This window comes from Sphingomonas pseudosanguinis, assembly GCF_014196255.1.
GTDB classification, from domain to species: domain Bacteria; phylum Pseudomonadota; class Alphaproteobacteria; order Sphingomonadales; family Sphingomonadaceae; genus Sphingomonas; species Sphingomonas pseudosanguinis.
Window position 1 is genome coordinate 565911 of the sequence record NZ_JACIDH010000001.1, and the last position, 112737, is coordinate 678647.

Annotated in this window: 106 protein-coding genes and 3 tRNA genes (2 of these 109 running past the window's edge); 51 read left to right on the top strand and 58 right to left on the bottom strand. The window is 67.1% G+C overall.

Annotated features, from left to right (window positions below):
• The 4 genes from GGR48_RS02645 to GGR48_RS02660 all read right to left on the bottom strand — a co-directional run.
• A protein-coding gene (locus GGR48_RS02645; RefSeq protein ID WP_183950337.1) for an acyltransferase family protein crosses the window boundary here: on the bottom strand, positions 1 to 851 show its 5' portion. The gene continues 238 nt to the left of window position 1, outside the view; only the first 851 of its 1089 coding nucleotides appear in the window; the start codon lies at positions 849 to 851; its stop codon lies off the left edge, out of view.
• 247 nt (positions 852 to 1098) lie between these two features.
• Positions 1099 to 2505, bottom strand: a complete 1407-nt coding sequence (locus GGR48_RS02650) for a UdgX family uracil-DNA binding protein (protein ID WP_183950338.1) — start codon at positions 2503 to 2505, stop codon at positions 1099 to 1101.
• A gap of 163 nt (positions 2506 to 2668) precedes the next feature.
• Entirely contained in the window at positions 2669 to 3154 is a 486-nt protein-coding gene (locus tag GGR48_RS02655; protein ID WP_183950339.1) for a hemerythrin domain-containing protein, read from the bottom strand.
• Between the two features lie 80 nt (positions 3155 to 3234).
• Positions 3235 to 4479 carry a putative DNA modification/repair radical SAM protein gene (locus GGR48_RS02660; RefSeq protein ID WP_183950340.1) on the bottom strand — a complete coding sequence of 415 codons (1245 nt, stop codon included), beginning with the start codon at positions 4477 to 4479 and terminating at the stop codon, positions 3235 to 3237.
• A gap of 106 nt (positions 4480 to 4585) precedes the next feature.
• Between GGR48_RS02660 and GGR48_RS02665 the strand changes: the two genes are divergently transcribed.
• On the top strand, positions 4586 to 6352 hold the full coding sequence (locus GGR48_RS02665) for an alpha/beta fold hydrolase (RefSeq protein WP_183950341.1): 1767 nt from the start codon (positions 4586 to 4588) through the stop codon (positions 6350 to 6352).
• Positions 6353 to 6390: 38 nt separating this feature from the next.
• Here GGR48_RS02665 and GGR48_RS02670 read toward each other — a convergent pair whose 3' ends face one another.
• Positions 6391 to 6663: a UvrB/UvrC motif-containing protein gene (locus GGR48_RS02670; protein WP_183950342.1), complete on the bottom strand. Its 273-nt coding sequence runs from the start codon at positions 6661 to 6663 to the stop codon at positions 6391 to 6393.
• Positions 6664 to 6678: 15 nt separating this feature from the next.
• Complete coding sequence (mnmA, locus tag GGR48_RS02675; RefSeq protein WP_183950612.1) at positions 6679 to 7776, bottom strand: tRNA 2-thiouridine(34) synthase MnmA; 1098 nt, start codon at positions 7774 to 7776, stop codon at positions 6679 to 6681.
• A 176-nt stretch (positions 7777 to 7952) separates the two neighbouring features.
• On the opposite strand from mnmA, the gene GGR48_RS02680 reads away from it, so the two are divergent.
• The 3 genes from GGR48_RS02680 (at position 7953) to GGR48_RS02690 (ending at position 8940) form a co-directional block, all read left to right on the top strand.
• Positions 7953 to 8183 carry a hypothetical protein gene (locus tag GGR48_RS02680; RefSeq protein WP_183950343.1) on the top strand — a complete coding sequence of 77 codons (231 nt, stop codon included), beginning with the start codon at positions 7953 to 7955 and terminating at the stop codon, positions 8181 to 8183.
• A gap of 95 nt (positions 8184 to 8278) precedes the next feature.
• Complete coding sequence (gene sciP / locus GGR48_RS02685) at positions 8279 to 8578, top strand: CtrA inhibitor SciP (RefSeq protein ID WP_042484057.1); 300 nt, start codon at positions 8279 to 8281, stop codon at positions 8576 to 8578.
• A gap of 104 nt (positions 8579 to 8682) precedes the next feature.
• Positions 8683 to 8940 (top strand): GlsB/YeaQ/YmgE family stress response membrane protein, encoded by a 258-nt coding sequence (locus GGR48_RS02690; RefSeq protein ID WP_042483991.1) that lies wholly within the window; start codon positions 8683 to 8685, stop codon positions 8938 to 8940.
• 180 nt (positions 8941 to 9120) lie between these two features.
• On the opposite strand, the gene GGR48_RS02695 is transcribed toward GGR48_RS02690, so the two are convergent.
• Entirely contained in the window at positions 9121 to 9861 is a 741-nt protein-coding gene (locus GGR48_RS02695; protein ID WP_183950344.1) for an SIMPL domain-containing protein, read from the bottom strand.
• Between the two features lie 207 nt (positions 9862 to 10068).
• On the opposite strand from GGR48_RS02695, the gene GGR48_RS02700 reads away from it, so the two are divergent.
• From GGR48_RS02700 to GGR48_RS02730, 7 genes are all read left to right on the top strand, one after another.
• Positions 10069 to 11247, top strand: coding sequence for an efflux RND transporter periplasmic adaptor subunit (locus GGR48_RS02700; protein ID WP_183950613.1), 1179 nt, complete (start codon positions 10069 to 10071; stop codon positions 11245 to 11247).
• A gap of 1 nt (position 11248) precedes the next feature.
• The gene (locus GGR48_RS02705; protein ID WP_183950345.1) at positions 11249 to 14452 is read left to right on the top strand and encodes an efflux RND transporter permease subunit; all 3204 of its coding nucleotides are present in this window, start codon (positions 11249 to 11251) and stop codon (positions 14450 to 14452) included.
• Between the two features lie 265 nt (positions 14453 to 14717).
• Complete coding sequence (locus tag GGR48_RS02710; protein WP_183950614.1) at positions 14718 to 15923, top strand: DUF445 domain-containing protein; 1206 nt, start codon at positions 14718 to 14720, stop codon at positions 15921 to 15923.
• Positions 15924 to 16020: 97 nt separating this feature from the next.
• Complete coding sequence (locus tag GGR48_RS02715) at positions 16021 to 17127, top strand: ABC transporter permease (protein WP_183950346.1); 1107 nt, start codon at positions 16021 to 16023, stop codon at positions 17125 to 17127.
• Positions 17127 to 18041, top strand: coding sequence for an ABC transporter ATP-binding protein (locus GGR48_RS02720; RefSeq protein ID WP_183950347.1), 915 nt, complete (start codon positions 17127 to 17129; stop codon positions 18039 to 18041). The genes GGR48_RS02715 and GGR48_RS02720 overlap by 1 nt, the downstream gene beginning before the upstream one ends.
• Entirely contained in the window at positions 18041 to 19003 is a 963-nt protein-coding gene (locus GGR48_RS02725; protein WP_183950348.1) for an MlaD family protein, read from the top strand. The genes GGR48_RS02720 and GGR48_RS02725 overlap by 1 nt, the downstream gene beginning before the upstream one ends.
• A gap of 44 nt (positions 19004 to 19047) precedes the next feature.
• The gene (locus tag GGR48_RS02730; RefSeq protein WP_240456165.1) at positions 19048 to 19608 is read left to right on the top strand and encodes an ABC-type transport auxiliary lipoprotein family protein; all 561 of its coding nucleotides are present in this window, start codon (positions 19048 to 19050) and stop codon (positions 19606 to 19608) included.
• A gap of 624 nt (positions 19609 to 20232) precedes the next feature.
• Here the strand turns inward: GGR48_RS02730 and GGR48_RS02735 are convergent.
• Entirely contained in the window at positions 20233 to 21075 is an 843-nt protein-coding gene (locus GGR48_RS02735; RefSeq protein WP_183950349.1) for an HpcH/HpaI aldolase/citrate lyase family protein, read from the bottom strand.
• Between the two features lie 119 nt (positions 21076 to 21194).
• Between GGR48_RS02735 and GGR48_RS02740 the strand changes: the two genes are divergently transcribed.
• Genes GGR48_RS02740 through cyoD form a run of 5 tightly spaced genes read left to right on the top strand, consistent with a single transcriptional unit; the run spans position 21195 to position 25579 of the window.
• Positions 21195 to 21620: a hypothetical protein gene (locus tag GGR48_RS02740; RefSeq protein WP_221211338.1), complete on the top strand. Its 426-nt coding sequence runs from the start codon at positions 21195 to 21197 to the stop codon at positions 21618 to 21620.
• Between the two features lie 50 nt (positions 21621 to 21670).
• Complete coding sequence (cyoA, locus tag GGR48_RS02745) at positions 21671 to 22558, top strand: ubiquinol oxidase subunit II (protein WP_183950351.1); 888 nt, start codon at positions 21671 to 21673, stop codon at positions 22556 to 22558.
• Entirely contained in the window at positions 22555 to 24567 is a 2013-nt protein-coding gene (cyoB, locus tag GGR48_RS02750; RefSeq protein WP_221211339.1) for a cytochrome o ubiquinol oxidase subunit I, read from the top strand. The genes cyoA and cyoB overlap by 4 nt, the downstream gene beginning before the upstream one ends.
• Positions 24564 to 25199: a cytochrome c oxidase subunit 3 gene (locus GGR48_RS02755; protein ID WP_183950352.1), complete on the top strand. Its 636-nt coding sequence runs from the start codon at positions 24564 to 24566 to the stop codon at positions 25197 to 25199. The genes cyoB and GGR48_RS02755 overlap by 4 nt, the downstream gene beginning before the upstream one ends.
• Entirely contained in the window at positions 25196 to 25579 is a 384-nt protein-coding gene (gene cyoD / locus GGR48_RS02760) for a cytochrome o ubiquinol oxidase subunit IV (protein WP_183950353.1), read from the top strand. Before GGR48_RS02755 ends, cyoD begins: the two co-directional genes overlap by 4 nt.
• A gap of 121 nt (positions 25580 to 25700) precedes the next feature.
• Here cyoD and glgX read toward each other — a convergent pair whose 3' ends face one another.
• The 8 genes from glgX to ubiA all read right to left on the bottom strand — a co-directional run bounded on the left by glgX (position 25701) and on the right by ubiA (position 39185).
• Positions 25701 to 27497: a glycogen debranching protein GlgX gene (gene glgX, locus GGR48_RS02765; RefSeq protein ID WP_183950354.1), complete on the bottom strand. Its 1797-nt coding sequence runs from the start codon at positions 27495 to 27497 to the stop codon at positions 25701 to 25703.
• Positions 27498 to 27664: 167 nt separating this feature from the next.
• Complete coding sequence (locus tag GGR48_RS02770) at positions 27665 to 29290, bottom strand: alpha-D-glucose phosphate-specific phosphoglucomutase (protein ID WP_183950355.1); 1626 nt, start codon at positions 29288 to 29290, stop codon at positions 27665 to 27667.
• A complete protein-coding gene (glgA, locus tag GGR48_RS02775) occupies positions 29287 to 30741 on the bottom strand; it encodes a glycogen synthase GlgA (RefSeq protein ID WP_183950356.1) in 1455 nt (484 codons plus the stop codon). The genes GGR48_RS02770 and glgA overlap by 4 nt, the downstream gene beginning before the upstream one ends.
• A gap of 8 nt (positions 30742 to 30749) precedes the next feature.
• Positions 30750 to 32012, bottom strand: a complete 1263-nt coding sequence (glgC, locus tag GGR48_RS02780) for a glucose-1-phosphate adenylyltransferase (RefSeq protein WP_183950357.1) — start codon at positions 32010 to 32012, stop codon at positions 30750 to 30752.
• Positions 32013 to 32090: 78 nt separating this feature from the next.
• Positions 32091 to 34244, bottom strand: coding sequence for a 1,4-alpha-glucan branching protein GlgB (gene glgB / locus GGR48_RS02785; protein ID WP_183950358.1), 2154 nt, complete (start codon positions 34242 to 34244; stop codon positions 32091 to 32093).
• Positions 34241 to 36673 carry a glycogen/starch/alpha-glucan phosphorylase gene (locus tag GGR48_RS02790; protein WP_183950359.1) on the bottom strand — a complete coding sequence of 811 codons (2433 nt, stop codon included), beginning with the start codon at positions 36671 to 36673 and terminating at the stop codon, positions 34241 to 34243. The genes glgB and GGR48_RS02790 overlap by 4 nt, the downstream gene beginning before the upstream one ends.
• A gap of 92 nt (positions 36674 to 36765) precedes the next feature.
• Positions 36766 to 38076 (bottom strand): Nramp family divalent metal transporter, encoded by a 1311-nt coding sequence (locus GGR48_RS02795; protein ID WP_183950360.1) that lies wholly within the window; start codon positions 38074 to 38076, stop codon positions 36766 to 36768.
• 200 nt (positions 38077 to 38276) lie between these two features.
• Complete coding sequence (ubiA, locus tag GGR48_RS02800; protein WP_183950361.1) at positions 38277 to 39185, bottom strand: 4-hydroxybenzoate octaprenyltransferase; 909 nt, start codon at positions 39183 to 39185, stop codon at positions 38277 to 38279.
• A gap of 172 nt (positions 39186 to 39357) precedes the next feature.
• Here ubiA and GGR48_RS02805 point away from each other — a divergent pair, with 172 nt between their 5' ends.
• Positions 39358 to 40407, top strand: coding sequence for a glycoside hydrolase family protein (locus GGR48_RS02805; RefSeq protein ID WP_183950362.1), 1050 nt, complete (start codon positions 39358 to 39360; stop codon positions 40405 to 40407).
• 67 nt (positions 40408 to 40474) lie between these two features.
• Positions 40475 to 40621 (top strand): hypothetical protein, encoded by a 147-nt coding sequence (locus GGR48_RS02810; protein WP_183950363.1) that lies wholly within the window; start codon positions 40475 to 40477, stop codon positions 40619 to 40621.
• Here the strand turns inward: GGR48_RS02810 and GGR48_RS02815 are convergent.
• The 3 genes from GGR48_RS02815 to ppk2 form a co-directional block, all read right to left on the bottom strand.
• Positions 40618 to 41625, bottom strand: coding sequence for a glycosyltransferase family 2 protein (locus tag GGR48_RS02815; protein ID WP_183950364.1), 1008 nt, complete (start codon positions 41623 to 41625; stop codon positions 40618 to 40620). The two genes, GGR48_RS02810 and GGR48_RS02815, sit on opposite strands and share 4 nt — an antisense overlap.
• A 101-nt stretch (positions 41626 to 41726) precedes the next feature.
• Positions 41727 to 42737, bottom strand: a complete 1011-nt coding sequence (locus GGR48_RS02820) for a glycosyltransferase (RefSeq protein WP_183950365.1) — start codon at positions 42735 to 42737, stop codon at positions 41727 to 41729.
• Positions 42738 to 42817: 80 nt separating this feature from the next.
• The gene (ppk2, locus tag GGR48_RS02825) at positions 42818 to 43573 is read right to left on the bottom strand and encodes a polyphosphate kinase 2 (protein ID WP_183950366.1); all 756 of its coding nucleotides are present in this window, start codon (positions 43571 to 43573) and stop codon (positions 42818 to 42820) included.
• 77 nt (positions 43574 to 43650) lie between these two features.
• Here ppk2 and GGR48_RS02830 point away from each other — a divergent pair, with 77 nt between their 5' ends.
• A complete protein-coding gene (locus GGR48_RS02830; protein ID WP_183950367.1) occupies positions 43651 to 44394 on the top strand; it encodes a 16S rRNA (uracil(1498)-N(3))-methyltransferase in 744 nt (247 codons plus the stop codon).
• 45 nt (positions 44395 to 44439) lie between these two features.
• Entirely contained in the window at positions 44440 to 45813 is a 1374-nt protein-coding gene (locus tag GGR48_RS02835) for a glutamate--cysteine ligase (protein ID WP_183950368.1), read from the top strand.
• A gap of 93 nt (positions 45814 to 45906) precedes the next feature.
• On the opposite strand, the gene GGR48_RS02840 is transcribed toward GGR48_RS02835, so the two are convergent.
• From GGR48_RS02840 to GGR48_RS02855, 4 genes are all read right to left on the bottom strand, one after another.
• Positions 45907 to 47175 (bottom strand): methyltransferase family protein, encoded by a 1269-nt coding sequence (locus GGR48_RS02840; protein ID WP_183950369.1) that lies wholly within the window; start codon positions 47173 to 47175, stop codon positions 45907 to 45909.
• A gap of 814 nt (positions 47176 to 47989) precedes the next feature.
• Positions 47990 to 48298 (bottom strand): polyhydroxyalkanoic acid system family protein, encoded by a 309-nt coding sequence (locus GGR48_RS02845; protein WP_183950370.1) that lies wholly within the window; start codon positions 48296 to 48298, stop codon positions 47990 to 47992.
• A gap of 123 nt (positions 48299 to 48421) precedes the next feature.
• Positions 48422 to 48495 (bottom strand) — tRNA-Gly (locus GGR48_RS02850).
• 42 nt (positions 48496 to 48537) lie between these two features.
• Positions 48538 to 48623 (bottom strand) — tRNA-Tyr (locus tag GGR48_RS02855).
• Positions 48624 to 48790: 167 nt separating this feature from the next.
• On the opposite strand from GGR48_RS02855, the gene GGR48_RS02860 reads away from it, so the two are divergent.
• Both GGR48_RS02860 and rlmB read left to right on the top strand, forming a co-directional pair.
• Positions 48791 to 50401: a M20/M25/M40 family metallo-hydrolase gene (locus tag GGR48_RS02860; protein WP_183950371.1), complete on the top strand. Its 1611-nt coding sequence runs from the start codon at positions 48791 to 48793 to the stop codon at positions 50399 to 50401.
• Complete coding sequence (gene rlmB / locus GGR48_RS02865; protein WP_183950372.1) at positions 50401 to 51144, top strand: 23S rRNA (guanosine(2251)-2'-O)-methyltransferase RlmB; 744 nt, start codon at positions 50401 to 50403, stop codon at positions 51142 to 51144. The genes GGR48_RS02860 and rlmB overlap by 1 nt, the downstream gene beginning before the upstream one ends.
• Positions 51145 to 51605: 461 nt before the next feature.
• On the opposite strand, the gene GGR48_RS02870 is transcribed toward rlmB, so the two are convergent.
• On the bottom strand, positions 51606 to 51923 hold the full coding sequence (locus tag GGR48_RS02870; RefSeq protein WP_061779351.1) for a 2Fe-2S iron-sulfur cluster-binding protein: 318 nt from the start codon (positions 51921 to 51923) through the stop codon (positions 51606 to 51608).
• 57 nt (positions 51924 to 51980) lie between these two features.
• Between GGR48_RS02870 and GGR48_RS02875 the strand changes: the two genes are divergently transcribed.
• Positions 51981 to 52610, top strand: coding sequence for a DNA-3-methyladenine glycosylase family protein (locus tag GGR48_RS02875; protein WP_183950373.1), 630 nt, complete (start codon positions 51981 to 51983; stop codon positions 52608 to 52610).
• Between the two features lie 3 nt (positions 52611 to 52613).
• Here the strand turns inward: GGR48_RS02875 and GGR48_RS02880 are convergent, their stop codons facing one another.
• Entirely contained in the window at positions 52614 to 52796 is a 183-nt protein-coding gene (locus GGR48_RS02880; protein ID WP_183950374.1) for a hypothetical protein, read from the bottom strand.
• Positions 52797 to 52850: 54 nt separating this feature from the next.
• On the bottom strand, positions 52851 to 53987 hold the full coding sequence (locus tag GGR48_RS02885) for a hypothetical protein (RefSeq protein WP_183950375.1): 1137 nt from the start codon (positions 53985 to 53987) through the stop codon (positions 52851 to 52853).
• A gap of 119 nt (positions 53988 to 54106) precedes the next feature.
• Between GGR48_RS02885 and GGR48_RS02890 the strand changes: the two genes are divergently transcribed.
• Entirely contained in the window at positions 54107 to 55453 is a 1347-nt protein-coding gene (locus tag GGR48_RS02890) for a TldD/PmbA family protein (RefSeq protein ID WP_183950376.1), read from the top strand.
• Positions 55454 to 55472: 19 nt separating this feature from the next.
• On the top strand, positions 55473 to 56249 hold the full coding sequence (locus tag GGR48_RS02895; protein WP_183950617.1) for a 3'(2'),5'-bisphosphate nucleotidase CysQ: 777 nt from the start codon (positions 55473 to 55475) through the stop codon (positions 56247 to 56249).
• Here the strand turns inward: GGR48_RS02895 and GGR48_RS02900 are convergent.
• Together GGR48_RS02900 and GGR48_RS17890 are read right to left on the bottom strand one after the other, a co-directional pair.
• Entirely contained in the window at positions 56239 to 56940 is a 702-nt protein-coding gene (locus GGR48_RS02900; RefSeq protein ID WP_183950377.1) for an NAD-dependent deacylase, read from the bottom strand. The genes GGR48_RS02895 and GGR48_RS02900 overlap by 11 nt on opposite strands.
• Positions 56941 to 57154: 214 nt before the next feature.
• On the bottom strand, positions 57155 to 57328 hold the full coding sequence (locus tag GGR48_RS17890; protein ID WP_206362543.1) for a hypothetical protein: 174 nt from the start codon (positions 57326 to 57328) through the stop codon (positions 57155 to 57157).
• A 290-nt stretch (positions 57329 to 57618) separates the two neighbouring features.
• On the opposite strand from GGR48_RS17890, the gene dapB reads away from it, so the two are divergent.
• From dapB to GGR48_RS02925, 4 genes are all read left to right on the top strand, one after another.
• A complete protein-coding gene (gene dapB / locus GGR48_RS02910; protein WP_183950378.1) occupies positions 57619 to 58347 on the top strand; it encodes a 4-hydroxy-tetrahydrodipicolinate reductase in 729 nt (242 codons plus the stop codon).
• A gap of 5 nt (positions 58348 to 58352) precedes the next feature.
• Positions 58353 to 59015 (top strand): endonuclease III, encoded by a 663-nt coding sequence (gene nth / locus GGR48_RS02915; protein WP_183950379.1) that lies wholly within the window; start codon positions 58353 to 58355, stop codon positions 59013 to 59015.
• 55 nt (positions 59016 to 59070) lie between these two features.
• Positions 59071 to 59147 (top strand) — tRNA-Arg (locus GGR48_RS02920).
• 231 nt (positions 59148 to 59378) lie between these two features.
• Positions 59379 to 60482, top strand: coding sequence for an RICIN domain-containing protein (locus GGR48_RS02925; protein WP_183950380.1), 1104 nt, complete (start codon positions 59379 to 59381; stop codon positions 60480 to 60482).
• 78 nt (positions 60483 to 60560) lie between these two features.
• Here the strand turns inward: GGR48_RS02925 and GGR48_RS02930 are convergent, their stop codons facing one another.
• A complete protein-coding gene (locus GGR48_RS02930) occupies positions 60561 to 60722 on the bottom strand; it encodes a hypothetical protein (RefSeq protein WP_183950381.1) in 162 nt (53 codons plus the stop codon).
• An 18-nt stretch (positions 60723 to 60740) separates the two neighbouring features.
• Entirely contained in the window at positions 60741 to 61256 is a 516-nt protein-coding gene (locus GGR48_RS02935) for a DUF4142 domain-containing protein (RefSeq protein WP_183950382.1), read from the bottom strand.
• Between the two features lie 186 nt (positions 61257 to 61442).
• Between GGR48_RS02935 and ptsP the strand changes: the two genes are divergently transcribed.
• The 5 genes from ptsP (at position 61443) to ftsH (ending at position 68981) form a co-directional block, all read left to right on the top strand.
• Complete coding sequence (gene ptsP, locus GGR48_RS02940; RefSeq protein WP_183950383.1) at positions 61443 to 63716, top strand: phosphoenolpyruvate--protein phosphotransferase; 2274 nt, start codon at positions 61443 to 61445, stop codon at positions 63714 to 63716.
• 91 nt (positions 63717 to 63807) lie between these two features.
• The gene (locus GGR48_RS02945; protein ID WP_240456168.1) at positions 63808 to 64734 is read left to right on the top strand and encodes a helix-turn-helix domain-containing protein; all 927 of its coding nucleotides are present in this window, start codon (positions 63808 to 63810) and stop codon (positions 64732 to 64734) included.
• An 87-nt stretch (positions 64735 to 64821) separates the two neighbouring features.
• The gene (locus tag GGR48_RS02950) at positions 64822 to 65760 is read left to right on the top strand and encodes a tetratricopeptide repeat protein (RefSeq protein WP_183950385.1); all 939 of its coding nucleotides are present in this window, start codon (positions 64822 to 64824) and stop codon (positions 65758 to 65760) included.
• Between the two features lie 148 nt (positions 65761 to 65908).
• On the top strand, positions 65909 to 66901 hold the full coding sequence (gene tilS / locus GGR48_RS02955; RefSeq protein WP_183950386.1) for a tRNA lysidine(34) synthetase TilS: 993 nt from the start codon (positions 65909 to 65911) through the stop codon (positions 66899 to 66901).
• Between the two features lie 112 nt (positions 66902 to 67013).
• Positions 67014 to 68981, top strand: coding sequence for an ATP-dependent zinc metalloprotease FtsH (gene ftsH / locus GGR48_RS02960; protein WP_183950387.1), 1968 nt, complete (start codon positions 67014 to 67016; stop codon positions 68979 to 68981).
• A gap of 207 nt (positions 68982 to 69188) precedes the next feature.
• Here ftsH and GGR48_RS02965 read toward each other — a convergent pair whose 3' ends face one another.
• On the bottom strand, positions 69189 to 70046 hold the full coding sequence (locus GGR48_RS02965) for a hypothetical protein (protein WP_183950388.1): 858 nt from the start codon (positions 70044 to 70046) through the stop codon (positions 69189 to 69191).
• Positions 70047 to 70172: 126 nt separating this feature from the next.
• On the opposite strand from GGR48_RS02965, the gene GGR48_RS02970 reads away from it, so the two are divergent.
• Both GGR48_RS02970 and GGR48_RS02975 read left to right on the top strand, forming a co-directional pair.
• A complete protein-coding gene (locus tag GGR48_RS02970; protein WP_183950389.1) occupies positions 70173 to 71081 on the top strand; it encodes a dienelactone hydrolase family protein in 909 nt (302 codons plus the stop codon).
• Positions 71082 to 71122: 41 nt separating this feature from the next.
• Entirely contained in the window at positions 71123 to 71749 is a 627-nt protein-coding gene (locus GGR48_RS02975) for a glutathione S-transferase family protein (protein WP_183950390.1), read from the top strand.
• A 36-nt stretch (positions 71750 to 71785) separates the two neighbouring features.
• On the opposite strand, the gene GGR48_RS02980 is transcribed toward GGR48_RS02975, so the two are convergent.
• From GGR48_RS02980 to sppA, 6 genes are all read right to left on the bottom strand, one after another.
• Positions 71786 to 71953 carry a hypothetical protein gene (locus GGR48_RS02980; RefSeq protein WP_183950391.1) on the bottom strand — a complete coding sequence of 56 codons (168 nt, stop codon included), beginning with the start codon at positions 71951 to 71953 and terminating at the stop codon, positions 71786 to 71788.
• A 167-nt stretch (positions 71954 to 72120) separates the two neighbouring features.
• Positions 72121 to 73470: a glutathione-disulfide reductase gene (gene gorA, locus GGR48_RS02985; protein ID WP_183950392.1), complete on the bottom strand. Its 1350-nt coding sequence runs from the start codon at positions 73468 to 73470 to the stop codon at positions 72121 to 72123.
• Between the two features lie 240 nt (positions 73471 to 73710).
• Positions 73711 to 75204: a glucose-6-phosphate isomerase gene (pgi, locus tag GGR48_RS02990; protein WP_183950393.1), complete on the bottom strand. Its 1494-nt coding sequence runs from the start codon at positions 75202 to 75204 to the stop codon at positions 73711 to 73713.
• A 153-nt stretch (positions 75205 to 75357) separates the two neighbouring features.
• Positions 75358 to 76122 carry a hypothetical protein gene (locus tag GGR48_RS02995; RefSeq protein ID WP_183950394.1) on the bottom strand — a complete coding sequence of 255 codons (765 nt, stop codon included), beginning with the start codon at positions 76120 to 76122 and terminating at the stop codon, positions 75358 to 75360.
• Positions 76123 to 76261: 139 nt separating this feature from the next.
• Positions 76262 to 76852 (bottom strand): GNAT family N-acetyltransferase, encoded by a 591-nt coding sequence (locus tag GGR48_RS03000; RefSeq protein WP_183950395.1) that lies wholly within the window; start codon positions 76850 to 76852, stop codon positions 76262 to 76264.
• Positions 76853 to 77041: 189 nt separating this feature from the next.
• A complete protein-coding gene (gene sppA / locus GGR48_RS03005; RefSeq protein ID WP_240456169.1) occupies positions 77042 to 79006 on the bottom strand; it encodes a signal peptide peptidase SppA in 1965 nt (654 codons plus the stop codon).
• Between the two features lie 225 nt (positions 79007 to 79231).
• Here sppA and groES point away from each other — a divergent pair, with 225 nt between their 5' ends.
• Positions 79232 to 79519: a co-chaperone GroES gene (groES, locus tag GGR48_RS03010; RefSeq protein ID WP_042484184.1), complete on the top strand. Its 288-nt coding sequence runs from the start codon at positions 79232 to 79234 to the stop codon at positions 79517 to 79519.
• 54 nt (positions 79520 to 79573) lie between these two features.
• Positions 79574 to 81217: a chaperonin GroEL gene (gene groL / locus GGR48_RS03015; RefSeq protein ID WP_183950396.1), complete on the top strand. Its 1644-nt coding sequence runs from the start codon at positions 79574 to 79576 to the stop codon at positions 81215 to 81217.
• 831 nt (positions 81218 to 82048) lie between these two features.
• On the opposite strand, the gene GGR48_RS03020 is transcribed toward groL, so the two are convergent.
• Genes GGR48_RS03020 through GGR48_RS03030 form a run of 3 tightly spaced genes read right to left on the bottom strand, consistent with a single transcriptional unit; the run spans position 82049 to position 84031 of the window.
• Complete coding sequence (locus GGR48_RS03020; RefSeq protein ID WP_183950397.1) at positions 82049 to 82789, bottom strand: DsbA family protein; 741 nt, start codon at positions 82787 to 82789, stop codon at positions 82049 to 82051.
• Between the two features lie 28 nt (positions 82790 to 82817).
• Positions 82818 to 83516, bottom strand: coding sequence for a thioredoxin domain-containing protein (locus tag GGR48_RS03025; protein WP_183950398.1), 699 nt, complete (start codon positions 83514 to 83516; stop codon positions 82818 to 82820).
• Positions 83516 to 84031, bottom strand: a complete 516-nt coding sequence (locus tag GGR48_RS03030; protein ID WP_156361024.1) for a DUF721 domain-containing protein — start codon at positions 84029 to 84031, stop codon at positions 83516 to 83518. The genes GGR48_RS03025 and GGR48_RS03030 overlap by 1 nt, the downstream gene beginning before the upstream one ends.
• 26 nt (positions 84032 to 84057) lie before the next feature.
• Here GGR48_RS03030 and GGR48_RS03035 point away from each other — a divergent pair, with 26 nt between their 5' ends.
• The 3 genes from GGR48_RS03035 to nudC are packed head-to-tail and all read left to right on the top strand — an operon-like array spanning position 84058 to position 87299.
• The gene (locus GGR48_RS03035) at positions 84058 to 85119 is read left to right on the top strand and encodes an NUDIX domain-containing protein (RefSeq protein WP_183950399.1); all 1062 of its coding nucleotides are present in this window, start codon (positions 84058 to 84060) and stop codon (positions 85117 to 85119) included.
• 3 nt (positions 85120 to 85122) lie between these two features.
• Positions 85123 to 86448 carry a serine hydrolase domain-containing protein gene (locus GGR48_RS03040; protein ID WP_221211341.1) on the top strand — a complete coding sequence of 442 codons (1326 nt, stop codon included), beginning with the start codon at positions 85123 to 85125 and terminating at the stop codon, positions 86446 to 86448.
• Positions 86445 to 87299: an NAD(+) diphosphatase gene (gene nudC / locus GGR48_RS03045; protein WP_183950401.1), complete on the top strand. Its 855-nt coding sequence runs from the start codon at positions 86445 to 86447 to the stop codon at positions 87297 to 87299. The genes GGR48_RS03040 and nudC overlap by 4 nt, the downstream gene beginning before the upstream one ends.
• A 137-nt stretch (positions 87300 to 87436) precedes the next feature.
• Here nudC and GGR48_RS03050 read toward each other — a convergent pair whose 3' ends face one another.
• A complete protein-coding gene (locus GGR48_RS03050; protein WP_183950402.1) occupies positions 87437 to 88327 on the bottom strand; it encodes a prephenate dehydratase in 891 nt (296 codons plus the stop codon).
• Positions 88328 to 88454: 127 nt separating this feature from the next.
• Between GGR48_RS03050 and GGR48_RS03055 the strand changes: the two genes are divergently transcribed.
• Positions 88455 to 89165 carry a c-type cytochrome gene (locus tag GGR48_RS03055; protein WP_183950403.1) on the top strand — a complete coding sequence of 237 codons (711 nt, stop codon included), beginning with the start codon at positions 88455 to 88457 and terminating at the stop codon, positions 89163 to 89165.
• Positions 89166 to 89332: 167 nt separating this feature from the next.
• Positions 89333 to 90391 (top strand): NAD(P)H-dependent flavin oxidoreductase, encoded by a 1059-nt coding sequence (locus tag GGR48_RS03060; protein WP_420854080.1) that lies wholly within the window; start codon positions 89333 to 89335, stop codon positions 90389 to 90391.
• Between the two features lie 171 nt (positions 90392 to 90562).
• Here the strand turns inward: GGR48_RS03060 and GGR48_RS03065 are convergent, their stop codons facing one another.
• The 5 genes from GGR48_RS03065 to GGR48_RS03085 all read right to left on the bottom strand — a co-directional run bounded on the left by GGR48_RS03065 (position 90563) and on the right by GGR48_RS03085 (position 93688).
• Positions 90563 to 91450, bottom strand: coding sequence for an LOG family protein (locus GGR48_RS03065; RefSeq protein WP_183950404.1), 888 nt, complete (start codon positions 91448 to 91450; stop codon positions 90563 to 90565).
• A 33-nt stretch (positions 91451 to 91483) separates the two neighbouring features.
• Positions 91484 to 92146, bottom strand: a complete 663-nt coding sequence (locus GGR48_RS03070) for an extensin family protein (RefSeq protein ID WP_183950405.1) — start codon at positions 92144 to 92146, stop codon at positions 91484 to 91486.
• 42 nt (positions 92147 to 92188) lie between these two features.
• Positions 92189 to 92410, bottom strand: a complete 222-nt coding sequence (locus GGR48_RS03075) for a helix-turn-helix domain-containing protein (RefSeq protein WP_183950406.1) — start codon at positions 92408 to 92410, stop codon at positions 92189 to 92191.
• On the bottom strand, positions 92410 to 92916 hold the full coding sequence (locus tag GGR48_RS03080; RefSeq protein ID WP_183950407.1) for a DUF2975 domain-containing protein: 507 nt from the start codon (positions 92914 to 92916) through the stop codon (positions 92410 to 92412). The genes GGR48_RS03075 and GGR48_RS03080 overlap by 1 nt, the downstream gene beginning before the upstream one ends.
• A gap of 100 nt (positions 92917 to 93016) precedes the next feature.
• Positions 93017 to 93688, bottom strand: a complete 672-nt coding sequence (locus GGR48_RS03085) for a DUF4328 domain-containing protein (protein ID WP_183950408.1) — start codon at positions 93686 to 93688, stop codon at positions 93017 to 93019.
• A 145-nt stretch (positions 93689 to 93833) separates the two neighbouring features.
• Between GGR48_RS03085 and GGR48_RS03090 the strand changes: the two genes are divergently transcribed.
• Positions 93834 to 94991: a phosphoserine transaminase gene (locus GGR48_RS03090; protein ID WP_183950409.1), complete on the top strand. Its 1158-nt coding sequence runs from the start codon at positions 93834 to 93836 to the stop codon at positions 94989 to 94991.
• 81 nt (positions 94992 to 95072) lie between these two features.
• Positions 95073 to 96650, top strand: a complete 1578-nt coding sequence (serA, locus tag GGR48_RS03095) for a phosphoglycerate dehydrogenase (protein WP_183950410.1) — start codon at positions 95073 to 95075, stop codon at positions 96648 to 96650.
• Positions 96651 to 96702: 52 nt separating this feature from the next.
• Here the strand turns inward: serA and GGR48_RS03100 are convergent, their stop codons facing one another.
• A complete protein-coding gene (locus tag GGR48_RS03100) occupies positions 96703 to 97092 on the bottom strand; it encodes a hypothetical protein (RefSeq protein WP_183950411.1) in 390 nt (129 codons plus the stop codon).
• A gap of 74 nt (positions 97093 to 97166) precedes the next feature.
• A complete protein-coding gene (locus GGR48_RS03105; RefSeq protein ID WP_240456170.1) occupies positions 97167 to 97763 on the bottom strand; it encodes an exopolysaccharide biosynthesis protein in 597 nt (198 codons plus the stop codon).
• 140 nt (positions 97764 to 97903) lie between these two features.
• Between GGR48_RS03105 and GGR48_RS03110 the strand changes: the two genes are divergently transcribed.
• Both GGR48_RS03110 and GGR48_RS03115 read left to right on the top strand, forming a co-directional pair.
• Complete coding sequence (locus tag GGR48_RS03110) at positions 97904 to 99010, top strand: ATP phosphoribosyltransferase regulatory subunit (protein WP_183950412.1); 1107 nt, start codon at positions 97904 to 97906, stop codon at positions 99008 to 99010.
• 112 nt (positions 99011 to 99122) lie between these two features.
• Positions 99123 to 100412, top strand: coding sequence for an adenylosuccinate synthase (locus GGR48_RS03115; RefSeq protein WP_183950413.1), 1290 nt, complete (start codon positions 99123 to 99125; stop codon positions 100410 to 100412).
• A gap of 241 nt (positions 100413 to 100653) precedes the next feature.
• Here GGR48_RS03115 and GGR48_RS03120 read toward each other — a convergent pair whose 3' ends face one another.
• The 7 genes from GGR48_RS03120 to GGR48_RS03145 form a co-directional block, all read right to left on the bottom strand.
• Entirely contained in the window at positions 100654 to 101079 is a 426-nt protein-coding gene (locus GGR48_RS03120) for a hypothetical protein (RefSeq protein WP_183950414.1), read from the bottom strand.
• Between the two features lie 62 nt (positions 101080 to 101141).
• Positions 101142 to 102209 carry a chorismate synthase gene (gene aroC / locus GGR48_RS03125; protein WP_183950415.1) on the bottom strand — a complete coding sequence of 356 codons (1068 nt, stop codon included), beginning with the start codon at positions 102207 to 102209 and terminating at the stop codon, positions 101142 to 101144.
• Complete coding sequence (locus GGR48_RS03130) at positions 102206 to 102733, bottom strand: GNAT family N-acetyltransferase (protein ID WP_183950416.1); 528 nt, start codon at positions 102731 to 102733, stop codon at positions 102206 to 102208. Before GGR48_RS03130 ends, aroC begins: the two co-directional genes overlap by 4 nt.
• Positions 102730 to 102930, bottom strand: coding sequence for a hypothetical protein (locus GGR48_RS17895; RefSeq protein ID WP_206362545.1), 201 nt, complete (start codon positions 102928 to 102930; stop codon positions 102730 to 102732). The genes GGR48_RS03130 and GGR48_RS17895 overlap by 4 nt, the downstream gene beginning before the upstream one ends.
• A gap of 43 nt (positions 102931 to 102973) precedes the next feature.
• Positions 102974 to 103765, bottom strand: coding sequence for an enoyl-ACP reductase FabI (fabI, locus tag GGR48_RS03135; protein ID WP_183950621.1), 792 nt, complete (start codon positions 103763 to 103765; stop codon positions 102974 to 102976).
• 8 nt (positions 103766 to 103773) lie between these two features.
• Positions 103774 to 104745 (bottom strand): YihY/virulence factor BrkB family protein, encoded by a 972-nt coding sequence (locus tag GGR48_RS03140; protein WP_183950417.1) that lies wholly within the window; start codon positions 104743 to 104745, stop codon positions 103774 to 103776.
• A 7-nt stretch (positions 104746 to 104752) separates the two neighbouring features.
• Positions 104753 to 105694 carry a DnaJ C-terminal domain-containing protein gene (locus GGR48_RS03145; protein ID WP_183950418.1) on the bottom strand — a complete coding sequence of 314 codons (942 nt, stop codon included), beginning with the start codon at positions 105692 to 105694 and terminating at the stop codon, positions 104753 to 104755.
• A 101-nt stretch (positions 105695 to 105795) separates the two neighbouring features.
• On the opposite strand from GGR48_RS03145, the gene GGR48_RS03150 reads away from it, so the two are divergent.
• The gene (locus GGR48_RS03150) at positions 105796 to 106026 is read left to right on the top strand and encodes a hypothetical protein (protein WP_183950419.1); all 231 of its coding nucleotides are present in this window, start codon (positions 105796 to 105798) and stop codon (positions 106024 to 106026) included.
• Positions 106027 to 106145: 119 nt separating this feature from the next.
• Here GGR48_RS03150 and GGR48_RS03155 read toward each other — a convergent pair whose 3' ends face one another.
• Complete coding sequence (locus tag GGR48_RS03155) at positions 106146 to 107039, bottom strand: transglutaminase family protein (RefSeq protein ID WP_183950420.1); 894 nt, start codon at positions 107037 to 107039, stop codon at positions 106146 to 106148.
• A complete protein-coding gene (locus GGR48_RS03160) occupies positions 107036 to 109489 on the bottom strand; it encodes a circularly permuted type 2 ATP-grasp protein (protein WP_183950421.1) in 2454 nt (817 codons plus the stop codon). The genes GGR48_RS03155 and GGR48_RS03160 overlap by 4 nt, the downstream gene beginning before the upstream one ends.
• A 230-nt stretch (positions 109490 to 109719) precedes the next feature.
• Between GGR48_RS03160 and pdxH the strand changes: the two genes are divergently transcribed.
• Genes pdxH through GGR48_RS03175 form a run of 3 tightly spaced genes read left to right on the top strand, consistent with a single transcriptional unit; the run spans position 109720 to position 112051 of the window.
• Entirely contained in the window at positions 109720 to 110301 is a 582-nt protein-coding gene (pdxH, locus tag GGR48_RS03165) for a pyridoxamine 5'-phosphate oxidase (protein WP_183950422.1), read from the top strand.
• Positions 110298 to 111248 carry a cation diffusion facilitator family transporter gene (locus tag GGR48_RS03170; protein ID WP_183950423.1) on the top strand — a complete coding sequence of 317 codons (951 nt, stop codon included), beginning with the start codon at positions 110298 to 110300 and terminating at the stop codon, positions 111246 to 111248. Before pdxH ends, GGR48_RS03170 begins: the two co-directional genes overlap by 4 nt.
• Positions 111248 to 112051 carry a PhzF family phenazine biosynthesis protein gene (locus GGR48_RS03175; protein WP_183950424.1) on the top strand — a complete coding sequence of 268 codons (804 nt, stop codon included), beginning with the start codon at positions 111248 to 111250 and terminating at the stop codon, positions 112049 to 112051. Before GGR48_RS03170 ends, GGR48_RS03175 begins: the two co-directional genes overlap by 1 nt.
• A gap of 137 nt (positions 112052 to 112188) precedes the next feature.
• On the opposite strand, the gene GGR48_RS03180 is transcribed toward GGR48_RS03175, so the two are convergent.
• Positions 112189 to 112737: the 3' end of an AAA family ATPase gene (locus GGR48_RS03180; protein WP_183950425.1), read on the bottom strand. It continues 2838 nt past the right edge of the window; 549 of the gene's 3387 nt are visible here — the last part of the coding sequence; its start codon lies beyond the right edge, outside the window — the gene reads right to left on this strand; the stop codon is at positions 112189 to 112191.

The window sequence follows — 112737 nt, forward strand, 5'->3', positions numbered from 1 at the left end:
ACGTAGAAATGGACCAGGTACAGAAAATATGATGCATCGCCCAAGGCGACCGGCCCCCGCCACCGCATCCGCATGAAATAGGGTTCGGCCATCATGATGCCGAAAACGAACAGGAAGGATGCGGCAAACCAATAAGGGTGGCCGTGATTATAGTCGTGATGCCCGTAAAGCATGACCATGCCGGCCAGCCCGGCTAGTGCCGTCATGATCCCGACATGGGGTGGCAGGCGATCACCGAATTTGTTCAGGAGGAACCAGATCAGCCCACCCGCTGCGAACTCGAGGATCAGCGGGTTGCCGACGATACGCCCGGTATATTCCGCCACTATCCCGACAAGAACCAGCGCCGCCAGGGTCAGCGATATGGCAAGCAAGCGTGTCGAATTGCGGGTGATCGCCAGAATGGCCACGCCTGACAGGAGGTAGAAGAACATTTCATAGGCCAGCGTCCATCCCACGCCGACGATCGGATTGGCGTCGAGGAACAGCAGGTTTTTCACGACGCGTGATGTCCGGAAATAGTGGTTCATGCCGCCGGACAGATCATTGCCCGTGATTTGCCAGACCAGAATGACCGACAGGATGACGAGCCAATAGATCGGCACGATACGCCCGACACGTTTGGCCGAGAATATATAGGCCTCCCGTCGCCCCTGGGGCAGGCCGTCCATCAGCCCGAACATGACATAGCCGCTGATGATGAAGAAGATGTCGACGCCGATCCCACCGATCCAGCCGTCGTAAAACTCCATGCCGTGTTTCAAAAGAAAGTCATGATTATGCGCCATGACGACCATCAGCGCGGCCATCGCCCGAAGCCATTGCAGGCCGATCAATTTTTTCTGCAGCATGAAGTTGGATGTTCCGACGGAGCATGCCCGTGACGCGCACAGGCGATCGCGCGCGAAGACCGCGCATGGTGATCAATGGCGATCCGCCGCTAGGTCGATGAATTCGTCATGGTTCGCCCCCGATTGGCAAGGGACGTGGTGAACATTGGCGCTTCGGTGCGATGATGGATTCGTCGACGGTCTCTGTCGGGATCAAGCGCCGGCCGAGTGTCCGGCCTGCCCCATGCGCTCGCCCCTGCGACTGTCGTCAATCCCCCTGCGCCACCGCCTCGGCCGCCATTTTCAGGTCCGCCACGAACCTTGCATATTCGATCTCTTTAGCCGCCGGGTCGGGCAGGCGCAGCAGGTAACTGGGGTGGACGGTGATGAAGGCCGTCCCGCCATCGGACAGGGTCAGCGCCTTCCCCCGCTCGCGGCCGATCGTCATGGCCTTGCCGAACAGCGACCGGGCCGCCGTCGCGCCGAGCGCCACCGTGACCCTGGGCTGGATCAGCAGGCGTTCCTGCTCGACCCACCAGCGACAGGCCTGGATTTCGCCCGCATCGGGCGAACTGTGGATGCGGCGCTTGCCACGCGGCTCGAATTTGAAATGTTTGACCGCGTTGGTGACATAGGCGCGCGCGCGGTCGATGCCGGCCTCGGCCACGGCGCGGTCGAAGACTTGGCCGGCGGGGCCGACAAAGGGATGGCCGGCCAGATCTTCCTGGTCGCCGGGCTGTTCGCCGACGAACATCAGGGCGGCGTCGACCGGGCCTTCGCCGAACACCGTCTGGGTCGCGGGCGCATGGAGCGGGCAGCGCGTGCAGGTCATCGCCTCGTCGCGCAAAGCCGCCCAGGCCGCTTGCGCATTGCCGCCGCGCCCGGAGCGGACATCCACCTTCGCCGTATCGATCATGCCCGTCTCCCGCGCGTGCGCGCCTGCGATCAGTTGCGGGACCAACGCGGTTTCCGGCATGTTTTTCCAGTATTTGCGCGGCATCTCCTTCAACATCGCGCCGATCTTGACGCGGGCGGGATTGAAGATGCTGGCATAATAGGTCTTCCACACCGCCTCGGTCGGATCGCCCTCGGGGGCGTCGGCGCGTGCGGCGCCGGGGCCTTCGGTGAGGGTCTTGCCGTCCCAGTGGAGCGAGACCTCGGGCGTCAGGATCGACCAGCGCATCGTGGTGAAGCGGTTGACAAAAAAGGCCGCATTGGCGCGCACGATATGATGCTCGGGCTCGAACCAGGCGACATAGCGCGGGCCGTCTGTATCCTCGGTCTCGCGGAAGCGGAGGAAGGCACGCATCTTGTGGATGTCGCGGCGCACCGCCTTGGCCAGCCGGTCGAGGCGGCGGATCAGCGGGTCGGCCTGATCCTCGATCAGCCGGGGCTGGCGACGCAGTCGGTCGAGTGCGGTGTGGAGCAGGGCGAACCGCTCCGGGTCGTTGGACAGGATGACGCTGCGCGCGAGGTCGATGAAGGCGCGCGATACCGAGAAGCGCGGGGCGGCGGCGGCCGGGCTGTCGTCGGCGACCGCGCCGAACAGGTCGGCGGGTTGGTCGCCGACCTGCCACACGACCTGATCGGGTGGTACGCTGTCCGTGATCAGACCGCGTGCGGCGTCACGCCAGGCGTCGAAGTCGTCCGGGGCGGGGAGGGTTATGATGCGCATGGGTTAGTGGGGGTGGCCCAACGCTATTCCTCCCCTGCAAGGGGAGGGGCACCATGCGCAGCATGGTTGAGGGGTGTCCCGCTCTCGATAGGTGGACACCCCTCCGTCAGGGCTTCGCCCTGCCACCTCCCCTTACAGGGGAGGAATAGGCTGGCAGCTAAATTCAATCGCGCTCGTCTCCGCCGGGCGGGTTGGCCTTGGCTTCCTTCGCCTCGATGGGTTTGCGCTCTTCGTAAATCTCCGCCAGCTTCTGCTCGGTCGCGTCGTCGAGCTCCTTCTCGGCGGCCGGGAACATCTCTTCCTCTTCCTCATCGATATGATGCTCATAGCGATGGCGCATGTGGAAGAATTTGGATTCCCACTCGTCCGACGCGAAGTCGAGGTCCATCATCTCGCCGAGCAGATCGTCGATCTCCTTATGCTCGGACACCGAGTGGCGCGCATCGTCGCGCAGTTCGGGCTCGCCCAGCATGGTCGCATAGAGCGACTCTTCCTCGGCGGCGGCATGGCTCTGGATTTCGATGCGGAACGCCTCGAACAGCTTCTTGCGCTTAGGCCCATCGCCCTTCAGCTCGGCGAGTTCCTTCAGCATCTCGCGCTGCTTGTCGTGATCGCGCTTGAGGTCGGCGTAGATTTCGGCGGTGGCCATGATCGTCTCCTTCGCGATGCCCAACGGCGCAAGGTGATGCCCGTTTCACCCGCGAATCACTCTCATGGAATCAAGGGCACTCAGGCAAAGAGTTCGAACTGCTCTGTCTTCGGCTTGACCAGCGGTTTCAGGTCCGCCCGCTCGGCCAGCGCCACGGGCCGCCAGTCCTCGGCGATCAGGAAGGGGCGCAGCTTGGTGATCGAGACGGTCAGCCGCCCGACATCCTCCAACCGCAGCTTGCGCCATTTGCGGGTGGCGATGATCCGGTCGACCGCCTTCACGCCCAGTCCCGGCACGCGCAGCAGCATCTCGCGCGGGGCACGGTTCACATCGACCGGGAAATGCTGACGGAATTTCAGCGCCCAGGCGAGCTTGGGATCGATGTCGAGCGGCAGCATCCCCGTCGCTTCATCGGCGGCGGCGGCCACTTCGCGCGGCTGATAGTCGTAGAAGCGCATCAGCCAGTCCGACTGGTACAGCCGATGCTCGCGCATCAACGGCGGCCGTTGCAGCGGCAGGACGGCGGAGGCATCGGGGATCGGGCTGAACGCCGAATAATAGACACGGCGCAGACGGAAACGGTCATAGAGCGTCGCCGCGCGTCCGACGATGTCGCGGTCGGTCGCGGCATCCGCGCCGACGATCATCTGGGTCGACTGGCCGGCGGGCGCGAAGCCGGGGGCGGACTTGTATTTCTTTGCCGCGTCGGTGCGATCCTCGATCGCGGTCTTCACATCGGCCATCGCGCCTTCGATCCGGCCCGCATCCTTTTCGGGCGCGAGGCGACGCAGCCCGCCGACGGTCGGAAGTTCGACGTTGATCGACACGCGGTCGGCATGGACACCCGCCAGCCGGACCAGCTCGGGATCGGCGTCGGGAATGGTCTTCAGATGGATATAGCCGCGAAAGCCATGGTCTTCGCGCAGGGATCTCGCGACCTCGACGATCTGCTCCATCGTATAGTTGGAGGACTTGATGATGCCCGAGGAGAGGAATAGCCCCTCGATATAATTGCGCCGGTAGAAGGCGAGCGTCAGGTTCACCACTTCCTGCGCGGTGAAGCGCGCGCGGCGGACGTTCGACGATTTGCGATTGATGCAATAATGGCAGTCGAAGATGCAGCTGTTCGTCAGCAGGATCTTCAACAGCGAGATACAGCGGCCGTCAGGCGCATAGGCGTGGCAGATGCCCATGCCCTCGGTCGAGCCGATCCCCTTGCCGTCGCGGCTGTTGCGTTTCGACGTGCCCGACGACGCACAGGAGGCGTCATATTTAGCGGCATCCGCCAGGATCGCCAGCTTTTCACGGGTGTCGAGTTGCGCCATGTGTTCGATATATGTTCGCGCCTGCGGCGGGGCAAGCGGAACTCCGCCAGTCATCGGCCGTACAGGCCGTCTGATCCAGATTGGCGGCGTCGAGGGGAGACGGATGATGCGTAAGATGATGATCGCGCTGGCTTTGGCGGGTATGAGCGGGGCGGGTATGAGCGGGGCGGGTTTGAGCGGCCCCGTGCTGGCGCAGGGGGTGGAAACCAACGTCAAGACCGCCGACTATGAATTCGCCTATCGCTATCCCGCCGCCGCCGCGCGGATACCGGGCCTGAAGGCGTGGCTGGAAAAGGACAAGACGGCGATCCGCGCCGAGACCGCGCGCGACGGTGCCGCCGGCCGGCGCGAGGCGAAGCAATCGGGCTTTCCCTATCGCCGCTATTCCTATGAAAAGACGTGGAAGGTGGTGGCGGAGACGCCGCGTTTCCTCAGCCTGTCGGGCGACAGCTATGACTATACCGGCGGCGCGCATGGCACGCCGGCATCCTCGGCGCTGCTGTGGGACAAGGCGAAGGCGCGGCGGCTGGATACGACATCGGTCTTCGCCTCGCTGCCCGCGCTACAGGGCGCGATCCGTGCCGATTATTGCACCAAGCTCAAGGCTGAGCAGCGGCGGCGGACGGAGGGCAGCCCGTCGTCGATGAACATCTGCCCGCCGCTCAAGGACCTGACCCTGCTGCTGGGGTCGTCGAGCGGCCGGGCGATCGACCGGATCGGACTGATCGCCGATCCCTATGTCGCTGGCTCCTATGCCGAGGGGAATTACGAAGTGACGCTGCCGGTCGAAGAGGGGGGAGTCGCGATGGATCGTAAAGGGCTATGGCGCGTCATCCTTCTGATGGCCACGCCGCTGACGTTCGTGGGTTCGGCCGGCGCCGATCCTGCTCCGGCCGCGTCAGCCGATCGAGTGGAGCAGGTGCGCATCCCGTCCGCACCGGGCGTCGTGCTTTACGGGGAACTCCGTCTCCCCGCAGGATCGCATGGCCGTTACCCGCTTGTCCTGCTGCTCGGCGGGGGCGGCGCTTCACCGCATGGCATCTATCCCCTGCTTGAGGCCCGGCTTCATGCCAAGGGTATCGCCACGTTCAGCTTCGACAAGCGCGGCGTGGGCCAGTCGACCGGCGCATTTCAGGACGCGATCGAACTGGCCGAGCAGGACGCGCGTGCGGTGTTGGCCCATCTGCGTTCGCGCACCGATGTGATCGATGGCGATCGTGTCGCGATCTTGGGGTTGAGCCAGGGCGCGGTGATCGCCCCCGTCCTGGCGGTGGAAAATCCCTCCATCGCGGCTCTGGTGCTGCTGGCGGCGCCGGCGGGTGAACAAGGGCGCATGTTCTTAGACGCAATGCGGGAAAAGCTGGCAGCCTCCGGCATGGCGGCACAGGCCGTCGATAACGTCGTCGAGGCGACGCGGCATTATCTCGACGGCTTGACCGGGGCGGCCGCCGCCGATGCCATAGCTTTGCATCGGGCAGGTCTGGTGGACGCCTTCGTCAAGGCGGGGTGGCGGCGGGACCAGGCGGAAGGGGCGGTCAAGACATTGGCCGATCCGGCGACGGCATCGCTCTATCGGGTCGCGGCCAGCAAGACCCTGTCACAGGTCAAGGCGCCGGTACTGGCGATCTATGCCGCCGACGACACGGTCGTGTCCACGTCGCTGAGCATAGCCGAGGCCCGGCGTGCGCTCGCCGATAATGCCGATGCCCATGTCGTCGAGATGCCCAATGTCGAACATGGCTTCAAGCCGCTCGTCGCCACGGCTTCGGGAAGGAAGGAATATGCCGGGTGGCCGATTTCCGACCCGGCGACACTGGATGTCATCGACGCATGGCTGCCGAAGCGGGTGAAGGCACCGCTAGGCTCGCGGTAATGCGGGAAACGGCTGGCGCGTGGTTCGCCCGCTCCAGCTCAACCCTGACGCCGCCCGCGCCCCTTGGTCATCGGGTCGGGCTTTTTCGGCGGCACCCAGCCTTCGGGGCGTTCGGGGCGGGACTGGCTAGTGCCTAGCCCCATCGCGCCGGGGCGCTGGCGGGTCAGGCCGCTGGTGTCGACGTCCGTATCGTCAGCGCCGCCGCGTAAGAGGTTGATGCGGTCGCGCAAGGCCCGCGCCTCCTCGAAGTCGAGGCGTTCGGCGGCCGCCTCCATCTGGCGGCGCAGCTCTTCGAGGGTGGGGGCGGTCATCCCCGGATCAACGCCTCAGGCGGCGATGCGTGCCGCCTCGGTCTCGGCGATCCAGCCGCCGCCCAGCACCCGGTCGCCGTCGTACAGCACCGCCGCCTGACCGGGCGACACCCCATATTCGGGCGCGTCGAAGACCAGCCGGTCGCCGACCATGCGCGCGGGGACCGGCTTGGCCATCGAGCGGACCTTGGCGAAGAGCGGACCGTCCAGCGGGCCCAGCACGTTCATGCCCGTCAGCCGCGCGGCTTCGACCGCCAGCGCGGTGCGCGGACCGACGACGACGCGCTTGGTATCGGGCTCCAGCCGGACGACATAGAGCGGCTCGGGGCTGCCGCCGATCTCCAGCCCGCGCCGCTGGCCCACCGTATAGTGAATCAGCCCGCGATGCTCGCCCAGCTTCGTGCCCGCCAGGTCGACGATGTCGCCGCGTGTATCCGATTCCGGACGCAATTTTTTGACGAGGCCGGCATAGTCGCCATCGGGGACGAAGCAGATGTCCTGGCTGTCGGGCTTGGCCGCGACGCCCAGACCCAGTTCGGCGGCGATCTCGCGCACCCGCGACTTCGGCAGCGCGCCCAGCGGGAAGCGCAGGAAGTTCAACTGCTCTTGCGTCGTGGCGAACAGGAAATAGCTCTGGTCGCGCGCCGGATCGGCGCCGCGATGCAGCTCCGCGCCGGCCGCCCCCTCGACCCGGCGGACATAATGGCCGGTCGCCAGGCAGTCCGCGCCCAGATCGCGCGCCAGCTTCAGCAGGTCGGTGAATTTCGGCCCCATATTGCACTGGACGCACGGGATGGGGGTGCGCCCGGCGAGATACTCATCGGCGAAGCGGTCAACCACTTGGGTTCGAAAACTGTCTTCATGATCAAAGACATAGTGGGCGATACCCAGCCGATCGCACACCGCGCGCGCGTCGCGGATGTCGCGTCCCGCGCAGCACGCGCCGGCGCGGCCGACCGCCTCGCCATGGTCATAGAGTTGCAGCGTGACGCCGATCGTCTCGGCGCCCGTGGCATGGGCGAGCGCGGCCACGACCGAGCTGTCGACCCCGCCCGACATCGCCACCACGATCCGCTTGGCCCGGGGATCGCCCCCAAGCTGAAAATCCACCATCTGCTCCATGGTCGCCCCCATACGCCTTTCCGATGGGTCATGCAAAAAGCACGGCTCGACGATCGGGGCGGGGGTGGCGGGGGTTGCGAAAAAAGGGGAAGGTTTCACGACCTTTACCGTGTTTTCATATCCGGCCGATATGCAGGGGACAGACCAGACAGGGATGGATTGCGCTTTTGGACCTCAGCTTCAACCGGTTCGATCGGGATACCGAACTCACCGTGTTGCCGCCCGATCTGGCGGTGCTGATGGTCGGCGTGACCGCGCGTCAGGCGGCGAGCCTGACCGCGGCCGTCCAAGCGGGTCTGGTGCGCGCGGCCCCCGATCCGTCGCTGTTCGCGCCGCTGGACGGAGCGTTCAACGGCCCGATGGCCCGGGCTTTGACGCAATGGAGAGCGGGTGAATGATGCGTTAACCGCACGGCGATAGGTGATGTTCAACGGCCCGTGTCCATAAAGGCCCTGGTAAACGATATGGGGTAGGGAGCCCCGACGAGGTAATGATGATCGAGAACCAGAAGATCCGCCCCGCAAAGGTAATCGGACCGCTCGGCGAACCGCTGACGCTGGATACCTTGCCGCCGCCCAGCACCACGCGCTGGGTCGTCCGTCGCAAGGCGGAAGTGGTGGCGGCCGTCAATGGCGGCCTGCTCTCGGTGGACGAGGTGTGCGACCGCTACGGTCTGACCGTGGAGGAGTTCGCCGGGTGGCAGCGGGCGATCGACCGCTCGGGCATGCCGGGCCTGCGCGTCACCCGCATCCAGCATTATCGCTCGCTCTACGAACGTCAGCAGAAATATTGACAAATCGATTTTGCGCCGAATCGATGATACGGGCGCGGAACAAGTAGCGCATTCGCACGTCTTTTCCCCGTGTCCCGCTCGCGGGCCCAACGGAGGGAAAGACAATGGGTATTATCCTGTGGCTTATCGTCGGTGGTGTCATTGGCTGGCTGGCCAGCATCATCATGCGTACCGATGCTCAGCAGGGCATCTTCCTGAATATCGTCGTCGGCGTTGTCGGCGCATTCATCGGCGGCCTGATCTTTGCGGGCGGTTCGATCAACAATGCGGGTCTGACCCTGACCTCGTTCCTCGTTTCGCTGCTGGGCGCTGTCGTCCTGCTGGCGATCGTGAACCTCGTTCGTCGCGGTCGGGTGCGTTAATCGCATCTGCCTGACGAAGGATCGAAAGGCCGTCCGGGCGACCGGGCGGCCTTTTCGCATATGGGTGTTCGGCCGCAGCGCCCTCGTGGTGCGGCACCGGTCGTCCCGGCGGGTTTGCCATGACGAACGGGCCGGTGACGCCCGCCCCCATGCCCGGACGGCGATGGGGGCGGGATCGGTTCAGCCCAGCAGGAAGCGGACCGAGACGTTGACGGTGACGTCGCGCTCGCCGGGGGCGATGCTGGTCGGGGCGGCGACTTCGGCCGCCATCGCACGCAGCATGACGGGGCGGACGGGACCGCCCGCATTCTCGCCATTTTCGGTGATCGACACGATGCGCACGACGCGCAGGCCGGCCGCCTTGGCATAGAGCTCGGCACGGGCGCGGGCGCGCTTGACCGCATCGGCGCGCGCCTCGTCCAGCGCGGCATCGGGATTGTCGAGCGACAAATTGGGGCCGTCGATCTGGTTGGCCCCCTGCGCGACCAGCGCGTCGAGCACGCTGCCCGACTTGGCGATGTCGCGGAAGCGGATGCTGAGCGTGTTGGTCGCCTGATAGCCGGTGATCACCGGCGGCACATTCTCGCCATAGCGATATTGCGGCTGGAGCTGGACGGTCGCGGTCTGGATGTCGCGATCGGCGACGCCGGCACGCTTCACCGCCGCCAGCACGCGCTGCATCCGCGCGGCATTGTCGGACAGCGCGGCGGCGGCGGTCGCCCCCTGGCTGACCACGCCGGCGCGGATCGTCGCCAGGTCCGGCACGCGGCTCGTCCGCCCCTCGGCCGAGACGTCGAGGACGGTGCCGGCGGCGGGCACCAGCGGCTCGACCGTGGTGGGGGCGGGCGCCGACTGCGCGCCGGCGATACCGGGCAGCAGCGCGGCGGGGGCCAGCATGGCGGTGAGCAGGATCTTGTTCATCAGTATCTCCCTCGATGTGGACAAGTCTTTGGCCTGATGCGGCAAAACGTGCGATGAACGCGCCACATTCCTTCTGGAGCCGCCTGAATCGGGTGATGTGCAAAGGCGCTTGAGGAGAGTGATGTATTTCTATAATACAGCATCAAAGTGGCGCATCCTGCGTGGTGGAGCGACATAGAGGATGCGGAGCGGGGATTGGTGGCGAACATGAATTACGAGACGGGTGCGATCGGTGGCGGCCAGCATCTGGAGCTTGAGGGGCCGGCGCCAAGCAAGCGGTCGCGCTGGATCGCGATCGTCGCGGTCCTGCTGGTCGCGGGGCTGGCCGCCTGGTTCTTCCTCGGCAACAAGAAGCATGAGGCCGGCGCCACGGCGGGGGCGGGGACCCAGGTGCCCAACATCACCGTCATCGTTCCCGGCCAGCAATCGGTCAGCCGGCTGATCTCGGCCACCGGCACGCTGGCGGCGCGGCGCGAGATGCCGGTCGGCGTCGCGGGTGAGGGCGGGCTGGTCACACGCGTGCTGGTCGAACCCGGCCAGTGGGTCGGCGCGGGCCAGGTGCTGGCGACGGTCGACCGCTCGGTCCAGACCCAGACCGCCTCGGCGCTCAACGCGCAGGTCGCGGTGGCGCAGTCGGATCAGCAGATCGCGCAGGCCGAGCTCGACCGTGCGCAGCAGCTGGTCGATCGCGGGTTCATCTCCAAGGCCGATCTGCAACGCCGCACCGCGACCCGCGATGCCGCCGCCGCCCGCGTCCGCGCGGCGCAGGCGACCTATCGCGAGGCGCAGGCGCGCAACGGCCGGCTCGACATCCGCGCCCCCGCCGCCGGCCTGATCCTGACCCGCGCCGCCGAGCCGGGCCAGATCGTCAGCTCGGGCTCGGGCGTATTGTTCCGCATGGCGATGGGCGGGCAGATGGAATTGCGCGCGCAGCTCGCCGAATCCGATCTCGTCGGCCTCAGCGTCGGCGCGCCCGCTACGGTCAAGCCGGTCGGCGGCGACCAGAGCTTCAAGGGCGAGGTGTGGCAGGTGTCGCCGGTCATCGATCCGCAGACGCGACAGGGCGTCGCGCGCATCGCCCTGTCCTATGACCCGGCGCTGCGTCCGGGCGGCTTTGCGGCGGCGACGATCCGCGGCGGCACGGCCAATGCGCCGCTGCTCCCCGATTCGGCGATCCAGAGCGACGACAAGGGCAGCTTCGTCTACATCGTCGGCCCCGACAACAAGGTCGCGCGCCGCGACATCAAGATCGGCCAGGTATCGGACAGCGGCGTGACCATCGCCTCGGGCCTGAACGGCAGCGAACGGGTGGTGCGTTCGGCGGGCGGCTTCCTGGCACCGGGCCAGGTGGTGCACCCGATCCTCGCGGGCCGGGAGGCCAAGTGACATGAGTTTCCGCAACATCTCCGCCTGGGCGATCCGGAACCCCGTTCCGCCGATCGTCCTGTTCGTCGCCCTGACGCTGGCGGGGATCGTCAGCTTCATGCGGATGGACGTCAACAACGACCCCGACATCGATTTCCCGATCGTCGTCGTCGTCGTGAACCAGCCGGGTGCGGCCCCGACCGAGCTGGAGACGCAGGTCACCCAGCGGGTCGAGGCGGCGCTTCGGAACCTGCAGGGCGTCGACCAGATCACCTCGACCGTGACCGAGGGCACGTCGCAGACCCTGGTCCAGCTCGATATCGGCACGCCGATCGACCGCGCGGTCAGCGATGCGCGCGACGCGATCACCCAGATCCGCTCGATGCTGCCCGACGGTATCCTCGAGCCGCAGGTGATCCGCGTCGACTCGACCGATAACGACCTCGCCAGCTATTCGGCGGTCGCGTCCAACATGACGCCCGAACAGCTCAGCTGGTATATCGACAACAACGTCACCAAGGAGCTGTTGTCGGTCCCCGGTCTCTCCAAGGTCATCCGCAACGGCGGCGTGACGCGCGAGATCCGCGTCATCCTCGATCCGCTCAAACTGCAGGCGCAGGGCCTGACCGCCAGCGAGGTCAATGCGCAGCTGCGCATGACCAACCTGAACGCCGCCGGCGGCCGTGCCGAGATCGCCGGCACCGAGCAGGCGGTCCGCGTGCTGGGCAATGCCCGCAACGCCTATGACCTGGGCCAGACCCAGATCAACGTGCGGGGCGGCCGGACCGTGCGCCTGGCCGACATCGCCACCGTGCGCGACCTGTATGCCGAGCAGCGCTCGCAGGCGGCGGTCGACGGGCGGCAGGTGATCAGCTTCGACTTTCAGCGCGCCAAGGGCGCCTCCGACGTCAGCGTCTTCAACGGCGCGGTCGAGAAGCTGAAGGGGCTGGAAAAGCGCAACCCGGAGGTGAAGTTCGTCCTCCGCTCGAACAGCGTGAAGTACACCGAGCAGCAATATGAAAGCGCCATCCATGCGATGATCGAGGGCGCGGTGCTGGCGGTCATCGTCGTCTTCATTTTTTTGCGCGACTGGCGTGCGACGGTGATCTCGGCGCTCGCCATCCCGCTGTCGGCGATCCCGGCCTTCTGGTTCATGGACCTGCTGGGCTTCACGCTGAACCAGATGACGCTGCTCGCGCTCAGCCTGGTGGCGGGCGTGCTGGTCGACGATGCGATCGTGGAGATCGAGAATATCGTGCGCCATATGCGCATGGGCAAATCCGCCTATCAGGCGTCGATCGACGCGGCGGACGAGATCGGCCTGGCCGTGCTGGCGACCACCATGGCGATCGTCGCGGTGTTCCTGCCCGTCGCGCTGATGCCCGGCGTCCCTGGCCAGTATTTCAAGAATTTCGGTCTGACCGTCGTCGTCTCGGTGCTGATGAGCCTGGCCGTGGCGCGTCTGATCACACCGATGATCGCGGCCTATTTCCTGAAGTCCGCCGGCCATGCCAGCCATGGCGAGGGCAAGCTGATGGACGCCTATATGGCGACGCTGCGCTGGTCGCTGCGCTATGATCGACCGACCGACGGGGTACGGCGCGGGGTCTTCCGGCGCTTCTTCGGCCGGTTCCGCGACCATCGTCTGTGGGTGATCGGCATCGGCTTCGGCGCGTTCGTGCTGACCGTGGTGATGTTCGGCATCATCCCCAAGACCTTCCAGCCGCCGCAGGACAATGACCAGGCGGTCGCCAAGATCGAGATGGTGCCCGGCACCACGCTGGCGCAGACCGACGTGGTCGTGCGGCAGGTGGCGCAGTTCCTGAAGAAGCAGCCCGATGTCGAATCGGTCTATTCGCGCACCAGCGTCGGCAATGGCCGCGTCGTGGCGACGTTGAAGGAGGATCGCTCGATGAAGAGCACCGACTTCGAACGCTCGCTGTCGCCGCAGCTCGCCGCCATTCCCGATGCGCGCGTGACCTTCCAGTCGCAATTCGGCTGGGGATCGAGCGGGCGCGACCTGACCATCACGCTGGGCGGCGACGACCCCGCCGTGTTGCGTGACACCGCCAACAAGATCGTCGAGCAGATGGGCACGCTGCCCGGCCTGATCGCGCCGCGCATCGTCGGCAATCTCGACCGGCCGGAAATCGTCATCCGCCCGCGCCTCGACCTCGCGGCCAATCTGGGCGTGACGACGCAGGCGCTGTCGAGCGCGATCCGGATCGCGACGCTGGGCGATATCGACCAGAATTCTGCGCGCTTCTCGCTGTCCGACCGTCAGGTGCCGATCCGCGTCGCGCTCGACCAGAATGCGCGTGCGCGCATGTCGACGATCCAGAATCTGCCGGTGCAGACCCAGACGGGCGGATCGGTGCCGCTAAGCGTCGTCGCCGATATCGGTCTGGGCGCCGGCCCGACCCAGATCGACCGCGTCAACCAGCGCCGCCAGGTCACCGTCGGCGCCGACCTGGCCAAGGGCGTCATCAGCGGCGACGCGATGAAGAAGGTCCATGACCTGCCGATCATGAAGAACCTGCCCATGGGGGTCAGCGAGATGGTGCTGGGCCAGGCCAAGATGCAGGCGGAGATGATGCAGAACTTCTTCACCGCGATCATCTCGGCCATCTTCATGGTCTTCGCGGTGCTGGTGCTGCTCTATCGCCGCTTTCTGCCGCCCTTCGTCAACATGGCCTCGCTGCTGCTGGCGCCGCTGGGCGGGTTGATCGCGCTGTATGTCACGGGCAATCCGCTGTCGCTGCCGGTCTATATCGGCCTGCTGATGCTGCTGGGCATCGTCGCGAAGAATTCGATCCTGCTGATCGACTTCGCGCTGGAGGAGATCGCCAAGGGCGTGCCGATCCGCGAGGCGGTGCTCGACGCCGGCCACAAGCGCGCGCAGCCGATCGTCATGACGACCGTCGCGATGGTCGCGGGCATGGTGCCGACCGCCCTGTCGCTGGGCGGCGACGGATCGTGGCGCAGCCCGATGGGCGTGACGGTGATCGGCGGCCTGACCATGTCGACGATGCTGACCCTGCTGATCGTGCCCGCCGCCTTCAGCCTGGCGGTCGGGGTCGAACGCTGGATCGGCCCGCGTCTGGGTCGCCGCTTGTTGACCTACAAGCCCGGCGACGAGCAGGGTGGGCCGGTGATCGAAGGCCCGGCGGGCGGCCCCGCGCTGCCGCCCGCGACCGGCAAGCTGGGGTATGATCCGGCGGAGTGACGGAACCATCCTCCCCGGGACGGGGAGGGGGACCATCCGAAGGATGGTGGAGGGGGAGCGCCGCAAGCGACACGCTGTGTGGAAGCCCCCCTCCGTCAGGGCTGACGCCCTGCCACCTCCCCGTGCCGGGGAGGATTTGCTCCCGCTTCGTTACGCTCGGGAAAGATTCCGCTTGAACAAAGCCGTCGCTCGCGAATTGTTCTGATCGATGGAAGTCGCCATGCGATCGGGGGGTAGCCAGACCGTTCCACCCGCCCTGCGGAAGATGCGGGTCGTGGCGACCGGTTTGCTGGTCACCATGGCGGCGCTGTTCCTCGTCGCCCGCTATTTCCAGCCGATCCACCCCGTCTGGGGCTTTGTCCGCGCCTTTGCCGAGGCGGCGATGGTCGGCGGACTGGCCGACTGGTTCGCCGTCACCGCGCTGTTCCGCCATCCGCTCGGCCTGCCGATCCCGCACACCGCGATCGTGCCGCGCAACAAGGACCGGATCGGCGACACGCTGGCCAATTTTCTGCGCACCAATTTCCTGATCCCGCGCGTCGTGGCGCGCCGGATGAACCGGCTGGATGTCGCCGGTGCCGCCGGCCGCTGGCTGGCCCAGCCGCCGCAGGAGGGCGGACGCATCCGGCGCGGGGCGTCACGCCTGTTCGCCGAGATGCTGACCGCCTTCGATCCGCAACGGCTGGGCGGCATGGTGAAGGCGGGCATCGGATCGCGGCTGCGCGCGACCGAGGTGTCGCCGATCCTCGGCCAGTTGCTCAAGGCCGCGATCGCCGAGGGGCGGCATGTACCGTTGATGGAATCGGTCATCCGCTGGGCCGGGCAGGCGCTCGCCGCGAACGAACCGGTGGTGCGCGCCATGGTGCATGAACGCGCCGGCGCGATCCTGCGCTGGACCGGCCTGGACGAGACGGTCGCCGACAAGCTGATCGACGGCCTCGACAAGCTGCTGCACGACATGGCGGACGACCCCGACCATCCGATCCGCCTCAAGATCGAGGAGGGGCTCGATCGCCTCGCCTGGGACCTGCAATATGATCCCGACATGCGCGCCCGGGTCGAGGCGATGAAAGCCGATCTGATCGCCAATCCGGCGATGCAGCGCTGGCTCGACGGATTGTGGGAACAGGCGCGCGAGGGGCTGTTGCGGCTGGCGCGCGATCCCGAGGCGGTGACCGCGGGCAAGCTGGGCGAGACGCTGCGCCAACTGGGCCAGACGCTGCAATCCGATCCCCGGCTGGCGGCCACGATCAACCGTTTCGTCCGTCGCGCGGTGGTGGGGATCGCCGCCGATTATGGCGACGGCATCGTCCGGCTGGTGTCGGAGACGGTGCGCGGCTGGGACGCCGATACCGTCACCAGCCGGCTGGAGAATGCGGTCGGCCGCGATCTGCAATATATCCGCATCAACGGCACGCTGGTCGGCGGCAGCGTCGGCCTGGTCCTTCATGTCGTGGACAGGCTGCTTTGAAAACGTCACCAATCCGTCTAATTAAGGCACGACTTCGATTCGTCGCGGGGACGAAGCGCCTTGTCGATGCCCGCGCTTTCCCGCAAAGAGGCAGGTGATGAACGCCAAGGCCGATTATCAGCTCGATCCGGCGGACGGGGGCGCCCTGCGCTTTACCGGCAATCTGTCGTTGGCGACGCTGGGCGACCTGCCCGAACGGCTGGATCGCGAGGATGCCTCGATCAAGCGGATCGACCTGTCGCAGGTCGAGCGGATCGACACCGTCGGCGCCTGGCTGGTCCATCGCTTCGCCGCGCGCAACGATGCCGCGATCGAGGGGCTGAACGAGAATCAGCGCAATCTGGTCGACAAGGTGGTCGAGGCGGATCAGCCGGTCGCGATGCGGCCCAAGCCGATCAGCCCCTTCGCGCGCGTCGCGGGCGAGGTGGGCGACGCCGTCGTCACCGCGATGAAGACGCTATACGGCCTGCTGGGCTTCATGGGCGCGACGGTGCTGGCCGGCCTGGCGGTGCTGCGCCATCCCCGCCGGTTCCGCTTCAATGCGGTGGTGCACGAGTTCGAGACGGTCGGCGTCTCGGCGCTGGCGATCATCGGGCTGATGAGTTTCCTGATCGGCATCGTCATCGCGCAACAGGGCGCGGTGCAGCTTCGCCAGTTCGGCGCGGAGGTGTTCACGATCAACCTGGTCGGCCGCCTGACGCTGCGCGAACTGGGCGTGCTGATGACCGCGATCATGGTCGCCGGTCGCTCCGGCTCGGCCTTCGCCGCGCAGCTCGGTACGATGAAGCTGACCGAAGAGATCGACGCGATGCGCGTCATCGGCGTGTCGCCGATGGAGGCGCTGGTCGTGCCGCGCACCATCGCGGCGGTCACGCTGATGCCGCTCCTGGGTTTCTATTCCTCGCTGATCGCGATGATCGGCGGCTGTTTCCTGGCGGCGGTGTCGCTGGGCATCCCCCCCGTCACCTTCATCGCGCGCATCCGCGAGGTCGTGCCGATCACCGACCTGTATGTCGGCTTGATCAAGGCGCCGGTCTTCGGTGCGATCATCGCCATCGCCGGCTGTTTCCAGGGGATGCAGGTCAAGTCGGATGCCGAGCAGGTCGGCCTGCGCACCACAGCGGCCGTGGTGCAGGCGATCTTCCTTGTGATCGTGCTCGACGCGTTCTTCGCGGTCTTCTTCACCTGGATCGGATGGGACTGATGGCCGGCGCGGAAAACATCATCCAGGTCCGGGGCCTGCGCAACAGCTTTGGCGAGCAGGTCATCCATGACGGCCTCGACCTCGACGTGCGCAAGGGCGAGATCCTGGGCGTGGTCGGCGGATCGGGCACCGGCAAGTCGGTGCTGATGCGCACGATCATCGGGTTGCAGACCCCCGATGCGGGCGAGATCACCGTGTTCGGCGAACCGACCATCGGCCGCGAGGCGACCGAGGCGACCGAGGTGCGCAAGCGCTGGGGCGTGCTGTTCCAGGGCGGCGCACTGTTCTCGACGTTGACCGTGGCGGAAAATGTCGCGGTCCCTTTGCGCGAATTCTACCGCGACCTGCCCCAGGCGCTGATGGACGAGATCGCGTCGTACAAGGTGGTGATGACCGGCCTGCCCGCCGACGCGGGGCCGAAATATCCGGCCGAACTGTCGGGCGGCATGAAGAAGCGCGCCGGCCTGGCGCGCGCGCTCGCGCTCGACCCCGAACTGCTCTTCCTCGACGAGCCGACCGCCGGCCTCGACCCGATCGGCGCTGCCGCGTTCGACCAGTTGATCGCGTCGCTCCAGAAGACGCTGGGGCTGACCGTCTTCCTGATCACCCATGACCTCGATACGCTCTATGCCATTTGCGACCGTGTCGCGGTGCTGGCCGACAAGAAGGTCATCGCGGTCGGCACGATCGACGAACTGATCGCGCTCGACCATCCGTGGATCGAGGAATATTTCAAGGGGCCGCGCGGCCGCGCCGCCATCGCCGCCAAGGACGAGGTCGCCGGCATGGCGCCGCGCTCGGCGGACGCGGATGCGGCGCGCCACCCCACCGAAGTCGAAGCCCATGCCACCGGCCAGCATAGCCAGGGCAATGCGGCCGATGCCCATGCGAGAGGCGAAGCAGGGACACGCTGATGGAAACCCGTTCGAACCACGTCCTTGTCGGCTCTGTCGTGCTGATCCTGCTCGCAGTGCTGGCGATCTTCACCGTCTGGATCGCCCGTCTGGGCGGTACGTCGGAGAAGGAATATGACATCTTCTTCCGTCAGTCGGTGGACGGTCTGGCCAAGGGGTCGGCGGTCACCTATTCGGGCGTGCCCTCGGGGCAGGTGAAGGAAATCGCGCTGTGGCGGCCCGATCCGCAGTTCGTGCGGGTGCGCGTGGCGGTCAACGACCAGACGCCGATCCTGCAGGGCACGACCGCGTCGATCTCGGCCAGCTTCACCGGCACCAGCACCATCTCGCTGGATGGCGCACGGAAAGGCGCGCCGCCGATCGCCTGTCCGCAGCCCGAGAATCTGACGCTCTGCCCTTACGGCGTGCCGGTCATCCCGACCAAGCAGGGCGGTATCGGTGCGATCCTGAACTCCGCGCCGCAACTGCTGGAGCGGCTGTCGACCCTGACCGAGCGACTGACCGGGCTGTTGTCCGACCGCAACCAGGCGTCGATCGCGGGAATTCTCGACAACACCAACCGCCTGACCGATGCGCTGGCCGATCGCGGGCCGGAGATCGCCGCGACGCTGGCGCAGACTCGCGTCGCGATCCAGCAGGCGGGCGATGCGGCGCAATCGATCGGCCAGCTGGCGGCGACCACCAACGGCATCCTCGCCGATGAGGTGAAGCCGACCATGGCCAATCTGAACAAGGCGATCGCCTCGGCGCAGAAGAGCGCGGACACGCTGAACTCCGCGATCGGCGATGCGCGGCCGGGCCTGCAGACCTTCTCGAAGCAGACCGTGCCCGAGGTGGATCGTCTGGTGAAGGACCTGCGCGTCATGACCCAGTCGCTGTCGGCCGTCGCCGAAAAGGTCGACCAGCAGGGCGCCGGGTCGCTGATCGGGCAGCAGAAGCTGCCGGACTATAAGGGCAAGTGAGGAAGCCGATGAGGACCGTCATGAAGACTCCGCTGATCGTTCTGATGGCATCGCTTCCGCTGGCCGGGTGCATCAGTTTCGGGGCCAAGCCGCCCCCCTCGCTGATGACGCTGCAGGCGCAGTCGGCGCCGACCGTGGGCCAGACGCAGAATTCCGCGCGCGCCAAGTCGATCACCATCCAGGTGCCGACCACGCCCCAGGAGCTGGCGACCGCGCGCGTGCCGGTGCAGGAGGACACGACCAGCATCGCCTACGTGAAGGACGCGCAATGGGCCGAGCCGCCCGCGCGGCTGTTCGCACGGCTCGTCTCCGACACGCTGACCGCGCGCGAAGGACGGGTGGTCCTGTCGGCGCGCGAGTCGGTGGCCGATGCCGGCGATCGCCTGGCGGGCGAGCTGCGCCAGTTCGGCATGGACGCGGTACGCCGCGACGCCGTGGTGGTGTTCGACGCCTCGCTGATGCGCGACGGCCAGACCGCGATCGAGAAGCGCCGTTTCGAGGCGCGCGTGCCGGTCGGCAAGATCGACGCGGAGAGCGTCGGCCCCGCGCTGAATCAGGCGGCGAACCAGGTCGCCCAGCAGGTGGCGGACTGGGTCGGACGGTAATCGCGACGAATCCTCTCCGGCGGAGGCCAATCGACGTTTATTCCATTCCTCCCCTGCAAGGGGAGGTGGCAGGCCGAAGGCCTGACGGAGGGGTGTCCCCGTTGGCGAGATAAGTCTTCCCTTACGACCGGGGATGCCCCCCATCATGCCCGCATGGCTCCTCTTACAGGGAATCGTTGCGAAATTAGAGAAGGATGACATGAGGTGGATTCGTCATTGCGAGCGTAGCGAAGCAATCCAGGCAAGACGCTCTGGATTGCTTCGCTACGCTCGCAATGACGGCTTGGGTCAAACTGACGTTATCCCGCTCTAGCGTTTCCCGCCTGTCAGGCACCACCCCGTCGAAGGCCGGGGTCCAGACGCTGAATGCTTTCCATCGCTTATCAGCGCTAATCCGACCGGACCTCGGCCTGCGTCGGCATAGTGCAGAGCTTTGCAACGATCCCTAATCGGGGTGGACGGAAGATGGCCTTGTCGGAATGTCGATAGGCCCCAGGGAGCGAAGTTTGACATGCCCGGACGATGTCGGGGGCATGGCTCGGCAGTTGAACCGCCCTCGCGACCGGTTACACCCCTCCGTCAGGCCTGCGGCCTGCCACCTCCCCTTGTAGGGGAGGAATGGATTCAGCCCGCGTGCGCGATCGCCAGCACCCGTTCCGCGTCGGCGAGATGCAGCCGCTCGACCATCTGCCCGTCGAGACGGATCGCGCCCAGCCCGGCATGCGCCGGTTCGGCGAACGCCGCCACCACCTTGCGCGCCCAGGCGATTTCCGCCTCGCTCGGGCCGAAGCCGTGATGCGCGGCGTTGATCTGGCTGGGGTGGATCAGCGTCTTGCCGTCAAAGCCCAGCCGCCGCCCCTCGGCACATTCCTCCGCCAGCCGCTCGGGCGCGTCGATGGCGTTGCAGACGCCGTCGAGCGCGATCAGCCCCGCCGCGCGTGCCGCGACGACGATCTGGACGCGCAGCGGGCGCAGCGCCTCGGGGGCGGGCGGGGAGGGCAGGCGCATCTCCTTGGCCAGATCGTTGGTCCCCGCGACCAGACAGGTCAGGCCCAGTTCCGCCGCCGCCCCGGCGAGCGCGCCCAGCGACAACAGGCCCCGGCACGTCTCGATCATCGCCCAGAGCGGCACGCCCGGCCCCAGCGCCTGCCGGGCCGCCGCCAGCGTGGCGACGTCATCGACCTTGGGGATCAGCACCGCCGCCGGCCGCACCGCGGCGAGCGCCGCCAGATCGTCGGCGGCCCATGGCGTGTCCAGCCCATTGCTGCGCACCACCAGCAGGCGCTTGCCAAAGCCGCCCTCACGCACCGCCGCGACCGCCGAATCGCGAGCCGCCGCCTTGGCCTCGGGTGCGACCGCATCCTCCAGATCGAGGATCACGGCATCGCTGTTGAGCTGGCGCGCCTTGGCGATGGCGCGGGGATTGGAGGCGGGCAGGAACAGCGCGCTGCGCAGGATGGCGGTCATGGATCAAATATATGCGGATGTAGCGCATCATGCCATTGGCGAAGCGATGGCCGGTCACCACTTCGCCGGTGTCAATCGGGGAGGAACAGGTGGGGGGATCGATAACGCTGGTTGCAATCATGGTGGCGGCGATGCTGATGATGCGGCGCTTTCCTAATGTGCCGGTCAGCCGCTGGCTGGCGGCAATGACGGTCGATCCGCTGGCGCGGCGGCTCAACCGGACGACGCCGGCCCAGTGGGTAGTCCTGATCGGCGGCGTGGCCCTGATCGGCCTGGCGATCTGGTTCGAGATCGATGAAATCCGCATGTTGGCAGGGCTTGGCGGCTCGGTCGGCGAAATCACGACGCTGTTGTCCACCATCGAATGGAGCGGGATGGTCGAGCTTGGCATGACCGGGCTGATGTCGCGGACGGTCACGGCGCGCTTGCCGGTCTTTCGTCATGTCTTTCGCATGCGTGCCCAGCGGAACACGACGCGATCCGTTCGCTCCCGGACCCCGGCCAATGACGAAGGCGATGGAGGGCCTGTCCGACGGATCGCTTGATCCGGATCAGGCCATGGAACGAAAGCCTTGGCCTGCCGTTCAGCGCCGTGATGATCCGCACGCCGCGCCTGCCCATTGGAATTGCGCGCGTTACGTGCCTTCTACCCTGTCTTGTCCTCGCCGCCTGTGAACCCGGTATCTTGAACCCGGCCGGGCCGATCGCTGCGGGCGAGCGCAGTATCTTCTTCAATGCGCTGGCGGTGATGCTGGCCATCGTCGTGCCGGTGATCATCCTGGCCTTCGCCTTCGGTTGGTGGTTCCGGGCGAGCAACACTCGCGCCAAGCATCTGCCCGAATGGGCTTATTCGGGGCGGCTGGAGCTGCTGGTCTGGTCGATCCCGGCGCTGGCCATCATGTTCCTGGGCGGCATCGCCTGGATCGGCAGCCATGATCTCGATCCGCCCAAGCCCATTGCATCCAAGGCTAGGGCGATGACGGTCGAGGTCGTCGCGACCGACTGGAAATGGCTGTTCCTCTATCCCGAACAGGGGATGGCGACGATCAACCGGCTGGTCGTGCCGGTCGGCACGCCCGTAAAATTCCGCATCACCTCGGCGGGCGTGATGAACAGCTTCTTCGTGCCGCAGTTGGGCAGCCAGATTTACGCCATGTCGGGCATGGACTCGACGCTGCATCTGCGCGCCGACAAGGCCGGGCGCTATCGCGGGCTGTCGGCGCATTATAGCGGGGAGGGCTTTGCCGATATGGACTTCTTCGTCGACGCGGTGCCGCAAGCTGCCTTCGACCGCTTCGTCGCGACCGCGCGGGGAGGGATGGGCAAGACGCTCGACTGGACAGAGTTCGTCGCGATGGCGCATCCCAGCCGCAATGTCCGCCCCGCCAGCTATCCCCGGCTTCAGCCCGGCCTTTACGATCAGATCGTCATGCGGAACGGCGCGCCCGAGGGTGAGCAAGCCAAGGACGGGCGCGAGCAATGAGCCTGACCGGCAAGCTCGGCTGGGACTCGATCCCGTTCCACGAACCGCTTCCCCTGGTGTCGGCGGGCGTCATCGGTCTGGTGCTGCTGGGCGTCTTCATCTGGGTGTGGCGGCGCGGGCATCTGCCGTACATCTGGAGCGAGTGGATCACGAGCGTCGATCATAAACGGATCGGCGTCATGTACTGCCTGCTGGCGGGCGTCATGCTGTTGCGTGGATTTTCCGACGCGCTGCTGATGCGGTCGCAACAGGCGATCGCGTACGGCAATGAAGGTTATCTGCCGCCAGATCACTACGACCAGATTTTTTCCGCACACGGCACGATCATGATCTTCTTCGTGGCGATGCCGTTCATGATCGGGCTGATGAACTTCGTCGTGCCGCTGCAATTGGGCGTGCGCGATGTAGCCTTCCCGACGCTCAATTCGGTGAGCTTCTGGCTGACCGCCAGCGGCGCGCTGCTCATCAATATGAGCCTGGTCATCGGCGAGTTCGCCAAGACCGGCTGGCTGGTCTATCCGCCGCTGTCCGAGCTGCGATTCTCGCCCGGTGTGGGCGTCGATTATTACCTCTGGGCGTTGCAAATCTCAGGCATGGGAACGCTGCTCTCGGGCGTGAACCTCGTCACCACCATATTGAAAATGCGTGCGCCCGGCATGGGTTACAGCCGGATGCCGATGTTCACCTGGACGTCGCTCGCCTCGAACCTGCTGATCGTCGCGGCCTTTCCGGTGCTGACCGCCGTGCTCGGCATGTTGATCCTCGATCGCTATCTGGGGTTTCACTTCTTCACGCCCGAAGCGGGCGGCAACCAGATGATGTTCGTGAACCTCATCTGGGCCTGGGGTCACCCTGAGGTCTATATCCTGATCCTGCCCGCCTTCGGTGTGTTTTCGGAGATCATCTCGACCTTCTCGTCCAAACCCTTGTTCGGCTATCGCTCGATGGTCATCGCGACCATGGTGATCTGCATCCTGTCCTTCATGGTCTGGCTGCACCATTTCTTCACCATGGGGGCAGGCGCCGATGTGAACGGCTTCTTCGGCATCACGACGATGATCATCGCGGTGCCGACGGGGGTGAAGGTCTTCAACTGGCTGTTCACCATGTATGGCGGACGCATCCGCTATACGTCGATGATGCTGTGGTCGATCGGGTTCATCGTGACCTTCGTGATCGGCGGCATGACCGGCGTGATGCTGGCGGTGCCCCCGGCCGACTTCGTGCTGCACAACTCACTGTTCCTGGTCGCGCATTTCCATAACGTCATCATCGGCGGCGTGCTGTTCGGGGCCTTTGCGGGCTTCACCTTCTGGTTCCCCAAGATGTTCGGCTTCACGCTCGACGAGACCTGGGGCAAGCGCGCCTTCTGGTTGTGGATCAGCGGTTTCTACGTCGCCTTCATGCCGCTCTATGTGCTCGGCCTGATGGGCATGACGCGCCGGATGCAGCATTATGACGTGCCCGGCTGGCACCCCTGGCTGCTGGTCGCGGGCGTCGGTGCGCTGCTGATCGCGGCCGGCATCGCGTGCCAGGTCATGATGCTCTACGTCTCGATCAAGACCCGCAAGGACCGCATCGACGAAAGCGGCGATCCCTGGGACGGGCGGACGCTGGAATGGATTACCACCTCGCCGCCGCCCGCCTTCAACTTCGCGGTGCTGCCCGATGTGAAGGGCGAGGAAGCCTATTGGGGCATCAAGGCGCGCGCGCGGGAGAACCGTGCCCTGTCCGATCGCCCCGATTACGAACCGATCGAGATGCCGCGCAACTCGCCGACCGGGATCGTCGCGGCCTTCTTCGCCACCGCCATGGGCTTTGCGCTGATCTGGCATATCTGGTGGCTGGTGATCCTGGGCTTCTTCGGCGCGTGGGGGACGTTCATCGTCTTCGCATGGCGCGACAAGGCGGAGTATGAGATTCCGGTCGAGGAGGTCGAACGCCTCGACCAGGCGCGCCGCCGCAGCAAGGCGACGCTGCTCGATCTGCCCGAAGAGGCGCTGTCGTGAGCCAGGCCGCGCCAACCCATGACCCCAACAAGCTGGGCCGCGCCGCCGAGCCGAACCCGGACGGCCCCGCGCCCAAGCGGGTGGTGGTGTCCTACGGCTTCTGGATTTTCCTGCTGTCGGACTTCATCCTCTTCGCCTGTTTCTTCGCCGGTTATGCCGTGCTGAAGGACGCGACGGCGGGTGGCCCCTCGGGCAAGGACCTGTTCGAGCTGAACCTGGTCAAGGCGGAAACGGCGCTGCTGCTGCTGTCGAGTTTCGCCTGCGGGATGGCGGGAATCGCGACGCTGGCGCGCGACATGCGCTGGTTCCAGATCGCAATGGCGGTGACGGGGCTGTTCGGCGCGGGGTTCCTGGCGCTGGAGGCCTATGAGTTCCTCCATTTGATCGGGGAGGGGCATGGGCCGGGCCGCAGCGCCTTCCTGTCGGCCTTTTTCGCGCTGGTCGGGTGCCATGGTCTGCACGTCCTGCTGGGCATGCTCTGGCTGGCGACGATGATGGCGCAGGCCTGGGCCAAGGGGTTCCGCGAGGACATATTGCGCCGCATCCTGTGCTTCAGCCTGTTCTGGCACGCGCTCGACATCATCTGGGTGGCGCTGTTCACCATGGTCTATCTGATGGGAATGCGGGGATGAGCGAGCGGCCCGACGAGGAAATGGCGCGCGACGAAACCGCGCCCGGCGAGGATGCCGAGCGGGACTCGATCGTCGGCGGCATCCGCAGCTATGCGATCGGGCTGGTCGCGGCGGCGATCCTGACGGCGGCATCGTTCGCACTCGTCCAGTTCGACATCGTCTGGGGTCCCGCCGTGCCCGCCGCGCTGGTCGCGCTGGCGATTGGGCAAATGGGCGTGCATCTGGTCTTCTTCCTCCACATCACGACCGGGCCGGACAACAGCAACAATGTGTTGGCGCTGTTGTTCGGTATCCTGATCGTGGCGCTGGTGCTGCTGGGGTCGATCTGGATCATGGGGCATCTGAACCATAATCTGATGGGACCGATGGCGACGCCCTGAGCAAGAATTAAGCCCCTCCCCTTCAGGGGAGGGGTTGGGGTGGGGGCCATCCACTTGCCGTTCGCCTGTTGCAGCGCCCCACCCCCGGCCCCTCCCCTGAAGGAGAGGGGAGCGTTTAAGTTCAGCTTTCCAGCATTCGGCCCCGGATGGCAGAGACGCCACGCTTATGGTCGAAGCGCAGTATCAGGCTCTCGTCGCCGACCGGCAGGTGCAAAGCAAAACCATCGCCTTCCCAGTCTTCCGGCGTCATCGGATCACCGGACAGGTTGCGCCACTCCGCCTTATCCAGCCAGTCCGTCCAGTCGAGCGGCGTCTCCCGGCGAAAGGTGCTCAGCGCCGCAACAAAATCCTCCAATGCCTCGTCGCGGTTTTCCCAGTCGAGCCAAGTCGTCTCGTTATCCTGCGCATAACCATTGTTGTTGCCCCGCTGCGTCCGGCCAAATTCGTCGCCTGCGGTCAGCATCGGAGTGCCACGCGACAGGAACAGCGTCGCCAGCATCGTGCGCACCGATCGGGCGCGGGCGGCGCGGATGGCGGTGTCGTCGGTCGGGCCTTCCTGCCCGTGGTTCCAGGACACCTCGTCGCCATGCCCGTCGCGATTGTCCTCGCCATTGGCGTGGTTGTGGCGTTCGGCATAGGCGGTCAGGTCGGCGAGGGTGAAGCCGTCATGCGCCGCGACGAAATTGACCGAGCGGCTGGCGGGGCCGGTAAAAACATCCGCCGACCCCGCGACCCGCGTCGCCAGATCGCCGCTGCACCCATCGCCACGCCAGAAACGGCGGACCTGATCGCGGTACTTGTCATTCCACTCCAGCCAATGCTCGGGGAAGGCCCCGAGCTGATAGCCACCGGGGCCGATGTCCCAGGGCTCGGCGATCATGATGCGGGTCGAAAGGATCGGATCGGCGGCGATCTCGGCGAAGATGGGGGCGCGGGCATCGAAGCCCGGTCCGCGTGCTAGCACCGGCGCGAGATCGAAGCGGAAGCCGTCCCCCCCCACTCGCGTGAAATGGCGCAAGCTGTCGAGGATCATCGCACGCACGCTCGGGCGGCTGGCGTCGAGCGTGTTGCCGGTTCCGGCATCGTTGATGAGCGTGCCATCGGGGGCATGCGCATAGGCGTCCGGATCAAGGCCCCGGAAGGACAGCGTGCCGCCCTGCACGTCGCTCTCGCCCATATGGTTGAACACGAGGTCGAGGATGACGCCGATCCCGGCCTCGCGCAGCGCGGCGATGGTGGAGACCAGTTCGGCGACGCCGCCCGGTACTCGCTCGGGGCAGAGCGCCATCGGCACGACCGGGTTATAGCCCCAGGCATTGCGCAGGCCGAGCGGGGGGAGATGCCGCTCGTCGATGGCGGCGGTGATGGGCATGAGTTCGACCGCCGCCACGCCCAGCTTGCGGAGGTGATCGAGCACCGCTGGATGCGACAGCGCCGCCAAAGTCCCGCGCTGCTCGGGCGGGATGGCGGGATGGCGCATGGAGAAGCCGCGCACGTTGAGTTCGTAGATCAGTCCGCCCGGCCGAAACAGCGGCGGCGGTGGGGTGGTGGTCAGCGGGGCAATGACTCTGGCGCGGGGGACGATGTCGGCAGTGTCCTCACCGTATTGCCCAAGGCGCGGGGACTGGACGAAGGGTCGGTCGAGTTCGAGGGCGTAAGGGTCGACAAGCAGCTTGGCGGGGTCGAACCACAGGTTACACGGCGGATCGTAACGTCCGTGCGCGCGATAGCCATAGAGGTGGTCGGTGCCGGGGACCGTGGCGCTCCACACATCGCCGTCGCGCGTCATGGCGATGCGGCGTTCGTCGGGGCCTTCGAACAGGCAAAGCTCTACCCGCTCGGCGGTCGAACGCACGGCGAAGCGGGTGCCGCCGGGGACAGGCATCGCGCCGAGAGGTAAGGCAAGTTGATTCGTCATGGTGACAGCATTGCAATTCCTCCCCTGTAAGGGGAGGGGGACCATGCGTAGCATGGTGGAGGGGTGTCCTCGCTGGTAAGTGCGGTATGACCTCGCAACCGGGGACACCCCTCCGTCAGCGCTCCCGCGCTGCCACCTCCCCTTGCAGGGGAGGAATCATAGAGGCCTTACGTCACCACATCGGGTTCGGTGCGGCCGGTATGCCGGGTGATCCCGGCGATTTCGTCGGCCGCCTGGATGATGTCCGCGAGCATCTCGGGCGTCTCGCGGTCGAGTTGGTCGGCCGAATACCGCTCCAGATAGACGCGCAGGGTCGCGCCGCTGGTGCCGGTGCCCGACAGGCGGAATACGACGCGGCTGCCGCCCTGGAACAGCACGCGGATGCCCTGGTTGCGGCTGACCGACTGGTCGGTCGGGTCGGTATAGGCGAAGTCGTCCGCCGTCTCGACCGTCAGCCCGGCGAACGTCTCGCCCGGCAGGGTCGGCAGTTTGGCGCGCAGATCGGCCATCAGTGCATCGGCGCGTTCGCTCTCGACGCCCTCATAGTCATGGCGCGCATAGTAATTGCGGCCATAGGTCGCCCAGTGATCGCGGGCGATCTGGTCGACCGACTTGCCCAAAGCGGCGAGGATGTTGAGCCAGAGCAACACCGCCCACAGCCCGTCCTTCTCGCGCACATGGTCCGAACCGGTTCCCGCGCTCTCCTCGCCGCAGATCGTCGCCATGCCGGCGTCGAGCAGGTTACCGAAGAACTTCCAGCCGGTTGGGGTCTCGTAGGCGGGGATGCCCAACTTCTCAGCCACGCGGTCGGCGGCGGCGCTGGTCGGCATGGAGCGCGCGATACCCTTGAGGCCACCGGCATAGGCGGGCGACAGATGCGCGTTGGCCGCCAGCATCGCCAGGCTGTCCGAGGGCGTGATGAAGCGCCCACGCCCGATGATGAGGTTGCGGTCACCGTCCCCGTCCGACGCCGCGCCGAAATCGGGCGCGTCCGGGGCCATCATCCGGTCGTACAATTCCTTGGCGTGGACCAGATTGGGGTCGGGGTGATGCCCGCCGAAATCGGGAAGCGGCGTGCCGTTCTTGACGGTGTCGGGCGCAAAGCCGAGGCGCTTTTCCAGGATTTCGGTCGCATAGGGGCCGGTCACCGCGCTCATGGCGTCGAACGACATGGTGAAGCCACCCTCGACCGCGCGACGGATCGCAGCGAAGTCGAACAGGCTTTCCATCAGCGCGGCATAGTCGGCAACCGGGTCGATCACCTCGACCGTCATGTCGCCCACCGTCACCTCGCCCAGCGTATCGAGGTCGATGTCATCAGCCTCGACGGTCAGCCAGCGGCTGATCGACTTGGTGTTGGCGTGGATCGCGTCGGTCACCTTCTCCGGCGCAGGTCCGCCATTGGCGATATTGTACTTGATGCCGAAATCTTCGTCCGGGCCGCCCGGATTGTGGCTGGCCGACAGGACCAGGCCGCCCAAGGCTTTCCTCTGACGGATCACGTTGCTCGCCGCCGGGGTCGACAGGATGCCGCCCTGACCCACCACGACGCGGGCGAAGCCATTGGCGGCGGCCATGCGAATCGCGACCTGGATCACTTCGCGGTTCAGGAAGCGACCGTCGCCACCGATCACCAGCGTCTGGCCCGTCTTTTCGTCACCCAGCGCGTCGAACACCGATTGCACGAAATTCTCGGCATAGTTGGGCTGTTGGAAGACGCGGACCTTCTTGCGCAGGCCCGAGGTGCCGGGCTTCTGGTCGAGATAGGGCGTGGTCGCGACGGTCTTGATCATTGGTCCCCCAGGACGGAACGATAGAGTTCGGCATAGTGGCGGCCGCTATGGTGCCAGCTATAGTCGGCATTCATGCCATTCACCTGAATGGTACGCCATTGGTCTTGATCGGCGTACAGTCTCATAGTGCGACGCAGCACCGCGACGATGTTGTCGGCGGTGACATTGTCGAACTGAAGCCCGGTCGCGACGCCGGTCGCCAATGCGGCCTCGTTGGCGTCGATGATCGTATCCGCCAGCCCGCCGGTGCGCGCGACCACGGGCACGCAGCCATAGGCCAGCGCGTAGAGCTGGGTCAGCCCGCACGGCTCGAACCGTGAGGGGATGACGATCGCATCGCAGCCGCCCTGCAGCAGATGCGAGACCGGCTCGTCATAGCCGATCCGCACCGCGACGCGCCCCGGATGGCGCAGCGCAGCGGTGGCGAAGGCGATCTCCAGCGCCGGGTCACCGGTGCCCAGCACCACCAGCCGCCCGCCCATCGCCACAAGGTCGTCGATCACCTCGACCAGCACGTCCATGCCCTTTTGCCAGGTCAGGCGGCTGATGACGGTGAAGATCGGGCTGTCGTCTGTGTCCAGCCCGAACGCCGTCTCGACTGCGCGTTTGTTGGCGATGCGATCGTCGAGCGTCTCGACGGTGAAGGGCGCGGGCAGCGCGGCATCGGCCTTGGGGCTCCAGATGGCGGGGTCGATGCCGTTGACGATGCCGCTGACGCATTCGGCGCGCGCGGCGATCAGGCCTTCGAGGCCCATGCCATACTGCACCCGGTGGATTTCCTCGGAATAGGTCGGGCTGACCGTGGTGATCGCATCCGCCGTGCGCAGGCCCGCCTTCAGATAGCCGATCTGGCCATAATATTCGACGCCGTCGACCGACCATGCCTCGGGCGGCAGGCCCAGATCGGGGAAATGGTGCGCCGCGAACGAGCCCTGGAAGGCGATATTGTGGATGGTGACGATGCTCTTGGCAACCTTGCCGGGGCCGGGGGCGTAATGGAGAAAGGCGGGGGCGAGGGCCGCCTGCCAGTCATGCGCGTGGAGCAGGTCGAAGTCGTAGCCCGGCACCGCGCCCGAGGCGAGGTCCGCGCCCGCGCGCGCCAGCACCGCGAAGCGCCGCCAATTGTCATGCCAGTCGTTCCCGTCCGCATCGACATAGGGCAGCCCGTCTCGCTCCCAAAGCTGCGGCGCGTCGATGACCAGTAGCCGGTGGGTGCCGATCATGGCCTCGCGCAACCAGGCGTCGGTGCCGATGATGTGCGTCCAGTGATGGACGCGGGGTGCATCCTCGCCGATCGCGCGCATGACCTTCGGATAACCGGGGATCAGCGTGGTGACGGCGATGTCGTGCGGCGCCAGGGCCTCGGGCAGCGCGCCGACGACATCGGCCAGACCGCCGGTCTTGATGAGCGGAAACGCCTCCGAGGCGACCGACAGGACGGAAAGGGTCATGGGGACTTTCAGTTGGCCAGACGGTCGATCATCGGCTGGGTGATCAGGCAGATGCCCTTGTCGGTGCGGCGGAAACGGTGGCCGTCGAGCACCGGATCGTCGCCGACCACCAGACCGTCTGGGATCTTGACGCCGCGATCGAGGATCACGCGCCGCAGCCGCGCGCCGCGCCCGATATGGCAGAAGGGCAGGACCACCGCCTCGTCGAGCATCGCGAAGCTGTGGGTGCGAACGCCGGTCGACAGCAGCGAGCGGTGGATCGACGATCCCGACACGATGCAGTCGCCCGCGACCAGGCTGGCGACCGCCGACCCGCGCCGGCCATCGATGTCATGGACGAACTTGGCGGGCGGGGTGATCTCGGCATAGGTCCAGAGCGGCCAGCTGCGGTCGTACAGATCGAGCTGCGGCACCACATCGGTCAGATCGAGGCTGGCCTCCCAATAGGCGTCGACCGTGCCGACATCGCGCCAATACGCGCCCGGCTCGTCATGCGAGCGGACGCAGGAGGCGGAGAAGCGGTGCGCCTGCGCTTTGCCGTGTTCGACCAGATAGGGGATGATGTCCTTGCCGAAGTCACGGGCGGAGCCCGGCGTCGCGGCATCCCGGCGCAGCTGCTCGAACAGGAAGGCGGTGCGGAAGACATAGATGCCCAGCGACGCCAGCGACACGCCCGGATTGCCGGGGAGGGAGGGCGGATCGGCGGGCTTTTCGACGAAATCGACGATGCGGTCGGTTTCGTCGACATGCATCACGCCGAACGCGCTGGCCTCTTCGCGGCTGACCTCCAGACAGGCGACGGTGACGTCGGCGCCGCTGTCGCAATGCTGCTGGAGCATCAGCTCATAATCCATCTTGTAGACATGGTCGCCCGCCAGGATGACCATGAATTCGGGCGCATAGCTTTCGATGATGTCGATATTCTGGAACACCGCGTCGGCGGTGCCCTCATACCATTGGAACTCGCTGATGCGCTGGCTGGCGGGGAGGATGTCGAAGCTCTCGTTGCGTTCGTCGCGCAGGAAGTTCCAACCGCGCTGGAGGTGACGGATCAGCGAATGCGCCTTGTACTGGGTCGCCACGCCGATGCGGCGGATGCCCGAATTGATCGCGTTGGACAGAGCGAAGTCGATGATCCGCGCCTTGCCGCCGAAATAGACGGCGGGCTTGGCGCGGGTGTCGGTCAGTTCCATCAGCCGGCTGCCACGGCCGCCCGCCAGCACATAGGCCATGGCATCGCGCGCCAGCGGTTGTCCGCGCCTCAGGTCCATCGTCCGTCTCCCATTCTTCTGTCAGTGTCGCAACGCGCATTCAGGGCGTTGGTATTCGGCTAAAGTCGTGAACCTGGATCAACCATCGAAGCGCAGGATGACGGTCGCCAGCGGTGGCAGCGTGACCCAGGCGGCACCGTCATGCGCATCGACGCCGCCCATATTGCCCAGCCCCGATCCCCAATATTGGGTCGCGTCGGAGTTCAGCACCTCGGTCCAGCGGCCGTCCTGCGGCAGGGGCAGGCGATAGGGGGCGCGGGCGACAGGGGTCATGTTGGCGATCACCGCGACCGGCTTCTCGCCCGGTGCCTTGCGCAGCCAGGCGAAGACCGACTGCGCGCTGTCGTCGGCGACCAGCCATTCGAACCCCTCGCGCTCGCAGTCGCGGGCATGGAGCGCGGGTGTGTCGCGGTAGAGATGGTTCAGGTCGCGGACCAGCGAGCGGACGCCTTCATGCGAATGGCTGCACCGCAGATGCCAGTCGAGCGGGCGATCCTCCGACCATTCCTCGCGCTGGGCGAATTCCTGGCCCATGAAGAGCAGCTTCTTGCCCGGATAGGCCCACATGAAGGCGTAATAGGCGCGTAAGTTGGCGAATTTCTGCCAGTCGTCGCCCGCCATCTTGGTCAGCAGGCTGCCCTTGCCGTGGACGACCTCGTCATGGCTGAGCGGCAGGACAAAATTCTCGTCGAAGGCATAGTGGAGGCCGAACAGGATCTCGCCATGATGGTGCCGCCGATGCACCGGCTCGCGCGCCATGTACTGGAGCGTGTCGTGCATGAAGCCCATGTTCCACTTGAACCCGAAGCCCAGCCCGCCGTCATGCGCGGGAGCGGAGACGCCGGGCCAAGCGGTGGATTCCTCGGCGACGGTGAAGACGCCGGGATGCTGGCCGTACACCTGCCGGTTGACCTGGCGGAGGAACTCGACCGCTTCCCAATTCTCGCGCCCGCCCTGTTCGTTGGGCACCCACTCACCGTCCTTGCGGCTGTAATCGCGGTAGAGCATCGAGGCGACGGCATCCACGCGCAGCCCGTCGATATGATAACGCTCGGGCCAGAACAGCGCGTTGTTGACCAGGAAGCTCGCGACCTCGCGCCGCCCGAAATTATAGATGGCGGTGTTCCAGTCGGGGTGGAAACCCTGGCGCGGGTCCTCATGCTCGTAGAGCGCGGTGCCGTCGAAATGCGACAGGCCATGCGCGTCGGTAGGAAAGTGCGCGGGCACCCAGTCGAGGATCACGCCGATCCCGGCGCGGTGCGCGCCGTCGACGAAACGCGAAAAGCCCTCGACATCGCCGAACCGCGCGGACGGCGCATAGAGTCCGGTCGTCTGATAGCCCCAGCTGGGGTCGTAAGGGTGTTCGGAAATGGGCAGGAATTCGATATGGGTGAAGCCCATCTCGACGACGTAAGGGATCAGCCGGTCGGCGAGCGCATCCCAGCTGAGATACCAGCCATTCTCGTCGCGATCCCACGACCCGGCATGGACCTCGTAGATGCTGATCGGCACGCGGCGCGGATCGACGCCCGCCCAATGCTCGCGGTGGGGCGCATCCTGCCAGACATGCTGGGGCGGCGCAGTGGTGATCGACGCGGTCTTGGGGCGAAGCTCGGCGGCGAAGGCGAAGGGATCGGCCTTCATCGGCTGATCCGCGCCATGGGGGCCGGTGATCGCGAACTTGTAGGCGCGGCCCTCGCCGATGTCGGGAATGAAGATTTCCCAGACGCCGACATCCAGGCGACGGCGCATGACGTGGCGACCGGGGTTCCAGTCGTTGAAGTCGCCGACGACCGCCACCCGCTCGGCATTGGGGGCCCAGACGGCGAAGTGCACGCCCGCGACACCCTGATGCGCGATCAGATGCGCGCCCATCTTGTCATAGAGGCGGAAGTGATTGCCTTCACCCATCAGGAAGTCGTCGAGGGGCCCGAGCACGGGGCCGAAGCTGTAGGGGTCGGTGATCCACCATTCCGCCCCGTGCCCGCGCGCGCGGTATTTCACCGGCTGGACCGGGCCCTCGATCACGCCCTCGAACAGGCCGCGCGGGTCGACGCTTTCCAATTCGCCCAGCGCCAGGCCGGACAGGTCGAAGGCGGTGACCGCCTCCGCGCCCGGCACCAGCGCCCGCAGGAACGTGCCGCCCGGTCCTTCATGAGGTCCCAGCAACGCGAAGGGATCGGCGTTGCGGCCCTCGATCAGGGCATCCAGAGCGGCACGGGGTGGCTTCACATCACGTTCCAGATTTCCTCGGCATATTGCCGGATGGTGCGATCGGAGGAGAACCATCCGACTTTCGCGACATTGTGGATGGCCGAGGTCGCCCAACCCGCCTGGTCCTGCCAGCGGGTGTCGACCTGGCGCTGCGCGGCGGCATAGGCATCGAAATCGGCGGCAACCATGAACCAGTCGCCGTCATACAGTCCGCCCATGAGGCCCGCGTAGCGGCCGGGATCGTCGGGCGAAAACACGCCCGAAGCGATGGCCGAGACGGCCTGGCGCAGCTCCGGGCTACCCTCGATCACCGCGCGCGGGTTGTAACCGTCGCGGCGCTTGGCGGCGACCTCGTCGGCGGTCAGGCCGAAGATGACGATATGCTCGTCACCGACATGCTCCTTGATCTCGACATTGGCGCCGTCGAGCGTGCCGATGGTGAGAGCGCCGTTCAGCGCGAACTTCATGTTGCCGGTGCCCGACGCCTCCATGCCCGCGGTCGAAATCTGTTCGGACAGATCGGCGGCGGGGATGATCTTCTCGGCCAGGCTGACATTGTAATTGGGGACGAAGCCGACTTTCAGCAGATGGCCGACGCTCGGGTCCGAATTGACGCGGCGCGCGACGTCATTGGCCAGTTTGATGACCAGCTTGGCATTGTGATAACTCGACGCCGCCTTGCCGGCGAACAGCTTGACGCGCGGCGTCCAGTCGCGCTCGGGATGGCTGCGGATCTGGTCGTACAGCGCCACCGTCTCGATGATGTTGAGCAGCTGGCGCTTATATTCGTGGATGCGCTTGATCTGGACGTCGAACAGCGCATCGGGGTCCACGCGCAACCCGGTCGACTCTCTAAGATAATTTGCCAGCCCCACCTTGTTGGAACGTTTGATGCTGAGAAAGCGTTCCCGGAAATTCGCGTCCTGCGCAAATTCCGTGAGCGCTATCAATTTTTCCGCGTCATCCTCGAATCCCGGCCCGATCGCCTCGCGGATCAGCGCGGTCAGTTGCGGATTGCATTGCCGCAGCCAGCGGCGCGGGGTGATGCCGTTGGTCTTGTTGTTGATCCGCGTCGGATAGAGGTGATGCAGGTCGGCGAAGACCGTCTGCTTCATGAGTTCGGTGTGGAGCGCCGCCACGCCGTTGACGCTGTGGCTGCCCGCAAAGGCCAGGTTCGCCATGCGCACCCGCCGCTCGCCGCCCTCGTCGATCAGGCTGATCGCGGCGATGGCGCGGTCGTCCATCCCTTCGACCGCTCGCGCCTCACGCAGCAGCTTGGCGTTGATCGCATAGATCAGTTGCATGTGACGCGGCAGCAACCGCTCGAACAGATGCAGCGGCCAGCTTTCCAGTGCCTCGGGCAGCAGCGTGTGATTGGTATAGCCGAAGGTGCGCCGGGTGATGTCCCACGCCTGTTCGAAGCCCAGATCGTGATGATCGACCAGCAGGTGCATCAGCTCGGCGACCGACACCGCCGGGTGGGTGTCGTTCAGCTGGATCGCGGCCTTGTCGGGAAGCGTGCGGATGTCGTGGAAATACTGGATGTGCCGGCGGACGATGTCCTGGATCGAGGCGGAGGAGAAGAAATATTCCTGCCGCAGCCGCAGTTCCTGACCCGCCGGCGAACTGTCGGATGGGTAGAGGACGCGGACCAGCGTCTCGGCCGCCAGCTGTCCGGCGAGCGCGCCGGTATAGTCGCCCGCGTTGAAGCGATCGAGCCGGATGGGATCGATCGCCTGCGCGGTCCAGAGGCGCAGCGTGTTGACCCGCTTGCCGCGCCAGCCGACGACGGGGGTGTCGACCGCGATCGCCTCGATCGCCTCGGCGGGTTTCCAGTGGACCGCACCCGTCTCGGTGCCCACCACCTCGCCGCCGAAGCCGACGAAATAGGCGCTCTCGCGACGCTCGAACTCCCAGGGATTGCCGTGGCTCAGCCAGGTTTCGGGCAGCTCGACCTGCCAGCCATCGTCGATCCGCTGGCGGAACATGCCGTTCACATAGCGGATGCCGTAACCGTAGGCGGGCAGGTCGAGGCTGGCGAGGCTCTCCATGAAGCACGCCGCCAGCCGTCCCAGGCCGCCATTGCCCAGTGCCGCGTCGGGTTCGATCTCCTCCAGATCGGCGAGATCGACGCCCAGCGTCTGGAGCGCGCCCGCCACCTGCGCCATGACGCCCATGTTCGACAGCGCGTCGCGCAGCAGCCGGCCGATCAGGAATTCCAGGCTGAGATAATAGACGCGCTTGGCGCCCGCCGCATGGGCTTCGCGGGTGGAGGCCATCCAGCGTTCGATGATGTCGTTGCGGACGGTCAGGATGGTCGCGGCCAGCCAGTCGTGCGGTCGCGCATTGGCGGCATCCTTGCCAATCCGGTGCACCAGCGTGTCGACGATCGCGTCGGCCAGAGGGCCGGTGTCGTCGACGTGCAGAGTGGTGATGGTCGTCGTCATTGATTCGGGCGTCCCTGTCGGTCCAGTCGCGCCCAGCTTAGCCGCGTAAGGGGTGAAGTCACGCGGCATTCCTTCGCAATTGCGAAAAGCGATCAGCCCGTCGCCAGGCCCCATAGCAGCGTCAGATTAAGCCCGATGATGATGGCCGCAATGATCCAGGCTAATATCCGCAACCAGACGGGGCTCGCGAACGGCCCCATCATCCCTTTGTTCGCGGTGAAGCGGACCAGCGGCACCACCGCGAAGGGAAGCTGGAGACTGAGGATCACCTGGCTGAGGACCAGCAGCTTGGTCGCGCCCGCCTGACCGCTGGCGCCGACGACCAGCACGGCGGGGATGATGGCGAGGCCGCGGGTGATCAGCCGCCGCAGCCATGGCGCGAGCCGCAGGTCGAGAAAGCCCTCCATCACGATCTGTCCCGCCAGCGTCCCCGTGACGGTCGAGTTCTGCCCCGAGGCGAGCAGCGCCACGCCGAATACCACGCTCGCCGCGCCCGCGCCCAGCATCGGGGCGAGCAGGCGGTAGGCCTGGTCGATCTCCGCCACATCGGTGCGCCCCGCGACATGGAAGGTGGCAGCGGCGACGATCAGGATCGCGGCGTTGATGAAGAAGGCGAAGAACAGCGCGACCGTGCTGTCGATCGTCGCCATCTTGATCGCATCGCGTTTGCCGTTCTCGGACTCGTCGAAGGCGCGGGTCTGCACCACCGAGGAGTGGAGGTAGAGATTGTGCGGCATCACGGTGGCACCAAGGATGCCGATCGCGATGTAGAGCATCGCCGGATCGGTCACGATGCGCGTCGTCGGGATGAACCCCGCCATCACCGCGCCCGGATCAGGGCGCGAGGCAATCAGCTCATAAAGGAAACAGCCGCCGATGATGAGGAGGAGCGCGATGATGAACGCCTCGACCTTCCTGAACCCGTAATGCTGGAGCGCGAGGATCAGGAAGACGTCGAACCCGGTGATCAGCACGCCCCAGACCAGCGGCAGGTCGAACAGCAGTTGCAGCGCGATGGCGGTGCCCAGCACCTCGGCCAGGTCGCAGGCGATGATCGCGATCTCGCAGAGCAGCCAGAGAATGCGCGAGACGGGCTTGGAATAGGCCGCCCGGCATGCCTGCGCCAGGTCCAGTCCGGCGGCGATGCCCAGCCGCGCCGACAGCGCTTGCAGGATCATCGCCATGATGTTGGACAACAGGATGACCGACAACAGCGCATAGCCATAGGCCGAACCGCCCGCGATGTCGGTCGCCCAGTTGCCGGGGTCCATATAGCCGACCGCGACCAGATAGCCGGGTCCGGCAAAGGCGAACAATCGCCGCAGGAAGGACGCGCCCTCCGGAATGGCGATCGAACGATGGCTTTCGGCAAGCGAGCGGGTGGCGGGCGTGGCTACGGTCATCGACCGCGAGGTGTGGCGGAGTTTGGGCTAGGCGACAACCCGCCAATGCGTTGTGGGGAGCTGTTTGGCGAGGGTTCTCAATTCCTCCCCTGCAAGGGGAGGTGGCGCGCGTAGCGCGTCGGAAGGGTGTCGCGCTCTCGATAGGGGGGACACCCCTCCGTCAGGCCTTCAGCCTGCCACCTCCCCTTACAGGGGAGGAATTAGAGAGAAGACCCCACCACCGCGCAGGCCAGCGCCATCAGCAACCCGGCAAAACGGTTCGACCGGAACCGGTACAGGGCGCCCGCGCCGTCCTCCGGCCGCAGCGTGATCGCCTGCCACGCCAAATGCAATGCCACCGGCACCAGCGCCAGAACCGCCAGCACATCCGGTCGCACCAGCCAGATCGCCCCCGCCCAGCACAATATCGCCGCCAGGTAGAACGCGCCCACGCCCGGCTTCACATGCGCCCCCATGCGCAGCGCCGAGGAGCGCACGCCGATCAGTGCATCGTCCTCGCGGTCCTGCAGCGCATAGATGGTGTCATAGCCGATCACCCAGGCGATCGACCCGGCATAGAGCAGCCAGAGCGATGCGGAGAGTTCTCCCGCTACCTCGGCCCAGCCGACCAGCGCTGCCCAGCTGAACACCATGCCCAGCCAGGCCTGCGGCCACCAGGTGATCCGCTTCATGAACGGATAGGCCGCGACGGGCGCCAGGCTGGCCACCGCGACGATCGCGGCGAGCGGGCGCAGCTGTACCAGCACGATCAGGCCGATCAGGCACAGCGCGACCAGCCAGATCGCGGCCAGCTTCACCGAGACCAGCCCCGAGGGGATCGGCCGCGCCCGTGTCCGCGCGACCTTGGCATCCAGATCGCGGTCGACGATGTCGTTGAACACGCAGCCCGCACCGCGCATCGCGATCGACCCGAGCAGGAACCACAGGACCAGCGGCCAGCGCTCGGGCAGCCCGCCGGCCAGCGCGATCGCCCAGACGCCGGGCCAGAACAGCAGCCACCAGCCGATCGGCCGATCCAGCCGCGCCAGCAGCGCCAGCCCGCGCCACCGGGGCGGCAGCCGCCCGACCAGTCCCTTATGCTCGCTATCGGGTACGATCTCGATCGTCATGGCGCGGGCCTATGGGGGCGGGTGCCGCCATGCAAGGGGGTATGGACCGGGCGACAGGTGTATCAACCCTGGTCAATCGCGCCGCATAGCCGTGACAAAGCCGCTGCGCCGGCGATCACCGATGCGCTAGGCCCCGCTGCCAGATGATGGGCCGTGACGGTGGGGAACGATGATGCAGGGGTTGATCCAGCGAATAGCGCGGCATGGCCGCTTCCGGCTCGGGCAGATGGCGGAGGCGTCGATCGTGTTGCGTGCCCGGCGCCTGATCGACCGGTCCGACGCCCGTCACACACCGGTTCGGATCGAAGGCGTCGAGCGGCTGTGCAACCCCAGCATCCTGCGCACGCGCGGTCGTGGCGAGGGCGCCTGGACCGTCATGGTGCGCAGCCCCAATTACCGGATGCTGTCGGACGGCGCCTATATCGTGCCCGGCGGGATCGAATGCCTGTCGTCGGACAATTGGCTGCTCGGTTATGACGAGGATCTGACGCTGCGCTCGACGGTCCGGCTGGCGGACGAGGAGGCCAAGGCGGCCTCACCGGACGCGCGCAACGGCTTTGAAGATCCCCGCATCTTCGACTGGAACGGGACGCTTTACGGGCTGTGGAGCGCGTGCCGACTGGGTCCCGATCAGGTCGCGCCCGATGCGCGAGGCGCCAGCAAGCCCAACTGGAACGGCAGCCGCAACGTCATGGCGATCGCGCCCGTCGTGCACGGCGCGATCGGCCGGTCGCTGTCGCTGCCCTCGCCGCATGGCTGCGCCCGCGAAAAGAACTGGATGCCGGCGGTCGACGGCGATCGCCTGATGCTGCTTTACCGGCTGGACCGGATGGAGGTGTACCGGGTCGCCGATGGCGCGCTGGCGCCGGTTCACCGGGCCGACCGGCCGATCCGCCCGCTGGTCGGCTGGTCGGGATCGTCGCAGCTGATCCCGTGGGAGGACGGTTGGCTCTGCGTCGCGCATCTGGCCTGCCGGCAGCTGAAGGCGAGCATTTCCGCCGGTCCCTTCTACCCGCATCGCTTCGTCCGCATATCGCGTGACTGGCGGGTGACGGGGCTGTCCGATCCGTTCTTCTTCGAAAAGCGCGGCGTCGAATTCTGCTCAGGGATGGCGGTCCATGACGGCCGGGTGATCATGTCCTATGGCATCGACGACTCTGCCGCCGCGCTGATGTCGCTGCCCGTCGAGAGCGTCGGGGCGATGATCACGCCGCTACGCTGAGGTCCGTGGCGTCCGGCACTCCGGCTGGCTATTAGGGACGGACCATGGACAGCCGGCCCCTTTTTCGATGATCGGCCTGTCGGTCGCGGTCGGACGCTTTGTCGAGGCGCTGTTCTGGGCGATCCTGCGCGTCGCCGGGATGGTCGGCGGCGTCGCGCTGCTCGGGCTGGTGCTGCTGGGCGCCTTGTGGTGGCTGATCCGACGGCGGCGCTAGGCGGCGAGCGCCTTCAGCTGCGAGCGCAGGACGTCCAGATTATGCCGTGCCAGATGGCTGCCACGTCCAGCGACGCTGCCATCCAGTTCCGGGCGTTCGCCGATCGTGAGGCATTGTTCCCACGCCGCCTCCGCCAGCGGGAGCCAGTGCCCCACCGCCTGGGCCGGATCGGCCATCGCCTGGTCGAGCAGGACGTCCCCCAGGACAAAGAAATAATCGGGCGATTCCGGCCATTGGCCGAACTCCGCATCGGCCAGCGCCAACGCATCCGGCACCCGACCCGCCTGCGACATCAGGGGGATGGCGGTGGTGACCAGCGCATGACGCCAGTTCGCCTCCACCGGGGTCGCCGCCAATGCGCGTGCGAGATAGTCGCAGGCCGCCGGCAGATCGGCGCGCATCTGGGCATCCTTGCCGAGCTGATAGAGGAGATAGGCATCGTCCGGCAGCGCGGCGAGTTCGCGCAGCAGCAGCATGTGGTTGCGGTCGCGCTTCGCGGCGATCTGTTCATCGCGATAGCCGTCATGCCCGACATGGAGGGGCAGGCGCACCCTCGGCAGCGGTGAGGCGACCTGCTCATGGACGCGGCCTTCGAACCGGGCACCGCGCGGCAACAGCCGCGTGATCCAGCTTCGCGCGGTATTGGCCCCGTCCTGCGTATCGCTCTCGACGCAGATTCGGCCCAGACGTGGCAGGCCGGCACAGAAGTCACGTAGCGCCTCGCCCCCGGCCATGATCCATTCGTCGGCGTCGATGACGAGGTTCCAGTCGGCATCGGCACAGGCCAGCGCATGATTGCGCGCGGCGGCGAAATCGTCGGGCCAGGGCAGGTGATGCACCTCGGCCCCGGCGGCCCGTGCGATGGCGACGGTGTCGTCGGTCGAACCGGTATCGATCACCACCATCCTGTCCACGAACGGCGCGACGCTCGTCAGGCAGCGGGCGAGGCAGCGTGCCTCGTTTCGAACGATCAGGGTCGCGGCGATCGATGATGGTCCAGACATGGCATGGATAGAGCCATGATATGGTAAAGATCGCGCTAAGGTCCGCATGTCGGCCGGCGGGTTCCCGACCGACTGGCGGGCATGTGCGGTCGATCCTGCGGTCAGGCGGCCAGCGTCGCCAGCTGGGAGCGGACGATGTCCAGGCTCTGCTGCGCCAGATAGCTGCCGCGCCCCGCGACGCTGCCGTCCAGATCGGGGCGTTCGCCAATGGCGAGGCAGCGTTCCCACGCGCCCTGCGCCAAGGGCAGCCAATGGTCGATCGCCTGTGCCGGATCGGCCAGCGCCCGGTCGAACAATATGTCGCCCAGCACGTAGAAATAGTCGGGCGAGTGCGGCCAGTGCGGAAACTCCGCATCGGCCAGCGCCAGCGCCTCGTCGCGCCGACCCATATGGGCCATCAGCGTCATGGCGCTCGTCACCAGTGGATGCCGCCAGCCGGCGTCGCGCGGCGCGGTCGCCAGCGCGCGTTGCAGATAGTCGCAGGCGGTGGGCAGATCGCGCCGTGCCTGCGCCTCCATGCCGAACTGGAACATCAGATAGGGATTGTCCGGCTGCTCGGCGAGTTCGCGCTGCAACAGCTCATAGTTGCGATCGATCTTCTTCGCCTTCTGCGCGGCGAGATAGCCGTCATGCCCGACATGGATCGGGGTGCGGACGATCGGCAGGGCGGAGACGACATGTTCGTGGACGCGCCCCTGATAATAGGCACCGCGCGGCAAAAGGCGCGGAATCCAGCTGCGCGTGGGATCGGGGCTGCCGTCCACCTGATTCTCGATGCAAACGGCCCCCAGTCGTGGCGGCCCGGCGCACCAGCGGCGCAGCTGCTCGCCGCCGTCGCTGATCCACTCGTCGGCGTCGAGCATCAGGTTCCAGTCGGCATCGGCGCAGGCCAGTAGGTGGTTGCGCGCCTCGGCGAAGTCGTCGGGCCAGGGCAGGTGATGCACCTCGGCCCCGGCGGCCTTGGCGATGGCGACCGTCCTGTCGGTCGAGCCGGTATCGAGCACCACCATCCTTTCCACGAACGGCGCGACGCTTTCCAGACAGCGGGCGAGGCAGCGCGCCTCGTTCCGGACGATCAGCGTGGCCGCGATCCGAGGGGCGGGGGGCAACATCAGGCGCTATCCTCGACAAAGGGTCTTGTCGCGCCCTCTATCATCCGCCCCGTGAAGATTTGGCTAACCGGACCGTAACCCTATTTCGCCAGCCGTCCGTCCTCCAGCGCGGCCATGTCGAACGGGAAGAGGATGTCGGGATCGGGGGCCTTCACGTCCTTGGCGATGTCGGCGGGCGCGATGCGGTGCAGGATGTGGCGGATGATCGCGATGCGGGCGTCCTTCTTATCGTCGGCGCGCACGACATGCCACGGCGCGAAGGGGGTGTGGGTACGGGTCAGCATCGTGTCGCGCGCCGCCGAATAGTCGGCCCATTTGGCCTGCGCGACCTTGTCCATGTCCGACACCTTCAGCGCCTTGAGCGGATCGGTCCGCCGAGCCTCCAGCCGCTCGGCCTGTTCCTTCTTCGAGATGTCGAGCCAGATCTTGACCAGCCTGATGCCGCTTTCGACCAGCATCCGCTCGAAATCGGGGGCGTCGCGCAGGAACGCTTCCTGCTCGGTGGCGGTGGAGAAGCCCATCACGACCTCGACGCCGGCGCGATTGTACCAGCTGCGGTTGAAGATCACGATCTCCCCGGCGGCGGGCAGGTGCGCGGTATAGCGCTGGAAATACCACTGTGTGCGTTCGCGGTCGGAGGGTTTGGGCAGCGCCACGACGCGCGTGGCGCGGACCGAGAGATGCTCGGTGATCCGTTTGATCGTCCCGTCTTTCCCGGCGCCGTCGCGGCCTTCCAGCACGATGACGACGCGCTCGTCCGATCCCGCCATCGCCATCTGGGTACGGACCAGCGCGAGTTGCAGCGCTTCCAGTTCCTCCTGATAATGTTTCGCCATCGTCACCTCCTTTGCGCGAAGAAACGTCTGGCGCGGCAAAAGTGGCATGATGCGCGCCCACGGTGTAAGCGCACCCCATGCCCGCTACCCCCGCCTGGCCGCCGCAATCCACGCCCCGCCTGTTCGTCGACCAGCTGCTCGCCGAAGGGCCGATCCGCATCGACGGCCCGGCCGCGCATTATCTGGTGTCGGTGATGCGCACCAAGGTCGGCGATCCCGTCAAGCTGTTCGACGACCGCACCGGCGAATGGCTGGGCGTCGCGGCCTCGGTCGGCAAGCGCGACCTGACGCTGGACGTCACCCAGCTCTTGCGCGAGCGCGAGGCGGTGCCCGACCTGTGGCTGTGCGCGGCACCGCTGAAGAAGGGCCGGGTCGACTGGCTGGCGGAAAAGGCGTGCGAGCTGGGCGTGGCGCGGCTGGTCCCCGTCGTCACCCGCCGCACCGTCGTCGACAAGCCCAATACCGAGCGGCTGCGCGCCCATATGATCGAGGCGGCCGAGCAATGCGGCCGCACCGCGCTGCCCGAGGTCGCCGAGCCGGTGAAGCTGGCCGCGCTGCTCCGGGAATGGCCCGAAGGCCGTGCGCTGTTCTTCGCCGACGAAACCGGCGGCGTATCCGCGCTGGAGGCGATGCGGGCACACAAGGGTCCGGCGGCGATCCTGATCGGCCCCGAGGGCGGCTTCGATGCCGAGGAACGCGCGGCGATCCGCGCGCATCCGTCCGCCATCGGCATCGGTCTCGGCCCCCGTATCCTGCGCGCCGACACGGCGGCGGCGGCGGCGGTGTCCCTCTGGATGGCGGCGGTAGGCGACTGGTGTTGATTCAGCCTATGGCGTGGACGCGCGCTCGCGCGTAAGGCGCGGTTCATGAGCACGAAGACCGCGAGCACAGCCAAGAGCGCCATCATCGAGTCGCGCGACCAGTTGATCGCGAGTTTCGCGCGCGGTGAAAAACCCAGCGATCGCTGGCGGATAGGCACCGAGCACGAGAAGTTCGTCTATGCGCTGGGCGATCATCACGCGCCCTCCTACGACGAAGCCTCAGGCATCCGCGCGCTGCTGGGCGAGCTGGAGCAATATGGCTGGGCGCCGGTCCTGGAGGGCGGCAACGTCATCGCGCTGACCGGCGCGGACGGCTCGATCAGCCTGGAGCCGGCCGGGCAGTTCGAGCTGTCGGGCGCGCCGCTCGACAATCTGCATGAGACCTGTGCCGAGACGGGGCGCCATCTCGCCCAAGTGAAGGCGGCGGGCGACACGCTGGGGCTCGGCTTCCTGGGCCTGGGCATGTGGCCGGACAAGACCCGCGCCGAACTGCCGATCATGCCCAAGGGCCGCTATGCCATCATGCTGCGCCACATGCCGCGCGTCGGGTCGCTGGGCCTCGACATGATGCTGCGCACCTCGACCATCCAGGTGAACCTGGATTACGCGTCGGAGGCGGACATGGTGAAGAAATTCCGCGTCGGCCTGGCGCTCCAACCGCTGGCGACCGCGCTGTTCGCCAATTCGCCCTTCACCGAAGGCAAGCCTAACGGCAAGCTGTCCTTCCGTAGCCATATCTGGTCGGACACCGACCCGGCGCGCACCGGCATGCTGCCCTTCGTGTTCGAGGAGGGCTTCGGCTATGAGCGCTACGCCGACTATGCGCTCGATGTGCCGATGTACTTCGTCTACCGCGACGGCAAATATATCGACGCGGCGGGGCTGTCGTTCCGCGACTTCCTGAAGGGCGAGCTGTCGGTCCTGCCGGGCGAATTGCCGACGATGGAGGACTGGAACGATCACCTCTCGACCGCCTTCCCCGAGGTGCGGTTGAAGACCTTCCTGGAGATGCGCGGGGCGGATGGCGGCCCGTGGAACCGCATCTGCGCGCTGCCTGCTTTGTGGGTCGGGTTGCTGTACGACAATGGCGCGCTCGATGCGGCGTGGGACCTGGTCAAGGGCTGGTCGCTGACCGAGCGGCAGAGCTTGCGCGATGCGGTGCCCGAGCTGGCGCTGGACGCGCCGCTGCCGGGTGGCGGGCGCCTGCGCGACATTGCGGGCGAAGTGCTCGACATCGCGCATGCGGGCCTTGCGGCGCGTGGACGGCTGAATGGGGCGGGGGATAACGAGACCGGCTTCCTCGATCCGCTGCGGGAGATCGTGCGGTCGGGCAAGGTTCCGGCGCAGGTGCTGCTCGACCGCTATCATGGCGAATGGGGTGGCGACATCTCGCGGGTCTATGGCGAGGCGAGTTTCTGACCGAGCAGCGTGGGCTTCGACTTCGCTCAGCCTGAACGGAGGCTTACCCCTTCATCCGTTCAGCCTTGAGCGAAGTCGAAGGCCAAGGGAAATCTACCGCCCCGAAACCCAGCGAAAGAACCGCGGCACCAACCCATACCGTGCCATCCAGTCATAATATTCCCGATACGCCGGATCGGCCGACAAATGCCGCTCCTCCGTCCGCGCGCGCCAGTAATAGACCCCGCTGACCGCCCCCAGCAGCAGCGTGCTCCGGCATGCATCGACCCAAGTCCCGGTCGACAGCACGGGGATCGTCGCGATCCACCAGAAGATGTTCTTCGACAGATAGGCCGGATGCCGCGACACGGCATAGGGCCCGTGGGTCAGGATGCCCCGGTGCGTCAGGTTGGAAAAGCGGATGCCGAACGCCACGGTCGACCAGGCATAGATGGCGGTCAACGCCACCAGCACCGCGCCGATCGCGGCCAGCAGGACCGGATGCCCGGCGAACCAATGGCTCCACTCGGCAGTGCCCGGCCGATAGTCCAGCGGCCCGCCATCGGCCATCATGATCGTCGGCGGATAGCAGATCAGCGCCGCCATCCACGCCGCCGCATAGGGGTTAGCCGAGCGGATATGCGCATCCAGCGGCCGCAGGGTCAGCATATAGCCGACGGTCGCGAAGGCGACGTCGATCACGAACATCAACGTAATCAGCCAGTTGGCCAGCGCCACCGGATCACGCAGCACGGTGGACAGGTCGCCGCGCACGAAATTGCCGAACCCGCCGGGGAGCACCGCCAGCATGAAGGCCAGGAAAAACGCCTTCACCCCCCAGGCGCGCAGGTGCGCATAGATCGGCTCCGCTGCGACGCCCTTCTGCCCGGCCAGCCACGCGCCGAGCGCCCAGGCACCGTCCTTCGGCTCGACCAGCCGCCGGTCGAGCCATAGCACATAGGGGATCGACAGCAGGAACGAGGCCGGGGCGATCCATTCGAAACACCACATGGCAAAGGCGAAATTGCCCCGCCAGTAGAAGCGCCCGGTGGCATAGATCAGCCCGATCGCGGCAAAGGTCGCCCACAGCCCGACCAGCTTGGTCAGGCTGATGTCCAACGTCTCCCGCGCCGGGCGGGGATGCGCCCAGTCGATGCCGGTGGAGGCGTGGCGATGCACCTTGTCCACCAGCAGCGACCACAAAATCATCGGCAGGCCCGCCGCCAGCAGATGGACGAGCGCGGCATAGGGGCCGTCCAGATGCCGCCACCGCGCCACCGCAATCCAACCAAGCGACCCCGCCAGCCCGGCCAGCCCCACGCCATGCGTCACCGCCGAAGCGGGGCGGGGCGGGCGGGGCGGGGCGGGGGGCGCGTCGGACATGCGGCCATGGCCTTAGCGCAATTTGGTAAGCGGGGCGTTAGGATGTTCGGGTTTTTGGGGTGAGGGTGAGGCGTGCCTTCGAAGCTGCCGCATCGCGCCGAAGTTCATCCTAGGCGGCTGGCCTGCCAGCCGATCGACGGGTTCAGGCTTAACGGCGAGTGGAAACCGACGGGCAATCCCCGACCGCCATCAATGTCGTAAAGGGGGGGGCGAAAGGGGCGGTTGCCCCAAAACCAAATCGCCGTTCATGCTGGGCGAAATTGAAGCGCACGTTCCGCGCTCGCCCAGCGCCGCAATTCGTCAGTGCTAGGTGGCGAACGGGTGCCCGTGGCCTTCGACTTCGCTCAGGCTGAACGGGGGTGGGGGTTGGGAAGCAGGATCGCTACCGGCAATCCCTAACGGTCATCAATGTCGCGAAGGGGCGGGATGGAAGAGCCGGTTGCCACGAAACCAAACCACCGTTCACGCTGAGCGTAGTCGAAGCGCACGTTCCGCGCTCGCTCAGCGCCGCAATTCGCCAGTGCCAGGTGGCGAACGGGTGCCCGTGGCCTTCGACTTCGCTCAGGCTGAACGGGGTTGGGGGTTGGGAAGCAGGATCGCTACCGGCAATCCCCGACGGCTATCAATGCAGCGAGGGGCGGGGCGAAAGGGCCGCTTGCCACAGAACCAAACCGCCGTTCACGCTGAGCGAAGTCGAAGCGCACGCTCCGCACTCGCCCAGCGCCCTAATCCGTCAGTGGAAGCAGCAAACTCATGCCCTTCGACCACGCTCAAGCGGAACAGGCGTAGGGGAAGCCGTCCGCCCCCGGCACCCTCAACCCTTGGCCAGCATCTTCTCCGCGCTGGTCTTCACGAACTCGCTGATCGGGCCGGCCATCATCGACAGCATCATCGGGATCGCCACGGTGCCGGTGATCGCATGGTCGGCGATGTTCATGTCGGCCTTCACCGTCTGGCCCATGGCGATGATGGTCAGGAGCAGCCGATCCTCCGCAGGCCATTCGGAGGTCACCTGGCCGCCGCCGGGGATCTTCGATTCCAGCTTGGGCAGGCCCTGTTCGATGCGGCGGCGCGCTTCGGCCCGGCCCAGATCATGCGGAACGTCGAAATTGACCGATGCCATGGTTGCAACTCTTTCCAATCGATGGGAATCGCGGGCGGAGTGGCGAGCATTGACGTAATCGTCAAGCAGGGGCCGATGAAATATTCAGCTTGGAAGGCTGCTGCATCGCCGACGGTGAGGGGGTGGAGCGGGTAACGGGAATCGAACCCGTGTATTCAGCTTGGAAGGCTGCTGCACTACCATTGTGCTATACCCGCTCAGATCCGGCGCCGTGGTCGACCCTAGCCGATCGGCGGGGATGGTGGAAGGGACTGGATTCGAACCAGTGTACGCTCACGCGGGCAGATTTACAGTCTGCTGCCTTTAACCACTCGGCCACCCTTCCGGGGTGTCACTCCATCGGAGCGAGGCGCGCCCAATGCCGAAGCGCGGCGGGCCTGTCAACGCCGTTTTGTACGTTTTCTGCCGATTGCGCTTGATCCGGTTGCTTGCATGTCGCGCAATCGGGACATAGCCTCTGACCCATAGACGATTTTCCGGGGGTTCTTTTCCATGCGTCCATCCTTGCTCGCCGCCGTCGCGGCGGTCGCCCTGCTGCCCGCCGCCATCGCCTCCGCGCAAGACCGGAGTGCGGCCAACCGCCTCATCGACGAGGGCATGAACCACAGCCAGGCGATGCAGACCGCACAGCATCTGACCGACGTCATCGGCCCGCGCATGACGAACAGCCCCGCGATGCGGACCGCCGAGGCCTGGACCGCCGAGCAGTTCGCCAAATGGGGGCTGAAGAACGTCCATAAGGAAGGCTTTCCCTTCGGGCGCGGCTGGTCGATCGAGCGGTCGAGCGTGCGGATGGTCAGCCCCCGGCCGCTGCAACTGACCGCGATCCCGATCGCCTGGACTCCCGCCACCAACGGCGCGGTGACCGCCCCCGTCATCGTCGCGCCGATGAAGCGCGAGCGCGATTTCGACAAATGGCGCGGCCAGCTGCGTGGCAAGATCGTGATGGTGACGATGCCCGGCACCGGCGACGAGCCGTCGTCGGCACCCTTCCGCCGCCTGTCGGGCGAGGACATCGCCAAGCTCGACGTCTATGTTCAGCCCGAGCATGACCCCGAAAGCGCCGATCGCCGGCTGAAGCGGCTCGACTTTTCGCAGAAGCTCGACGCGTTCCTGAAGGCCGAGGGCGCGGTCGCCTATGTCACGCAGAGCTATCGCGACGGCAAGCTGCTGCACGGTGAGGGCTATCTGTTCGGACGCGGCGAGACGCCGGCGGTGCCCGGCATCGAGCTGGCCGCCGAGGATTATCGCCGGCTCGCGCGCCTGGCCAAGGCCGGCCCCGCGCCGACGATCGAGGTACTGAGCGACGTCCGCTACGACGACAGCGATGTGAACGCCTATAACATCATCGCCGAGATTCCCGGCACCGATCCCAAGGCGGGCTATGTGATGGCGGGCGCGCATCTCGACAGCTGGGTCGCGGGCGACGGCGCGGCGGACAATGCGGCGGGCAGCGCGATGGTGATGGAGGCCGCGCGCATCCTGGCCGCCACCGGACAGCGGCCGAAGCGGACCATCCGCTTCGCGCTCTGGTCGGGCGAGGAGCAGGGCATTCTGGGCTCGATGGCCTATGTCGAGCAGCATCTGGCGACGCGCGGGCGACCGGGCGATGCGCCGCAGACCGGTCTGAAGCGTTATTATGGCTGGACCAATCGCTGGCCGATCACGCCCAAGCCGGGTTACGCCGATCTGGCGGCCTATTTCAATATCGACAACGGCTCGGGCAAGCTGCGCGGGCTTTATGCCGAGAATAATCCGGCGGCGGTGCCGATGCTGAAGGAATGGCTGTCGCCCTATGCGTCGATGGGCGCGGGCAATGTCGTGCAGCGGACGACCGGCGGCACCGACCATGTCTTCATGCAGGCGGTCGGCGTGCAGGGCTTTCAGTTCATCCAGGACCCGCTGGACTATGGCAGCCGCATCCATCACAGCTCGGCCGATACCTTCGATCATTTGAAGGGCGACGACATGCGGCAGGCCTCGGTCGTGCTCGCGGGGGTCTTGCTCGCGGCGGCGAATGCGGACAAGGCGTTGCCGCGTCCGCCGGTGCCGACCCAACCGGCACCGACCAACCCCTTTGCATATACGGATACCGACGACTGATGGCACGCCGAGGACATCGCCCCAGCCAGGCTTCTTCCAACCGCCCCCGTTTCTGGGGGCGGCATGCGGTGACGGCGGCGCTCGCCAATCCGAACCGCACGGTGCGCAAGATCTGGGGCACGCGCGAGGCGCTGGCCGCGCTCGACCTGCCGCCGATCCTGCCGGTCACCTTTGCCGATGCCGCCGATCTGGGCCGCCTGGTCCCCGCCGACGCACCGCATCAGGGCCTGGTGGCCGAGGTCGATCCGTTGGAGGACATCTGGCTGGGCGACCTGCTGCACGAGGGGCAGGACGACCGCCGGCCGCTGGTGGTGCTCGACCAGGTGACCGATCCGCATAACGTTGGCGCGATCCTGCGCTCGGCCGCCGCATTCGACGCGCTGGGCATCGTGACCCAGGACCGGCACGCGCCGCCCGAATCGGGCACGGTCGCCCGCTCGGCCAGCGGCGCGCTGGAGACGGTGCCGTGGATTCGCGTCGTGAACCTGGCCCGCGCGCTGGAGGAGATCGCCGAGGCCGGCTTCTGGCGGATCGGTCTGACCGGCCATGCGAACCAGACGCTGGCCGAGGCGATGGGCACGCAGCGCATCTGCATCGTGCTGGGCGCCGAGGGCGAAGGCATGCGCCAGAATACCGAGGCGCATTGCGACGAACTCGCCAAGCTGCCGATCAGCCCGAAGGTGGAGAGCCTGAACGTCTCAAACGCGGCGGCGATCGCGCTCTATGCGGTGGCGGCGCGGTGATTTTCTGGCGGCGGGGTGGGGCCTCGCCGCTTTTTTGCGCGCAGAGGCGCGGAGGACGCAGAGGGTGTGAAAGGCAAGCGCCGGGCGTGCGCTTCGACTTCGCTCAGCGTGAACGGCTGTTGGTACGGGTGGCCATAATGCCCACCCTCCGTTCAGCCTGAGCGAAGTCGAAGGCCACGGGATTTTGTTCGCGCGGAGACGCGGAGGCGCGGAGATGTCCGGCGCGCTGTGATCGAACACTACCTCGCGACCGGAAGACAAAGCTGCGCCGATGATAGCAGGCTGGCCTTGCGGCCGGACATGCCAACTCCGCGCCCCCGCGTCTCCGCGCGAACATCATCTTTCCCATACACCGGAACGTCGCCAAACAGGACACCCCCTCTGCGCCCTCCGCGCCTCTGCGCGAACAAAAAAGGGCGGGGCCGAAACCCCGCCCTCCGGCGTTCAGACCGGATGCCCGGTCAGTCCTCCGCCGCGATCCGCACCCGCATCCCGTCCTGCGCCGCCCCGAACGGCAGCTGGCACGACAGGCGCGAGGTCGCGTCGCGATCGCTGGTCGAATCGAGCAGGTCGTCCTCGTCCGGGCCGATCGCGGGCAGCGTGTCGGCGAAGGCCGGATCGACATGGACATGGCAGGTCGCGCAGGAGCAGCAACCCCCGCACAGCGCCAGCAATTCGTCGACACCGGCGTCGCGGATCACTTCCATCACCGACAGACCGGCCTCGCCGTCGATTTCGCGTTCTTCCCCGTCGCGGGTCACGACGATAAGCTTGGGCATGTCCATTCTCCTTGTTGGCGGCGGCTCTGCCGGGCCTGAACGCGCGGATCAAGTATCATGGGGCTAAGCGCCGAACAGATTCGCGAAAGCATGGATGCGCTCGCCGCGTCCGAACCCGCCATCGCGGCGGCGCTGGCGCGGATCGGCTATCCCGAACCGCGCATCCGGGCGCGCGGTTATGCCACGCTGGTGCGGACGATCCTGGGCCAGCAGGTCTCGGTCGCCTCGGCCGATGCGCATTGGCGACGGCTGAACGAACTGCTGGGCGACGCGAGCGATCCGACGCGGATGCACGGTGTGACCGACGAGGAACTGCGCGGCGCGGGCATCTCCCGGCAAAAGGCCGGCTATCTGCGCAGCCTGGCCGAGGAGGTGACGAGCGGTCGCCTGAACCTCGCCGACCTGCCCGCCGATGACGAGGAGGCGATCGCCAAGCTGGTGGCGGTCAAGGGCATCGGCCGCTGGTCGGCGGAGGTCTATCTGCTGTTCGCGGAAGGCCGCACCGACATTTGGCCCGCCGGCGATCTGGCGGTGCAGATCGAGATGGGGCGCATCCTGGGCCACGACGCGCGGCCGTCCGAAAAACAGGTCCGCGCGCTCGCCGAAGCCTTCCGCCCGCACCGCAGCGCGCTCGCCATCTTCACCTGGCATCATTATGGCGCCGGCGCCGACGCCGCGCCGGTATGAGGATCACCGATCCCGCTTCGGCAGATGCCGGGTCGCCACCCCGACCAGCACCGCCGTCGACAACAGGATCGACGATACCAATCCACCGATGGCGAGCAGGCCGCCGCTGGTGATTTCGAGCTTGGCGCGAAGCGTGACCTTGCGTCCAAACGCGGCGCGGACAGTGGCGATGTGCGGTTGAGACATGCTGTCCCAACGCACCCGAAGCGGCTCCGTTCAAGGGCCGTCATGTTCCGCGATTCAGCGGCGTGTCTGGGGGATCGGCGTGTCGGGGTTGAGCTGCACCAGTTTGACGCCCGTTGGCGACATCGCCTCGCGAACCTCCGGCCAGATGTCGTTCCGGGCCGCAACGTAGAGCGTGACCTTCGTGAGCGATCCGCGCGGCACGGATGATGCGATCTTGCGCAACACCGGCACCATGTTCGACGGTGACAGCGAGGCGACGGCCACCTGGTCAGCATAGAATTTGGTCAGCGCTTCCCGTAGCCAGGTCTCGGTGATCGCATAATCCGATGCGCCGGGAATACGCAGGATCGTGGTGGAGGGGAATTCCCGGCCCTTGGTCTTGCGGGCAACAGCTTCCCGCAGATAGGTATGCCATTCGCCTTGGTCATTGTCTTTCGGACCCAGCAAAGGGGCAAGGAAGGCTGCCCTTTGCCGCGCCTCGGCGGCCCTCTGTTCGGCATGAACGCGGCGGCCCGTCGCCAGCGCCTGCTGCCACGCCAGGCCGATGGCGGGCGAGACGGTGCCGGTCGCCAAGTTGATGGTCGTCTCGACATAGGCGGTTTCGCCCGGGAACTCGGACGATGGAATGATGGCTGGAATGACGACCTGCCGTCCATCGGCGGTAAAGCGCGGCTGGCCACGCCATTGGATGGAACTGACCGAATGAGGCAGCGCCTCGATATAGTCCCGAGGTATGATGTCCGACAGCGACAAGGCCCGAACGATGCTGCCCTTCGCGTCATAGATGACGACGGCGCGCGGACCATAGCCGGTGCCGTGCCAGTCATCGAAGGTGACGGTATAGCCGCCATCGTCGCGCACGATGACATGCACCGGGGCGACATCATTGGCGATCTGCTCGTCCCACACCGCGCGCCACGTCCCGCCCACCAACGTCTCGACGCGCGCCCTCGCGTGAGTGGGCCCGGTTCCCGTCTGCCCGGCGGGTTCGACCCCGTCGACTTTGTCCTCGAAATAGGCGAGCTGGCTCTCCAGATCGCGCGGCGTCACGACGACGCGCGCATGGCCCTTGCACGAGGTGAAGGTTTGCGTAGTTGGCGTCGCCCAACTGTCCGCGCAGGATGCCGTCGGCATGAACGACGTGGCGACGATGGCCAGTCCCGCCAGAATGACCGCCCCGATGACCTTCATGCCCGTACCCTCCCGGACCCGCTATCCCATCATCGCTACGACGTTCGCAAGCGACTTGACCGTTTCAAAATCCGTGGCGGGACTGGCATCCCCGTCCATGCGCCCTTAAGTCCCATGCCATGTTGACCCCCGAACAGGCCCGCGACCGGGCCGCCGAGATCGTTGCCCGGGCCCGCGCCGCCGGTGCCGATGCCGCCGATGCCGTTTTTGCCGCCGACGCCGCGCTCGAGGTTTCGGTGCGGCTGGGGCAGTTGGAGGATGTCGGCCGGTCGGAGAGCGAGGAGTTGGGCCTGCGCGTCTTTGTCGGGCGGCGCTCGGCCAGCGTGTCGACCTCGGACCTGTCGGGCGATGCCATGGACCGCGCCGTCGAGCGCGCCGTCGCCATGGCGCGTGAAGCGCCCGAGGATCGCTGGGCCGGCCTCGCGCCCGAGGAGCGGCTGATGCACGGTGCGCCGCCGATGCTCGATCTGGACGATGGCGGTGAGATCGCGCCGGAAGAGCTGCGCGCGTTGGCGCTGGCGGCGGAGGATGCCGCGCGTGGCGTGGCGGGCGTGACCAATTCCGAGGGCGCCGGGGCGTCCGCCTCGCGCATCGTCACCGCGCTGGCCACCAGCCATGGCTTTGCCGCCGGCTATGCCGCGACCGGCTATGGCCTGTCGGCCAGCGTCGTGGCGGGCGAGGGCGCGGGCATGCAGCGCGACTATGCGCATCATGGCGCACGCCTGTACCGGCTGCTCGAAGGGGCCGAAGCGATCGGCCGGCGCGCGGGCGAGCGCGCGGTGGCGCGGCTCAATCCCGGCCGACTGGCGAGCGGGGCGATGCCGGTGGTGTTCGATCCGCGCGTCGGATCGTCGCTGGTCGGCCATCTCGTCTCCGCCATCGCCGGCAGCGCGATCACGCGGCGGACCAGCTTCCTGCTCGACGGGCTGGGCGAGCGGGTGATGGCCGAGGGTATCCGGATCGAGGATGATCCGCACCGCCCGCACGGCCTCCGCTCGCGCCCCTTCGACGGTGAGGGGCTGGCGGTGTCGCCGACCGCGATCGTCGAGGACGGGGTGCTGGAGACCTGGCTGCTCGACTCCGCCTCCGCCCGGCAATTGGGGCTGGAGCCCACCGGCCATGCCGCGCGCGGCACCAGCGGCGCGCCGGGCGTGTCGACCAGCAACCTTTATATGGTTGCCGGGCATGTGCCGGTCGACACCCTGATCGGCGACATCGCTGACGGCGTCTACGTCACCGAGCTGATCGGCAGCGGGGTCAACCCGGTGACCGGCGATTACAGCCGGGGCGCGGCGGGCTTCCGCATCGTCGGCGGGCGGATCGCCGAGCCGGTTGCGGAGTTCACCATCGCGGGTAATCTGAAGGATATGTACCGCGAGATGACGCCGGCCAATGATCTGGAATTCCGCTACGGCGTCAACGTGCCGACGCTGCGCGTCGACGGGATGACGGTCGCGAGTGGCTGATCCCGTGCCGGCCCCTGACATGGTGCCGGCCGTGGTCGCGGCGGCGCGCGAGGCGGCGGCGATGGCGCTCGCCCGCTGGCGCACCGATTTCCGCCAATGGGAAAAGGTGCCCGGCAGCCCGGTGTGCGAGGTCGACCTGGACGTCGACCGCATGCTCCACGCCCGGCTGACCGCGCTGATCCCCGATGCCGGCTGGCTGTCGGAGGAAACCGCGGACAAGCCCGACCGGCTGGCCGCGCGCCGCGTCTGGGTGGTCGATCCGATCGACGGGACGCGCGACTATATCCGGGGCCGCGAGGGCTGGGCGGTCTCGGTCGCGCTGGTCGAGGATGGCCGGCCGGTGATCGGCGTGCTTGCGGCGCCGGCGCGCGGCGAGCTGTGGCTGGCGCGGGCCGGCGGCGGCGCGACGCGCAATGGCCGCACGCTGTGCGCAGGGCATCGCCGTGCAATGCCGGGCGCGCGCGTGCCGGTCGATGCGCTGCCCAAGGCCGACCGCGATCTGGTCGCGGTGTTCAAGCCCAATTCGATCGCGCTGCGCATCGCCATGGTCGCCGCCGACGAGGCCGATCTGGTCGCCACGCTGCGCTGGGGCAATGAATGGGACATTGCCGCCGCCGCGCTGATCGCGTCGGAAGCGGGGGCGGGGGTGGCCGATGCGCTGGGCCAGCCGCTGCTCTTCAACAAGCCCGATCCGCGCGCTTTCGGCGTCCTGGTGACGGCGCAGGGGCTGCAGGACGCCGCCGTCGCGCGGCTGGAGCCCCGCGCCCGCGAGGTGATCGTGCCGCTCAGCGGCTGAGCATGTCCTCGACCCATGCCGGCACCAGTGTCCCTGCCGGGCCGAAGCGGCTTTCGTCGAACCAGCTGCTTCCCTCCGACGGATCGAGGTTCAGCTCCAGTGTCGCCGCGCCATAGGCCTTCGCCATCCGCACGAACCCCGCCGCCGGATAGACCGCGCCCGAGGTGCCGATCGAGGCGAACAAATCGGCCTGCGCCAGCGCCGCCTCGATCCGCTCCATCTGATAGGGGATTTCGCCGAAGAAGACGATGTCGGGCCGCAGCGCCGGGGCCGCACAGGCGGGACAGGGCGTGCCGGGCGGCAGGTCGTCGGCCCAATCGAACCGCTCGCCACAGGCCGCGCACAAGGCCTGCTTCAACGCGCCATGCATGTGCAGCATCCGGGTCGCCCCCGCCCGCTCATGCAAATCGTCGACATTCTGCGTGACGATCAGCAGGTCGCCCGCCCATTCCCGATCCAGCCGCGCCAGCGCGTCATGCGCGGGGTTCGGCCGGACGGACGCCAGCGCCGCGCGCCGAAGGTCGTAGAAGCGATGGACCAATGCCGGATCGGCGGCGAGGGCTTGCGGCGTGCAGACATCTTCGACGCGGTGCCCCTCCCACAAGCCGCCGGGGCCGCGAAAGGTGGCGATACCGGACTCGGCGGAGATACCCGCGCCGGTGAGGATGACGATGTTTTTGGGGTCAGCCATCATCGAACAATAGGTCATGCGCGTAACGGCTGGAAGTCGTTCAAAGCGGGCGCTGCCGCCGTGATCGAAAAAGACGCCGCTGAGCTTCGTTGATCGAACGATCGTCCCAATCGATTTCCCGCCGGGAAGACGGGAGATAGTTACGACGCGATGGTTCATCGTAAATCAGTGTGGCGTGGATGCCCTGCGCCTCGCTTTTGAGGATAGGGCGTTCCTACACACGAGTGAATATCTCGTCGGCGACTGCTTCCCCTGTTCGCTCGATCACATCCTCGGCCACCTCGATCTCCTGTCCATTGGGGAAGAGCATCGCGAACTCCTCATCCGTGGCTTGGAAGACGCTGAAGGTCGCGTTCAATGCGCCATCGACAATCAGTATATTCTTCACAGCGTTCCTACGTCAGTTGCTGGAGTGTTCGCGGGTGGAAGTGGTCGATCTGGCACATCTGAAAATAAGCGATAGCGTCCGCCCCGAAAGGCAACCGGGACTATCGTCCTTTCACCATCAGATGCCTTATTTGGGTCCAGTGGGACCTCGATCTGTAACCCTGCCATAGGACACAGCGCAACGTCGGTGGTTGAGCCTTGCCGTTGGGCAATCGGTTTCCCCGCGCCTCAACCTGTGTCAAGGAGCGCTCCCATGACCATGTCCTCACCCATCACTCGGCAGGAGCAGCTATGACCGCGATCGGCATTTACGGCAGCGCGGGACGCATGGGCCGCGCCATCGCGCAGTTGATCGAGGATGAGGGCGCGACGCTGGCCGGCGGGTGCGACTCGCATGACGATCCGACGGTACTGGCCAGGTCGGCCGATGTGCTGGTCGATTTCTCGATCGCAGGTGCGCTCGATTCGCATCTGGCGGCGGCGCGGGCGGCGGGGACGCCGATCGTGATCGGTACCACCGGCCTGTCGCCGGCGCAGCATGCCGCGATCGATGCCGCCGCCGCCGACATCGCGGTGCTTCAGACCGGCAACACCTCGCTCGGCATTACGCTGCTCGCCAATCTGGTGCGCGAGGCGGCGGCGCGGCTGGGCACCGACTGGGATATCGAGATCACCGAGATGCATCACCGGCACAAGGTCGATGCCCCCTCGGGTACCGCGCTGCTGCTGGGCGAGGCGGCGGCGGCGGGGCGCGGGCATAGTCTGTCCGAGCTGCGTGTCGATGGCCGCGCGGGCCTGGTCGGTGCGCGTACCGAGGGGACGATCGGCATGGGCGCGTTGCGCGGCGGCTCGGTGATCGGCGACCATGAGGTGATCTTCGCGGGCGAGGGCGAGCGGCTGACGCTCGGGCATTTCGCGCAGGACCGCACCATCTTTGCGCGCGGCGCGGTGCGCGCGGCGCTGTGGCTCGCGGGGCAGGCGCCGGGGCGCTATCGCATGGGCGACGTGCTGGGCCTGTAAGACCGATGAAGAAGGCGGACGTCGTCGAATTCTACCACCGGCTCGCGGAGGCGAACCCGCATCCCGAGACCGAGCTGGAATTCCGCAACCCCTATACGCTGGTCGTCGCGGTCGCGCTGTCCGCGCAGGCGACCGATATCGGCGTGAACAAGGCGACGCGCGCGCTGTTCGCCGAGGTCGATACGCCCGAGAAGATGCTCGAACTGGGCGAAGAGGGGTTGAAGCGGCACATCAAGACGATCGGCCTGTTCAACACCAAGGCCAAGAACGTCATCGCGCTGTCGCAGATGCTGGTCGACGATTATGGCGGCGAGGTGCCGAAGGACCGCGCGGCGCTGGAGCGATTGCCCGGCGTCGGGCGCAAGACCGCCAATGTCGTGCTCAACGTCGCCTTCGGGCAGGAGACCTTCGCGGTCGACACCCATATCTTCCGCGTCTGCAATCGCACGGGCCTGGCCAAGGGCAAGACGGTGCTGGCGGTCGAGCTGAAACTCGACAAGGCGACGCCCGCACCGTTCCGGGTGCATGCGCATCACTGGCTGATCCTGCACGGCCGCTATATCTGCAAGGCGCGGCGTCCCGAATGCTGGCGCTGTCCGGTCGAGGATCTGTGTGCCTATCGCCCCAAGACGCCGGCCCCGGCGGCAAAAGCGACGGCATCGGCCTGACGGCGCACAAAAGGGCTGGCGCGCGCGGACGGGCGATGCTAGTCGGCTCGCCCACGCACCCGTAGCTCAGCTGGATAGAGCGCTGCCCTCCGAAGGCAGAGGCCACAGGTTCGAATCCTGTCGGGTGCGCCACTTTTCCTACATTTTAAGCGCTGGAATGGTTCCGGTCCGAGGGTCGGGTGCGATACCGTATAGGCCATGCGAAAAGCCGCGTTCATAGGCTTTCTCGGCTGCCGTCACCGGTTCTGAAGCGCCGCGCCCATAGCATTAATTTGTCTTACTTTTCATCTTTACATCCCCTTTGCATGTGTCAAACTCGAATATGAAAATAAGTTCATGATCGGTGATACATGGGAGAGTGACATGCGAAAGGGTCTGCTGCCGCAATCATCACGTCTGGCGATCGCACTGGGAGTGAGTGTGCTGGCATTTGGCTTGGCCTCCTGCGGCGGGGAGGGGGCGTCCGATGCCGTCTCGGTCGTACCGGGTGGTACGGCGTCGGCCAGCACCACGACCGTCGCGAGCACGCCGCCCCCTGCCGCCACCACGCCTCCGCCGGCTGGCACGACCGCTGCGGCCCCGGCCGAGCTGGAATATTACAAGATCGGCCAGCTGACCTGGTCGCTCGATACCGACGTGTCCGAGGATATTCGCAACCGCATCACCGATGCGATGAACTGGACGATCAACCACACCAATACGCTGGCCGGCTATAGCGGCCATGTCAGCGTCACCTATCATGCCGGCACGCCCACCGCGGAGGCCGGCTATCGCTGGCGCATCCAGTTCGGCGGATCGATCGGCCGGCGCGTGGCGCTGCACGAAATGGCGCATTGGCTGGGCTCGGGGACCTTTGGCGAGTGGGAACGCTATATGGTCAACGGACGCTGGACGGGGGCGGTCACCAACGCGCGGATCAAGGCGTTCGACGGCCCCGACGCGGTGCAATGGGGCGACCGCATCCATTTCTGGCCCTATGGCCTGAACTACGACAGCGAGTTCTTCGAAACCCAGCGCAATGTGCAGCTGGTGTCGTCGCAACTGGCCGATATGGGGCTGGGCGATGCGGCGACCCAGTTCGCCGGCAACCGGCGCTTCGTCAATCGATCGAGCAAGCTGCTGCTCGACGGCACCGGCACCGGCCCGGTGGCCAATAGCGGATCGGCGGCAACGCTGGTCTGGAACGTCCGTTATGCGGACGGCTATGTCGAGCTGGTCAGCGCGGACGGCCGGGCGATCGACTCGCTGGGCAATACCAACAATGGCGACCCCACCGGACTGGCACCGCGCTCGCAAGGCGTCGGCCAGCAATGGGAGGTCCTGCCGACCGAGGACGGCTGGTTCCTGCTGCGCAATCGGCAGACGTCCAAATGCCTGGACAATATCGGCGAGCTGGGGGCCGGCACCGCGATCCGCGTCTGGGACTGCGGCGGTCATCCCAACCAGCAATGGCATCTGGTGCGATAAGCCAGCCGGATCGGGTTTCGTTCGATCCGATGCGCCGGGGAAGGTCCTGCCTTCCCCGGAACGGCGTTCTTTCCAAGCTCAGATCAGCGAGGATTTACGCGGCGGGGCGTCCTGCCCCTCCGTGCTGGTCTGGCCTTGGTCGAGCGTATCGCGCGGCCGGCGGGCATCGCCGGGTTTCTGATGCTCGGTCGACAGGTTCGGCTGATCGGTCTCGGTGGTGGGTTTGACGGCGTCGTCCATGGCCCTGTCCTTTGCGGCTCAGCGCTGCAGCTGCGACAGCATCTGGATATGCTGCTGAACGATCGGCACGGCGGCCTGGGCGCTGGTCTTCAGCGCGGGCTGATCGCCATTCGTCGCATAGCTTTGGTGCAGGTCGAGCGCGGCCTGATGCGCGGGGGCCTGCTGGCCGAGATAGAGGCGGTCGAAGTCGGCGGCCTTGGCGCGGCGCAGTTCCTCGATCGAGGCCTTGGCGCCGCCCAGTTGCGGCGGCGTCGGGGTCAGCCCGGCCTGGCGCGCGGCCTGTACGGTGGCGGCGGTGGTGTGGCGGTGATGCTCGATCATCGCCTGGGCGAAGCGCCGCACGCCCGCGTCGCGCGACTTTTGCAGCGCGATCTCGCTGGAGGTGATCTCGTACAGGTCGCTCATCCCGGCGGCCTTCACATAGGCGGCGGCCTGCGCCTTCGCGGCGGCGGGTGGCGGCGGCGGCGGGGTCTGCGCGACGACCGGCGCGCCGGCGAGGATGAGGGCCAGCGCGATGGGCAGGGGCTTCAGCATGGTGATCTCCCGTGACGGTGATGCCAGGGCAACCGGCGTCACCGACCGCCGTTCCGCTAAATCGTTGAATTGTGATCCGTATCAGTATGTTTGTCGTCGGGGAGCGGCGGGGATGCCGGAGCAATTCGACGCCGGCGTGCGATTAGCGCATGACACCGCCGCATCCGGTCTGATAGCCCTGTCGCCATGCCCGTTTCGGCCGCCGCCTCCGCCCGCGAGATCCTCGTCCGCCTGCACGACGTCATGGCGTCGCGCGCACCCGCCCAAGCCAAGCTGAACCAGGTGGTCCAGATCATCGGCGAGTCGATCGGCAGCGAGGTGTGTTCCATCTATCTGCTGCGCGAAGGCGTGCTGGAGCTGTTCGCGACGCGCGGGTTGGCCGAGGAGGCGGTGCACGTCACCAAGCTGGCGCTGGGCGAGGGACTGGTCGGCACCATCGCCGAGGATGTCGAGGTGCTGAACCTGGACGAAGCCGCGAGCCATCCCGACTTTGCCTATAAGCCCGAAACGGGCGAGGACCGCTTCCACAGCTTCGCCGGCGTGCCGATCATCCGGCGCGAACGGGCGGTGGGCGTGCTGGCGGTGCAGCATGCCGAGCCGCGCAAATATGCCGATGTCGAGATCGAGGCGTTGCAGACGGTCGCGATGGTGCTGTCCGAGCTGATCGCCAATGCCGGACTGATCGACGCGGCGAGTGCGGCGGGCGCGCGGCCGCAGATGACGGCGACGGTCCGGCTGGCGGGCCAGAAGCTGGTCGACGGCATGGGCAGCGGCTTCGCCGTCTTCCACCAGCCGCGCATCGTCATCGAGCATACGGTCGCCGAGGACATCGATGCCGAGCGTCGCCGCGTCTATGCCGCGTTCGACAAGATGCGCGAACAGATCGACCGCATGGCGCGCGAGGCCGAATTCGGCGTGGCGGGCGAGCATGTCGAGGTCATCGAGACCTATAAGATGTTCGCCTATGACGAGGGGTGGGCGCGCCGGATCAACGAGGCGATCGACAGCGGCCTGACCGCCGAGGCCGCGATCGAGCGGGTGCAGCAGCGCACGCGCCAGCGGATGCGCCAGATCGACGATCCGCTGCTCGCCGACCGGATGCACGACCTGGAGGACCTGTCCAACCGGTTGCTGCGCATCGTGTCGGGGCAGATGGGCACGGCGGCGCAGCTGGGCCTGCGGCAGGACACCATCCTGATCGCGCGTAATCTGGGGCCGGCCGAGCTGCTGGAATATGATCGCCGGCGGTTGAAGGGCGTGATCCTGGAGGAAGGGTCGCTGACCGCGCATGTCATCATCGTCGCGCGCGCCATGGGCGTGCCGGTGCTGGGCCGGGTGCGCGACGTGCGGCGGCAGATCGCCGATGGCGACCAGTTGCTGCTCGATACGACCGAGGGCAGCGTGCTCGTCCGCCCGACCGCGGCGATGGAGGAGGCGTTCGAGGCCAAGCTGGCGCTGCGCCAGAAGCGGCGCGCGGCCTTCGCCGCGCTGCGCGACGTGCCGCCGGTGACCAAGGACGGGCACCGCGTCACGCTGATGGTCAATGCGGGCCTGCGCGACGATGCCGCCGCGCTCGACACGACGGGGGCCGATGGCATCGGCCTGTTCCGCACCGAATTCCAGTTCCTCGTCTCCGCCACCCTGCCGCAGCGCGAGCGGCAGCAGCGGCTGTACCGCGACGTGATGGAGGCGGCGGGCGATCGCCCGGTCGTCTTCCGCACCATCGACATCGGCGGCGACAAGGCGTTGCCCTATCTGAATGTCGAGGCGGGGGACGAGGAGAACCCCGCCATGGGCTGGCGTGCGCTGCGCCTGGCGTTGGAGCGCGAGGGCCTGATGAAGGCGCAGGCGCGCGCGCTGCTCGAGGCCGGCTCGGGCCGCACGCTTCACGTCATGTTCCCGATGGTCTCCGAGGCGTGGGAGTTCGACGAGGCCAAGGCGCTGTTCGAGGCGCAGCGGGTATGGCTGGCGGGGCGCGGCCGACGGTTGCCGATCGAGGTCCGTTACGGCGCGATGCTGGAGGTGCCGGCACTTGCCGAGCAGCTCGATCTGATCCTGCCGAACGTCGATTTTCTGTCGATCGGCACCAACGACCTGACGCAGTTCCTGTTCGCCGCCGACCGCGCGAACCCCAAGCTGGCCGAGCGCTATGACTGGCTCAGCCCCTCCATCCTGCGCTTCCTGCGCCGGGTGGTCGAGCCGGCGCGCGCGGCGGGCGTACGCGTCGGCGTGTGCGGCGAAATGGGTGGCCGTCCGCTGGAGGCGATGGCGCTGATCGGGCTGGGGCTCGACCGGCTGTCGATCACCCCGGCGGCGGTCGGTCCGGTCAAGGCGATGATCCGCTCGCTCGACCGCGCGGCAATCACCGAGGAGATGACGCGGCTGCTCGCGCATCCGGTGCGTGACATGCGCGGGGCGCTTGGTGCCTGGGCTGCGACGAACGGTGTGGAATTGGCCTGATCAGGGGCCGGGCTTCGCGTTGACTTGAACCCAACCGTCTGAAAGAACGACCGCGATCATGGGGTGGGCCATGGTCACTTCGGAGTTGAGAATGGACGAGGTCAATCCGGGCCACGATGCCGCACCATCGGCACCCGCCCGCGCCGGTGACGTCCTGCGTGCGGCGCGAGAGGCGCAGGGTCTGTCGCTCGGCGACATCGGTGCGCGGACGCGTATTCCGAGCCGCCATCTCGCGGCGATCGAGGCATCCGATTATCAGAGCCTGCCATCGGCCACCTATGCGGTCGGCTTCGCCAAGGCCTATGCCCGTGCGGTCGGCGCCGACGAGGTCGCGATCGCGCAGGCGGTGCGCGCCGATGTCGACCGGATGGGCCGGCGGGTCAGCGAGTATGTGCCGCAGGACATCGCCGATCCCGCCCGCGTGCCATCGCGCGGGCTGGCGATCATCGGTGCCGGCATCGCGCTGGCGCTGCTGATCATCGCCGGGCTGTGGTACGGCACCGACCTGTTCCGCCGCGATCGCACCGCACAGGATGTGCCGGCCGTCACCCCGCTGACCAACACCACCGACGCCAGCACCCCCGCGCCGGTCGCCAGCCCGACGCCGGTGACCGGCGGCAAGGTGCTGCTGACCGCCAATGGCGAAGTCTGGCTGCGCGTCTATGACGCCGACAACAAGACGCTGAAGATCGGCACGCTGAAGCAGGGCGAGCAATATGAAGTGCCCGCCGACGCCAATGGCCCGATGCTGAACGTCGGTCGTCCCGACAAGCTGACCGTCACGCTGAATGGCTCGGCCATCCCGCCGCTGGGCGACGGATCGCGCGCGATCAAGGACGTGAAGCTCGATCCTGCGTCGATCGCGGCCCGGGCCTCGGGCGCGCCGCTGGTCGCTACGCCCGCCGTGCGGGAGACGACCACGCCGCGCCGCGCACAGCGTCCCGCCGCCACCACGCCGGCCGCGCCTGTGCCCGCACCGTCGTCCAGCCCGGCGACGACGGCACCGGCCGATCTGTAAAGGGCGGTCTTTCAGGCTGGCGACAGCTTTGGCGGGGCAGATAAGATGTCCCGCCTTTTCCAACAGACCCACCGGGGGGTGAGAGCGATGCGTAACCTGTTGCTGGCCGGCGTTGCGGCCGTTCTGATCGTACCGACGGCGGCGTCGGCTCAGTCCAATATCGAGGGCCGTGTCGGCAAGCTGGAAAGCGAGATGCGCGCGGTGCAGCGCAAGGTGTTCCCGGGCGGCGCGAACCAATATGTCCAGCCCGAGATCACCGCGCCGCAGACCCAGACGCCGGTGACCGGCGTGCCCGCCACCAGCGCGCTGGCCGATCTGAGCGCGCGCGTCACCTCGCTGGAGGAGCAGTTGACGACGCTGACCGGGCAGGTCGAGCAGAGCGGCTATCGCACCCGCCAGCTTCAGGATCAGTTCGACGCCTATAAGCGCGCGACCGATGCGCGGTTGAAGGCGCTGGAATCGGGCCCCGCCCCGATCGCGCCGGCCGGCCAGAGCACACCGCTCGATACGTCGGGCGATGGCGCGGCCGCGACCCCGCGCCCCGGCCGGACCCCGGCGGCGGTCGTGGCTAGCGGCGATACCGCGACGGGCGCCCCGGCGGCGGCTACGGCTGCGGTCGACAAGCCCTCGACCGGCGATCCGGCCGAGGACGCCTATCTCTATGGCTATCGCCTGTGGACCGCCAAGCGCTATGCCGAGGCAGAGACGCAGCTCAAGAAGGTGGTCGCCGACTATCCCAAGAGCCGCCGCGCCAGCTTTGCGCAGAATCTGCTCGGCCGCAGCTATCTCGACTCGGGCAAACCCAGCCTGGCCTCAATGGCCTTTTACGAGAATTACAAGAAATTCCCCGATGGCGAGCGCGCACCCGACAGCCTGCTCTATCTCGGCCAGGCGCTGACCAAGCTCAACAAGCCGGCGGACGCGTGCAAGGTCTATGACGAGCTGAGCGACGTCTATGGCGCCAAGATTTCCGCGTCGATGAAGACCCAGATCGAGGCGGGGCGGAGCGCGGCCAAGTGCAAGTGATGGCGTGACCGCCGGACATCGGGCGTCGCCGGATCGCGCGGCGTCCGATGTCCGACGCTTTCGATAGGCGTTCGGGCCGGAAATCGCTTGCACGCGGCTTGGGGAGGGGCCTAGAGCCGGGTCTTCCCTGACCAGCTTTGAGAATATCATGGCCACCGACGCCACGGCCGAGGATCAGATCGCGCGTTTCGCCGCCGATCTGGCGACGCTTCACGATCTCCGTTCGAACCCCGCGCCGCTGTTGCTGGCGGTCTCCGGCGGGCCCGACAGCATGGCGATGCTGACATTGGCGGCGGCGGCCTGTCCGGGACGGATCACGGTGGCGACGGTCGATCACGGCTTGCGGCCCGAGGCGGCGGACGAGGTGCGGATGGTCGCGGAGCATTGCCGCGATCTGGGCGTGCCGCATCACGGCCTGCGCCCGGCCGAGGCCATCGCCGGCGCCAGCCTACAGGCGCAGGCGCGCGAGGCGCGCTACGCGCTGCTCGCCGATCATGCCCGGACTTCGCACGCGGCGGCGATCCTGACCGCGCATCATGCCGACGACCAGGCGGAAACCTTCCTGATGCGCGCGGCGCGCGGGGCGGGGCTGTCGGGCCTGTCGGGGGTGCGGGCGCGCACGGAGATCGGCGGGGTGGCGGTGCTGCGTCCGCTGCTCGACTGGCGGCGCGCCGAGCTGCGCCAGATCGTGCGGCGCGCGGAGGCGCCCTTCGTCGACGACCCCGCCAATCACGATCCCCGGCATGACCGGACCCGGTTTCGCCAGCTGCTCGACGCCAATGAGTGGCTGGGCGTCGCGCAGATGGCGCGCGCCGCCGCACAGCTGGCGGAGGCCGATGCCGATCTGCGCGCGACCGTGGAATGGCTGTGGCGGGAGCGCGCGCAGATCGACGGCGACAATGTCCGTATCGCCGCCGCCGACCTGCCGCGCGAGCTGGGGCGTCGGCTGGCCCGCCGCGCGATCGGCACGGTGCGCCAGGCCGCCGCGATCGAATCCCCCGCCTGGAGCGACGGCGCCAATATCGAGAAGCTGCTCGACGCGCTGGCCGGCGGCAGCCGCGCGACTCAGGCGGGGGTGATCGCCAGCGTGCGGTCGGGCGTCTGGCGCTTCCGACCCGCACCGCCGCGCAGGACCGGCTGACGGGCGCGCAAGACTGACGCTTCTGTCACCGATCGATCACTTTGATCGGTGTTGTTCCATTGCCATTAACCTCGCTACGCCTATCTTGGAGGCGGAAAGGTATCCGGCACCGATGAACGACAACGACAAGCAGCAGAGCCCCGATCCCAATGGGGGCGGCAACCCCTGGATGAAGAGCCTGTTGATCTGGGTGGGCATCCTGATGGCGCTCGCCCTGTTCGTCAGCCTGTCCGGCGCGGGTTCGTCGGCGCAGAGCGGCAACCAGATCGAGTATTCGACCTTCCTCGACAAGGTCGATGAGGGCACGGTGAAGACCGCGACGATCTCGCGCGAGTCGATCACCGGCACGCTGTCGTCGGGCGAGAAGTTCCGGACGACGCCGGTCCCCGATTCGCAGCTGATCCCGCGCCTGCGCGAAAAGGGCGTGACCTTCACGGCGAAGACCGAGGAAGGGCCGTCCATCTGGATGCTGATGCTCTATAATTCGCTGCCCTTCCTGCTGTTCATCGGCATCGCCTTCTTCGTGCTGCGCCAGATGCAAAAGGGTGGCGGCGCCAGCGGTGCGATGGGCTTCGGTAAGAGCCGCGCCCGCATGCTGACCCAGAAGGAAGGCAAGGTGACCTTCGACGATGTGGCCGGCATCGACGAGGCGCGCGAAGAACTGCAGGAAATCGTCGAGTTCCTGAAGGACCCGTCGAAGTTCGCACGCCTCGGCGGCAAGATCCCGAAGGGCGCGCTGCTGGTCGGCTCGCCGGGTACGGGCAAGACGCTGCTCGCCCGTGCGATCGCGGGCGAGGCGGGCGTGCCCTTCTTCACCATTTCGGGTTCGGATTTTGTCGAGATGTTCGTCGGCGTCGGCGCCAGCCGCGTGCGCGACATGTTCGAGCAGGCGAAGAAGTCGGCACCCTGCATCGTCTTCATCGACGAAATCGACGCGGTCGGCCGCCATCGCGGTGCGGGCCTGGGCAACGGCAATGACGAGCGCGAGCAGACGCTGAACCAGCTGCTGGTCGAGATGGATGGTTTCGAGGCCAATGAAGGCATCATCATCATCGCCGCGACCAACCGTCCCGACGTGCTCGATCCCGCGCTGCTGCGTCCCGGCCGCTTCGACCGCCAGGTCGTGGTGCCGCGCCCCGACATCGACGGCCGTGTGAAGATCCTCGAAGTCCATATGAAGAAGGTGCCGCTGGCCCCCGACGTCGACGCCCGCGTCATCGCGCGCGGCACGCCGGGCTTCTCCGGCGCCGATCTGGCGAACCTGGTCAACGAGGCCGCGCTGATGGCGGCACGCAAGGGCAAGCGCCTGGTCGCCAGCGCCGAGTTCGAGGAAGCCAAGGACAAGGTCATGATGGGCGCGGAACGCCGCTCCATGGTCATGACCGAGGACGAGAAGCGGATGACCGCCTATCACGAGGCCGGCCATGCGATCATCGCGCTGCATGAACCGGCGTCGGACCCGATCCACAAGGCGACGATCATCCCGCGCGGCCGCGCGCTGGGCATGGTGATGCGCCTGCCGGAGCGCGACTCGTACAGCTATCATCGCGACAAGATGTACGCGAACCTGGCGGTCGCCATGGGCGGTCGCGTCGCCGAGGAGATCATCTTCGGCTATGACAAGGTGTCGAGCGGCGCGAGCGGCGACATCCAGTACGCCACCGGTCTGGCCCGTGACATGGTCACCAAATGGGGTATGTCGGACAAGGTCGGCCCGGTCGAATACGCCCAGCCGGAAGGCGAGAGCTTCCTGGGCTATTCGTCCAGCCAGCCGGTGCGCATGTCCAACCAGACCGCGCAGCTGATCGACGACGAGATCAAGTCGATCGTCGAGGGCGGTCTGCACCGCGCCAAGCATGTGCTGACCGAGCATGTCGACCAGCTTCATCTTTTGGCCGGGGCGCTGCTGGAATATGAGACGCTGTCGGGCGATGAGATCAAGAAGCTGATCGCGGGCGATGACATCGGTCGCGACGATCCCAAGGCGAAAGCGACGCCGGTTGCCAAGGCGGGGACCTCGATCCCCAAAACCCGGCGCGGCGCGGGTCCGTTCGGATCGCCGAGTCCGCTCGGCACCTGACCCCTCAGGCCGGTATTTTGTGGAAAGGCCGTCCCTGTCAGGGGCGGCCTTTTTGTTTGGGGGGCGGGGCGTGGCCTTCGACTTCGCTCAGGCTGAACGGGGCAAGGGGAGTGCGGCGCGGATACTTGCCGGGCGATGCATGAGAGCAGCACCACTCCGAAACCCCCGTTCAGCCTGAGCGAAGTCGAAGGCCACGCCCAACACCCCTCAATCCGACAGATCCGCCACTTCCCTGGCAATGTCGGGCGTCGCGCAGAGCCGAACCTCCGTCTGGCTCAGCGGCGCATCGCCCGGCTTGGCGCAGCGATAGGCCGCCTCACGGGGCGGGATCATGTCCAGCGGTTCGACCGAGGCATCGCGCCGGGCGATCACCGTCCCCAGCTTGCCGAGATAGTCATCCCAACCCTCACCGGTCCCCGATTGCCCGATCACCGCCATCGCCGCCTGCCGCATCGCCTCCGCATCCTTGAAATCACCCGACTGGCGCAACTGGTTGGCGGCGCGGGCGGTCGACCATAGACGGTCCTTGGCACTGGTATCGGCGGGCAGGTTGCGGACCCGCGTGACGAACGCCTGCCCATAACGGCTGCGGCGCTCCTGCATTTCGGGAGTATCGCGGCCGTCACGCGGACCGGGCGTCTGTCCCCATAGCGCGGCCTGAAGCCAGGTCAGGACTTGCGGCTCGGGCCGGCTCAACCGTGCCGCCAGCCATGCGGCCCGATAATGGCCAGAATCCTTTCGTGCGACCAGTTCGGCATAATCGGGTGTGGCGATCAGCACCGCCAGCGCCGCCTTGTCGCTGTCCGAAAACCGATCGAACACGACCAAGTGATTGCCCGGACATTCGGGCACGGGCAGCGGGAACATCATATAGCTATAGGGGCGCCCGTCGGGCCGCTCGCCATAGGTCGAATAGCTCCCCATCTGCCAGCCCGAGAATGTCTCGCCACCGATCGGGCAGGTCATCGGCACGTTGCCGCCATGAATCGGGGGAGGGGGCGGCGGCGGTGGTGTCGGGGCCGATGCCTGCGCCTGAAGGAGCGCCCATGCGAGACCGATCATCATGCCCATCCTCCCCCTATAGTCCCGCCAAGCCTAGCCGATCGGAGCCGCAGCGACTATGCTGCTGGCGTGGTCGTGACATAAGCCAGGGTGGCAGACCCGTCGCGCGGCCCGATGGAGGATGTCCGCATGACCGAAGTCCCCCGCAACGATACACCGGGCGACACGCTGCGCGACCGCGCGGTCCGCCTCTACGACGCCTTTACCCATGACCATCACGACCGTCGCACCCTGCTGCGCCAGATGACCGCGCTTGCGGGCTCGGCGGCGGCGGCCGAGGCGCTGATCCTGGGAATCGCCGCCAGTCCCGCCGCCGCGGCGATGACCGATCCGCAGGATGTCCGGCTGCGAATCGATCGCCGCGAGGGGATGGAGGCCGGCGCCCGCTCCGCCGCCTATATGGTCGCCCCGCGTGACGCGAAGAAGCGGCTGGGCGAGGTTCTGATCATTCACGAAAATCGCGGGCTGACGCCGCATATCGAGGATGTCGCACGTCGTCTGGCTTTGGCCGGCTTTCGCGTGACCGCGCCCGATCTGCTGGCGCCGCAGGGCAGTACGCCGGCCGACGAGGATCGCGCCCGCACGCTGATTGGGACGCTCGACTATGATCTGGCGCTGGCCCAGGCGCGGGCGATGATGGCGCGCGCCGCCGCCGACAAGGCGGGAACGGGCCGCGTCGGTGCGGTCGGCTTCTGCTGGGGCGGGGCGTTCGTCAACCGGCTGGCGGTGGCGGCGGGGCCGGCGCTGGCGGCGGGCGTCGCCTATTACGGCCCCGCGCCCGCACCCGGCGAGGCGGCCAGGGTCCGCTCGCCGCTGATGCTCCATTATGCCGGCAAGGATGCGCGGGTGAACGCCACCGGCGAACCCTGGGTCGCGGCGCTGAAGGCGGCGGGTCGACCGGTCGAGGCCTTCACCTATGCCGGCGTCGACCACGCCTTCAACAACGACACCAGCGCCGAACGCTATGACCGCGCCGCCGCCGAACAGGCCTGGGCGCGGACGACGGCCTTTCTGCATCGCCATCTCGATCACGGCTGACGCCCCCGATGGGGCGGGGCACCATTCAGGGGAGACATGTCATGACCAGCGAGTTGACGCTCTACACCAACCCGCATTCGCGTGGCCGGATCGCGCGCTGGATGCTGGAGGAGACGGGGGCCGCCTATGACACGGTGATCCTGGACTATGGGACGACGATGGTCGCCCCCGACTACCGCGCGATCAACCCGATGATGAAGGTGCCCGCGATCGTCCATCGCGGCCAGGTCGTGACCGAGACGGCGGCGATCTGCGCCTATCTGGCCGAAGCGTTTCCCGATGCGGAGCTGACCCCGCTGCCGGAGGAACGGGCGGACTATTATCGCTGGCTGTTCTTCGCGGCGGGGCCGCTGGAGGCCGCCATCACCAATCGTGCGTTGAACGTCACGCCGACCGCCGAGCAGCAACGTATGGCCGGTTATGGCGATTTCGACCGGGCGGTCGGGGTCGTCGATCAGGCGGTGGCGCGCCATCCCTATATCGCGGGCGAGCGGTTCACCGCCGCCGATGTCTATCTCGGCTCGCAACTCATGTGGTTCACCCAGTTCGGGCTGATCCCGCGCAGCGACGCGATTATGGCCTATATCGGCCGGCTGGCCGAGCGCCCCGCCCATGCCCGCGCCACCGCGCTGGACGATGGCAAGGTGGAGGAGGTCATCGCCGATTAGGCGATGACCCCGCCCCTCCGGCCCGTGCTCACAGGCTCAGGCCGGATCGTGGGCCTCGACCTGCTGGGGGCAGGCGGCGCGCAGGATGTCGAGGCCGGCGGCGATATGATTGCCCGCCAGCGGCATGCCGAGCGCATCGGCGCCCTCCATGGCGGCCTGGGCCAGGGCGATGACATGCTCCAATGTGACGTTCGGGTGGCTCATCGGACGGATAACTCGAAAAAGGGCGTGGCCGTCACGCGACGGCCGGGGGAGGGGGTGTTCGACCAAAAGATTGCACCAACCTGATGCTTATCGCGACAAGTATTTTTGCAATCGATTCTGACCACCTGCCCCCAAGCGGGACTCCGCCAAGGGGCAGGTGAAGAAAATTATCGCATCAGAACAAGCTCTTCCGACATGGTCGGATGCAGCGCGACCGTGGCGTCGAACTGCGCCTTGGTCAGCCCGGCCTTCACCGCGACGGCGGCGGCCTGGAGGATTTCGGGGACGTCGGGGCCGATCATGTGCAGGCCGACGACACGGCCCGTCACGCCCTCGCACACCATCTTGTACAGCGCGCGTTCGTCGCGGCCGGCCAGCACATTCTTCATCGGGCGGAAGTCGGAGGTGTATACCTGCACCGAGCCGAGCTTCTGCCGCGCCTCCGCCTCGGTCATGCCGACTCCGGCCATGGGCGGGTGGCTGAACACGGCCGCCGGGATGCAGTCATAATCGACCCGCGTCGGCTTGTTGCCATAGACGGTGTCGGAAAAGGCCTGTCCCTCGCGGATCGCGACCGGGGTGAGTTGCACCCGGTTGGTCACGTCGCCGACCGCATAGATGCTGGGGCAGGTCGAGCGATTGTCCTCGTCGACCTTGATCGCGCCGATCTCGTCCAGCTCCACGCCCGCCGAGTCGAGCCCCAGGCCATGGGTGTTTGGCACGCGGCCGGTGGCAAACATGACCAGGTCGACCTCGATCGGATCATGGCCCGACATGGAGACTTTCAGCGAACCGTCCGCCTGCTTCTCGATCCCCTGGAAGGTCGCGTCGAAGCGGAAGTCGATGCCCTTCATCATCGAAATCTGAAGCAGCCGGTCGCGGATCGTCAGGTCATAGCCGCGCAGGATTTCCTTGCTGCGGTTGATCAGCGTGACGTGCGCGCCGAACTGGTGGAAGATGCCGGCGAACTCGTTGGCGATATAGCCCGCGCCCGCGATCAGCACACGCTTCGGGATCGAGTCGAGATGGAACGCCTCGTTGGAGGTGATGCCATGCTCATGGCCGGGGCAGGACGGGATGGCGGGATGCGCGCCGACCGCGACCAGGATGCGCTCGGCGGTCTTCTCGGTGCCATCGGCCAGCCGCACGCTGTTGGGGCCGGTGACGACGGCGCGCTGGTCGATGATCTCGACGCCGTGGCTCTCCAGCGTATTCTTATAGGCGCCATTGAGCCGGTCGACCTCGGCCAGGACATTGTCGCGCAGCGTACCCCAAGAGAATTCGCATTCGCTCGGCACCTGCCAGCCGAAGCGGCGCGCGTCCTTCAAATCCTCGGCGAAATGCGCGCCATAGATCAGCAGCTTCTTCGGCACGCAGCCGCGAATGACGCAGGTGCCGCCGACGCGATATTCCTCGGCCACCGCCACGCGTGCGCCATGCGCCGCCGCCACCCGCGATGCGCGCGTACCCCCGGAGCCTGCCCCGATGACGAACAGGTCATAGTCATACTCAGCCATGGGACGGTTTCTCCGGGAAAGTCAGAACAGCGGGCTTGCATGCCGCGTAAAAGCACAACGGGGGACGCCGAGCCAAGTTCAGCATCCCCCTTACAGTAAGTGGAAACTTCAATCCTCCCCGGCACGGGGAGGGGGACCAGCGAAGCTGGTGGAGGGGGCGTTCCACGAAGCATGTCCTATGGGGAAGCCCCCCTCCGTCAGGGCTACGCCCTGCCACCTCCCCGTACCGGGGAGGATTTTTTACTCTCCAAATGCCCGCTGGATCAGGTCCTCGGTCGAGGGATCGAAATCCTGCCCGCCCTGATCCGCCGCCTTGGCCATTTCCTTGCCCAGCTCGACGCCGAACTGGTCGAAGCTGTTGATGCCGAGCAGCACGCCGTTCACGAACACGCGGTGCTCATAGAATGCGATCAGCGCGCCCAGCGTACGCGGGTCGAGCGTGTCGAGCAGGATGGTCGAGGACGGACGATCGCCCGAATAGCTGCGGGCGGGGTCGTCGGTCTTCTTGCCCTTCATCAGCGCCGCGCCTTGCGCGAACGCATTGAGCAGCAGCTGGCGGTGATGATCGTCGCTCAGCACATCGCCCGGCTCGATGACCGCGATGAACTCGACCGGCACCAGATGGGTGCCCTGGTGGAGCAGCTGGAACACCGCGTGCTGCGCATCGGTGCCGACCCCGCCCCAGGTGATCGCGGCGGTGGGACGGCCGACCGGCTGGCCGTCGACGGTCACGCCCTTGCCGTTCGACTCCATCTCCAGCTGCTGGAGATAGGAGGGGAGGAGGCGCAGGCGTTCGTCATAGGCGAAGGGCGCGCGCGTCTCGGCATGGCGGACCTGGGTGTAATAAAGGTCGGCAAAGGCGGCGAGCGCGGGGGCATTCTGCGACAGGTCGGTCAGGCGGAAATGGCGATCCATCTCGGCCGCGCCCTCCAGCAGTTCCTCGAACGCGTCCCAGCCCAGGCCCAGCGCGGCGGGGAAGCCGATCGTCGACCAGAGCGAATAGCGCCCGCCGACCGACTCGGCGAAGGACAGGATGCGGGTCTCGTCGATGCCCCATTCGACCGCCTTGGCCGGATTGGCGGTCAGCGCGATGACGCGGCCATAGGGGTCCTCGACGCCATGCTCGGTCATCCATTGCAGCGCCGAGGTGGCGTTCAGCATGGTCTCGGTGGTGGTGAAGGTCTTGGACGCGATGACGAGCAGCGTGGCGGCGGGATCGAAGCGCTTGAACACCTCCTCCAGCGCGACGCCGTCGACGTTGGACACGATCGCCACGTCATAACGGTCGGTATCGCGGCCCAGCGCATCGACCAGCAGGTCGGGGCCGAGTGCCGAGCCGCCGATGCCGATATGCAGGACATGGCGGATCGGCCCGAGCGCCTCCGCCTCGATCGCGTCGATCAGCGCGCGCATCCGGGCGTGCGACTGGCGCGCGGTGGCGACGCTTTCGGGATTGCCCTCGCCACGCTCGGCAGTGTGCTCGACCGCACGGCCCTCGGTAACGTTGACGACCTCGCCACCGAACAGCGCGTCGCGCTTGGCGGCCAGCCCTTGCGCCTTGGCCAGCTCGGCGAAGGCGGCGATGGCTTCCGGGGTCAGGTGGGTCTTGGACCAGTCGAAATGGATACCCGCCACGTCCAGGCTGAGCGAGGCCAGCCGGTTGGGATCATTCGCGAAAAGATCGAGAAGCGGGGTCTGCGGGAGCGATTCGATCGTCGACCAGTCGGCAGCCATGATGCCTGTTCCTTCCTTGCGCGCGCCCGGTTGGGCTTCGCTTACGGCGTTAGACAAAGCCGGGGCGCAAAGCCAAGCCCTAGATTGGTATGGTGGGTTGGGAAGGTATGACGGAAAGGCGGTGGGAGCCGCTCTTCCCTTCGTTCGACATGGCTAGAAGGTTATTCGACGCGGCTGCTCGATGATCTGGCCATTCGGCCGCACGATCTGGGCGGCACAGGCCAGCACCCGCCCGGCGGCGAATTGCGGCCTGCGACAGCGTTGTTCGATGCGGATGCGGGTCAGGTCCGAAGCGCGGTAGACCGACATGCGGTACAGCGCCGCCTCGCCGACCTGTTCGACCGCGCAGGCGATCGCGATGTAGCCGCCGTTGCGGGCGACTTCGGCCTGATTGCAGTCCCGTTCGATCACACGACGCGGGCCGGCGACATCCTCCACCGCCATGCGAAGACCTTCGCGGGGATCATTGGCATCGGGCACATACCAGGGGCGAAGCAGCAGTCGCGATCGGACGGTGCTGACGATATCCGATCCGTCGAGATTGACGGGCTGATCGCGCATCCTGGCAAAGCTCGGATCGACCGCCGGCAGACCCAGCGCGGCGACGCTGCCCGCCTTTGGCGTGCAGCGCTTCACATAGCTGCCGGGGCTAGGCGCACCAGACGGCCGCGTCTGGCCCGGCCGGGCGAGGACATAGACGCCGGGGCGGAACTCGACGCAATCCGAACCCGACATGACCTGCGCACCCGGCGCCCGCCGCGCCGCCGCCGCGCCGACCAGGGCCAGTGGATCGCGCGCGCTCTGGATGATCGTCCAGGTCGATCCAGTCGAGCGGCTTTCCGCAGCCGTTGCGGGGCAGGCCAGGCCCAAGGCGGCGGGCATGAGGGCGGTACACAACAGGCTGAAGACGTTTCTCATGGCCCAGTCTCCCGTTTGTTCGCCGCAACGTCGGTCCTTCTGACGACGTGCGTGACGAGTCCGCTCCGCCTGCCGCCCGGTCGCTTGTCATTCAGCGGCGATGGCCGATGAAAAGCGCGACCTGTGCCGACGATCCAGCTTACCGATGCTTCCCCGCCACCGGATCGCGGACCACGCCGACATCGGCAAACCGCTTGGGTTCGGCGGGGTGGGGGGCGGGTTCGGCGAGTTCGCGCTGCCAATAGCCGACGTCGATCCAGCGGCCATGCTTGTGACCGACTTCGCGGAAGACGCCGGCGCGGCGGAAGCCGACCGCTTCGTGCAGCTTGATCGAGCCGTCATTGGGCAGCGCGATCACCCCCATCGCCTGGGTGAAGCCCTGCGCGGTCAACGTGTCGACCAGCGCTTCGTAGAGGAGGCGGCCGACGCCGGCGCGCTGCGACACGTCGGCGACATAGATCGTCGTCTCGACCACCCAGCGATAGGCCTCGCGCTCGCGGAACCGCGCGGCATAGGCATAGCCGATAATGCCCTCTTCCCGGCCTTCCTCGTCGCTCAGCGTGGCGACGATCCAGGGGTAGAGGCCGTCCGCCCCCTCCATGCGCGCGCGCATCGTATCGGCGTCGGGGGCCTGGGTCTCGAACGAGACGACGCCGGCCAGGACATGCGGCGCATAGATGGCGGCGATGGCGGCGGCGTCATCGGGGCGGGCGGCGCGGATGGCGATCATTGGGGTCTCCGAAGGCGATGGGCCTGCGTAGCGTGGGTATGCGCGGTTCGGAAAGCCCTGATTCCAACCTCCGTTCAGCCTGAGCGAAGTCGAAGTGCACGTTCCGCGCTTAGTGGCAAAGCGCTTCCCGTGGCCTTCGACTTCGCTCAGGCTGAACGGGGGTTAGGTATCAGGGTGTAGGGGATCAGATCAGAGCCCCAACCGGGCGATCAGCAGGTCGAGCAGCCGCTCGTCGCTCGCGGTCGCCATCGGGCCGAGCGCGCCGCATTCCAGGCACGTCGCCTGGACCGAGCCACCACGCACCAGGCGCTGGACATCGCCCAGCGCGCGCGCGGCCACCGCACGGCGTTCGGCCGCGGCGATGGCGAAGACGTCGCCGCCATTATCGGTCGAATCGTCGTCATTGCCAAAGCCCTGGACCAGTTCGGCGGCGAAGCCGGGCTTCTTCTCCAGATATTCGGGATAGACCTTGGCGGGGTCCAGCTTGGCGCGACGCGCGGCTTCGGCGATCGCGTCGGACAGGTTGCCGAACCGGTCGACCAGGCCGATCTGGCGGGCGGTGCCGCCGTCCCACACGCGTCCTTGCGCGATGGTGTCGACCTTTTCGGGCGTCATCCGTCGCGACTCCGCCACGCGGGCGAGGAACTGGCGATAGCCATTCTCGATCCCGGCCTGCAGGATGGTGTCGAGCATCGGGGTGAAGCCGCCCAGCACATCGGGCTGGCCGGTCAGCGGCGTCGTCTTCACCCCGTCGGTGGTCACGCCGATCTTGGCCAGCGTATTCTCGAACGAGGGGATCAGGCCGAAGATGCCGATCGAACCGGTGATCGTGCCCGGCTCGGCGAAGATGACGTCCGCCGGGGTCGACACCCAATAGCCGCCCGAGGCGGCGAGGCCCCCCATCGAGACGACGATGGGCAGCTTCTGCCGCTTGGCCTCCAGGATCGCCTGGCGGATCTGTTCGGAGGCCAGCACCGAGCCGCCGGGCGAATCGACGCGCACGACCAGCGCCTTCAGCTTCTTGGTGGCCAGTCCGTCGAGCAGCGCCTTGGAGATGGTCTCGCCCGCCGCCGTGCCCGGACCGCCCTCGCCATCGACGATCGAGCCGGCGATGGTCACCACGCCGATCGCATCGCCCTTGGTTGGCAGAGGATTGGCGCGGACCCAGGCGTCATAGCCGATGGTGCGGAAGCTGCCCGCCGGCTTGGCATTCTCGACGCCGGCGATCTCGGCGATACGCTTGCCGAACGCCATGCGGTCGCCCAGCTTGTCGACCAGCCCGGCCTTCAGATTGGCGTCGGCGATATTGCCGCCCGAGGCGAGGATCGCGCGATCGGGCTGGGCCAGGAAGCCGGCGAGCTGCGCCTTGGGCCGCGCCTTGGCGATCGACTCGCGCCACTGGGCGAACAGCGTGCCATAGAGCGCCTGCGACGCGGCGCGGGCATCGGGGCTCTGATCGGTGCGGATATAGGGTTCGACGAACGATTTGAACTTGCCGACGCGGTAGACATGGGTGGTGACGCCCAGCTTGTCGATCAGCCCCTTATAGTAAAGCTGGTTGCCGCCCGGCCCGGTGAACAGCGTGCCGCCCAGCGGATTGACCCAGATCTCGCTGGCATGCGCGGCTAGGCGGTACGCGCCATCGGTATAGGCGGTGGCATAGGTCAGCACCGGCTTGCCGCTCTGGCGGATGCGCGCCATCGCGTCGCCGATCTCCTGAAGCGCAGCCGGATAGGCGCCGCCGAAGGCATCGAGATCGAGGACCACCGCCTTGACGCGGCTGTCGCCCTTGGCCGCATCGATCGCACGGACGACATCGCGCAGGCGGAATTCGCGTGGGCGACCGCGCCCCGACAGCATGGCGAAGGGGGCGATCGCCTCGGGCTGCTCGACGATGGGGCCGTCCAGCTTGAGCAGCAATGCGCCGTCGGTGATCGCCTTGGTCCCCGGCCGGGCGTTGAGCGCGGCGAAGATCAGCCCGAAGAACAGCAGCATCGCCGCCAGCACCAGGAAATCCTTGATGCCGACCAGCAGCCGCCAGGCGCCGCGCACCAGCCGCCAGCCGCTGCGCCGGCCGGCCTTGCGCCCCGGTCGGCTGAAATCCTGGTCGAGCGGGGAGGCGGGCGGAAAGGCGTCTGCGCGAGCGTCGGTCATGCGCCATGGCTAGCCCAGCCGCGAATAGTCGGCAATGGCCCGTATTAGAGGGCCAATACGGATGGGCATCGCCGAAATTTGTTCCCGCCGGCGGAGCGCTTCGTCGAAATTTTTTGGGGGCAGGCGTTGACGGCCTGAACGCCCGTTCACATATCCGGTTCTGTTGGCACTCCCCCCCGGTGAGTGCCAGAAAAGTGTAACACGCCAGATTAAAGGGACATGGCAATGAACTTTCGTCCGTTGCACGACCGCGTTCTCGTCCGTCGCGTCGAGGCCGAGGAAAAGACGGCTGGCGGGATCATCATCCCGGATACCGCCAAGGAAAAGCCCCAGGAGGGCGAGGTCGTCGCCGCCGGTTCGGGCGCGAAGGCCGAAGACGGCAAGGTCACGCCGCTGGACGTGAAGGCGGGCGACCGCATCCTGTTCGGCAAGTGGTCGGGCACCGAGGTCAAGGTGAACGGTGAAGACCTGCTCATCATGAAGGAATCGGATATCCTCGGCATCATCGGCTGAGACTGATCCTTCTCCCGTTTTTTACGACAATTCCAGATTGAAAGGGTAGCCACCATGGCAGCCAAGGAAGTCAAGTTTTCGCGCGACGCGCGTGAGCGCATTCTGAAGGGCGTCGACATCCTCGCCGATGCCGTCAAGGTCACGCTGGGCCCGAAGGGCCGCAACGTCGTGATCGACAAGTCGTTCGGTGCGCCCCGCATCACCAAGGACGGCGTTTCGGTCGCCAAGGAAATCGAACTCAAGGACAAGTTCGAGAACATGGGCGCCCAGATGGTGCGCGAAGTGGCGTCGAAGACCAACGACATCGCCGGTGACGGCACCACCACCGCGACCGTGCTCGCCCAGGCGATCGTCCGCGAGGGCATGAAGTCGGTGGCCGCCGGCATGAACCCGATGGACCTGAAGCGCGGCATCGACATCGCCGTCGCCAAGGTGACCGAGGACATCAAGTCGCGCTCGAAGCCCGTCTCGGGCAGCCAGGAAGTTGCCCAGGTCGGCATCATCTCGGCGAACGGCGACCGTGAAGTCGGCGAGAAGATCGCCGAAGCCATGGAAAAGGTCGGCAAGGAAGGCGTCATCACCGTCGAGGAGGCCAAGGGTCTCGAATTCGAACTCGACGTCGTCGAGGGCATGCAGTTCGACCGTGGTTACCTGTCGCCCTACTTCATCACCAACCCGGAAAAGATGACGGTCGAACTGAACGACCCGTACATCCTGATCCACGAGAAGAAGCTGTCGAACCTTCAGGCGATGCTCCCGATCCTGGAAGCCGTCGTCCAGTCGGGTCGTCCGCTCCTGATCATCGCCGAGGACATCGAGGGTGAGGCGCTCGCCACGCTCGTCGTCAACAAGCTGCGCGGCGGCCTGAAGGTCGCAGCGGTCAAGGCACCGGGCTTCGGCGATCGTCGCAAGGCGATGCTGGAAGACATCGCCATCCTGACCGCGGGCGAGCTGATCTCGGAAGACCTGGGCATCAAGCTCGAGTCGGTTACCGTCGGCATGCTCGGCACCGCCAAGCGCGTCACGATCGACAAGGACAACACCACCATCGTCGATGGTGCGGGTGATGCCGACGCGATCAAGGGCCGCACCGAGGCGATCCGTGCGCAGATCGAGAACACCACCAGCGATTACGACCGCGAGAAGCTCCAGGAGCGTCTGGCCAAGCTCGCTGGCGGCGTGGCCGTGATCAAGGTCGGCGGTGCGACCGAGGTCGAGGTGAAGGAGCGCAAGGACCGCGTCGACGACGCGCTGCACGCGACCCGCGCGGCCGTCGAAGAGGGCATCGTCCCCGGCGGTGGTACGGCGCTGCTGTACGCGACCAAGGCGCTGGACGGCGTCAAGGGCGTCAACGACGACCAGACCCGCGGTATCGACATCGTCCGCAAGTCGCTGACCGCGCTGGTTCGCCAGATCGCGCAGAATGCCGGTCATGACGGTGCGGTCGTGTCGGGCAAGCTGCTCGACCAGAACGACACCTCGTTCGGCTTCAACGCGTCGACCGACACCTATGAGAACCTGGTTGCGGCCGGCGTGATCGACCCCACCAAGGTCGTGCGCACCGCGCTCCAGAACGCGGCATCGGTCGCCGGCCTGCTCATCACCACGGAAGCCACCGTGGCCGAGCTGCCCGAAGACAAGTCGCCCGCCATGCCTGCCGGCGGCGGCATGGGCGGCATGGGCGGCATGGACTTCTAAGTCGGATTTCGGGGACCGGTGGGGCGACCCGCCGGGAACCGGACCGGCCTGTCCTTGCGGCAAAGCCAAACGGAAAAGGCTCGGGGAGCGATCCCCGGGCCTTTTTTTCGTGTCCTGCAATCGCCGTTCGGGGGGCGATTTGCAGTTCTGTCTGGGGAGCATGCAGGACGTGCACTTCGACTTCGCTCAGTGCGAACGGAGGTTGGGGCGGTGGGGATGTAGCGTCGGTCGTGAGCCCGTGCTTGTCGCGCCTCTCGCCCAGCGCACAGGCCTCATTCCCCCACCGCCGTTCAGCCTGAGCGAAGTCGAAGGCCACGGGAATCGTGTGGGGCAAACGGTTGGGCATGCACTTCGACTTCCCTCAGCGCGAACGGAGGTTGGGGAGGTGGGGATGTAGTCCCGGCCGTGATGCGGTGCTTTTCGCACCTTCCACCTAATTCACAGGCCTCATTCCCTCACCGCCGTTCAGCCTGAGCGAAGTCGAAGGCCACGGGAATCGCGCGGTGCAAAAGTTCGGGCCTATGCTTCGACGTCGCTCAGCGCGTATGGGGTAGGGATGTCGTCGCTTAATGAAAGGCAGACGAATAGCGTCATGCCACCCCGGCGAAGGCCGGGGTCCAGTTCCGATGCCGCCGATGGGGCGCGACTCGATGTAGGGAGGCGAGACGGTGGGCGCGGATTGGCCTCCCGGGAAATGTCGCACGCACCCCCGAACGCATAGCGATTGGACCCCGGCCTTCGCCGGGGTGGTACCCGAATGAGTGGAAGAAACAAAAAAGGCGGCCGGACCTCCGCCCGACCGCCTCTCCGAAACCGGAAAACCCGAAGCGCTTACGCGCCGGCGTTCTTCAGCGCCGCCTCGACGTCTTTCCAGCCGATCGCGCCCTGTACCGGCTTGCCGTTCAGCAGGAAGGTCGGGGTGCCGGTCACCGTGCCGTCGGCGCCGCGATCCTGGGTCTGCTTGGTCAGGCGGTCGATCTGGGTCATGTCGGCCAGGCACTGGCGCGCCTTGGCTTCGGGGATGCCGCGCTGCTTGACGAAGTTGATCAGGTCCATCTGCTCCGCCATCGCCTTGATCGCGTCGACCGGCTTGGCGTTCTGGAGTTGCTGCTGCATCGCGGGCGTCATCGCCTGCAGCTTGTCGTTGAAGCCCTGCTGCGCCTGGTACATCTGTTCGAGCAGCGGGAAGAAGATCGTCTCGCCCTGGCAGATGCCGAGCAGCGCGGGCGGCAGATCGGGTGCGCCGTGGATCAGGAATTCGCGGAATTCCCAGCTGACCTTGCCCGACTTGACGTAGTTATTCGTCAGCGGCTCGAAACCCTCACGCGCGAACGCACCGCAGGCCGGGCACAGGCGCGAGCCATATTCGACCAGCTTGATGGGGGCGTTGGGGTTGCCCATCACGTAACCCTCGTCGGTCTTGCGAACGACCTGGGTCCAGTCCTGGCCGGCCGGCGCGGGCACGGCGGGCACCGGCGAGGCGGCCGGGGTGCTGCTGTTGGCGTTGCCGCTGTTGCCGCCACAAGCGGCCAGCGCCAGCGGCAGGGCGAGGAGGAGAAGGCGAGACGTCATCGACAAATGCTCCGATGGGGAAAGGGGATCAGCGGGCGCCGGCGGCGCGCAGCAGCGGTTGCAGGGCGTCCCAGGTAAAGACGCCCATGGCCTGCTTGCCGTTGATGAAGAAGCCGGGCGTGCCCTCGATCGTGTCGGGGGCGGCGGTGGTGATCGCGACCACCCGGTCGGCGGCGGCGCGGTCGGCCAGGCAAGCGCCGATCTGAGCATCGCTGAGGCCGCCGGCCTTGCCGATCGCGCTCAGGCCGGCGCCATCGGCCAGCGCGCGCATCTGCGCCGCCAGCGGATAGGTGCCGATACGCTGGCCATTGGCCTGTTCATACTCCAGGCCGCGCGCCAGCCACATCTTTTGCTGCGCGAACATCGCGGTGTTCAGGCTGGCGAACTTCGCCGCCCCGCCACAGCGCGCGATCAGCGCGGCGGCGAGGTCGAGCCGGTCGCGGATGAAGTGGCGGATCTCGACGCTGGTCGAACCCGATCGGACCATCTTGTCCTTCAGGACGGGCTCGGCCTTCACCGCGAAATCGGCGCAGTGCGGGCAGGTATAGCTGACATATTCGACCAGCTTCACGCGCGCCGCCGGATTGCCGATGACGTAGGTCCCGGCGGGCGTCTGGGTGACGTGGGTGGTCCAGTCGACGCCCTTGCGCTGCGCTTGGGCGGCCATGGCCGTTGCGGGGAGGGCGAGACCGAGGCCGATCGCGGCCAGCGGCAGGAAAAGACGCATCACGACACCTTAGGAAGGCCGCGCGTCGCAGCAACGCCGGCGGCAAGCGATTCGAGCACGGCGCGAAGCTCCGGATCGGCAATCTGGCGCAGGCCGTCGCCCATTTCCGGCGGCACCGGCTGCGGCTTGGGTGGCGCGGCGCGGCGGGGGGCGGCCATCGGCAGTTCGCCCTGGCGAATCTGCAACCGTGCGACCGCAGGATAGCCGAAGAAACGGTTCACCCGTTCGATGATCTCGGGCGCAATATGCTGCATCATCGGGGCGTGGGCGCCGCGCACGACCAGCGTCAGGACGCCATTCTGCTTCTCGCCCTGCGGAAAGCGGATCGATTCGGGGGCGCTGGCGGTCGACAGGCGCGGGCCGACGATGTCGGGCCAGCGGCTGACGATCGCGCTCTGTACGAAACCAAAGCGACGAAACGCCGCGCCGCCGATGGCGGGCAGCAGTTCGGACACCGCGCGGGGGCGGTTGGAACGGGGGGGCGGCTCCTGGGGGGCGCGGACGCGCTTGCTCATATCGGGCTCCATGCCATAGCGGGCGGGTGGACGCCAAGCATTCATCATCGCCCGCCCCCTTGGACGGCGGCCCCGCCGCCCGGCTGCTCGCCTGGTACGACCGTCATGCCCGCGACCTGCCCTGGCGCAGCAAGCCGGGGGAGGTGCCCGACCCGTACCGTGTCTGGCTGTCCGAGGTGATGCTGCAACAGACGACGGTGGCGGCGGTCACTCCGCGCTTCACCACCTGGGTCGCGCGTTGGCCCGATGTCGCGAGTCTCGCCGCCGCGCCGGACGAGGACATCATGGCCGCCTGGGCGGGGCTGGGCTATTATGCCCGCGCCCGCAATCTGGTGAAGGCGGCGCGGGCGGTGGTCGCCGAGCATGGCGGACGCTTTCCCGGGACCGAGGCCGAATTACGCGAACTGCCGGGGCTGGGCGCCTATACGGCGGCGGCGGTGGCGGCGATCGCGTTCGGCGAGCGCGCGGTGGTGGTCGATGCCAATGTCGAGCGGGTGGTCGCACGCGTGTTCGCAATTCAGACGCCGCTACCTGCCGCGCGCCCGGCGATCCGGGAGGCGACGGACCGCATCACCCTCGACACGCGCGCCGGTGATTTCGCGCAGGCGATGATGGACCTGGGATCGTCGATCTGCACCGTGAAGAAGCCGCAATGCCTGCTCTGTCCGATCGCGGTCGATTGCCGCGCGCGGGCCGAGGGGATTGCCGAGACATTGCCCGCCAAGGCCCCGAAGAAGAAGCGGCCCTATCGTCACGGCACCATCTTCTGGATCGAGCGCAATGGCCATGTCTGGCTGGTGCGGCGGCCGGACAAGGGACTGCTGGGCGGGATGCGCGCGCTGCCGACCGGGCCGTGGACGGACGAGCGGCCGGGGCTCGCCGATGCGCCGGCCAAGGGGCCGTGGGTCGTGTTGAACGACACGGTCGTGCATGGCTTCACCCATTTCGAACTGGAACTGGCGCTGGCCCGGACGGACGGCGTGCCGGCCGATCCCGATGCGGGAGAATGGTGGCCGATCAAGGATTTGGGAACTGCCGGCCTGCCTACGCTGTTCGCGCGGGCAGCCGATCGATTGAAAGGGGCCTGAGTGATGATGCGTCATATGATGTTGACGGGCGGGGCGATGCTGACCCTGCTGGGTGCCGCCGCCCCGGCGCAGATCGCGCGCCCGGCCCAGCCAGCCCCGAAGGCGACGGCCGCCAGGCTGCCCGCGACGCAGGCGCTGTTCGACAGCTATGTCCGCTCGGGCAAGATGCCCGGCATCGTCGCGGCGATCGGTCGGCAGGGCCAGTCGCCGGTCTTCATCTCGGCCGGGCGCACCGCGCTCGCCGCCAATGCGCCCGCCGTCGGGCCGGACACGCTGTGGCGCGTCTATTCGATGACCAAGCCGGTCACCGCCATGGCGGCGATGATCCTTATCGAGGAAGGCAAGCTCGGCCTCGACCAGCCGCTGTCCGACATCTATCCCGCCTATCGGCAGATGCGGGTGCTGACCAATGCCGACACCTCGTTGGAGAGCCGGCCCGCGACCAGGCCGATCACCATCCGCAACCTGCTGACCCACACGGCGGGGCTGGGGTACAGCATCACCACCAAGGGGCCGCTGCTGAAGGAATATGAGCGGCTGGGCATCGTGCCCTTCACCGCCAATGCGCAGGTGGAGGCGGCGGTGCGCCGGGTCCGCCCCACGAGCCTCCAGCAATTCGCCGAGCGCGTCGCGACCCTGCCGCTGATCGCCGAGCCGGGGACGAAGTGGAGCTATTCCATCGGCCTCGACGTCATGGCGGCGGTGGTCGAGAAGGTGTCGGGCATGCCGTTCGAGCGCTTCGTCCAGACGCGTCTCTTCGATCCGCTGAAGATGAATTCCAGCTATTGGCGGGTGCCCGCATCGGCCGCCAACCGGCTGGTCACCAACTATACGTTTCTGGGCGATCAGTTGGTGCCGGTCGATCCGGGCGCGACCTCGGTCTTTCTCCAGGCGCCCAGCTTTCCCTATGGCGGCGCGGGGCTGGTAATGTCGGCGCGCGACTATGACCGCTTCCTCCAGATGCTGCAGAATGGCGGCACGGTCGACGGTGTCCGCGTGATGAAGCCGGAGACGGTGAAGCTCGCCATGTCCGACCTGTTGCCCGCCGGAGTCCGCTTTGCCGGTGTATCGGGGTCGACCGGGGGTAGCGGGGGCGGGGTGCCGACCGGCTATGGCGCGGGTGGATCGGTGACGCTGGCCGACACGCCGGGCGGGCCGGGCAAGGGCACCTATGGCTGGGGCGGCGCGGCGGGGACGGTCGCCTATGTCGACCCGACGCGCGGGGTCCGCGGCACGATCATGGTCAATTATTTCCCCGCCGACCGTTGGCCGCTGAAGCGCGATCTGGCGGCGGCGCTTTATCAGGACATGGGGGCGGCACGCCGGTGAGTATTTTGGGTTTTACCGGCGGTCGGCTCGACCGTGCCGATCCGCTGCGGCACGACGAAGCGGGGTTCGCGGCCGCGCTGGCCGATCCGGCGGCGCGGCGGCTGGTCCTGGACGGCTATGAGCCCGCCATGGCGGACGGGCGGCTGGGCTGGACCGCGATCGATCCGGGCGACGCGGCGGAGGATCATGTCCTGCTCGGCCTGGAAGACGGCGTGCCCCATTTCGCCCGGCTGACCACCGAGCCGGCCAGCGGGCGTTCGTTCGAGATGATCGCGGCGCTGCATGCGCTGGCACCGGGCGAGGCGGCGACCTATGCGGCGGCGCGCTCGGTGCTCGACTGGCATGCGCGGCATCGCTTCTGCGCGCGCTGCGGAGCGGCGACGCATCCCTTTCGCGCGGGCTGGGGCCGGCGCTGCCCGGCGTGCGGCACCGAGCATTTCCCGCGCGTCGACCCGGTCGTGATCATGATCGCCGAGCATGACGGTCGTGCGCTGCTGGGCCGCCAGCCCGCCTTTCCGCCGGGACGCTATTCGGCGCTGGCCGGATTTCTGGAGCCCGGCGAATCGATCGAGGAAGCGGTCGCGCGCGAGCTGTTCGAGGAAGCCGGCGTGCGGGTGCGGGACGTCCGCTACATCGCCAGCCAGCCCTGGCCGTTCCCGTCGTCGCTGATGATCGCCTGCGTCGCGACCGCGCTGGACGACCGGCTGACCATCGACCGGACCGAGCTGGAGGATGCGATCTGGGTGTCGCGCGACGAAGTGCGGGCCGCGCTGGCGGGGGACGAATCGCGCTTCGGCGTGCCGCCGGCTTACGCGATCGCGCATACGCTGTTGAGGGAATGGGCCGCGTAAATCCTCCCCGGCACGGGGAGGGCGACCGTGCGCAGCACGGTGGAGGGGGGCTTCCACACGGGATGCCCCTTGCTGCACGCCCCCTCCGTCAGGGCTTCGCCCTGCCACCTCCCCTTGCAGGGGAGGAAATTTGGGATTTACCCCCGTTGCCGCGCCTGGCGGTAGGTCCCCAGCAACCGAACCCATTTGCTGTGGAACCCCAGTTCCTCGATCGCGCGGTCGAACGCCGGCTCGCCCGGCCGGCCGACGACGTCGCAGTAGAATTCGGTGGCGGCGAAACTGCCGCCGCGCTGATAGCTTTCCAGCTTCGTCATGTTGACGCCGTTCGTCGCGAACCCGCCCATCGCCTTGTAGAGCGCGGCGGGGATGTTCTTCACCTCGAAGATCAGGCTGGTCATCCACGGACCCTCGCCGACCGGCGGCTGGCCGCCGCGCGCCAGGACCACGAAGCGGGTCATGTTGTGCTCGCCGTCCGACACATCCTCGGACAGCAGCGTCAGCCCGTAAAGCTCGGCCGCGCGCGGCGGGGCGAGCGCGGCGATGCGGGGATCGGCCATCTCGGCGACGCGCGCGGCGGCGCCCGCCGTATCGGCATAGGCGATCGGGCGCAGGCCATGCGCGCGCAGCCAGTGGCGGCACTGGCCCAGCGCCTGCGGGTGGCTCATCACCTCGACCAGTTCGTCGCGCGTGCCCGTCGTCATCAGCGCGTGGCGGATCGACAGGAAATGCTCGCCGATGATGACCAGCCCGGATTCGGGCAGCAGGAAATGTATGTCGGCGACGCGGCCGTGCAGCGAATTCTCGATCGGGATGATCGCATGATCGACCTTGCCCGACTTCACCGCCTCCAGCGCGTCGGCGAAATCGAAGCAGGGTAGCGGCAGGCCATCCGGAAACGCCTCGATCGCGGCGACATGGCTGTTGGCGCCCGGCGCCCCCTGGAACGCGACGCCGCGCGCGGGCTCGGCCAGCGCGGCATGGGTCATCGCCTCGACGATGGGGCGGGCGGGGGCGGCGTAATTGTCCATGGCGCGGTGGCGTAAAGCGGGGGAGGCACGCGATCAAGGCGCGAACCCCGAAGCAAAACTTGCCGTCCGCGAAAGCCGCACCTAAGGTCGGCGTTCAGGAGAGATATTGGCGGGGCAGCGACAAGCGATGGACCTAAAGACCAATACGATCGCGGGATGGGTGCTTGGCGCGGCTGGTGCGGCGCTTGGACTCTCGATCGTCGGCGGCATGATCTACCATGGTGGACGTCCCGAAAAGATGGGCTACCCCATCGAAGGCGTGGAGGCCGAAGGCTCTGGCGGCGGGGCCGCCGAGGTGCCGATCGCTTCGCTTCTGCCCGGCGGCGATCCGGCCAAGGGCGCCGAAGTGTTCAAGAAATGCGCGGCATGCCACACCATCAACCAGGGCGGCGCGAACGGCATCGGCCCCAATCTCTATGCGACGATGGGCGAAGCCATCGCGCAGGGTAAGGGCGGCTTTGCCTTCTCGGACGCGCTGAAGGCGGTCGGCGGCACCTGGGACTGGGACAAGATGAACGCGTGGCTGACCTCCCCGCGTAAATTCGCGCCCGGCACCAAGATGACCTTTGCCGGCCTGTCCAATCCGCAGGACCGCGCGAACGTGATCCTGTATCTCAACCAGCAGGGATCGAACCTGCCGCTGCCCGCCGCGCCCGCCGCCAAGGCGGAACCCGCCGCGGGCGAGGCACCCGCCAACGCCGCCGACGCGGCGGTCCAGAAGGTCGAGGACGATCCGCGCGGCGAGACCGGCGCGATCGCCAATACCGGCACGCCGGCCAGCGGCGCGCCCTCGGTCGATCCGCAGGCCGCGATCGAAGGCGCCAAGGCACCGCGCTGAGGCTGGTCGACATTCTCTCCATTCCTCCCCTGCAAGGGGAGGTGTCAGGCCATGGGCCTGACGGAGGGGTGTCCCCATGCGCGGGATCGATCGTAACTCACGACCGGCGACACCCCTCCGTCAAGCCTTCGGCTTGCCACCTCCCCTTGCAGGGGAGGATATGAACGATGCGGGAGTTCCTCATGGATGCGTGGCTGTCCGCCCTCGGCGTGACGCATCCCGTGTTGCAGGCCCCGATGGCGGGGGTTTCGACGCCGGCCATGGCGGCGGCGGTGAATGCGGCCGGCGGGCTGGGCGCGATCGCGCTCGGCGCCAGCGATCCGGCCCAAGCGGGCGCGATGATCGCCGAGACGCGTGCGCGGACCGACCGGCCGTTCAACGTCAATCTGTTCGTCCATGCCCCGCCCCGCCGCGACCCGGTGGTGGAGGCGGCGTGGTGCGAGGCGTTGCGCCCGGCCTTCGCCGAGCAGGACGCCGAGCCGCCCGCACATTTGCGCGCCATCTATCCGAGCTTTGCCGAGGACGATGCGATGCTGGCGCTGTTGCTGGAGGCGCGGCCGGCGGTGGTCAGCTTTCATTTCGGCTTACCCGATGCGGCGCGCATCACTGCTTTGAAGGGGGTGGGTTGCCTGTTGCTGGCGAGCGTGACCTCGCTCGCCGAAGCGCAGAGCATATGCCGCGCGGGCATCGATGTGCTGGTCGCGCAAGGCTATGAGGCGGGTGGACACCGCGGCGTGTTCGACCCCGACGTGCATGACGACCGGCTGGGGACGCTGGCGCTGACACGTTTGCTCGCGGTGAAGGCGGATCGCCCCGTGATCGCGGCCGGCGGCATCATGGATGGCAGCGGCGTGGCGGCGGCCCTCAGCCTGGGTGCTGCGGCGGCCCAGCTCGGCACGGCCTTTATCGCCTGCCCCGAAAGCGCGGCCGATGCGGGCTATCGCGCGGCGCTGATGGGGGAGGGGGCGGCGCATACGGTGATGACGCGCGCCATTTCGGGGCGGCCGGCGCGCTGTTTGCCCAATCGCTTCACCACACTGGGGGCGGGACTGTCGGTGCGTGTGCCCGATTATCCGGTGGCCTATGATGCGGGCAAGGCGCTGAATGCTGCGGCCAAAGCACGCGGCGAGGTGGGCTATGGGGCGCAATGGGCGGGGCAGGGGGCGCCCTTGGCGCGGGCGATGCCGGCGGGGGATTTGGTGCGCGCGATCGTCGCGGAGATGTGAGGGGCGTGGCCTTCGACTTCGCTTAGGCTGAACGGCTGAAATATTGTGCGTCCTTTAGGCCGAATGGATAACATACTGCCCCCGTTCAGCCTGAGCGAAGTCGAAGGCCACGGGCTAACCGCGCCCCTAAAGGACGAAGCCCCCACCCCGAAGAGCAGGGGCCATCATCCATTACGCCTGTTCGGCGTCCTTGCGGGCGCGTTCCTCATAGAAGTTGCGCACCACGTCCCACGCCTCCTCGGCGGTCTCGACATAGGTGAAGATGCCGAGATCGCGCTCGGACACCACGCCTTCCTCGACCAGCGCCTCGAAATTGACGACGCGCTCCCAGAACTCGCGGCCGAACAGCAGCACCGGGATGGGCTGGATCTTGCCGGTCTGGATCAGGGTCAGCAGTTCGAACAGCTCGTCGAACGTGCCGAAGCCGCCGGGGAAGGCCGCCAGCGCGCGCGCGTGCAACAGGAAGTGCATCTTGCGCAGCGCGAAATAGTGGAACTGCAGGGACAGCGACGGCGTGACGTACGGGTTCGGCGCCTGCTCGTGCGGCAGGACGATGTTCAGGCCCACCGACTCGGCGCCGACGTCCGCCGCACCGCGATTGGCGGCTTCCATGATCGAAGGGCCGCCGCCCGAGCAAACCACGAACTGGCGCATGCCCCTATCGTCGCGCGGCAGGCGGCTGGTGATCTGGGCCAGCTCGCGCGCGATGTCGTAGTATTTGCTTTTGGCGACCAGATTCTCGGCGATCTTGCGCGACTTGTCGTCATGCGCCAGCTCGAGCAGCGCCTGCGCCTTGGCCGGCTCCGGAATACGCGCCGAGCCATAGAAGACGAAGGTCGAGGCGATCTTGGCCTCTTCGAGCAGCAGCTGCGCCTTCAGCAGTTCCAGCTGGAAACGGACGGGACGAAGGTCTTCGCGCAGCAGGAAGTCCATGTCCTGAAAGGCCAGCGTATAGGCGGGGCTTTCGGTCTGCGGCGTCGAGACGATCGTCTTGGCGCTTTCGGCGTCCTGGCTGGCGTTGGGGAAGACGCGGTTCGGTACTTGGGTTTTATCGGTCATTTTGGATGATGTAGGGGATCGCTTCCGCTCGCGCTACCGGCAAAAGCGCGCGTTATCGTCCTCCAGATGCAAATGATTGCGGTGCGCGGCATTGTAATCCGGGGTTAAAACCGTGCCGAAGCGCTTGCAGGCCGAGGCGCGGATCGTCGACCAGAATTGGCGAACCTGCGGATCGGTCGAATACCAGTCGTTCAGCAACGTGATGCGCCGCCCGTCCTTCAACACGAATCCGCCGACATCGACCGCATTGGCCAGCGCATGGCCCGAACGCCGGTCGCCGATCCGCTTGGTGCCGACGATATTGCGACAGGCATAGGTGCCCATCCCCTCGACCTTGACCAGTTGCGAGCCCAGGATCTGCCACGCGGCGGGGGCGACGGCGTTGCGCACCCATCCGGCAAAGGCGCGTGCGTTGCCGCAGCGCATCGCGGTGACGCCGGTGACCGGCACGCCGATATCGGTCAGCTGCACCGTGCCGTACAGGCCGCAGCCAGGGCCAAGCTCCTTGTCCGGCAGGCGGCGATAATCGACGCCTTCGCGCCGCAGATCGGCCTCGCACTGCGCGGTCTCACGGATCGGCGGGCGATAGGGTTCGGGGCGCGAGGCCTGCTGGGTCGGCCGATCGGGACGGCCACAGGCGGAGAGCAGCGCCGCCCCCAGAATCGGAAGGGCGAGAAACAGGGGAACGCGAACCATATTTCCCCTTGTTCCCCGCCGCTTCGCGTTTGTCAGCCCCGATCAGCCATGCGGAGGCGTGTCTGCGACATGCTCCAATATGTCACCCGGCTGGCAATCGAGCGCGGCGCAGATCGCATCCAGCGTGGTGAAGCGGATTGCCCGCGCCTTGCCGGTCTTCAGGATCGACAGATTGGCGAGCGTCAGGTCGACCCGCTCGGCCAGCTCGGTCAGCGACATGCGCCGGTCAAGCAGCAGCCGGTCGAGATTGATGCAGATCGCCATCAGATGGTCCCCTCCGCATCCTCGCGCAGCCGCACGCCCTCGCGGAAGATCTGCGCCAAGACCAAAGTCAGCAGGATCGCGAAAGCCCCATCTACACCCATCGGCTTGACCATGTCCCGCGCGTCGAAGGGCAGGATCGGCGGCAGCGCGAATTGCAGCAGATAGGCGACCGCGATGGTACCCGCGATCCAATGCAGCCGCTTGACGTTGGCAAGGGTGAAGGGCGCGCCCGCCGCCGTGCTGCGCAACATCTGGATCAGCGGCAACAGCGCGGCCCAGGCCAGGCCCAGGGCCATCAGCATGACCGCCAGCGCGGCGGCGACCACGCCGGGGGTCTTCATGTCCAGGGCTTGCGCGTTGACATGCACCGTCCCCAATGCGCCGGGCGAAATCGCGTCGACGATCAGGACGCCGACCGATGCCAGGATGACGGCGGTGACGAATGCCAGGATGGCGAGCAGCGCGGCGTATAGGAACGTGCTGATATGGCTGGCGAAGCGTGTCATGGCGTCCTGTCCTCCCTTATTGAATCGATGTTGATATTCGATATGAAAATATCGAATATCAATCAACCGAAATATTGCTAATCGATATGGGGTAGCCTTCTTACGCCTGGGGCAGCGGTTCGTGCCCGGCCCGGGCATGCGACGCCGATAGGTCGATATGTCGGCTCTGCAGCGTCGCCACGTCACTCAGCAGCCGACACGTCAGCACGGCCAGGGGCACGTCGATGCCGAGACCGGCGACCTGCGTCCAGATCGCGGGCAAAGACAGGCTTGGCGTGTTCGTCACGTTCAGAATGACGCCCGTGACATTGCCATAGGCCGACATCGCGATCCAAAGACCCCACCAGATCCACAGCCAGGTCGGAGCCGGTACCGCGCCGGGCGCGTCAGGGTCGATCGACGCACCGCGCGTTTCGCAAATCCCCCTGAACGGCATCCACAGCGATGCGACGGGCACGAAAAACCAGCCGACATTCCAGCCGGGGTTGATCGACATCGAATCGCTCCACTGCTGCGCATTGCGATTGGTGACGTAGACCCAGCGGAGAAAGGCGACGTGAAACAGAAGGCCGATCAGGAGGAATGGCATCTGCACAGGGTCGGTCGCCTCGACCGCCCGCGCGACGGCGACCGGCGTGGCCGCGCTGCCGCCAAAGCCACCCAACAGTTTGATCTGCCAGAGATCTAAGCCTGTCTGGCCAAGGCTTCCCAAAAGCCAGAGACAAACGAACGCGATGGTCCAGCGCGTCAGACGCCGTGGATCGCTGAGCATACTGAAAATCCCCCATGGTATGGCCACCCGGACGCAATATTGCGTCACAACGATTGTGGTTGTCATCTTCGATCGACATCGCTAGGGCTGTCGACGGGCCACGCGGTCCCAACGCCGCGCGTGCTCTCTGTGAGGAGAGTCTTAAATGACTGATACGACTGCCGCTGACGCCACTCTTGCGCCCGCGAAGCCCGCCACCAAACCGGCGCGTCCCTATTTTTCCAGCGGCCCCTGCGCCAAGCCTCCCGGTTGGGAAGCAGCCAAGCTCGCGACGGACAGCCTCGGCCGTTCGCATCGCTCGAAGATCGGCAAGCAGCGGCTGCAATATTGCATCGACCTGATGCGCGAGCTGCTGAAGCTCCCCGACACCCACCGTATCGGCATCGTCCCCGGCTCCGACACCGGCGCGTTTGAGATGGCGATGTGGACCATGCTGGGCGCGCGTCCCGTCACCACGCTGGCCTGGGAAAGCTTCGGCGAGGGCTGGGTGACCGACGCGGTCAAGCAGTTGAAGCTCGACCCCAATGTCCTGCGCGCCGATTACGGCCAGATCGCGGACCTGGATGCGGTCGACTGGTCCAACGACGTGCTCTTCACCTGGAACGGCACCACCAGCGGCGTGCGCGTGCCGAACGGCGATTGGATCGCCGACGACCGCGAGGGCCTGTCCTTCGCCGATGCGACCAGCGCGGTGTTCGCCTATGACCTGCCCTGGGACAAGATCGATGTCGCGACCTTCTCGTGGCAGAAGGTGCTGGGCGGCGAGGGCGCGCATGGCGTCCTGATCCTCGGCCCCCGCGCCGTCGAGCGTCTCGAAACCTACACCCCCGCCTGGCCGCTGCCCAAGGTGTTCCGCCTGGTGTCGAAGGGCAAGCTGGCCGAGGGCGTGTTCAAGGGCGAGACGATCAACACGCCGTCGATGCTGGCCGTCGAGGACGCGATCTTCGCGCTCGAATGGGGCAAGGGCCTGGGTGGCGCGGAGGCGCTCATCAAGCGCTCGGACGCCAATGCGGCGGCGTTGAACAAGATCGTCGAAGAGCGCGACTGGCTCGGCCATCTCGCCGCTGATCCGGCGATCCGTTCGACCACCAGCGTCTGCCTGACGGTCGAGGGCGCGGACGAGGCGGTCATCAAGAAGATGGCCTCGCTGCTCGAAGCCGAAGGCGCGGCCTATGACGTGGCGGGTTACCGCGACGCGCCGGCGGGTCTGCGCATCTGGTGCGGCGCCACGGTCGAGACCGCCGATATCGAGGCGCTCGGCCCCTGGCTCGACTGGGCCTACGCCACCGCCAAGGCGGCCTGATCCTTATTCTTCCCCCGGCCAGCGGGCCGGGGACCTTCCCCATTCCACAACCCCGGCCGTGCCGGGGTGACGAGGTGAACCATGCCCAAAGTTCTCATCAGCGACAAAATGGACCCCAAGGCCGCCCAGATCTTCCGCGAGCGCGGGGTCGAGGTCGACGAAATTACCGGCAAGACGCCCGACGAGCTGAAGGCGATCATCGGCCAGTATGATGGTCTTGCGATTCGTAGCTCGACCAAGGTCACCAAGGACATCCTGGAGCACGCGACCAATTTGAAGGTCGTGGGCCGCGCCGGGATCGGCGTCGACAATGTCGACATCCCCGCCGCCAGCGCCAAGGGTGTGGTGGTGATGAACACGCCGTTCGGCAACTCGATCACCACCGCCGAACACGCCATCGCGCTGATGTTCGCGCTCGCCCGCCAGCTGCCCGAGGCCGATGCCTCGACGCAAGCGGGCAAGTGGGAGAAGAACCGCTTCATGGGCGTGGAACTCACGTCCAAGACGCTGGGCCTGATCGGCGCGGGCAATATCGGCTCGATCGTCGCCGACCGTGCGCTGGGCCTGCGGATGAAGGTTGTCGCCTTCGATCCGTTCCTGACGCCCGAGCGCGCGCTGGAAATGGGCGTGGAGAAGGTCACGCTGGACGAACTGCTCGCCCGCGCCGACTTCATCACGCTGCACACGCCCTTGACCGACCAGACCCGCAACATCCTGTCGGCGGAGAATCTTGCCAAGACCAAGAAGGGCGTGCGGATCATCAACTGCGCGCGCGGCGGCCTGATTGACGAGGACGCGCTGAAGGCGGGGCTCGACTCGGGGCATATCGGCGGCGCGGCGCTCGACGTGTTCAAGGTTGAACCGGCCAAGGAAAGCCCGCTGTTCGGCACGCCCAACTTCATCTCGACCCCGCATCTGGGCGCGTCGACCACCGAAGCGCAGGTCAATGTCGCGATCCAGGTCGCCGAGCAGCTGGCGGATTATCTCGTCTCGGGCGGCGTCACCAACGCGCTCAACATGCCGAGCTTGACGGCCGAGGAAGCGCCCAAGCTGAAGCCCTATATGGCGCTGGCGGAAAAGCTGGGCAGCCTGGTCGGCCAGCTGGCGCACGGCGCGGTCACCGGTATCGCAATCGAGGCGGAGGGTGCCGCTGCTGCGCTCAACCTCAAGCCGATCACCGGAGCGGTGCTGGCGGGTTTCATGCGCGTCCATTCGGACACGGTGAACATGGTCAACGCGCCGTTCCTCGCCAAGGAGCGGGGCCTCGACGTGCGCGAAGTGCGCCATGACCGCGAGGGCGATTACCACACGCTGGTCCGCGTGACGGTGACGACGGCGGACGGCGAGCGCTCGGTCGCGGGCACGCTGTTCGGCGATCAGGCCCCGCGCCTGGTCGAACTGTTCGGTATCAAGGTCGAGGCCGATCTGGCCGGGCCGATGCTCTATGTCGTCAACGAGGACGCGCCGGGCTTCATCGGTCGCCTCGGCACCACGCTGGGCGAGGCGGGCGTCAATATCGGCACCTTCCACCTCGGCCGCCGCTCGGCGGGCGGTGAAGCGGTGCTGCTGCTCTCGGTCGACGAAGCGGTGGATGCGGAGCTGCTGGCCAAGGTCAAGGCGCTGCCGGGCGTGAAGACCGCGATGGGTCTGGCGTTCTGAACCTTTGAAGACGGCGATGCCCCCTCTCCGTGGGTGGAGAGGGGGCATAACCCTACGATGCCCAGAGGAAGCGCACCGAACTCATCGCGAGCGCGAAGAAGAAGGCATAGCCGAAGCGATCGAGCGCCACGAGCGGCGCGCCTTTGCGGACCTTCTTTCTGGCCAGAAACCACATGATCCCTCCCGCCGTGACGGGCGTGATGACGAGGTTGGCCATACGCAGCCACTCGTTCTGGATCATCAGCGCAGGCACGAGCAGCAGGCTGATCCCGCCCGCCATGCCACCCAGCAGAATATAGCCGAGCGTCTTGCGCAGCGGGCTCGCTGGCCTCGAAAACGGCGCGCCAAGGGCATGGACGCCCAGCTTTACGAGGAACTCGCCGATGAGCTGCAACAAAATCTCGCCGACAAACTGCAGGACGACCTCGAGCAGCACTTCCATTTGTCCATCCCCCGCCGGCTAGCTTCGGCCATCGTGCGTGGCGAAACGGCGGTCGTCCAGCGTGGACGTCGTGCTCAGGCTTTCGTGATTGCGAAACCAGTGCCGAGCGCCACCGCAGCGATGGCCAGCAGGATGAAGACGATCATCACCGCCCCGTCGCGCACCATCAGGGCGAGCCCGAAGGTCGCGATCGCCGCCATCGGCGCGGTCGTCGCGAGCGGCAGGAGTTCGAGCGGCGGCACCGTCAGCGCGAGCAGGATGCACGCCACCGCCGCGACGCGGACGAACGGCCCCTTGGTCAGCGCAGGCAGCCGTCCGTGGAACCAGCGATCCGCCCAGGCGGCGGGCTTTTTGGCCTTGTCGACGATCTTGCACACCGTTTTGCTCGCCAGCGAACGGCGGGCGAGAAACTCCGGCACCCAGAGATGATCGCGCCCCAGCGCCAGTTGCACCGCGATCAGGATGATGATCGCCGCCAGGATCGTAGGCAGCCCGGGGATCGACCCGACCGGCGAGATGTCGATCAGCGCGGGTAGGAGCAGGAACGGTCCGAACGAGCGTCCGCCGATCGCCTCGATCACATCGCCCAGTTTGACCCGATCCTGCTTGTCGGCAAGATCCTTCAAAATCTTGAGAATGTCTTCGATGCTGCTGGGGGCGTCCGACATCATGGGCAAACGGCATCGCGGCGATCGGGTTCCGCCGGCCGCCATGCCGTCCGGCGCGCCATGCGGGGCGAACGAGGTTGACGCGGTGAGGCCGGACGGCCAAGCACCCCGTCGAACACCGTCCGTTTCATGGATCAGGCCCGATGACCGCGCTCCTTCCCGAAGGCTATCACGACCGTCTTCCCCCCTATGCCGATGCCGCCGCATCGGTCGAGGCGCGGGTGCTGGAGGCGGCGCGGCTGCATGGTTATGAGCGCGCCGATCCGCCGTCGATCGAGTTCGCCGAGGCGCTGGGTTCGCGGTTGAAGGCGGGGGGGCTGCATGACGCGGTGCGCTTCGTCGATCCGGTGTCGCAGCGTACGCTCGCCATCCGGCCCGACCTGACCGCGCAGGTGGCGCGGATCGCGGCCACCCGGATGGGCCACCATCCGCGTCCCGTGCGGCTGTCCTATGCGGGCACCGTCGTCCGCCTGCGCGGCTCCGAACTGGCGCCCGCGCGCGAGTGGCGGCAGATCGGGGCGGAGCTGATCGGGCTCGACTCGACGGCGGCGGCGACCGAAGTGGTGCGCGTGGCGGTCGAGGCTTTGGTCGCGGCGGGCACGACCGGCATTTCGATCGACTTCACGCTGCCCGATCTGGTCGACCTGCTCGCCGCCGGGCCGCTGCCCGTCGCGGCCGATCAGGTGGCGGCCTTGCGCGACCGGCTGGATGCCAAGGATGCGGGCGGGGTCGCGGCGATTGCGCCCGCCTATCTGCCGCTGGTCGAGGCGGCGGGACCGTTCGCGAGCGCGATGGAGCGTCTGCGTGCCTTCGACACGCAAGGCGTGCTCGCCAGCCGCCTCGATGCACTGGAGGCGATCGCGGCCGCGCTGGGGGAGGGGGTGTCGATGACGCTCGACCCGACCGAGCGGCATGGGTTCGAGTTCCAGAGCTGGCTGGGTTTCTCGCTGTTCGTCGCCGGTCCCCCGCGCGAAGTCGGGCGCGGCGGCACCTACACCATCTTCCACGAGGATGGCGCCGAGGAAAAGGCCACCGGCTTCTCGCTCTACGCCGACGCGATCGTTGCGACCGCCCCGCCGACCGAGCGGCGGCGGCTGTTCCTGCCCTTCGGCACCGTGCCTGAAACGGGCGCATCGCTCCGGGGGCAGGGCTGGGTGACGGTGCAGGCGCTGGAGGACGGCGACACGCCCGAGGCGCAGCTCTGCACCCATATCCTCGACAACGGCCAACCGCGCGCCATCGCCGGTTGACATACGGGGCCGCGTCCCGCTAGGCGCGCCCCGCACATTATTGGAAACCCCCATCCGCCGAGTCCTGTCGAAGGGCGCATGGGGTCCGTCCGGCAGGCGGAGCATAGCATTCATGGCAAATGTAGCAGTCATCGGCGCGCAATGGGGCGACGAAGGCAAGGGCAAGATCGTCGACTGGCTGGCCGAGCGTGCCGATATGGTCGTCCGCTTCCAGGGCGGGCATAACGCAGGCCACACGCTGGTCGTCGGCGAGAATGTCTACAAGCTGTCGCTGATTCCCTCGGGCATCGTGCGCGGCACCCCCAGCGTCATCGGCAACGGTGTCGTCCTCGATCCCTGGGCGTTGAAGGCTGAGATCGAGCGTCTCGGCGAACAGGGCGTGCACGCCAGCCCCGAGACGCTGCGCATCGCCGACAACTGCCCGCTGATCCTGCCGATCCACCGCGACCTGGACGGTCTGCGCGAGGACGCCAGCGGTGCGGGCAAGATCGGCACCACGCGGCGCGGTATCGGCCCGGCCTATGAGGACAAGGTCGGTCGCCGCGCGATCCGCGTATGCGATCTGGCGCATCTGGACGATCTGGGTCCTCAGCTCGACCGCCTGTGTGCGCACCACGACGCGCTGCGCGCCGGGTTCGGCGAGCCGCCGGTCGATCGCGAGCGGCTGCTGGCCGATCTGCGTGAGATCGCGGCTTTCGTCCTGCCCTTCGCCAAGCCGGTGTGGCGCGACCTCAACGAGGCGCGCAGCGGCGGCAAGCGCATCCTGTTCGAGGGCGCGCAGGGCGTGTTGCTCGACATCGATCACGGCACCTATCCCTTCGTCACTTCGTCCAACACCATTGCGGGTGCGGCGGCGGGGGGCTCGGGCCTGGGGCCGTCGGGCGTCGGCTTCGTGCTGGGTATCGCCAAGGCGTACACGACCCGCGTCGGCTCCGGCCCTTTCCCGACCGAGCTGGAGGATGAAACCGGCCAGCGGCTGGGCGAACGCGGGCATGAGTTCGGTACCGTCACGGGCCGCAAGCGTCGCTGCGGCTGGTTCGACTCGGTGCTGGTGCGCCAGTCGGCGGCGGTCGGCGGCATCACCGGCATTGCGCTGACCAAGATCGACGTGCTCGACGGGTTCGACGAGGTGAAGATCTGCGTCGGTTACACGCTGGGCGACGAGACGCTTGACTATTACCCGACCCATGCGGCGGATCAGGCCAAGGTCGTCCCCGTCTATGAGACGATGGAAGGCTGGCAGGAATCGACGGCGGGCGCGCGGAGTTGGGCCGATCTGCCTGCGCAGGCGATCAAGTATATCCGGCGGATCGAGGAGCTGATCCGCTGTCCCGTGGCGCTGGTGTCGACCAGCCCGGAGCGCGAGGACACGATTTTGGTTCGCGATCCGTTTGCGGATTAATCTTCGAGGCCCCGGCGGAAGTCGGGGCCTTTTTTGTTTGAGGGTTTCCCTTGGCCTTCGACTTCGCTCAGGCTGAACGGAGCGGGGGAATGGCCCTTCGCAACCTCCGTTCGACCCGGACGGATTTCAGTACTGACTTCCGTTCAGCCTGAGCGAAGTCGAAGGCCACGCCCCGAACCCAAACAAAAGGCCCGACCGCTCACGCGACCGGGCCTTTGCCGTAGTGACGAACCCGAAAGGGTTACATGCCGCCGCTGCTACCCGGGGGCGTGGTGGTGCCGCCAGTAGTGCCGCTACCCATCGAACCGCTGGTCGTCGGATCGCTGCCGAGCGTGCCGCTGCCCGTGGTCGTCGACGAACCCGTCGTATCCGGCATGGTCGACGGCGTGTTGACCGTGCTGTCGGGCGTGGTGGTCCGGCTGCGGTTCTTGCTACGCGTCGTCGAGCGGGTGGTGGTGCTCGGCGTCGTGGTCATCGTGTCGGGCTGACCCATGGTGGTCTGGCCCGGCATGGTTCCGGTCTGTCCCGGCATCTGCCCGGGCATCGTCTGGCCGGTCGTGGTGCCGGTCTGGCCCGACATGCCACCCGTGGTGCCGCCAGTCATCTGCGCGAAACCCGCAGCCGGGATCAAAAGGGCACCGGCTGCGATCACATGCATATAACGCATCGAATCTCTCCTGCTTTGTTCTCGTAATAGTTAACGAGACAGGAGAACGTCCGTTCCTCTAGTTAACCACATTGACCGCGATGAAGCAACGCCTGATCGGCTAAAACCAGTGCGACCATCGCTTCGACCACCGGAACGCCGCGAATGCCGACGCAGGGGTCATGGCGGCCCTTGGTGGCGATCTGCGTCTCCTCGCCGGTGCGGGTGATGGTGTCGACCGGGGTCAGGATCGAGCTGGTCGGCTTGAACGCGACGCGCATCGTGACGGGCTGGCCGGTGGCGATGCCGCCCGCGATGCCGCCCGCATGATTGGCCAGGAAGCGCGGGCCGCCATTGCCGGCGCGCATCGGATCGGCATTCTGCTCGCCGGTCAGCGCGGCGGCGGCGAAACCGTCGCCGATCTCGAAGCCCTTGACCGCATTGATGCTCATGCACGCCGAGGCAAGTTCGCTGTCCAGCTTGGCATAGAGCGGCGCGCCCCAACCGGCGGGCACGCCGGTCGCTTCACAGGCGACGACCGCGCCGACGGAGGAGCCGGACTTGCGCGCACTGTCGACGATCGCTTCCCAGCGTTCGGCCGCCGCCGCGTCGGGGCAGAAAAAGGGGTTGGCGTCGATCTGCGCATCTTCGAACGCGTCATAGTCGATCCGGTCGCCGCCGATCGACTCGACCCAGGCGCGGATACGGACCTGCGGAATCACCGCGCGCGCGACCGCGCCCGCCGCCACCCGTGCGGCCGTCTCGCGCGCCGAGGAGCGTCCGCCGCCGCGATAGTCGCGGAAACCATATTTGGCGTCATAGGCATAATCGGCATGGCCGGGGCGATAGGCCAGCGCGACGTTGGAATAGTCCTTGGACCGCTGGTCGACATTCTCGATCATCAGGCTGATCGGGGTGCCGGTCGTTTTCCCTTCGAACACGCCCGACAGAATGCGAACCTGATCGGGCTCGCGGCGCTGGGTGGTGAAGCGGTTGGTGCCGGGACGGCGCTTGTCGAGCCAGGGCTGGATGTCCTCTTCGGACAGCGCAATGCCCGGCGGGCACCCGTCGACCACCGCACCCAGCGCGGGCCCGTGGCTCTCGCCCCAGGTGGTGAAGCGGAACAGGCGGCCGAAACTATTGAAGCTCACGCAGCGTCTCCCAGCCGGGCAAAGGCCGGCGCATGTGTGGCGGCCCCGCGCACGCCGCAGGGGATCAGGCCGCCCTGGAGCGGGGCAGCGAGGAAATACTCCCCCGCATAGGGGCTGTTGAAACCGTTCGCGACATCGGCGGCGAAACCGAACCGGCCGTAGAAGGCGGGATCGCCGAGCGCGAAGCAGAGCACGACGCCTTCCTTCTCCAGCCGTTCCAGTCCGGCGGCGACCAGTGCCTCGCCGACGCCCTGCTGTCGCCACTCGCGCGCGACCGCAATGGGGGCGAGCGCGACCGAATTGATCGGTTTGCCGCCGATTTCGACGGCCATACGGCTGAACGCGATCGCGCCGATCAGGGCGTCCGTGGCCTCGTCGATCGCGACCAGCATCAGCACCATGTCGCCCTCGACGCACAGGTCGCGGACCAAAGCGGCTTCGGCGGGGGCGGGGAAGCTGGCGACGAGCAGCGCGTCGAGCGCGGCGACGTCGGCCCCTTGCGCGGGGCGGATGGTGATGGTCATCGCAGGATTCGTCGAATGCTGAACGTGCCAAGGGCCGCAATGGCGACGGACCCAATTGTCCACCACCAGTAATGGTCGGTGCCGCGACCCATGTTCTGTCCAAAGATGCCGATAGAGAACACGAAGGGTATCGTAACCCAGTCAGACTTTCTCTGTATGCGGTCCAGGCCGAAAGCATTGGCGACGAACATAATCATCACCAATGCAACCGCCGTCAGTCCCGCATGTAGTAAAGCCTGTTCAAGCAAGCGCGATGTCCGGCGCGTCCTCGGCCTTCATGCCGATGACGTTGTAGCCTGCGTCAACATGGTGGATCTCACCCGTCACGCCCGACGACAGGTCGGACAGCATGTAGAGGCCCGCGCCGCCCACATCCTCGATCGTCACGGTCCGGCGCAGCGGCGAGTTCAGCTCGTTCCACTTCAGGATATAGTTGAAGTCGCCGATGCCGCGCGCGGCCAGCGTCTGGATCGGGCCGGCCGAGATGGCGTTGACGCGGATATTCTCCGGACCCAAGTCGACCGCAAGATATTTCACGCTGGTCTCCAGCGCCGCCTTGGCCACGCCCATGACGTTATAATGCGGGATGACCTTTTCCGCGCCATAATAGGTCAGCGTCAGGATCGAGCCGCCCTCGGGCATCATCGCCCGCGCGCGCTGGGCGACGGCGACCAGCGAATAGGCCGAGATGTTCATGGTCATCAGGAAATTGTCGAGCGTCGTGTCGTAATAACGCCCGCGCAGCTGCGACTTGTCCGAAAAGCCGATGGCGTGAACCACGAAGTCGATCGTCGGCCACTCCGTCTTCAGGTCGGCGAACAAATTGTCGAGCGACTCCATCTCGGAGACGTCGCAATCGAACAGGCGCGCCACGCCCAACTGTTCGGCCAGCGGGCGGACCCGCTTTTCCATCGCCGCGCCCTGATACGAAAAGGCGAGCTCCGCGCCCGCCTCCGAAAGCTGCTTGGCGATGCCCCAGGCCAGCGATTTGTCATTGGCCAGGCCCATGATGAGCCCCCGCTTGCCTGCCATCAATCCGTTCACGCCGTTACCGCTCCTGCCGGTTCACTTCCATCAATCGCCCTCTCTAGCGCCGGTTCGGGGGGTTCCGCCAGTGCCGCGTTCAAATGCGCACCGAAAACCAGCCCCAGGCCGATCAGATAGAAGAACAACAGCATCACGACGACGCCCGCCAGGCTACCATAGGTCATGTCATAACCGCCCAGCTGCGACAGCACCCAGGGGAGCAGCGCGGTCATGCTGACCCACCAGGCGGCGGTGAACAACGCCCCCGGCCATTTGCGACATTCGCTTTCGCGATATTTGGCCGGGGTGACCGAATAGAAGAGCAGATACAGCGCTCCGAACATCACCACGCCGGGGATCAGCCGCGACAGCCCGACCCAGCCCGCCACGTCCTGCGAGAAGGGGACAAGACGATAAATGAACTGTTCGGCCGCGGTCAGGACGCCGGCGACGAGGAAGGACAGCAGCGCGACGATGACCGATGCGATCATGACCAGCGTCGAGGACAGCCGCGATTTCCAGAAGGCCGCCGTCGCCTTCACGCCGTAAGCGCGGTGGAAGATGTCGCGGATCGTCTCGATGAAACCGCCGACCGTCCACAGGCCGACCAACCCGCCCAGCCACAGCAGCGAGCCCGTCCGCGCCGCCAGCACATCGGCGATGGGTTTGCGCAACAAATCGCTGACATCGGGGGGCAGGACGTGGAGGAAGCTCTCCACCGCATGCTGCGTCTCGTTGCTTTGTCCGAACAGCGACAGGAGTGCCGCCGTCGTGATGAAGAACGGAAACAGCGTCATCAACGCCAGATAGGCGAGGTTCCCGGCATGGATGAACCCGTCGTTGAACACACCCAGGCTGGTCCGCTTCAACACCTCGAAGGCATAGGAGCCGGGACCGACCTTGGCGATCTGCCGGTCCAGCCGCTGGCGGGCCCTGCCGGGGTGATGGGCGCGTTCTTCAGGGGTCAGGCCGTTCGCATCGCTCATGGAACGATCAGACGCCCATGGCGGCCCTCGGGTTCCTGCCGTCGGTCCATTCGGCGGCGAAGCGTTGCAGCGCGGCATCATCGGCGGGAATGTCGATGATCAGGGTGATCAGCTGATCGCCGCGCCCGCCATCCTTCTTGTGAAAGCCCTTGCCCTTCAGGCGCAGCGTCTTGCCCGAACTGGTGCCCTTGGGCACGGTCAGCATGACCGGACGCTCGACCGTCGGCGCCTTCACCTGCCCGCCGAGCACCGCCTCGGTCAGCGAGATGGGCAGGTCGAGGCGCACGTCGTCGCCGTCGCGGGTGAAGAAGGGATGCGGGCTGACCTCGATCGTCACGATCGCGTCGCCCGCACCGCCCAGGCCCGGCTCGCCCTTGCCGCCGAGCCGCATCTGCGTACCCGTCTCGACCCCGGCGGGCAGCTTCAGATCGATCGTCTTGCCATCGCCCAGCGTCACCCGCTGCGGGCTGAGCGTGGCGGCGTCGATGAAGGGGACCTTCAGCGCATAGGCGATGTTGGCGCCCTTGGGGGCCTGCCGGCGACCGCCGCCAAAGCCACCGAAACCGCCCGAAAAGCCGCCGCGCCCGGCCCCGCCGAACATTCCCTCGAAGATGTCGGACATGTCGGCGCCCTCGCCGCCGAAATCGAATTGCTGGCGGAACCCGCCACCCCCGGCGCCCGGGCGCGGACCACCGGCCCCGCCGCCAAAGCCGAAGGGCGAGGCGGGATTGCCGTCGCCATCGATCTCGCCGCGATCGAACCGGGCGCGCTTGTCCTTGTCGTTCAGCAGGTCATAGGCGTTGGTGACCTGGCTGAACTTCTCCGCCGCCTTGGGATTGTCCTTGTTGCGGTCGGGATGCAGTTCCTTCGCCAGCTTGCGATAGGCTTTCTTGATATCGGCTTCGCTGGCCGTGCGGCTCACGCCCAGCGTCTGATATGGATCGGCCACTCTGTTCCCCGTTGGCAGTGTATTACCTTTCCATGTGGGGAAGTCCGCGCCGGAGCGCAATCCGTTGCCCATGCGTTGAGCCATGACAAAGGAGACGGATCATGACCCAGCCGATGCAAGCCGTGGATAAGGATGGGAAGAAGGGCGCGCCGGACGGCGTGTCGGATGCGCCGGGCAAACATGGCGGCGAAAGCCAGGGTGGCGGCTATGAAGGCGTGCCAGAGCGGGAAGGCGACTTCCATGGCGGCCAGAGCGGGGCAGCGTACCATGGCAAGGGTGGCCATCCGGACCCGGACAAGGACAATCCCAATGCGGTGACCGAGGAGGGCTGACCCCACCCCGCCCGCTCCGTTCGCACTGAGCGAAGTCGAAGTGCACGCCCCGCGCTTAGCCGCGAGCGTTTTCACTTGGCCTTCGACTTCGCTCAGGCTGAACGGAAGGGGGGATGATTTTACCCCGCCACCATCTCCTCCAACGGCGCGACGTCGACGCTGACGTCCATCTTCTGCGCGCCCGAGCCCAGCACCACGCCATCGACCGGCGCAATCTCGGCATAGTCGCGGCCGACCGCGACGATGATATGGTCGCCCGCCATCCAGATGCCGTTGGTCGGATCGACCCCGACCCAGCCCGCTTGCGGCCCGCCCCAGATCAGCACCCAGGCATGGGTCGCGTCCGCCCCCACGAGCCGGGCCTGTCCCGGCGGCGGCAGGGTGCGGATATAGCCCGAGGCATAGGCCGCCGGGATGCCCGCCGCGCGAAGCCCCGTGATCATGATCTGGGCAAAATCCTGGCACACGCCGCGCCGCTGGCGGAAGGCTTCGGCCGGGGGCGTGTCGACCAGCGTGGCGGTGGGGTCGAACGCGAATTCGCGCTGGATACGGTTCGCCAGCGCGAAGCCCGCCTCCAGCGCGCCGCGGTCGGGCGACAGGTCGGCGGCGCACCACTCGGCGATGGCGGGGTCGAGCGGGATGAGGGGCGAGGGGAAGATGTAATTGGCCGGACTCGCCGCCGACAGATCACGGCTGCTCCGGGCGAGTGCGGACACGTCGGCCAGCGTCGGGTCGCTCGGCGACGGCATCGGCACCGGCCGGTCGACGACCATGCGCGCACGGCTCTCGATGGTCAGGCTGCGCACCGGGCGATCGACGACCAGCCGGGTGACATGCGCCAGCCCCGCCTCGGCATGGGCGGCACGGGTGCGGCCGACCGGCTCGACGATCAGGTCGTAGCTTTCCAGCGTCTGGCCGGGCCAGTCGATGGGCTTCAGCCGTAGATTGCAGCGCGCATATTTGACCTGGGCGCCATAATCGAAGCGGGTGATATGGCGGATGTCGTAGATCATGCGAGCGTCAATCCACCCGCCCGCAAGGGCTCGGCGCCTTGCAAGAAATAGCGCCGGGCGATCGCCTCGGACAACAGGCCCAGCCGCCGCTCGACATCGCCCAGCGTATCGGCGTCGAGCGTCCGCGCGTCCGCAGTTTCGACCGCGGCGCGGATGGCGATCGCCTGCGCCTGTTGCGGCTCGGCCATGTCGTCGTCGGACAGGACCGGCAGGCGCGACAGGCCGTCGGCGATGCGGGCGGTCTGATAGGCGAGCGCACGCGGATTGTTGGGATCGAGCGCGACCAGGTCGACCACCGCGACGCGGGCGAGGCCGGTCGGATAACGCTGGCGATAGCTGATCTGGCTGTTGGCGAGGTCGAGCAGGGTCGACAGATCGTCCGCCGATGCGCCCGCCATGCCGAACAGCCGTGTCGCGCGAGCGACCGCGATGGCGCGCTCCACCCGGCGGCCGAGATCGTGGAAGCGCCAGGCGGTGGTGCGCACCATATGCTCGGCCGACAGTCCTGCGATGGCGGCATAGCGGCGCTGGAGCGAGCCCGCCCGGTCGAGCATCCCGACATGGCTGGGGAAGGGCGCCTCCAGCAGCCGCACCATGTCGGCGGACAGGCGGTCGCGCGAGCCTTCGCTGATCCCGCGCGCCAGCCGGTTGATGCGGGCGACCGAATGAAAGCCCTCATCCTCCATCGCGGTGCGCGCGAACTGGGTGAGTGCGGCGCGGTGCAGGCTGTCGGGATGCGGCGCGGCCCCGCCGCCGGTGATCAGCCCGACCAGCCGCCCGACGGTCCGCGTGTCGAGCGCCGCGCCGCCATCGACATCGATCGAATTGCCGAGCATCACGCGGATCGCCGCGAGCAGCGCCTCACCCCGCTCCAGATAGCGGCCAAGCCAGTAGAAATTGTCGGCCACCCGGCTGGGTAGCGTCCCCGGATTGCGCCGGACGTGCAGCGAGTCGGGCGCGGCGAGCAGCGAGACCGGCGCCACCGGCTCGGCCCCATGGACGCAGACATCGGCGGACCACAGCCCTTCGCCGATCATCGCGGCGGTCGCCTCCGGGTGGTCGCCGATCCGACCGAAACCACCGGGCAGGACGGTCCACCGCCCCTCGCCATCGCGCGCGGCAAAGACGCGCAGCGTGAACGGGCGCGGCGCCAGCTGATCGCCGATGACCACCGGCATGGTCGACAGGCGGACGATCTCCTGCCCGACATAGTCCTGCGGGCGCCGGGCCATGTCGGCGAGCAGCGCGGCGCGCTCGTCGGGCGACAGGCTCGCCCCCGGCCGCGCGCCGGCGGGCAGGCCCAGCGGCCTGGGGCCGAAGGCGGGGGCGATCAGCAGCGTGTCGAGATGATCGGCGACATGCGCGGCCTGGCGCGCGCCGCCGCACCACCAAGTCGCGATATTGGGCAGCCGCAACGCCTCGCCAGTCACATGCCGGGCGAGCGCGGGGAGAAAGGCGGAGACGGCCGGGCTTTCCAGCACGCCCGCACCCGGCGCGTTGGCGATCACCACCTGCCCCTCGACATAGGCGTCGATCAGGCCGGGCACGCCGATCTGCGAATGGCTGTCGAACGCCAGCGGATCGAGCATCCGGGGATCGAGCCGCCGCCACAGCGCGTCGATCCGCTTCAGCCCCGCGACCGTGCGGACATAGACCTGTCCCTCGATCGCGGCGAGGTCCGCGCCCTCGACCAGCAACAGGCCGAGATAGCGCGCCAGATGCGCCTGTTCGGGGTAGCTCGGGTTGAAACGGCCGGGCGTCAGCAGCCCGATCCGCGGATCGGCGCGACGGCATTGTGCGGAGAGGCCCGCGCGGAAGGCGGCGAAGAAGGGCGCGTGCCGCTGTACGTTCAGCCGGTTCTGCAAACCGCCCAAGGTCCGGCTGACCGCCAGCCGGTTCTCCAGCGCATAGCCCGCGCCCGCCGGATTGCGCAGGTGGTCGGCCAACACCCGCCATTCGCCGTCCGGTCCGCGCGCCAGATCGAAGGCGACGAAGCTGAGGTGATGGCCGCCCGGCGGGGTGATCCCGACCATCGGCCGCAGGAAATAGGGGCTGCCCGTCGCCAGCGCGGCGGGGATATGACCATCGGCGACCAGCCGTCCGGGACCGTAGAGATCGGCCAGGATCGTCTCCAGCAGCGCGGCGCGCTGGATCACCCCCGCCTCGATCCCCGCCCATTCCCCGGTGTCGATCAACAGGGGGACGGGCGAGACGGGCCAGGGCCGCTCGTCGGTTTCGCCGATGATGCGAAAGCCGGTGCCGATGTCCGCCGCATGACGCTGCACCCGCTCGCGCGCATGGGCCAGATTGCTGGCGACGGCGGCCAGTTCTTCCAGCATGGCGGCCCAGGCCGGATCGTTCGACCCCGCCATCACGTCCACTCCGGCGGCGGCGCGATAGGCAGTGATCCAGGCGGCGGCCTGGGCGGGGCTATCCTCGGAGGGGTCCATCGGTCGGGGAAAATCGCCGCATTGCGCGAAGGTTGCAACAGGCGATTGGTGATCGGGCGGGATTTGCGGCGTGGGATGCCCGACGCCACATGGCCATTCCCGACATTCCTTCCCTCCTTCCCTGCAAGGAGAGGAATGACCTTACCCGTCGTCAAACGCCCTCCAGACCCTGGCCAGCGTTTCCGATCGCGACATTGGTTTTCCCTTTCCACAGGCGTATGGGCGGGCGCATGGCTGACGATCCCTTTGCCCTGTTCGACATCTGGCTTGCCGAGGCGCGTGCGAGCGAGATCAACGATTACAATGCGATGGCGCTGGCGACGGTCGATGCGCAGCTGCAACCCTCGGTGCGTATGGTGCTGCTAAAGGGCCATGATCCGCGCGGCTTCGTGTTCTACACCAACCGCGAAAGCCGCAAGGCGCAGGAGCTGGGCGAGGGCAGCAGGGCGGCGCTCCTGTTCCACTGGAAGTCGCTACGCCGCCAGATCCGAATCGAGGGGGCGATCTCTCACGTCGATGACGCCGAGTCGGACGCCTATTTCGCCAGCCGGGGTCGCGATTCGCAGTTGGGCGCCTGGGCCTCGGACCAGTCACGCCCGCTCGACGCGCGCGAGACGTTCGAGGCGCGGTTCGAAGAGATGCGCGCCCGGTTCGAGGGCGGCGATGTGCCGCGCCCGCCGCATTGGGGCGGATACCGTGTCACTCCGCAGCGGATCGAGTTCTGGCTCGACCGCGAACACCGGCTGCATGAGCGCCGCGTCTTCACCCGCACCGGCGAGAATGGCTGGGACGAAGGATTGCTGTTTCCGTGACCCAGGACGAACGCAAGAAGGTCATTCCGCTGGCGACCAAGGCGGCGCTGGCCAGCGTCGCGATGGCGCTGTTCCTGCTGGCGCTCAAAGGCTTCGCCGCGTGGCGGACCGGCTCGGTCGCGATGCTGGGGTCGCTCGCCGACACCGCGCTCGATCTGCTCGCCAGCCTGGTGACGCTGTACGGCGTGCGGCTGGCGGCGACCCCGGCCGACCATGACCATCGTTTCGGGCATGGCAAGGCGGAGGCGCTGGCGGCGCTGTTCCAGGTGGCGCTGATCACCGCGTCGGCGGCGGGCATCGCCTGGCGCGCGGTGATGGCGCTGGGCGCGGACAATCCGACCAGCGACGCCGAGTTCGGCATCGGCGTGTCGGTGATCGCGATCCTGGCGACGGTGGTCCTGCTCGCCTATCAGCGCAGTGTCATCCGCCGCACCGGATCGGTCGCGATCCTGGCGGACAATGTCCATTACCAGTCGGACGTGCTGCTCAACGGATCGGTGATCGTCGCGATGGTGCTCGACCAGTATTTCGGCTGGCACGGCGCGGACCCGGTCTTCGGCATCGCCATCGCGCTGTGGCTGGCCTGGGGCGCGTTCCAGGCGTCCTCGACCGCGATCGACCAGCTGATGGACAAGGAATGGCCCGACGATCAGCGCGCGGCCTTCCTCGACGTCGCCGCGCGCCAGCCGGGGCTGAAGGGCATCCACGACTTCCGCACCCGGCGTTCAGGCAGCCACGACTTCGCGCAGTTCCACATGGAGGTCGACCGCGACATGACGGTCGCCGCCGCGCATGACGTGGTCGAGGGCGTCGAGCGCGCGCTGCGCCGCGCCTTCCCCAAGGTCGAGGTGCTGATCCATCTCGATCCCGAGGGCCATGTCGACACCGACAATCCGCTGGTCGAGGCGGACGTCACCCCCCATTGGTTCGGCAAGCGAGTCTATTGATGCGCATTCCCTTCACCCAGGTCGATGCCTTTGCCGATGCCGCGTTCGGCGGGAATCCGGCGGCGGTGATGATGCTGTCGTCGTGGCTCGACGACGCCACGCTGCGGCGAATCGCGCAGGAGAACAATCTGTCCGAAACCGCCTTTCTGGTGCCGGCGGACGGTGGCGAGGCGGATTTCGAGCTGCGCTGGTTCACCCCCGGCGACGAGGTGGAGATGTGCGGTCATGCCACGCTGGCGAGCGGGCATGTCGTTCTGACGTCGGATACGACCCGCGAGCGGGTGCGGTTCGCGACGCGCCATGCCGGGGTGCTGGAGGTGGCGCGCGACGGGCTGGGGTACAGCATGTCCCTGCCCGAACGCACGCCATCGCCCGAGGCGTTGCCGGGCGTGGTCGAGGCGCTGGGCGTGGACGGCGTGGTCGAGACGCTGCGCCATCCGGCGGGCTATGCGGTCGTCGTGGTCGATGATGCGGCCAGGGTGCGGGCCTGCAAGCCCGACTTCCCGGCGCTAGCCAAGGCGGGGCGCTATGTCGTGATCCTGACCGCGCGCGGCGGGGCAGGAGAGGCCGATGTGGTCAGCCGCGTCTTCGTCCCCGCCTTCGCCATCGACGAGGACCCGGTGACGGGCGCAGCGCATGCGGTGCTGACGCCGTACTGGACGCAGGAGCTGGGCCGCGACTCCTTCGTGGCGGAACAGGCGAGTGCGCGCGGTGGGCGTCTGACCTGTCGGTTGGACGGCGACCGGGTGATCCTGGGCGGCGGCTGCGTGACAGTGATCGAGGGGACGTTCCTGCTGCCGTGAGGGTTTCGCGTGGCCTTCGACTTCGCTCAGGCTGAACGGAGCGTAGGATTAGGCCAAATCATCCCGCAGCCGTTCACGCTGAGCGAAGTCGAAGCGCACGCCCCGCATTTGCGGCTTGGCAGAGGATTGAGGCGGTCTCACTCCGCCGCCAGCAATGTCTCCGCCGCCTGCAAGTCCACCGAGACCAACCGGCTGACCCCGCGCTCGATCATCGTTACCCCGAACAAACGGTGCATCCGGCTCATCGTCACCGCATTATGCGTGACGATCAGATAGCGCGTATCGGTCTCGCGCGTCATCCGGTCGAGCAGTCCGCAGAACCGGTCGATATTGGCGTCGTCCAGCGGCGCATCGACCTCGTCCAGCACGCAGATCGGCGCGGGGTTGGTCAGGAACAGCCCGAAGATCAGCGCGACCGCCGTCAGCGCCTGTTCGCCGCCCGACAACAGCGTCAGCGACTGGAGCCTTTTGCCCGGCGGCTGCGCCATGATCTCCAGCCCGGCCTCCAGCGGATCGTCCGAATCAATCAGCGCCAGATGCGCCGAGCCGCCATCGAACAGCGTCGCGAACAGCGTTTGGAAATGGCCGTTCACCGCCTCGAACGCCGCCAGCAGCCTTTGCCGCCCCTCGCGGTTGAGCAGCCCGATCGAGCCGCGCAGCCGCGTCACCGCCTGCGCCAGATCCTC

Coding starts and splice junctions, on each gene's coding strand:
- GGR48_RS02650 (WP_183950338.1), bottom strand. CDS start 2,505: ATGCGCATCATAACCCTCCCCGCCCCGGACGACTTCGACGCCTGGCGT.
- GGR48_RS02655 (WP_183950339.1), bottom strand. CDS start 3,154: ATGGCCACCGCCGAAATCTACGCCGACCTCAAGCGCGATCACGACAAG.
- GGR48_RS02660 (WP_183950340.1), bottom strand. CDS start 4,479: ATGGCGCAACTCGACACCCGTGAAAAGCTGGCGATCCTGGCGGATGCC.
- GGR48_RS02665 (WP_183950341.1), top strand. CDS start 4,586: ATGCGTAAGATGATGATCGCGCTGGCTTTGGCGGGTATGAGCGGGGCG.
- GGR48_RS02670 (WP_183950342.1), bottom strand. CDS start 6,663: ATGACCGCCCCCACCCTCGAAGAGCTGCGCCGCCAGATGGAGGCGGCC.
- mnmA (WP_183950612.1), bottom strand. CDS start 7,776: ATGGTGGATTTTCAGCTTGGGGGCGATCCCCGGGCCAAGCGGATCGTG.
- sciP (WP_042484057.1), top strand. CDS start 8,279: ATGATCGAGAACCAGAAGATCCGCCCCGCAAAGGTAATCGGACCGCTC.
- GGR48_RS02690 (WP_042483991.1), top strand. CDS start 8,683: ATGGGTATTATCCTGTGGCTTATCGTCGGTGGTGTCATTGGCTGGCTG.
- GGR48_RS02695 (WP_183950344.1), bottom strand. CDS start 9,861: ATGAACAAGATCCTGCTCACCGCCATGCTGGCCCCCGCCGCGCTGCTG.
- GGR48_RS02700 (WP_183950613.1), top strand. CDS start 10,069: ATGAATTACGAGACGGGTGCGATCGGTGGCGGCCAGCATCTGGAGCTT.
- GGR48_RS02705 (WP_183950345.1), top strand. CDS start 11,249: ATGAGTTTCCGCAACATCTCCGCCTGGGCGATCCGGAACCCCGTTCCG.
- GGR48_RS02710 (WP_183950614.1), top strand. CDS start 14,718: ATGCGGGTCGTGGCGACCGGTTTGCTGGTCACCATGGCGGCGCTGTTC.
- GGR48_RS02715 (WP_183950346.1), top strand. CDS start 16,021: ATGAACGCCAAGGCCGATTATCAGCTCGATCCGGCGGACGGGGGCGCC.
- GGR48_RS02720 (WP_183950347.1), top strand. CDS start 17,127: ATGGCCGGCGCGGAAAACATCATCCAGGTCCGGGGCCTGCGCAACAGC.
- GGR48_RS02725 (WP_183950348.1), top strand. CDS start 18,041: ATGGAAACCCGTTCGAACCACGTCCTTGTCGGCTCTGTCGTGCTGATC.
- GGR48_RS02730 (WP_240456165.1), top strand. CDS start 19,048: ATGGCATCGCTTCCGCTGGCCGGGTGCATCAGTTTCGGGGCCAAGCCG.
- GGR48_RS02735 (WP_183950349.1), bottom strand. CDS start 21,075: ATGACCGCCATCCTGCGCAGCGCGCTGTTCCTGCCCGCCTCCAATCCC.
- GGR48_RS02740 (WP_221211338.1), top strand. CDS start 21,195: ATGGTGGCGGCGATGCTGATGATGCGGCGCTTTCCTAATGTGCCGGTC.
- cyoA (WP_183950351.1), top strand. CDS start 21,671: ATGATCCGCACGCCGCGCCTGCCCATTGGAATTGCGCGCGTTACGTGC.
- cyoB (WP_221211339.1), top strand. CDS start 22,555: ATGAGCCTGACCGGCAAGCTCGGCTGGGACTCGATCCCGTTCCACGAA.
- cyoD (WP_183950353.1), top strand. CDS start 25,196: ATGAGCGAGCGGCCCGACGAGGAAATGGCGCGCGACGAAACCGCGCCC.
- glgX (WP_183950354.1), bottom strand. CDS start 27,497: ATGACGAATCAACTTGCCTTACCTCTCGGCGCGATGCCTGTCCCCGGC.
- GGR48_RS02770 (WP_183950355.1), bottom strand. CDS start 29,290: ATGATCAAGACCGTCGCGACCACGCCCTATCTCGACCAGAAGCCCGGC.
- glgA (WP_183950356.1), bottom strand. CDS start 30,741: ATGACCCTTTCCGTCCTGTCGGTCGCCTCGGAGGCGTTTCCGCTCATC.
- glgC (WP_183950357.1), bottom strand. CDS start 32,012: ATGGACCTGAGGCGCGGACAACCGCTGGCGCGCGATGCCATGGCCTAT.
- GGR48_RS02790 (WP_183950359.1), bottom strand. CDS start 36,673: ATGACGACGACCATCACCACTCTGCACGTCGACGACACCGGCCCTCTG.
- GGR48_RS02795 (WP_183950360.1), bottom strand. CDS start 38,076: ATGACCGTAGCCACGCCCGCCACCCGCTCGCTTGCCGAAAGCCATCGT.
- ubiA (WP_183950361.1), bottom strand. CDS start 39,185: ATGACGATCGAGATCGTACCCGATAGCGAGCATAAGGGACTGGTCGGG.
- GGR48_RS02805 (WP_183950362.1), top strand. CDS start 39,358: ATGCAGGGGTTGATCCAGCGAATAGCGCGGCATGGCCGCTTCCGGCTC.
- GGR48_RS02810 (WP_183950363.1), top strand. CDS start 40,475: ATGATCGGCCTGTCGGTCGCGGTCGGACGCTTTGTCGAGGCGCTGTTC.
- GGR48_RS02815 (WP_183950364.1), bottom strand. CDS start 41,625: ATGTCTGGACCATCATCGATCGCCGCGACCCTGATCGTTCGAAACGAG.
- GGR48_RS02820 (WP_183950365.1), bottom strand. CDS start 42,737: ATGTTGCCCCCCGCCCCTCGGATCGCGGCCACGCTGATCGTCCGGAAC.
- ppk2 (WP_183950366.1), bottom strand. CDS start 43,573: ATGGCGAAACATTATCAGGAGGAACTGGAAGCGCTGCAACTCGCGCTG.
- GGR48_RS02830 (WP_183950367.1), top strand. CDS start 43,651: ATGCCCGCTACCCCCGCCTGGCCGCCGCAATCCACGCCCCGCCTGTTC.
- GGR48_RS02835 (WP_183950368.1), top strand. CDS start 44,440: ATGAGCACGAAGACCGCGAGCACAGCCAAGAGCGCCATCATCGAGTCG.
- GGR48_RS02840 (WP_183950369.1), bottom strand. CDS start 47,175: ATGTCCGACGCGCCCCCCGCCCCGCCCCGCCCGCCCCGCCCCGCTTCG.
- GGR48_RS02845 (WP_183950370.1), bottom strand. CDS start 48,298: ATGGCATCGGTCAATTTCGACGTTCCGCATGATCTGGGCCGGGCCGAA.
- GGR48_RS02860 (WP_183950371.1), top strand. CDS start 48,791: ATGCGTCCATCCTTGCTCGCCGCCGTCGCGGCGGTCGCCCTGCTGCCC.
- rlmB (WP_183950372.1), top strand. CDS start 50,401: ATGGCACGCCGAGGACATCGCCCCAGCCAGGCTTCTTCCAACCGCCCC.
- GGR48_RS02870 (WP_061779351.1), bottom strand. CDS start 51,923: ATGCCCAAGCTTATCGTCGTGACCCGCGACGGGGAAGAACGCGAAATC.
- GGR48_RS02875 (WP_183950373.1), top strand. CDS start 51,981: ATGGGGCTAAGCGCCGAACAGATTCGCGAAAGCATGGATGCGCTCGCC.
- GGR48_RS02880 (WP_183950374.1), bottom strand. CDS start 52,796: ATGTCTCAACCGCACATCGCCACTGTCCGCGCCGCGTTTGGACGCAAG.
- GGR48_RS02885 (WP_183950375.1), bottom strand. CDS start 53,987: ATGAAGGTCATCGGGGCGGTCATTCTGGCGGGACTGGCCATCGTCGCC.
- GGR48_RS02890 (WP_183950376.1), top strand. CDS start 54,107: ATGTTGACCCCCGAACAGGCCCGCGACCGGGCCGCCGAGATCGTTGCC.
- GGR48_RS02895 (WP_183950617.1), top strand. CDS start 55,473: ATGGTGCCGGCCGTGGTCGCGGCGGCGCGCGAGGCGGCGGCGATGGCG.
- GGR48_RS02900 (WP_183950377.1), bottom strand. CDS start 56,940: ATGGCTGACCCCAAAAACATCGTCATCCTCACCGGCGCGGGTATCTCC.
- dapB (WP_183950378.1), top strand. CDS start 57,619: ATGACCGCGATCGGCATTTACGGCAGCGCGGGACGCATGGGCCGCGCC.
- nth (WP_183950379.1), top strand. CDS start 58,353: ATGAAGAAGGCGGACGTCGTCGAATTCTACCACCGGCTCGCGGAGGCG.
- GGR48_RS02925 (WP_183950380.1), top strand. CDS start 59,379: ATGCGAAAGGGTCTGCTGCCGCAATCATCACGTCTGGCGATCGCACTG.
- GGR48_RS02930 (WP_183950381.1), bottom strand. CDS start 60,722: ATGGACGACGCCGTCAAACCCACCACCGAGACCGATCAGCCGAACCTG.
- GGR48_RS02935 (WP_183950382.1), bottom strand. CDS start 61,256: ATGCTGAAGCCCCTGCCCATCGCGCTGGCCCTCATCCTCGCCGGCGCG.
- ptsP (WP_183950383.1), top strand. CDS start 61,443: ATGCCCGTTTCGGCCGCCGCCTCCGCCCGCGAGATCCTCGTCCGCCTG.
- GGR48_RS02945 (WP_240456168.1), top strand. CDS start 63,808: ATGGACGAGGTCAATCCGGGCCACGATGCCGCACCATCGGCACCCGCC.
- GGR48_RS02950 (WP_183950385.1), top strand. CDS start 64,822: ATGCGTAACCTGTTGCTGGCCGGCGTTGCGGCCGTTCTGATCGTACCG.
- tilS (WP_183950386.1), top strand. CDS start 65,909: ATGGCCACCGACGCCACGGCCGAGGATCAGATCGCGCGTTTCGCCGCC.
- ftsH (WP_183950387.1), top strand. CDS start 67,014: ATGAACGACAACGACAAGCAGCAGAGCCCCGATCCCAATGGGGGCGGC.
- GGR48_RS02965 (WP_183950388.1), bottom strand. CDS start 70,046: ATGATGATCGGTCTCGCATGGGCGCTCCTTCAGGCGCAGGCATCGGCC.
- GGR48_RS02970 (WP_183950389.1), top strand. CDS start 70,173: ATGACCGAAGTCCCCCGCAACGATACACCGGGCGACACGCTGCGCGAC.
- GGR48_RS02975 (WP_183950390.1), top strand. CDS start 71,123: ATGACCAGCGAGTTGACGCTCTACACCAACCCGCATTCGCGTGGCCGG.
- GGR48_RS02980 (WP_183950391.1), bottom strand. CDS start 71,953: ATGAGCCACCCGAACGTCACATTGGAGCATGTCATCGCCCTGGCCCAG.
- gorA (WP_183950392.1), bottom strand. CDS start 73,470: ATGGCTGAGTATGACTATGACCTGTTCGTCATCGGGGCAGGCTCCGGG.
- pgi (WP_183950393.1), bottom strand. CDS start 75,204: ATGGCTGCCGACTGGTCGACGATCGAATCGCTCCCGCAGACCCCGCTT.
- GGR48_RS02995 (WP_183950394.1), bottom strand. CDS start 76,122: ATGAGAAACGTCTTCAGCCTGTTGTGTACCGCCCTCATGCCCGCCGCC.
- GGR48_RS03000 (WP_183950395.1), bottom strand. CDS start 76,852: ATGATCGCCATCCGCGCCGCCCGCCCCGATGACGCCGCCGCCATCGCC.
- sppA (WP_240456169.1), bottom strand. CDS start 79,006: ATGACCGACGCTCGCGCAGACGCCTTTCCGCCCGCCTCCCCGCTCGAC.
- groES (WP_042484184.1), top strand. CDS start 79,232: ATGAACTTTCGTCCGTTGCACGACCGCGTTCTCGTCCGTCGCGTCGAG.
- groL (WP_183950396.1), top strand. CDS start 79,574: ATGGCAGCCAAGGAAGTCAAGTTTTCGCGCGACGCGCGTGAGCGCATT.
- GGR48_RS03020 (WP_183950397.1), bottom strand. CDS start 82,789: ATGACGTCTCGCCTTCTCCTCCTCGCCCTGCCGCTGGCGCTGGCCGCT.
- GGR48_RS03025 (WP_183950398.1), bottom strand. CDS start 83,516: ATGCGTCTTTTCCTGCCGCTGGCCGCGATCGGCCTCGGTCTCGCCCTC.
- GGR48_RS03030 (WP_156361024.1), bottom strand. CDS start 84,031: ATGAGCAAGCGCGTCCGCGCCCCCCAGGAGCCGCCCCCCCGTTCCAAC.
- GGR48_RS03040 (WP_221211341.1), top strand. CDS start 85,123: ATGATGCGTCATATGATGTTGACGGGCGGGGCGATGCTGACCCTGCTG.
- GGR48_RS03050 (WP_183950402.1), bottom strand. CDS start 88,327: ATGGACAATTACGCCGCCCCCGCCCGCCCCATCGTCGAGGCGATGACC.
- GGR48_RS03055 (WP_183950403.1), top strand. CDS start 88,455: ATGGACCTAAAGACCAATACGATCGCGGGATGGGTGCTTGGCGCGGCT.
- GGR48_RS03060 (WP_420854080.1), top strand. CDS start 89,333: ATGCGGGAGTTCCTCATGGATGCGTGGCTGTCCGCCCTCGGCGTGACG.
- GGR48_RS03065 (WP_183950404.1), bottom strand. CDS start 91,450: ATGACCGATAAAACCCAAGTACCGAACCGCGTCTTCCCCAACGCCAGC.
- GGR48_RS03070 (WP_183950405.1), bottom strand. CDS start 92,146: ATGGTTCGCGTTCCCCTGTTTCTCGCCCTTCCGATTCTGGGGGCGGCG.
- GGR48_RS03075 (WP_183950406.1), bottom strand. CDS start 92,410: ATGGCGATCTGCATCAATCTCGACCGGCTGCTGCTTGACCGGCGCATG.
- GGR48_RS03080 (WP_183950407.1), bottom strand. CDS start 92,916: ATGACACGCTTCGCCAGCCATATCAGCACGTTCCTATACGCCGCGCTG.
- GGR48_RS03085 (WP_183950408.1), bottom strand. CDS start 93,688: ATGCTCAGCGATCCACGGCGTCTGACGCGCTGGACCATCGCGTTCGTT.
- GGR48_RS03090 (WP_183950409.1), top strand. CDS start 93,834: ATGACTGATACGACTGCCGCTGACGCCACTCTTGCGCCCGCGAAGCCC.
- serA (WP_183950410.1), top strand. CDS start 95,073: ATGCCCAAAGTTCTCATCAGCGACAAAATGGACCCCAAGGCCGCCCAG.
- GGR48_RS03100 (WP_183950411.1), bottom strand. CDS start 97,092: ATGGAAGTGCTGCTCGAGGTCGTCCTGCAGTTTGTCGGCGAGATTTTG.
- GGR48_RS03105 (WP_240456170.1), bottom strand. CDS start 97,763: ATGATGTCGGACGCCCCCAGCAGCATCGAAGACATTCTCAAGATTTTG.
- GGR48_RS03110 (WP_183950412.1), top strand. CDS start 97,904: ATGACCGCGCTCCTTCCCGAAGGCTATCACGACCGTCTTCCCCCCTAT.
- GGR48_RS03115 (WP_183950413.1), top strand. CDS start 99,123: ATGGCAAATGTAGCAGTCATCGGCGCGCAATGGGGCGACGAAGGCAAG.
- GGR48_RS03120 (WP_183950414.1), bottom strand. CDS start 101,079: ATGCGTTATATGCATGTGATCGCAGCCGGTGCCCTTTTGATCCCGGCT.
- GGR48_RS03130 (WP_183950416.1), bottom strand. CDS start 102,733: ATGACCATCACCATCCGCCCCGCGCAAGGGGCCGACGTCGCCGCGCTC.
- GGR48_RS17895 (WP_206362545.1), bottom strand. CDS start 102,930: ATGATTATGTTCGTCGCCAATGCTTTCGGCCTGGACCGCATACAGAGA.
- fabI (WP_183950621.1), bottom strand. CDS start 103,765: ATGGCAGGCAAGCGGGGGCTCATCATGGGCCTGGCCAATGACAAATCG.
- GGR48_RS03140 (WP_183950417.1), bottom strand. CDS start 104,745: ATGAGCGATGCGAACGGCCTGACCCCTGAAGAACGCGCCCATCACCCC.
- GGR48_RS03150 (WP_183950419.1), top strand. CDS start 105,796: ATGACCCAGCCGATGCAAGCCGTGGATAAGGATGGGAAGAAGGGCGCG.
- GGR48_RS03155 (WP_183950420.1), bottom strand. CDS start 107,039: ATGATCTACGACATCCGCCATATCACCCGCTTCGATTATGGCGCCCAG.
- GGR48_RS03160 (WP_183950421.1), bottom strand. CDS start 109,489: ATGGACCCCTCCGAGGATAGCCCCGCCCAGGCCGCCGCCTGGATCACT.
- pdxH (WP_183950422.1), top strand. CDS start 109,720: ATGGCTGACGATCCCTTTGCCCTGTTCGACATCTGGCTTGCCGAGGCG.
- GGR48_RS03175 (WP_183950424.1), top strand. CDS start 111,248: ATGCGCATTCCCTTCACCCAGGTCGATGCCTTTGCCGATGCCGCGTTC.